The organism is Labrenzia sp. 011 (genome assembly GCF_003075075.1).
Taxonomy (GTDB): domain Bacteria; phylum Pseudomonadota; class Alphaproteobacteria; order Rhizobiales; family Stappiaceae; genus Roseibium.
The window spans coordinates 57672-172237 of sequence record NZ_QCYM01000003.1 but is presented as its reverse complement, the minus strand read 5'-3'; the positions used below and the strand labels follow the sequence as shown (position 1 = coordinate 172237).

Annotated in this window: 106 protein-coding genes and 1 tRNA gene (1 of these 107 only partly in view); 27 read left to right on the top strand and 80 right to left on the bottom strand. The window is 60.0% G+C overall.

Annotation, left to right across the window (positions count from 1 at the left end; all coding sequences use genetic code 11):
- Nucleotides 1-145: 145 nt before the first annotated feature.
- Nucleotides 146-1384 carry a hypothetical protein gene (locus DCO57_RS05640; RefSeq protein WP_116697890.1) on the top strand — a complete coding sequence of 413 codons (1239 nt, stop codon included), beginning with the start codon at nt 146-148 and terminating at the stop codon, nt 1382-1384.
- 48 nt (nt 1385-1432) lie between these two features.
- Here the strand turns inward: DCO57_RS05640 and DCO57_RS05635 are convergent, their stop codons facing one another.
- The 3 genes from DCO57_RS05635 to DCO57_RS05625 form a co-directional block, all read right to left on the bottom strand.
- On the bottom strand, nt 1433-2173 hold the full coding sequence (locus tag DCO57_RS05635) for a cytochrome c biogenesis protein CcdA (RefSeq protein ID WP_116697889.1): 741 nt from the start codon (nt 2171-2173) through the stop codon (nt 1433-1435).
- A 224-nt stretch (nt 2174-2397) separates the two neighbouring features.
- The gene (locus DCO57_RS05630) at nt 2398-3435 is read right to left on the bottom strand and encodes a TAXI family TRAP transporter solute-binding subunit (RefSeq protein WP_244287888.1); all 1038 of its coding nucleotides are present in this window, start codon (nt 3433-3435) and stop codon (nt 2398-2400) included.
- Between the two features lie 230 nt (nt 3436-3665).
- Complete coding sequence (locus DCO57_RS05625) at nt 3666-3959, bottom strand: hypothetical protein (protein ID WP_116697888.1); 294 nt, start codon at nt 3957-3959, stop codon at nt 3666-3668.
- Between the two features lie 595 nt (nt 3960-4554).
- Between DCO57_RS05625 and DCO57_RS05620 the strand changes: the two genes are divergently transcribed.
- Nucleotides 4555-4630 (top strand) — tRNA-Lys (locus DCO57_RS05620).
- Nucleotides 4631-4870: 240 nt separating this feature from the next.
- Here DCO57_RS05620 and DCO57_RS05615 read toward each other — a convergent pair.
- The 6 genes from DCO57_RS05615 to tpiA form a co-directional block, all read right to left on the bottom strand.
- Complete coding sequence (locus tag DCO57_RS05615) at nt 4871-8020, bottom strand: multidrug efflux RND transporter permease subunit (protein ID WP_116697887.1); 3150 nt, start codon at nt 8018-8020, stop codon at nt 4871-4873.
- Nucleotides 8021-9184 carry an efflux RND transporter periplasmic adaptor subunit gene (locus DCO57_RS05610; RefSeq protein ID WP_116697886.1) on the bottom strand — a complete coding sequence of 388 codons (1164 nt, stop codon included), beginning with the start codon at nt 9182-9184 and terminating at the stop codon, nt 8021-8023.
- 212 nt (nt 9185-9396) lie between these two features.
- Nucleotides 9397-10224 (bottom strand): VOC family protein, encoded by an 828-nt coding sequence (locus tag DCO57_RS05605; protein ID WP_116697885.1) that lies wholly within the window; start codon nt 10222-10224, stop codon nt 9397-9399.
- Between the two features lie 32 nt (nt 10225-10256).
- The gene (locus DCO57_RS05600; RefSeq protein ID WP_116697884.1) at nt 10257-11885 is read right to left on the bottom strand and encodes a CTP synthase; all 1629 of its coding nucleotides are present in this window, start codon (nt 11883-11885) and stop codon (nt 10257-10259) included.
- 133 nt (nt 11886-12018) lie between these two features.
- Nucleotides 12019-12399 (bottom strand): preprotein translocase subunit SecG, encoded by a 381-nt coding sequence (secG, locus tag DCO57_RS05595; RefSeq protein WP_116697883.1) that lies wholly within the window; start codon nt 12397-12399, stop codon nt 12019-12021.
- Nucleotides 12400-12508: 109 nt separating this feature from the next.
- Nucleotides 12509-13267, bottom strand: coding sequence for a triose-phosphate isomerase (gene tpiA, locus DCO57_RS05590; RefSeq protein WP_116697882.1), 759 nt, complete (start codon nt 13265-13267; stop codon nt 12509-12511).
- Nucleotides 13268-13509: 242 nt separating this feature from the next.
- Between tpiA and DCO57_RS05585 the strand changes: the two genes are divergently transcribed.
- Genes DCO57_RS05585 through glp form a run of 5 tightly spaced genes read left to right on the top strand, consistent with a single transcriptional unit; the run spans nt 13510 to nt 18980 of the window.
- Nucleotides 13510-15402 (top strand): peptidylprolyl isomerase, encoded by a 1893-nt coding sequence (locus tag DCO57_RS05585; RefSeq protein WP_116697881.1) that lies wholly within the window; start codon nt 13510-13512, stop codon nt 15400-15402.
- 24 nt (nt 15403-15426) lie between these two features.
- A complete protein-coding gene (gene trpD, locus DCO57_RS05580) occupies nt 15427-16440 on the top strand; it encodes an anthranilate phosphoribosyltransferase (RefSeq protein ID WP_116697880.1) in 1014 nt (337 codons plus the stop codon).
- A 4-nt stretch (nt 16441-16444) separates the two neighbouring features.
- Nucleotides 16445-17257, top strand: a complete 813-nt coding sequence (gene trpC, locus DCO57_RS05575; RefSeq protein ID WP_116697879.1) for an indole-3-glycerol phosphate synthase TrpC — start codon at nt 16445-16447, stop codon at nt 17255-17257.
- Between the two features lie 5 nt (nt 17258-17262).
- The gene (gene moaC / locus DCO57_RS05570; RefSeq protein WP_116697878.1) at nt 17263-17775 is read left to right on the top strand and encodes a cyclic pyranopterin monophosphate synthase MoaC; all 513 of its coding nucleotides are present in this window, start codon (nt 17263-17265) and stop codon (nt 17773-17775) included.
- A complete protein-coding gene (glp, locus tag DCO57_RS05565) occupies nt 17775-18980 on the top strand; it encodes a gephyrin-like molybdotransferase Glp (protein ID WP_116697877.1) in 1206 nt (401 codons plus the stop codon). The genes moaC and glp overlap by 1 nt, the downstream gene beginning before the upstream one ends.
- Before the next feature lie 72 nt (nt 18981-19052).
- Here glp and DCO57_RS05560 read toward each other — a convergent pair whose 3' ends face one another.
- The 11 genes from DCO57_RS05560 to DCO57_RS05510 form a co-directional block, all read right to left on the bottom strand.
- The gene (locus tag DCO57_RS05560; RefSeq protein ID WP_116697876.1) at nt 19053-19853 is read right to left on the bottom strand and encodes a xanthine dehydrogenase family protein subunit M; all 801 of its coding nucleotides are present in this window, start codon (nt 19851-19853) and stop codon (nt 19053-19055) included.
- A gap of 148 nt (nt 19854-20001) precedes the next feature.
- The gene (locus DCO57_RS05555) at nt 20002-22362 is read right to left on the bottom strand and encodes a xanthine dehydrogenase family protein molybdopterin-binding subunit (RefSeq protein ID WP_116697875.1); all 2361 of its coding nucleotides are present in this window, start codon (nt 22360-22362) and stop codon (nt 20002-20004) included.
- Nucleotides 22363-22577: 215 nt separating this feature from the next.
- Nucleotides 22578-23069 carry a (2Fe-2S)-binding protein gene (locus DCO57_RS05550; RefSeq protein WP_116697874.1) on the bottom strand — a complete coding sequence of 164 codons (492 nt, stop codon included), beginning with the start codon at nt 23067-23069 and terminating at the stop codon, nt 22578-22580.
- Between the two features lie 133 nt (nt 23070-23202).
- Nucleotides 23203-23904 carry a carbon monoxide dehydrogenase subunit G gene (locus DCO57_RS05545; RefSeq protein ID WP_116697873.1) on the bottom strand — a complete coding sequence of 234 codons (702 nt, stop codon included), beginning with the start codon at nt 23902-23904 and terminating at the stop codon, nt 23203-23205.
- Between the two features lie 228 nt (nt 23905-24132).
- A complete protein-coding gene (locus DCO57_RS05540; RefSeq protein WP_208977814.1) occupies nt 24133-26373 on the bottom strand; it encodes an EAL domain-containing protein in 2241 nt (746 codons plus the stop codon).
- Between the two features lie 7 nt (nt 26374-26380).
- On the bottom strand, nt 26381-27991 hold the full coding sequence (locus DCO57_RS05535) for a HAMP domain-containing sensor histidine kinase (RefSeq protein WP_208977813.1): 1611 nt from the start codon (nt 27989-27991) through the stop codon (nt 26381-26383).
- Between the two features lie 413 nt (nt 27992-28404).
- A complete protein-coding gene (locus tag DCO57_RS05530; protein ID WP_116697870.1) occupies nt 28405-29208 on the bottom strand; it encodes a response regulator transcription factor in 804 nt (267 codons plus the stop codon).
- 297 nt (nt 29209-29505) lie between these two features.
- Entirely contained in the window at nt 29506-30852 is a 1347-nt protein-coding gene (locus DCO57_RS05525) for a FliI/YscN family ATPase (protein ID WP_116697869.1), read from the bottom strand.
- Nucleotides 30821-31627, bottom strand: a complete 807-nt coding sequence (locus tag DCO57_RS05520) for a hypothetical protein (RefSeq protein WP_116697868.1) — start codon at nt 31625-31627, stop codon at nt 30821-30823. Before DCO57_RS05520 ends, DCO57_RS05525 begins: the two co-directional genes overlap by 32 nt.
- Nucleotides 31624-32355, bottom strand: coding sequence for a flagellar basal-body rod protein FlgF (gene flgF / locus DCO57_RS05515; protein ID WP_116697867.1), 732 nt, complete (start codon nt 32353-32355; stop codon nt 31624-31626). The genes DCO57_RS05520 and flgF overlap by 4 nt, the downstream gene beginning before the upstream one ends.
- Before the next feature lie 3 nt (nt 32356-32358).
- A complete protein-coding gene (locus DCO57_RS05510; protein ID WP_116697866.1) occupies nt 32359-33156 on the bottom strand; it encodes a DUF1217 domain-containing protein in 798 nt (265 codons plus the stop codon).
- A gap of 185 nt (nt 33157-33341) precedes the next feature.
- Here DCO57_RS05510 and motA point away from each other — a divergent pair, with 185 nt between their 5' ends.
- From motA to DCO57_RS05475, 7 genes are all read left to right on the top strand, one after another.
- Nucleotides 33342-34235, top strand: a complete 894-nt coding sequence (motA, locus tag DCO57_RS05505; protein WP_116697865.1) for a flagellar motor stator protein MotA — start codon at nt 33342-33344, stop codon at nt 34233-34235.
- Between the two features lie 3 nt (nt 34236-34238).
- Nucleotides 34239-35198 (top strand): FliM/FliN family flagellar motor switch protein, encoded by a 960-nt coding sequence (locus DCO57_RS05500; protein WP_116697864.1) that lies wholly within the window; start codon nt 34239-34241, stop codon nt 35196-35198.
- Nucleotides 35179-35754 (top strand): hypothetical protein, encoded by a 576-nt coding sequence (locus DCO57_RS05495; protein WP_116697863.1) that lies wholly within the window; start codon nt 35179-35181, stop codon nt 35752-35754. The genes DCO57_RS05500 and DCO57_RS05495 overlap by 20 nt, the downstream gene beginning before the upstream one ends.
- A 116-nt stretch (nt 35755-35870) precedes the next feature.
- On the top strand, nt 35871-36146 hold the full coding sequence (gene fliN / locus DCO57_RS05490) for a flagellar motor switch protein FliN (RefSeq protein WP_208977825.1): 276 nt from the start codon (nt 35871-35873) through the stop codon (nt 36144-36146).
- A gap of 51 nt (nt 36147-36197) precedes the next feature.
- Nucleotides 36198-37265 (top strand): flagellar motor switch protein FliG, encoded by a 1068-nt coding sequence (locus DCO57_RS05485; RefSeq protein ID WP_208977811.1) that lies wholly within the window; start codon nt 36198-36200, stop codon nt 37263-37265.
- Nucleotides 37266-37316: 51 nt separating this feature from the next.
- Nucleotides 37317-38393, top strand: coding sequence for a flagellar biosynthesis protein FlhB (flhB, locus tag DCO57_RS05480; protein WP_116697861.1), 1077 nt, complete (start codon nt 37317-37319; stop codon nt 38391-38393).
- 256 nt (nt 38394-38649) lie between these two features.
- Nucleotides 38650-39066 carry a hypothetical protein gene (locus DCO57_RS05475; RefSeq protein WP_208977810.1) on the top strand — a complete coding sequence of 139 codons (417 nt, stop codon included), beginning with the start codon at nt 38650-38652 and terminating at the stop codon, nt 39064-39066.
- Between the two features lie 271 nt (nt 39067-39337).
- On the opposite strand, the gene DCO57_RS05470 is transcribed toward DCO57_RS05475, so the two are convergent.
- Nucleotides 39338-40558: a serine hydrolase domain-containing protein gene (locus tag DCO57_RS05470; RefSeq protein WP_116697860.1), complete on the bottom strand. Its 1221-nt coding sequence runs from the start codon at nt 40556-40558 to the stop codon at nt 39338-39340.
- A 338-nt stretch (nt 40559-40896) separates the two neighbouring features.
- Here DCO57_RS05470 and DCO57_RS05465 point away from each other — a divergent pair, with 338 nt between their 5' ends.
- A complete protein-coding gene (locus DCO57_RS05465) occupies nt 40897-41154 on the top strand; it encodes a hypothetical protein (protein WP_116697859.1) in 258 nt (85 codons plus the stop codon).
- Between the two features lie 148 nt (nt 41155-41302).
- On the opposite strand, the gene DCO57_RS05460 is transcribed toward DCO57_RS05465, so the two are convergent.
- The 30 genes from DCO57_RS05460 to flgB all read right to left on the bottom strand — a co-directional run bounded on the left by DCO57_RS05460 (nt 41303) and on the right by flgB (nt 66795).
- Nucleotides 41303-41761, bottom strand: a complete 459-nt coding sequence (locus DCO57_RS05460; protein ID WP_116697858.1) for a hypothetical protein — start codon at nt 41759-41761, stop codon at nt 41303-41305.
- Nucleotides 41758-42156, bottom strand: a complete 399-nt coding sequence (locus DCO57_RS05455; protein WP_116697857.1) for a hypothetical protein — start codon at nt 42154-42156, stop codon at nt 41758-41760. The genes DCO57_RS05460 and DCO57_RS05455 overlap by 4 nt, the downstream gene beginning before the upstream one ends.
- A complete protein-coding gene (locus DCO57_RS05450; RefSeq protein ID WP_116697856.1) occupies nt 42156-42581 on the bottom strand; it encodes a rod-binding protein in 426 nt (141 codons plus the stop codon). Before DCO57_RS05450 ends, DCO57_RS05455 begins: the two co-directional genes overlap by 1 nt.
- Before the next feature lie 156 nt (nt 42582-42737).
- Nucleotides 42738-43118 (bottom strand): flagellar biosynthesis protein R, encoded by a 381-nt coding sequence (locus DCO57_RS05445; RefSeq protein WP_116697855.1) that lies wholly within the window; start codon nt 43116-43118, stop codon nt 42738-42740.
- 4 nt (nt 43119-43122) lie between these two features.
- Nucleotides 43123-43899: a flagellar biosynthesis protein FliR gene (gene fliR / locus DCO57_RS05440; protein WP_116697854.1), complete on the bottom strand. Its 777-nt coding sequence runs from the start codon at nt 43897-43899 to the stop codon at nt 43123-43125.
- Entirely contained in the window at nt 43896-45986 is a 2091-nt protein-coding gene (gene flhA / locus DCO57_RS05435; protein ID WP_116697853.1) for a flagellar biosynthesis protein FlhA, read from the bottom strand. Before flhA ends, fliR begins: the two co-directional genes overlap by 4 nt.
- A 270-nt stretch (nt 45987-46256) precedes the next feature.
- Entirely contained in the window at nt 46257-46523 is a 267-nt protein-coding gene (gene fliQ / locus DCO57_RS05430; RefSeq protein ID WP_116697852.1) for a flagellar biosynthesis protein FliQ, read from the bottom strand.
- 14 nt (nt 46524-46537) lie between these two features.
- Complete coding sequence (gene flgD / locus DCO57_RS05425; RefSeq protein ID WP_116697851.1) at nt 46538-46930, bottom strand: flagellar hook assembly protein FlgD; 393 nt, start codon at nt 46928-46930, stop codon at nt 46538-46540.
- A gap of 11 nt (nt 46931-46941) precedes the next feature.
- Nucleotides 46942-47412, bottom strand: coding sequence for a flagellar biosynthesis repressor FlbT (gene flbT, locus DCO57_RS05420; protein ID WP_116697850.1), 471 nt, complete (start codon nt 47410-47412; stop codon nt 46942-46944).
- Nucleotides 47413-47416: 4 nt separating this feature from the next.
- Nucleotides 47417-47767 carry a flagellar biosynthesis regulator FlaF gene (gene flaF / locus DCO57_RS05415; protein ID WP_116697849.1) on the bottom strand — a complete coding sequence of 117 codons (351 nt, stop codon included), beginning with the start codon at nt 47765-47767 and terminating at the stop codon, nt 47417-47419.
- Between the two features lie 49 nt (nt 47768-47816).
- Nucleotides 47817-48863 (bottom strand): flagellar hook-associated family protein, encoded by a 1047-nt coding sequence (locus DCO57_RS05410; RefSeq protein ID WP_116697848.1) that lies wholly within the window; start codon nt 48861-48863, stop codon nt 47817-47819.
- Between the two features lie 4 nt (nt 48864-48867).
- Nucleotides 48868-50358: a flagellar hook-associated protein FlgK gene (flgK, locus tag DCO57_RS05405; protein WP_116697847.1), complete on the bottom strand. Its 1491-nt coding sequence runs from the start codon at nt 50356-50358 to the stop codon at nt 48868-48870.
- Nucleotides 50359-50402: 44 nt separating this feature from the next.
- Nucleotides 50403-51692 (bottom strand): flagellar hook protein FlgE, encoded by a 1290-nt coding sequence (locus tag DCO57_RS05400; RefSeq protein ID WP_116697846.1) that lies wholly within the window; start codon nt 51690-51692, stop codon nt 50403-50405.
- A 167-nt stretch (nt 51693-51859) separates the two neighbouring features.
- Nucleotides 51860-52330 carry a transglycosylase SLT domain-containing protein gene (locus DCO57_RS05395; RefSeq protein WP_116697989.1) on the bottom strand — a complete coding sequence of 157 codons (471 nt, stop codon included), beginning with the start codon at nt 52328-52330 and terminating at the stop codon, nt 51860-51862.
- 61 nt (nt 52331-52391) lie between these two features.
- A complete protein-coding gene (locus DCO57_RS05390; protein ID WP_116697845.1) occupies nt 52392-53708 on the bottom strand; it encodes a flagellar hook-length control protein FliK in 1317 nt (438 codons plus the stop codon).
- The gene (locus DCO57_RS05385) at nt 53705-54928 is read right to left on the bottom strand and encodes a chemotaxis protein (protein ID WP_205756087.1); all 1224 of its coding nucleotides are present in this window, start codon (nt 54926-54928) and stop codon (nt 53705-53707) included. The genes DCO57_RS05390 and DCO57_RS05385 overlap by 4 nt, the downstream gene beginning before the upstream one ends.
- Nucleotides 54925-56457 (bottom strand): MotB family protein, encoded by a 1533-nt coding sequence (locus DCO57_RS05380; protein ID WP_116697844.1) that lies wholly within the window; start codon nt 56455-56457, stop codon nt 54925-54927. Before DCO57_RS05380 ends, DCO57_RS05385 begins: the two co-directional genes overlap by 4 nt.
- Nucleotides 56457-57095, bottom strand: a complete 639-nt coding sequence (locus DCO57_RS05375; protein WP_116697843.1) for a hypothetical protein — start codon at nt 57093-57095, stop codon at nt 56457-56459. Before DCO57_RS05375 ends, DCO57_RS05380 begins: the two co-directional genes overlap by 1 nt.
- Nucleotides 57095-58741, bottom strand: coding sequence for a flagellar basal-body MS-ring/collar protein FliF (gene fliF, locus DCO57_RS05370; RefSeq protein WP_116697842.1), 1647 nt, complete (start codon nt 58739-58741; stop codon nt 57095-57097). The genes DCO57_RS05375 and fliF overlap by 1 nt, the downstream gene beginning before the upstream one ends.
- Nucleotides 58742-58883: 142 nt before the next feature.
- Nucleotides 58884-59804 (bottom strand): flagellin, encoded by a 921-nt coding sequence (locus DCO57_RS05365; RefSeq protein WP_116697841.1) that lies wholly within the window; start codon nt 59802-59804, stop codon nt 58884-58886.
- Between the two features lie 588 nt (nt 59805-60392).
- A complete protein-coding gene (fliP, locus tag DCO57_RS05360) occupies nt 60393-61136 on the bottom strand; it encodes a flagellar type III secretion system pore protein FliP (RefSeq protein ID WP_165814650.1) in 744 nt (247 codons plus the stop codon).
- Complete coding sequence (locus DCO57_RS05355; protein ID WP_116697840.1) at nt 61133-61633, bottom strand: flagellar basal body-associated FliL family protein; 501 nt, start codon at nt 61631-61633, stop codon at nt 61133-61135. Before DCO57_RS05355 ends, fliP begins: the two co-directional genes overlap by 4 nt.
- A 31-nt stretch (nt 61634-61664) precedes the next feature.
- Nucleotides 61665-62369, bottom strand: coding sequence for a flagellar basal body L-ring protein FlgH (gene flgH / locus DCO57_RS05350; protein WP_116697839.1), 705 nt, complete (start codon nt 62367-62369; stop codon nt 61665-61667).
- A complete protein-coding gene (locus DCO57_RS05345; RefSeq protein WP_116697838.1) occupies nt 62369-62905 on the bottom strand; it encodes a MotE family protein in 537 nt (178 codons plus the stop codon). Before DCO57_RS05345 ends, flgH begins: the two co-directional genes overlap by 1 nt.
- A gap of 221 nt (nt 62906-63126) precedes the next feature.
- Nucleotides 63127-64224, bottom strand: a complete 1098-nt coding sequence (gene flgI / locus DCO57_RS05340) for a flagellar basal body P-ring protein FlgI (protein ID WP_116697837.1) — start codon at nt 64222-64224, stop codon at nt 63127-63129.
- A gap of 3 nt (nt 64225-64227) precedes the next feature.
- Nucleotides 64228-64686 carry a flagellar basal body P-ring formation chaperone FlgA gene (gene flgA / locus DCO57_RS05335; RefSeq protein WP_116697836.1) on the bottom strand — a complete coding sequence of 153 codons (459 nt, stop codon included), beginning with the start codon at nt 64684-64686 and terminating at the stop codon, nt 64228-64230.
- 117 nt (nt 64687-64803) lie between these two features.
- On the bottom strand, nt 64804-65592 hold the full coding sequence (gene flgG / locus DCO57_RS05330) for a flagellar basal-body rod protein FlgG (protein ID WP_116697835.1): 789 nt from the start codon (nt 65590-65592) through the stop codon (nt 64804-64806).
- A 53-nt stretch (nt 65593-65645) separates the two neighbouring features.
- Nucleotides 65646-65984: a flagellar hook-basal body complex protein FliE gene (locus DCO57_RS05325; protein ID WP_116697834.1), complete on the bottom strand. Its 339-nt coding sequence runs from the start codon at nt 65982-65984 to the stop codon at nt 65646-65648.
- Between the two features lie 2 nt (nt 65985-65986).
- A complete protein-coding gene (gene flgC / locus DCO57_RS05320; protein ID WP_116697833.1) occupies nt 65987-66403 on the bottom strand; it encodes a flagellar basal body rod protein FlgC in 417 nt (138 codons plus the stop codon).
- 11 nt (nt 66404-66414) lie between these two features.
- Complete coding sequence (gene flgB, locus DCO57_RS05315) at nt 66415-66795, bottom strand: flagellar basal body rod protein FlgB (RefSeq protein ID WP_116697832.1); 381 nt, start codon at nt 66793-66795, stop codon at nt 66415-66417.
- Nucleotides 66796-66977: 182 nt separating this feature from the next.
- On the opposite strand from flgB, the gene DCO57_RS05310 reads away from it, so the two are divergent.
- The 4 genes from DCO57_RS05310 to DCO57_RS05295 all read left to right on the top strand — a co-directional run bounded on the left by DCO57_RS05310 (nt 66978) and on the right by DCO57_RS05295 (nt 70184).
- Nucleotides 66978-67508 carry a hypothetical protein gene (locus DCO57_RS05310; protein WP_116697831.1) on the top strand — a complete coding sequence of 177 codons (531 nt, stop codon included), beginning with the start codon at nt 66978-66980 and terminating at the stop codon, nt 67506-67508.
- Nucleotides 67509-67516: 8 nt separating this feature from the next.
- Entirely contained in the window at nt 67517-67885 is a 369-nt protein-coding gene (locus DCO57_RS05305) for a PilZ domain-containing protein (RefSeq protein ID WP_116697830.1), read from the top strand.
- 207 nt (nt 67886-68092) lie between these two features.
- Nucleotides 68093-68812, top strand: coding sequence for a DNA helicase (locus DCO57_RS05300; RefSeq protein ID WP_116697987.1), 720 nt, complete (start codon nt 68093-68095; stop codon nt 68810-68812).
- 223 nt (nt 68813-69035) lie between these two features.
- Nucleotides 69036-70184 carry a fumarylacetoacetate hydrolase family protein gene (locus tag DCO57_RS05295; protein WP_116697829.1) on the top strand — a complete coding sequence of 383 codons (1149 nt, stop codon included), beginning with the start codon at nt 69036-69038 and terminating at the stop codon, nt 70182-70184.
- Nucleotides 70185-70247: 63 nt separating this feature from the next.
- On the opposite strand, the gene fumC is transcribed toward DCO57_RS05295, so the two are convergent.
- A complete protein-coding gene (gene fumC, locus DCO57_RS05290; RefSeq protein WP_116697828.1) occupies nt 70248-71633 on the bottom strand; it encodes a class II fumarate hydratase in 1386 nt (461 codons plus the stop codon).
- A 25-nt stretch (nt 71634-71658) separates the two neighbouring features.
- Nucleotides 71659-72465 (bottom strand): alpha/beta hydrolase, encoded by an 807-nt coding sequence (locus tag DCO57_RS05285; protein ID WP_116697827.1) that lies wholly within the window; start codon nt 72463-72465, stop codon nt 71659-71661.
- A 520-nt stretch (nt 72466-72985) separates the two neighbouring features.
- On the opposite strand from DCO57_RS05285, the gene lexA reads away from it, so the two are divergent.
- Nucleotides 72986-73696, top strand: a complete 711-nt coding sequence (gene lexA, locus DCO57_RS05280; protein WP_116697826.1) for a transcriptional repressor LexA — start codon at nt 72986-72988, stop codon at nt 73694-73696.
- Nucleotides 73697-73714: 18 nt separating this feature from the next.
- On the opposite strand, the gene DCO57_RS05275 is transcribed toward lexA, so the two are convergent.
- Nucleotides 73715-76111, bottom strand: a complete 2397-nt coding sequence (locus DCO57_RS05275; protein WP_165814649.1) for a ComEC/Rec2 family competence protein — start codon at nt 76109-76111, stop codon at nt 73715-73717.
- 151 nt (nt 76112-76262) lie between these two features.
- Here DCO57_RS05275 and gltX point away from each other — a divergent pair, with 151 nt between their 5' ends.
- Together gltX and gltA are read left to right on the top strand one after the other, a co-directional pair.
- Nucleotides 76263-77687 carry a glutamate--tRNA ligase gene (gltX, locus tag DCO57_RS05270; RefSeq protein WP_116697824.1) on the top strand — a complete coding sequence of 475 codons (1425 nt, stop codon included), beginning with the start codon at nt 76263-76265 and terminating at the stop codon, nt 77685-77687.
- A 239-nt stretch (nt 77688-77926) separates the two neighbouring features.
- Entirely contained in the window at nt 77927-79219 is a 1293-nt protein-coding gene (gene gltA / locus DCO57_RS05265) for a citrate synthase (RefSeq protein WP_116697823.1), read from the top strand.
- A gap of 154 nt (nt 79220-79373) precedes the next feature.
- On the opposite strand, the gene lpxB is transcribed toward gltA, so the two are convergent.
- The 15 genes from lpxB to DCO57_RS05190 all read right to left on the bottom strand — a co-directional run bounded on the left by lpxB (nt 79374) and on the right by DCO57_RS05190 (nt 95631).
- A complete protein-coding gene (gene lpxB / locus DCO57_RS05260; protein WP_116697822.1) occupies nt 79374-80579 on the bottom strand; it encodes a lipid-A-disaccharide synthase in 1206 nt (401 codons plus the stop codon).
- Nucleotides 80576-81460: a UDP-2,3-diacylglucosamine diphosphatase LpxI gene (gene lpxI, locus DCO57_RS05255; RefSeq protein ID WP_116697821.1), complete on the bottom strand. Its 885-nt coding sequence runs from the start codon at nt 81458-81460 to the stop codon at nt 80576-80578. The genes lpxB and lpxI overlap by 4 nt, the downstream gene beginning before the upstream one ends.
- Before the next feature lie 4 nt (nt 81461-81464).
- Nucleotides 81465-82262: an acyl-ACP--UDP-N-acetylglucosamine O-acyltransferase gene (lpxA, locus tag DCO57_RS05250; RefSeq protein ID WP_116697820.1), complete on the bottom strand. Its 798-nt coding sequence runs from the start codon at nt 82260-82262 to the stop codon at nt 81465-81467.
- Between the two features lie 6 nt (nt 82263-82268).
- Entirely contained in the window at nt 82269-82733 is a 465-nt protein-coding gene (fabZ, locus tag DCO57_RS05245; protein ID WP_116697819.1) for a 3-hydroxyacyl-ACP dehydratase FabZ, read from the bottom strand.
- A gap of 52 nt (nt 82734-82785) precedes the next feature.
- Nucleotides 82786-83823, bottom strand: a complete 1038-nt coding sequence (gene lpxD, locus DCO57_RS05240) for a UDP-3-O-(3-hydroxymyristoyl)glucosamine N-acyltransferase (protein ID WP_116697986.1) — start codon at nt 83821-83823, stop codon at nt 82786-82788.
- Between the two features lie 79 nt (nt 83824-83902).
- Complete coding sequence (gene bamA / locus DCO57_RS05235; protein ID WP_116697818.1) at nt 83903-86284, bottom strand: outer membrane protein assembly factor BamA; 2382 nt, start codon at nt 86282-86284, stop codon at nt 83903-83905.
- A gap of 199 nt (nt 86285-86483) precedes the next feature.
- Nucleotides 86484-87626, bottom strand: a complete 1143-nt coding sequence (gene rseP / locus DCO57_RS05230; RefSeq protein ID WP_116697817.1) for an RIP metalloprotease RseP — start codon at nt 87624-87626, stop codon at nt 86484-86486.
- A gap of 110 nt (nt 87627-87736) precedes the next feature.
- The gene (dxr, locus tag DCO57_RS05225; RefSeq protein ID WP_116697816.1) at nt 87737-88939 is read right to left on the bottom strand and encodes a 1-deoxy-D-xylulose-5-phosphate reductoisomerase; all 1203 of its coding nucleotides are present in this window, start codon (nt 88937-88939) and stop codon (nt 87737-87739) included.
- 155 nt (nt 88940-89094) lie between these two features.
- Nucleotides 89095-89943, bottom strand: a complete 849-nt coding sequence (locus DCO57_RS05220; protein ID WP_116697815.1) for a phosphatidate cytidylyltransferase — start codon at nt 89941-89943, stop codon at nt 89095-89097.
- A gap of 15 nt (nt 89944-89958) precedes the next feature.
- Complete coding sequence (locus DCO57_RS05215) at nt 89959-90726, bottom strand: isoprenyl transferase (protein WP_116697814.1); 768 nt, start codon at nt 90724-90726, stop codon at nt 89959-89961.
- A gap of 31 nt (nt 90727-90757) precedes the next feature.
- Nucleotides 90758-91321, bottom strand: a complete 564-nt coding sequence (gene frr / locus DCO57_RS05210) for a ribosome recycling factor (RefSeq protein ID WP_116697813.1) — start codon at nt 91319-91321, stop codon at nt 90758-90760.
- Nucleotides 91322-91598: 277 nt separating this feature from the next.
- Nucleotides 91599-92318: a UMP kinase gene (pyrH, locus tag DCO57_RS05205; protein ID WP_116697985.1), complete on the bottom strand. Its 720-nt coding sequence runs from the start codon at nt 92316-92318 to the stop codon at nt 91599-91601.
- A gap of 176 nt (nt 92319-92494) precedes the next feature.
- Nucleotides 92495-93412 (bottom strand): translation elongation factor Ts, encoded by a 918-nt coding sequence (gene tsf / locus DCO57_RS05200; protein ID WP_116697812.1) that lies wholly within the window; start codon nt 93410-93412, stop codon nt 92495-92497.
- Between the two features lie 142 nt (nt 93413-93554).
- Nucleotides 93555-94415, bottom strand: coding sequence for a 30S ribosomal protein S2 (gene rpsB / locus DCO57_RS05195; protein WP_116697811.1), 861 nt, complete (start codon nt 94413-94415; stop codon nt 93555-93557).
- Between the two features lie 337 nt (nt 94416-94752).
- A complete protein-coding gene (locus DCO57_RS05190) occupies nt 94753-95631 on the bottom strand; it encodes a LysR family transcriptional regulator (RefSeq protein ID WP_116697810.1) in 879 nt (292 codons plus the stop codon).
- Nucleotides 95632-95719: 88 nt separating this feature from the next.
- On the opposite strand from DCO57_RS05190, the gene DCO57_RS05185 reads away from it, so the two are divergent.
- From DCO57_RS05185 to DCO57_RS05170, 4 genes are all read left to right on the top strand, one after another.
- Nucleotides 95720-96025: a YciI family protein gene (locus tag DCO57_RS05185; RefSeq protein ID WP_116697809.1), complete on the top strand. Its 306-nt coding sequence runs from the start codon at nt 95720-95722 to the stop codon at nt 96023-96025.
- A gap of 222 nt (nt 96026-96247) precedes the next feature.
- A complete protein-coding gene (locus tag DCO57_RS05180) occupies nt 96248-96766 on the top strand; it encodes a YetF domain-containing protein (protein ID WP_116697808.1) in 519 nt (172 codons plus the stop codon).
- 412 nt (nt 96767-97178) lie between these two features.
- Nucleotides 97179-97550: a DUF2946 family protein gene (locus DCO57_RS05175; RefSeq protein ID WP_244287887.1), complete on the top strand. Its 372-nt coding sequence runs from the start codon at nt 97179-97181 to the stop codon at nt 97548-97550.
- A gap of 290 nt (nt 97551-97840) precedes the next feature.
- Nucleotides 97841-99196, top strand: coding sequence for a PepSY domain-containing protein (locus tag DCO57_RS05170; RefSeq protein WP_116697806.1), 1356 nt, complete (start codon nt 97841-97843; stop codon nt 99194-99196).
- An 89-nt stretch (nt 99197-99285) separates the two neighbouring features.
- Here the strand turns inward: DCO57_RS05170 and dnaE are convergent, their stop codons facing one another.
- The 4 genes from dnaE to proS form a co-directional block, all read right to left on the bottom strand.
- The gene (gene dnaE, locus DCO57_RS05165; protein WP_165814647.1) at nt 99286-102789 is read right to left on the bottom strand and encodes a DNA polymerase III subunit alpha; all 3504 of its coding nucleotides are present in this window, start codon (nt 102787-102789) and stop codon (nt 99286-99288) included.
- Nucleotides 102790-103281: 492 nt separating this feature from the next.
- Nucleotides 103282-103998 carry an ABC transporter ATP-binding protein gene (locus tag DCO57_RS05160; protein WP_116697983.1) on the bottom strand — a complete coding sequence of 239 codons (717 nt, stop codon included), beginning with the start codon at nt 103996-103998 and terminating at the stop codon, nt 103282-103284.
- Between the two features lie 10 nt (nt 103999-104008).
- Entirely contained in the window at nt 104009-105313 is a 1305-nt protein-coding gene (locus DCO57_RS05155) for a lipoprotein-releasing ABC transporter permease subunit (protein ID WP_116697805.1), read from the bottom strand.
- Nucleotides 105314-105393: 80 nt separating this feature from the next.
- Complete coding sequence (gene proS, locus DCO57_RS05150; protein ID WP_116697804.1) at nt 105394-106725, bottom strand: proline--tRNA ligase; 1332 nt, start codon at nt 106723-106725, stop codon at nt 105394-105396.
- Between proS and DCO57_RS23255 the strand changes: the two genes are divergently transcribed.
- Nucleotides 106724-106930, top strand: coding sequence for a hypothetical protein (locus DCO57_RS23255; protein ID WP_133192631.1), 207 nt, complete (start codon nt 106724-106726; stop codon nt 106928-106930). The genes proS and DCO57_RS23255 overlap by 2 nt on opposite strands.
- A gap of 404 nt (nt 106931-107334) precedes the next feature.
- Here DCO57_RS23255 and DCO57_RS05145 read toward each other — a convergent pair whose 3' ends face one another.
- From DCO57_RS05145 to nuoL, 7 genes are all read right to left on the bottom strand, one after another.
- The gene (locus tag DCO57_RS05145) at nt 107335-107625 is read right to left on the bottom strand and encodes a DUF1467 family protein (protein WP_116697803.1); all 291 of its coding nucleotides are present in this window, start codon (nt 107623-107625) and stop codon (nt 107335-107337) included.
- 4 nt (nt 107626-107629) lie between these two features.
- A complete protein-coding gene (gene mce, locus DCO57_RS05140; protein WP_116697802.1) occupies nt 107630-108034 on the bottom strand; it encodes a methylmalonyl-CoA epimerase in 405 nt (134 codons plus the stop codon).
- 155 nt (nt 108035-108189) lie between these two features.
- Nucleotides 108190-109869, bottom strand: coding sequence for a ribonuclease J (locus tag DCO57_RS05135; RefSeq protein ID WP_116697801.1), 1680 nt, complete (start codon nt 109867-109869; stop codon nt 108190-108192).
- 35 nt (nt 109870-109904) lie between these two features.
- Nucleotides 109905-110678 carry a biotin--[acetyl-CoA-carboxylase] ligase gene (locus DCO57_RS05130; RefSeq protein ID WP_116697800.1) on the bottom strand — a complete coding sequence of 258 codons (774 nt, stop codon included), beginning with the start codon at nt 110676-110678 and terminating at the stop codon, nt 109905-109907.
- An 8-nt stretch (nt 110679-110686) separates the two neighbouring features.
- A complete protein-coding gene (gene nuoN, locus DCO57_RS05125; RefSeq protein WP_208977806.1) occupies nt 110687-112117 on the bottom strand; it encodes an NADH-quinone oxidoreductase subunit NuoN in 1431 nt (476 codons plus the stop codon).
- A gap of 32 nt (nt 112118-112149) precedes the next feature.
- A complete protein-coding gene (locus DCO57_RS05120; RefSeq protein WP_116697798.1) occupies nt 112150-113676 on the bottom strand; it encodes an NADH-quinone oxidoreductase subunit M in 1527 nt (508 codons plus the stop codon).
- A protein-coding gene (nuoL, locus tag DCO57_RS05115; protein ID WP_116697797.1) for an NADH-quinone oxidoreductase subunit L crosses the window boundary here: on the bottom strand, nt 113676-114566 show its 3' end. The gene runs 1113 nt beyond the window's last position; only the last 891 of its 2004 coding nucleotides appear in the window; the start codon falls outside the window, past its right edge; the stop codon is at nt 113676-113678. Before nuoL ends, DCO57_RS05120 begins: the two co-directional genes overlap by 1 nt.

Here is a 114566-nt window from a genome sequence, read left to right as displayed (position 1 = left end):
GTTTCGCGCTCTATATGCCCCGATCCACAGAACATTGAAAGATCTGCCTGACCCGGAAGGCCGGTTTGCGTTTCGTTAACCATAATCAACGACTGATACGCTATCATCGTTCAGATTCGCCAACAGGATTCGGGAAACAGGCGTCTTGTATGAACCGCAGCCCAAGTTGACTGTCCGGGAAATCATCCGGGACACCTTCACGCCTTCGCGTGTCGGTCTTTTGTCATGGGCATTTGCCGCGGTTCTCATGGGAACTGTCGGTCTCGCCTCCTTCCAGTTTGGCAGTCAGAAGTTCCTGTCGTCAGCCGAAAGCATGTCGTTCGGTGGCATGCCTCTGCCGTCTGGCGGAGACATTTCGACGACCGCTTCCATCGGCTCCTCCGGCCCGACCAAGTCGATCGGCATCATGCAGATGCCGGGAACAGCGCGCCATGGAAACACCTCCGACCTGACGAGCAGCCAGATCGAAGTCCTGCAGCGCGAACTTGTCAGCTTGCGTCGCCGCTTAAGCGCATTGGCGGAACAGAATCTGGCCTATTCACGCCGCATCGCCGCACTCGAACAGGAAGTGGCGGTGGGCAAACTCTCCGCATCGGCTCATACCGCTTCCGATGAAGGCAGGAATGCGGTCGAACCCGGTCCGGGCGTGATCGTCACGATGCCGGCTCCCGAAACAATTTCCCGGCTGTCCGGATCCGGAGCGGCAAAGTCGGCTCCGTCAGCCAATGTGCCCGTGCTCCGGCCGGATGCCGCTGGAGACACCGAAGGTCCGCCGCCCTCTGCTCCTGCTGTTGACGTTTCCCGGCCGTCGCCGGAAACCCCTCCGCGCCGGATCACCCTTTATCGCAACGAGGAACCTCGTCCGGCCATCGCCGAGCTTGATATCGACACACAGGAACCTGTGCGGATCGTCACATTGCCGGATGCCAGGGACAGTTCCCGGTCAACGGGATCGATTCCGCCGCAAGACGCAAAGCCATCTCCGGAATCATTCGAGGCGACGCCTACCACCCCGGACTCCCAGCCGACCGTCATTGTGCCTTCCGGTCCGGCAGGAAAGGTCAGCAGCAGCGGGGATAGCCTGGTCAATCGCAGCGATTTCGGAGCCGTGATCGGTCGTTATGAATCCGAGGCCGCCGCCGCGGCTGCCTGGGCAAGATTCAAGGAACAGAACCGGGAACGGATGCACGATCTGACGCCTCTGCTCAGCAGGCCGCCGGATTCGAAAGGCAGGGTTTCCCTGCTTGTAGGTCCGTTTGCGAATGCTGCCGATGCTGCGGTCGCCTGCCTTCATCTGCTTGAAGTCACCGCACTGTGCCATCCGGTCCTGTTTGCGGGGGAAACCCTGGTGACGACCGCACAATTCCGAAGCTCGGCCTTCTGAAGACCTTGCAGGAATGTCCGGTTTCCCCCGCTGCATTCGCGTTGGTGACTATCCGAGGGTCTGCATGACGGGAAATGTCTCCAGCAGCCAATACGACAGGACCGCCATCTGACCGGTCAGGAACATGATCCCGGTCAGCACCAGAACCACGCCCATCGTTTTTTCGACAACTCCCATATGCTTGCGGAAGCGTTTCATGAATTTCAGAAACGGACCCGCGAAAAGGGCAGCAACGAGAAATGGAATTCCCAGGCCGAGTGCATAGGCGCTCAGGAGCAAGGCCCCCTGCCCGACAGTCTCCTCGCTCCCCGCAACGAACAGGATTGCTGCCAGGATCGGCCCTACACAGGGCGTCCAGCCAAATCCAAATGCCAGTCCGATGACATAGGCCCCCAAGGGTCCGGCCGGCTTCTTGTCGACATGGATGCGCGCCTCACGATAGAGAAAGCCGATCCGGAAAACCCCCAGGAAATGCAACCCCATCACGATGATCGCAGCACCTGCGATATAGCCGAAATAGTCCAGATAGGCGCGAATGAACTGACCGAAAAAGCTTGCCGTCGCCCCCAGAAGCACAAACACCGTCGAAAATCCGAGCACGAAGACCAGAGCGCTGAAGAAGGCTTTTCGCGACGCGTTTCCCGCTTCGTCATCCTCCCCTGTCAGTTGCTCCAGCGACACCCCGGCCAGAAACCCCAGATAGGGCGGCACAAGCGGCAGAACACAAGGGGAGACAAAAGACAGAAGACCGGCCAGTGCGGCGCCGATAATGGATACATCCTGGATCATGAGGGTTCCGGCAGGTTCGAGATTTCATTCCGGGGAATAGGCTTGGTCCGTTTCCCGCTCTTTCAAGGCTCACTGGTTTAGGTCGAATTCCCGGTAGGACAAAGACAATTGCCAGTCACCTTTTGGAGAGGAACGGGTTCGGCTCCGGAGCGTTACGGGCATGGTTCCGTATCACGGTGAAAGATTGGATTTCCTGTTTGCACAGGCCTGAAAGTCGAAGTTTTCTAGTCGCTGGTCGGCAGTAAGCCGTGTTCCCGATAAAACTTCAATGCGCCAGGATGAAGCGGCGCCGGCATGCGGTCGGAAACCATCTCGTCGACGTCAAGCCGGCTCAAGGCAGGATGCAGTCGCTTGAAACTGTCGAAATAGTCAAAGACCGCCTTGACCACCGTATAGACGATATCGTCCGGCATCTTTGCGGACGTCACGAAGGTGGCCATGACACCGAAGGAATTGACGGGCCTGGAAAGCCCGTAGAATTCGGCCGGTATGCTCGCTTTCATGTAATAGGGCGTGGCGCTCAGCAGTGCGTCCACTGCATCGCTTTCGATATCGAGCAGACGGATATCGCATTGCTCACGGGTTTCCTCGATGAGGCTGGCGGGGTGTCCGATCAACTCGAAATAGGCATCGATCTTTCCCGAACAAAGGGCATCGGCAAGCTCCGATGTCTTCAGGTTCGAGAGATTCAGCTGGTCTTTCCCAGTCCAGCCCAGCCGGCTGATAAGCGCATTCCAGGACGCGGCCGACCCGGACCCCTTGCTGCCGATATTGATCCTGGCGGACTTCAGGTCGTCAAACTCCCGGAATCCCGCCCCTTCCCTGACCACGGCCGTCGCCACTTCCGAATGCAGGGAAAACACGGAACGCAGATCGTCGAAGGGACCGGCCTCCTCGAACACCGACGTACCGAAATAGGCATGATGCTGCCAGTCGGACTGGACGTAGCCGAAATCCAGCTCACCGGAGCGGATCAGCCTGATATTGGAAATCGAGCCGGAAGTCGTTTCAACCGAGCACCGCACACCATGCTCGGCGCGGCTCAGATTGACGATCTTGCAGGTCGCGCCGCCGGTTGGGAAATAAACCCCCGTCACGCCGGCGGTGCCGACCGTGATGAACGTTTGATCGCTCGCCTGGGCCGACGTGAAAATTATCGGCAGGAAACAGAGGACTCCGAGCAGCTCGCAGAATGCTGCGGCAACCGAAAACCCGACTCTCTTCAGCGGAGATTTCCATTTCCGCGGAACGACCCCGCGCAACAGGCTCCTGGACAAGATGAAACTCTACCCTCTTCGGTCCGGATCGGCGCAACACAACCTCTTCAAGGGATAGCAAACCGCCAAAGGCAAGACCAGTCTTCCTTGCACTTCAGGTGGAATTAGATTGAACGACGGACAGCAAAAAAGGCGCTGACGCGCCCCCACCCAAAATCCGCGATATTCGAATATGTTCCGGCCCCTCTGCCTCAGCCGGTCATATCCACATCAGATCAGTTGTTTTTTCCTCCCAGGATCACTTCGAAAAGCTTGCCCTCCAGCTCTTCTTCGTCTTCACCGTCCCGCAGCCCCTGCCGCCACTGATCCAGGATCAGTCGCAAACCAAGGGTTTCCCGGCTGTGGGGAAGATCGCCGAGAAAAGCTGCGAAGAAGGCATCAAGAGTCTTCCGGTCGATCAGACCCTGATCGATCAACCCATGGATAAGGGTCATCGTCGCCGCGATATGTCCCTTGACAAAATCGAACTCGACGGAGTTCGTTTCTGTATCAGCTGTTGGTATCTGCATATAACCTCTCTTGCACCCGACAACTTTACCCTACAGTGAATTTTCACGCTACCTGACAGTTTTTGCAGGAGAACAATCGTTATTTTCTTAAAAATGAATATTAGAAATCAATATGTCGGAAAACATTCGCTTCCCGCATCACAATGAATACCATTAGGTATTTTAATGAGGGGACATATACTGCAAGAAATTTACCTACTCACAATGTGCGCTGCTGTAACCCGGCAAAAAGTGCGAGAGTCATCAGCGACCTTTGCTGCGACAGACGCTCGCGCCACGATGGCTTTCCCCCCGATGTGTTTCTGTCCTGCTGCAGCGACGTCACGGCCCCGCGCCAGGAGCATGGCGCCCGCACCCATTCGCACCGGCTCGCGGGGAGACCACCGGAAGATACGGAAACCTGCAGGATTTCAGCTGATATGGCTCCGAGGACGGAAGGACCGTTCCCCTCAGGGAAACAGCCGTTTGCCGGTGGCGGCGGATTTTTAGAGACCCGGCTGAAAACAGCGTATCCACAGGGGCCATTTTTCCCAAATAAAGGGTTGCGCTAAGTCCCCGGAACCATTAGACAACGCCTCATTCCAGTCCATGGTGAGAGCCGATAGCTCAGCTGGTAGAGCAACTGACTTTTAATCAGTAGGTCCAGGGTTCGAACCCCTGTCGGCTCACCAAACTCCCCCGATATCCAATCCGGATCCGCATGAATTCGTCTGCCGCATGTCGGCGAGGCATCGTGGATTGCAGCCGTCGTGCCTCTGTCGTACCGGGCAGCGCCCGCCGGGTTCCGCCACAGCAGATTTGAATGCCCGCGTGAAACGAAAAAGCCGGGCGGATATTTCCGCCCGGCGTTACGTCAGTTTCAGGTCATCAGAAGTTTTCCGGTCGCTTGAATGCTCCGAGAGCTCCGGCCTTCAGGCCGCCGGAGCTTCCGGTTCCTTCGCGGAATGGCCGCCCAGCCAGCCCTTGACCGTTTCGCGGATGGTCTGCAGGCTGACATAGAGGATCGGGATCAGCAGGATACCGATCGACGTTGCGAACAGCATGCCGCCGAACACCGCGAAGCCGATCGCCTTCTGGCTGGCCGCGCCGGCGCTGGAAGCCGTCATGAGCGGAACCACACCGAGCAGGAACGACAGGGCCGTCATCATCACGGCCCTGAAGCGCAGATGCGCCGCCTCCACGCCTGCATCGAGGATGGACTTGCCGCTATCCCTTTGCTCCATGGCAAACTCGACGATCAGGATGGCGTTCTTAGCCCCCATTCCCACCAGCATGATCATTCCGATCTGCGTATAGAGATTGACGTCGCCTCCTGTCACGAACACGGCCACCAGGGCGCCGAGGATGGCAAAGGACACCGACATCAGGATCGCCACCGGCATGGTCCAGCTTTCATACTGGGCCACCAGAAACAGGTAGGTGAACAGGATCGACAGCATCAGAATGAAGATCACGATCTGTCCGGACCCAAGCTGCTGCAGGGCCGTTCCGGTCCATTCATAGGCATAACCGGGCGGCAGAGCCTGGCTCGCGGCGGCTTCGACCTCGTTGATCACGACACCGGTCGATGCCCCCGGGGCCGGATCTGCCATGATGGCTGCCGAACGGAACATGTTGTACCGGGTCAGGATCTGCGGCCCGAGGATGTTCTGGGTGGTCAGGATGCTTCGCATCGGCACCATTGTTCCGTCCGTCGCGCGCACATACAGGCGCCCGATATCCTCCACCCTGTCACGGTATTCCCCTTCCGCCTGGATCATCACACGGTAGACACGGCCGAAAATGTTGAAGTCGTTGATATAATAGGACCCCAGATAGGACTGCAGCGTCACGAAGACATCCGAAATCTCGATGCCCAGTGTCTTTGCCTTCTGCCGGTCCAGATCCACGAAAATCTGCGGAACATTGGCCCGGAACGTCGAATAGGCCCGGGAAATCTCGGGACTCTGGTTGGCGGAATAGACCATCGAGCCGACTGCGGAAGCAAGATCCTGCGGCGAACCGTCTCCAGTCTGCTGCAGCATCGCCTGCACACCGCCGGTTGTCCCCAGCCCCGGGATGGGCGGCGGGTTGAAGGCAATGATACTCGCGCCGGGAATGGTCGAGAATTCCGCCCAGAACTTGCCCAGGATCGCATTGATGCGCAGATCCGGTGCCTGACGTTCCGACCAGCCGGTCATGGTGGCGATCACCAGCGCCGCGTTTGAAGACGACGCACCATTGAGGATGGAATAGCCGTTGACGACCACCACATCCGCGACACCGGCCGTTTTCGAGACCAGGTCGGTGATCTGCGTGGTGACCACTTCGGTTCGGGCAAGAGACGCGCCGTCCGGCAACTGGACGTCGACCATGAGATACCCCTGGTCCTCGGACGGCAGGAAGCCCTGCGGCAGCGAACCGCCGAGCGTCACGATCAGCGCGACAACGCCGGCAACAACGACGAGGCCGATAAAGGCGACCCGCACGAGACGCCGGACAATGGCGGTATAGCCGTTGCGCACGGAAGTGATGCCCCGGTCGAACACACCCATGATACCGCGCGGCGGACCGGAGCGTGCTTTCAGGATCAACCCGCACAGCGCCGGAGAAAGTGTCAGCGCATTGATGGAGGAAATAACCACAGAGACCGAAATGGTCACGGCGAACTGGGAATACAGTCGACCGGTGATGCCCGGCATGAAGATGGTCGGCACGAAGACGGCCAGAAGCACGAGCGTGGTCGCGATCACCGGGCTGGTGATCTGCTCCATCGCCTTTGTCGTTGCCTCCTTGGGGGGAAGCCCTTCATCGGAGATGATGCGTTCCACGTTTTCGACGACCACGATCGCATCATCCACCACGATCCCGATGGCCAGCACCAGAGCGAACAGAGAAATCGTGTTCAGCGACATTCCCAGCGCCAGCAGAACGGCGAAGGTTCCGATCAGCGAAACCGGAATGGCGACGGTCGGAATGATGGTCGCACGCCAGTTGCCAAGGAAGATGAACACCACCGTGACCACCAGCATGAAGGTCAGGAACAGCGTGGTGATCACGTCATCGAGGGATTGCTGCACGAAGTCTGTGGTGTTGAACGGCACACCGTAAGCCATGTCCGGCGGAAAGTTCTTCGCAAGACTGTCCAGACGCGCCAGAACGGCGGTCGACACCTGCAGGGCATTCGCTCCGGGAGCCTGGTAGATGGCGAGGACAGTTGCCGATTTGCCGTTGAATTCACCGGTCGCACTGTAGTTCTGTGCACCGAGTTCCACACGGGCGACATCGCCGATGGTCACGACAGCACCGTCGCTACCGGTCCGCAGAATGATCTGCTCGAATTCCTCCGGCGTCGACAGCCGTCCCTCGGCCTTGACCGTATACTGGAACTGCTGGCCGTCAGGGGACGGCGGCGCACCGATCTGACCGGCCGCGACCTGTATGTTCTGGTCCTGAACCGCCGCGATGAAATCGCTCGGTGTCATGCCGAGGCTGGTCAACTTGTCGGGATCGAGCCAGATGCGCATGCCATAGGCGAAGTCCGTCATGACATCCGCCCGGCCGACACCGGGAACACGGGCCAGCGTGTCCTTCAAATTGATGGACGCATAGTTCGACAGGAAAACCGGGTCGTATGTGCCCTTGGGCGAATAGAGCGTGACCACCAGCAGCATGTTGGTACTGGACTTTTGAACCGTCACCCCCTGGGCCGTCACGTCACTCGGCAGCTGGCTGGTGGCCTGGCTGACCCGGTTCTGCACATTGACCGTGGCAATATCGGGATCGGTGCCGACCGCGAATGTCACATTGAGGGAATAGGTACCGCTGGCGGAGCTGGTCGACTGCATGTAGATCATGTTGTCGACGCCGTTCACCTGCCCCTCGATCGGGGCGGCAACCGTTTCTTCCAGTACTTCGGCGCTCGCGCCCGTATAGGTCGCGGTCACATTGACCACCGGCGGCGTGATGTCCGGAAACTGCTCAACCGGCAGCGCGAGATACCCCAGCACACCGGCAATCGTGATCACGATGGAAATGACCAGAGCGAACTTCGGCCGGTAGATGAAAAAGCGTGACAACATCTAGCTTTTCTCCGCCGGCTTGGTGGCAAGAACCGGATTGACCACGACGCCCGGCCGCACTTTCTGCAGGCCTTCGACGATCACTTCGTCGCCTTCCTTCAACCCCTTGGTGACGACATAATTCGTCTCGATCTGCTGGGCCAGATCGACGTATCTCTGTTCGACTTTCTTGTCGGAGGTAATCGCCAGGGCGAAAGCGCCCTGCTGGTCGCGCTGAATGGCGGCCTGGGGAACGACCAGCGCGGCCTCGGTCTTGGGAGCTTCAAGGACGACCGTGACGTATGTTCCCGAAAGCAGGCGGTTGTCCTTGTTTTCGAACTGGCCGCGGAAGGAAATCGTCCCCGTGGCCGCATCCACCTTGTTGTCGATGAAGACGATCTTGCCCGTTTCATCATAATTGGTGCCGTTCGGCAGGACGAGCTTGATCGACGGCGACTTGTCCGGAGAAATATCCGTCGGGTCGATACCGTGCGTTTTCACCGCATTGAGGTACTGGGCCTCGCTGACCGAAAAATCGACGTAGACCGGGGCAAGGCTGATGAGGGTTGCAAGCGGGTCCGTGGTCGGGCCGACCACTTCTCCGACACTGTAGGTCGTCTTTCCCAGCTGACCTGCGAAGGGCGCGGCGATGTCGGTGTAGCTGAGATTGAGCTCTGCCTGCTGAAGCTCGGACTGCGCCGATTCCACAGCAGCTGCGGCCTGCTGCTTCTGCGCCAGTGTCGCTTCATAGGCGGCTTCGGAAATGTGGCCCTTCTCAAGAAGGTCCTTGTCGCGTTTTTCGTTGGCGGACTTCAGCGCGGCTTCGGCCTTTGCACTGGCCAGATCCGCCTTGGCCTTCATCAGTGCGGCTTCATATTGCGCCTTTTCAATCGTGAAGATCAGGTCTCCCTTTTTCACCATCGATCCGTCCGCAACCGCTTTCTTCTCCAGAAAGCCGCTGACGCGGGCAACCAGATTCACCTGGTCGATTGCCGCGACCTGTCCGACGAAATTAGCGCTTTGCCTGATTGTCTGGCTGGTGACCTTCGCGACGGTTACCGCCGGCGGTGGCGCGGCTGGCGCCGCCGCTTTTTTCGAATCGTCGGAACACCCTGCAAGCAGGACGGATGCAACTGCTGCAAACGCTAGGGAACGGGGTAGAATAGGCAAATTCAAAAAGATCATTCTTAAACTCCGCAGTCCGAACCCTTTGGTTCAGGCAATCGCATCAAGGCGCATGAACGGCCATCACTATAAGAAGACTGGTTGATTCAACAAGACAATTTTGCTGAACTAGCCGGCCTGTAAACGAATAACTTCCTTGACGTTGTGATACTGTTTTGCCGGCAAGCGAAACACTGTCCGCGCAAATCGCACAGACCAGTCAGCGTCGGACGCTATGGAAATGCGGGCGAAAGAACCAGCGTCAGGCCGAAGAGGTCGCTCGCCGGGATTGTCTTCGTTTCCCCAAGCCCCTTGCAGGAAATTTCCAGCGCAGCGATTTGCGGAACGTCACCATGCACCGCATTCGCGGCCTCTTCGCCCAGCAGGTCGCGGAAAGCGCGCGGTGTCAGAACGGAAATTTTCCCGCGCGGCGTCTGCAGTTCGACGCCCAGGCTAGTGGCCCGCATTTCCCGCTGGCCGGTCATGCCACCGAGAAATTCGTGATGGTCGGACGGATCTTCCGCCAGCAGGTAAACCGCCTTGACGCTCTGCGCCCCGTTTTCGTGGTTCTGGAAAGCCGGCTTCCAGAAATTTTCCGGATATCTGTTGTGACAGGTAAAATAGCCGATCTTCGGCGCCAGGGGATCACGCAGGAAGGTCAGATCGAAAGCGACCCTAGCGGTGGAGCCGTCAGCGAGATTGGCGACCCGTTCGAAGGAGAACGGCTCGAAGGTCTGCAGACCGGCATCCGCGAAATCCGCCCGGTCGCGTTCCGGATCCCGGCTTTCGAGAACCAGCATGCTGGCCCCTTCCCGCCTGGTGAGGAAATCCCGGTTGAACGCGCCGAAGGAAAAGGCGCCTTCTTCCGGTTGCTCGATCAGCTCCGGATCGGCAACGGCCAGAAGCTCGATGAAAAACCCGTCGAGCTGGATCAGCCGGTTGGAAGTTCCCCAGGCATGCCGGTTCTCGGGCGTCACGGTAAAGCCGAGAGCCGAGTAGGTCCGGAAGGCGGCGTCGAGATCCTTCACCGCGACGACAAGATGATCAAGTCCGCGCACCATAATCTCTCCTCAGCCCTGTTGGCGAAACCCCGTCAGACCAGGCGGCTCTGATGCACTGCGGCCCCGATGAACGAGGCAAACAGCGGATGCGGGGCGAACGGCCGCGATTTGAGTTCCGGATGATACTGCACCCCGATGAACCAGGGATGGTCCTCGATCTCGACCGTTTCCGGAAGGACGCCGTCCGGAGAAGTGCCGGCAAAGATAAGCCCGCAGTTCTCGAGCTTTTCCCGGTACCCGATATTGACTTCGTAGCGATGCCGATGGCGCTCGGAAATGCTTGTCTCGCCGTAGATTTCGGCGATCTTTGACCCTGCCTTGAGGCTCGCCGGGTAAGCGCCGAGACGCATGGTGCCGCCAAGATCCCCGTCGGAGTTCCGGATTTCCTTGTCGTTGCCTCTTGTCCACTCGGTCATCAACCCGACCACAGGCTCCGCCGCCGGTCCGAATTCGGTGGAATTGGCCTGTGTGATGCCGGCGAGATTGCGTGCAGCTTCCAGAACCGCCATCTGCATGCCGAAACAGATGCCGAAATAGGGAATCTCGCGGGTGCGGGCATAATGCGCCGCCGCGATCTTGCCTTCCGCCCCACGCTCGCCGAAGCCGCCCGGAACGAGAATGCCGTGAACCCCTTCAAGATAGGGCCCCGGATCCTGTTTCTCGAATGTCTCCGACTCGATCCACTCGATGTCCACCTTGACCCGGTTCGCGATACCGCCGTGCACCAGGGCCTCGATCAGGGACTTGTAGGCGTCCTTGAGAACCGTGTATTTGCCGACAATCGCGATCTTGACCTCCCCTTCCGGGTTGGCAACCGCCTCGGAGATACCCTCCCAGCGGTCCAGCACGGGAGCCGGAGCGCCCGTCAGTCCGAAGGCGGCCAGCACTTCGTCGTCGAGCCCCTCCTTGTGATAGGCAATCGGCACATCGTAGATCGACTTGACGTCGTAAGCCGGGATCACGGCGCTTTCGCGCACGTTGCAGAACAGCGACAGCTTGCGTTTCTCGGTTTCCGGAATCGGTCGGTCGCAGCGAATCATCAGGATGTCGGGCTGTATCCCGATCGAACGCAGTTCCTTGACCGAATGCTGCGTCGGCTTTGTCTTCATCTCGCCGGCGCTCGGAATATAGGGCATGAGCGTCAGATGCACATAGACCGCTTCGCCGCGCGGCAGATCGTTGCCGAGCTGCCGGATCGCCTCGAAGAACGGCAGCCCCTCGATATCCCCGACGGTCCCGCCGATTTCCACAAGAACGAAATCATAGTCTTCATTGCCGCTGACAACGAAATTCTTGATGGCATCGGTCACATGGGGAATGACCTGAACGGTCCCGCCGAGATAATCTCCCCGGCGTTCCTTGGCGATGATGTTCTGGTAGATCCTGCCGGTGGTGATGTTGTCCTGCTGGTTCGCGGGACGACCGGTGAACCGTTCGTAGTGGCCGAGATCGAGGTCGGTTTCGGCCCCGTCGTCGGTCACAAAACATTCGCCGTGCTGATACGGGCTCATGGTGCCCGGATCGACGTTGAGATAGGGGTCGAGCTTGCGGAGCCGTACTTTGTATCCCCGGGCCTGAAGCAATGCGCCAAGTGCCGCGGAAGCAAGGCCTTTTCCAAGCGAGGAAACCACGCCGCCAGTGATGAAAATATATCGCGCCATGGACCAATACCATATTCGTGCCGAGGGGGTTTTGGCCACTCGGGAGTTGCGTTCTTAACACATAAAAATGCCCTGCGTGTTCAACCGCAGGGCATATGTCAGGCGAAAGGGCCGGAGAGCCGCGGCAGAAAGCCTATTGGGCTGCCGGAACCTGCGGGCCGGCTGGCTCACTCTGCTGTTTCAGAGAATCGAGGATCCCGCCGGAGCCGTCCGTGCCGGTCGCACCATCCGGCGTGGCCGGTGTGCCGGTGGTTGCGGCCGGGGTGGCATCCAGAATGGATGCGGGGCTTTCCTGATTCTTGGCAATCAGGCTGAGCGCAAGGGAGGTGACGAAGAACACCGCCGCCAGAACCGCGGTGGCCCGGGTCAGGATGTTCGCCGTACCGCGGCTCGACATCAAACCGCCGCCTCCGCCGCCAATGCCGAGCGCACCGCCTTCGGAGCGCTGCAGGAGGACAACAAGCACCAGGGCCAACACGACCATAAGGTGGATAACGATGACTACGGTTTCCATCGAACGCCATTCTGTATTGAATTCAAGATTTGCGGCCTTCTACACCAGACACCGGCAGCTTTCCACCCTACATTTGCGCCTTCGTCGAAGAAGCTTCAAGAACCGCTGCTCAGGAATAGGCTGCGAGTATTCCCAAAAAGGCATCTGCGGTCAGGCTCGCACCGCCCACGAGGGCGCCGTTGACATTGGCAACCGCCATGAGTTCCCCGGCATTGGCGGGCTTGACCGAGCCTCCATAAAGAAGACGCATCGCTTCTCCCGCACCGGCAAATCTGCCCGTCAGATTGTCCCGCATGGCCTTGTGCATATCCTGCACATCATCGGCCGTGGGGGTCAGTCCGGTTCCGATCGCCCAGACCGGTTCGTAGGCGACAATCGTGTTTTGCGCCGTTGCTCCGTCCGGAACGGAGCCGTCGAGCTGGCGTTCGACGACCGCGACGGCCTGTCCCGCCTTTCGTTCCGCTTCGGTTTCCCCGACACAGATGATGGCCGTCAGGCCCGCCCGCCAGGCGGCCCGCGCCTTGGCCTGGACATCCGCATCCGTTTCACCGTGATCCGCGCGCCGCTCCGAATGGCCGACGATAACAGCTCCTGCCCCCGCATCCTTCAGCATTTCGGCGGAAAGATCGCCGGTATGCGCGCCGGAGGGCTCGGCGTGACAATCCTGGCCACCCAGGGCGATCTGCCCGCCCTGCGAACTTTGCGCAAGAACGGCAATCAATGTCGCGGGAGGGCAGATCATGGCGTCTACGGCTGCGGCCAGATCATCGGAGATCCCTGCCCTCATCTTGTAGAATTCCGCCAGATTGGATTTCAGGCCGTTCATCTTCCAGTTTCCGGCCACCAGCGGTTTGATCGTCACGCCCATTATCTGCATCCTTCCGGGGTTTATTCTCGTTTGCCGCCTATAGAGCAGAAGCGCCGAAATGATGCAATCTGCGTGTCCCTGTGAAATTCCGTTCCGGGCCATGGGGTTGCAAGCAAAGTTTGTGTCCGGTCCGCCTTGCGGCTGCGGCGCCGCGTCATTATGATCCGCCCGCTCCGGCCTGGGCCGGATAAATCGCAGGCCGGAAATCCGGCCGATGCAAAACAAGACTTACGGGAGACGTCATGCTTGACGCGCTGCGCAGGGGCGCTGGCACCTGGTTTGCCAAACTGTTTATCGCTCTGCTTATTTTCAGCTTCGCCGTCTGGGGAGTAAGCGGTTTTCTGGGGAACATAAACCAGGACACCGTGGCCAAGGTCGGCAACACGGACATCTCCCTTTTCGATTTCGACCGGACCTACCGCCAGGATCTCAACAGGTTCGGCCAGCAGTTCGGCCGCCCGTTGACGCCTGCCGAAGGCGCTTCGCTGGGCGTGCCGCAGCAGTCTCTCGGCAAGTTGATCGCCGAAGCGGCCATGAACGACACGGCCCGGAACCTGAACCTTGGCGTCTCGGACGCGCGGCTCGCGACCATCATCCAGTCCGATCCCGCCTTTCAGGGGCCCGGCGGCCGCTACGACCGCAGCCGCCTGCAGCAGGTGCTTCAGGCCAACGGGTATCGTGAGGACGAATATGTGCTCCAGCGCCGGGCCATCGCCGAAAGAAGCCAGCTCGCAGAAGGTCTGGCCGGCGGCATGAAGGCACCGGTCAGCTATCTGGAGGTTCTCGACACCTACCAGCGCGAAACCCGCGACGCCGACTATCTTCTGGTTACCGCGGATTTCATCGGAGAAATAGAGGATCCGGCAGACGACGTACTGGCCAGCTATTTCGAGGACAACAAGGATGATTTCCGCGCTCCCGAATACCGCGAGATAAAATATGTCGCGTTGACGCCGGACGCTGTCGCTCGCCCGGACGACATCACCGAAGAAGATGCGCGCGCCGAATACGAGCGCCGCAGCGATGACTTCTCTCAGCCGGAGCGCCGGAAAGTGCGTCAGATGACGTTCCAGTCACAGACCGCAGCCGAAGAAGCCGCCGCTGAGCTTGCAAACGGCAAGACTTTCGAAGACCTCATGAGCGATCGCAACCTCAGCGACAACGACGTATCCCTCGGTGTGATGCCGAAGGCCGACTTTCTCGATGAAACCCTTGGCGAAGCCGCGTTCTCGCTGGAAGAAGGGGCAACCAGCTCCCCCGTCGAAGGACGGTTTTCCACGGTTATCCTGAACGTTCAGGAAGTCCTGCCGGAAAGCACGCAGCCGTTTGACGAAGTGAAGGACGGAATCATCGACGAACTGGCCAGGGAACAGGCCGAACGGGAAATTCTCGATCTTCTCGATGAAATCGAGGATGCCCGCGCCGGCGGTGCGCTTCTGGAGGAAATCGGCGAACGATTTTCGCTGACCGTCGCGTCGCCGGAAGCCTTCGATGCATCCGGCAAGTCCATGACCGGCGGGGACGTCGATCTGCCGGACGCCGAAGGCCTGACTGCGGGGGCCTTCGACAGCGATATCGGCATCGAAAACGATGTCCTCCAGCTCGGCGACCGGGGCTTTCTCTGGTACGAGGTCACCAAGGTGACCCCCTCCCGTGACCGGACCCTTGACGAAGTCAGGGACGATGTTGTTGCCGCATGGAAGACAGACGAACTCGCAAGACGGCTGACCGAAACGGCGGCAGACCTGCGCGCGAAGGCCGAAAGCGGAACGTCTCTTCAGGCCCTGGCGGAAGAAACCGGGCTTGAGGTGCGCAAGGCAACCGGCCTGACACGGAACTCCCCGTCCGGCGACCTCGGTCAGGACGCGGTCTCCGCGGCCTTCGGCGGGCCTGTGGGCACGACCGCGGCCACGGACACAGCCGATGGTACAGGGAAGCTTGTGCTGCAGGTCACCGGTGCCACCGTTCCGGAATTCGATGCCTCCGCACCTGAAGTCGCTGCGTTGGGCCAGCAAATGTCCCAGCAGATACAGGACTCCCTGCTGGGCCAGTTCATCACCGACCGGGAAAACAAGGCAGGTGTCGAAATCAACAATGCAGCCGTTTCCCAGGCGATCGGGCTGAACCTGAACTGATTTCACGACAAGCGGATTGATGACATGAGCACGTTCAAAGACTTCCTTGCCAAGGTCGCCGATGGCCATGCATTGAACCCGGAAGAGGCCCGGGAAGCCTTTGAAGTGATCCTGTCGGGCGCAGCAACACCTTCACAGTTGGGCGGTTTCCTGATGGCTCTGCGGGTGCGCGGCGAAAGCATCGCCGAGGTGACCGGTGCGGTTGCCACCATGCGCGCCAAAATGCTGCCCGTATCGGCACCGGCAGACGCCATAGATATCGTCGGCACCGGTGGCGACAACTCCGGGTCCTACAACATATCCACCTGCACGGCGATCGTGGTTGCCGCCTGTGGCGTCCCGGTTGCCAAACACGGCAACCGCTCCCTGTCATCCAGATCCGGCGCCTCGGAAGCCCTGGCGGAGCTGGGCGTCAATATCGATATCCCGCCTGAGAGGATTTCCGAGTGCATCCACAAGGCCGGGATAGGCTTCATGTTCGCGCCGCTGCATCACGCAGCCATGAAACATGTCGGCCCGACGCGGATGGAGCTCGGCACGAGGACGATTTTCAATCTGCTCGGTCCCCTGTCCAATCCGGCCGGTGTCAAACGCCAGATGGTCGGCGTTTTTGCCCGTGAATGGGTCGAGCCGGTTGCCCGGGCACTCAAGGACCTCGGCTCGGAAAAGGCATGGGTCGTCCATGGCTCCGACGGAATGGACGAAATAACCACCACAGGCCCGACATTCGTGAGCGCACTGGAAGGCGGTGCGATCAGATCCTTCGAGATTTCCCCGGATCAGGTCGGCTTGCCGCTTGCCAGGCCAGAAGACCTGAAGGGCGGACTTCCAGCGGACAACGCAAAGGCTCTGAGGGACGTATTGGCAGGCACCAGAAACGCCTACCGGGACATCGTGCTCTTCAACGCCGCCGCTTCCCTGATGGTTGCCGACAGGGTGGACAGCCTGAAAACCGGCGTCGACATGGCAGCCGCCGCGATTGACAATGGTTCGGCGGCCGACACCCTTGAGAAACTCGTCGCAGCCTCGAACGGATAGGCAAATGTCTGATATCCTGCAGAAAATCGAAGCCTACAAGCGTGAGGAAATCGCCGCTGCCAAAGCCCGGGTATCCCTGGCGGACCTCAGGGCGCGCATCGCGGACCTTCCCGCGCCGCGCGGGTTTGCGAACGCCATCAGGGCAAAACATGCTGACGGCGACTTTGCCCTGATCGCCGAAATCAAGAAGGCCAGTCCTTCCAAGGGGCTGATCCGGGAAGACTTCAATCCGCCGCAACTAGCCAGAGCCTATGAAGCAGGCGGCGCCGCCTGTCTGTCGGTGCTCACCGATACGCCGTCCTTCCAGGGAAAACCGGAATTTCTGACCGCTGCCCGTGATGCGGTCTCCCTGCCCGCGCTGCGGAAGGATTTTCTCTACGACACCTATCAGGTTCATGAGGCGCGTGCCTGGGGTGCGGACTGCATCCTGATCATTCTCGCCGCAGTCGACGATGCGACGGCCCGGGCGTTGGAAGAAACCGCGTTCGGCCTTGACATGGACGTGCTGCTGGAAGTCCACGACGCCAGTGAGCTGGAACGCGCGCTCAACCTCTCCTCGCCGCTCATGGGCATCAACAACCGCAATCTGAAGACCTTTGAAACCCGGCTGGAAACCAGCGAGGAACTGGCGCCGCAGGTACCGTCGGACAGGATCGTGGTGGGGGAATCCGGACTGTTCACACCCGCGGACCTGGAACGCATGAACAAGGTCGGAATTTCCACCTTCCTGATCGGGGAAAGCCTGATGCGGCAGGACGATGTCACGGCGGCAACCCGGGCCTTGCTGGCCCGCCCTGCGCTGTCCAGAGCGGTCTAGGCGAAATGGCCGGACAGGAACCGACGCTCACCCATCTGGATGAAACCGGCGCCGCCAACATGGTGGACGTCTCCGAAAAGAACGTCACGCACCGGACGGCGGTTGCCAGAGGGTCGGTGACCATGCGCCGGGAAACGCTGGACCTGATCCGCAGCGGCAATGCCAAAAAGGGCGACGTGATCGGAACCGCCCGTATCGCCGGCATTCTCGCCGCCAAGAAGACTCACGAACTGATCCCGCTCTGCCATCCGCTGATGCTGTCGAAAGTGTCCCTCGAATTTGAACCCGACGACGCCTTGCCGGGCCTGATCGTGACCGCCACCACCAGGGTCAGCGGGCAGACGGGAGTCGAGATGGAAGCGCTCACGGCCTGCTCCCTCGCCTGCCTGACTATCTACGACATGGCCAAGGCGGTCGACCGGGGCATGGTGATCGGCGACATCCGGCTGGTCGAAAAGGCCGGCGGCAAAAGCGGTCACTGGACGCTGGACAAAGACGGCAGCGAAGGCGGCACCTGATGAGCCTGATGCCAGTCGCCGAGGCACTAGAAAAACTTCTTGCAGGCGTATCCTCGCTGGAAACGGAAACCGTTTCTCTCGAGCAGGCCAACAACCGTTTCCTCGCCGAAGCGCTCATATCGACGCGCACCCAGCCACCCTTTGCCGCCTCGGCGATGGACGGTTACGCGATCCGTCACGAGGATCTTGCCGCAGACGGAACACAGCTGCAGGTAATCGGAGAAGCCCCGGCGGGCCATGGATTTCCGGGGCACGTCGCATCAGGCCAGAGCGTGCGCATCTTCACCGGCGCCCCGCTTCCCGATGGTGCGGACACGATTCTCATCCAGGAAAATGCACAGCGTTCGGGCGACCGGATCACGGTTCTGGCCCCCCCGCAAAAAGGAGCCTTTGTCCGGCCGGCCGGTCTGGATTTTTCAAGCGGCGATGTTCTTCTTGAACCGCCGCTCAGACTGGACTACCGCCATCTGGCCCTTGCCGCGGCCATGAACCATGCCGAGCTTCCGGTCATCCGCAAACCGAAAGTCGCCATTCTGGCGACCGGAGATGAACTGGTCCCACCGGGAACGGAACCGGGTCCCGATCAGATCATCGCGTCCAACCATATAGGCATTGCCGCGCTTGTGGCCGACTGCGGCGGGCAGCCTGTGGATCTGGGCATATCCCGGGACGAGCCGGTCGAACTTGCCACCCATATCCGCAGAGCCATCATCGAAGACGCGGATATTCTCGTGACGCTTGGCGGCGCTTCCGTCGGCGATCATGACATCGTTCAGGAGGTTCTGGGGCAGGAAGGCATGGATCTGTCCTTCTGGCGGATTGCCATGCGCCCGGGCAAGCCGTTGATGGCCGGCCGTCTCGGCAGAACGAAAGTACTCGGCCTACCCGGCAATCCGGTTTCCAGCATGGTCTGCGGCCTGCTGTTTCTGAAGCCGCTGCTGCAGGCGATGCTCGGACAACCGCCGGCAGCCGACGCACCGAAACGCGCCATACTGGGAAAGGCTCTGCCGGAAAACGACCGCCGGCAGGACTATATCCGTGCCGGCCTTTCCGAAGACGCGGACGGTCACCTGGTCGCAACGCCGTTTTCCCGTCAGGACAGTTCCATGCTCGGCCTGCTGGCAAAATCCGGAGCGCTCATCATCCGTCCGCCACACGCCCCTGCCCAAGACGCCGGAACGGCGGTACCGGTCCTGATTCTCTGACAATCCAGGCATATGAAAAGCCCGGCCACCTGGTGGCCGGGCTCGACTCTTGCGCCTTCGTGCCACGACGTGTCAGCCTGCGGCAGCAACAGCCCGTTTTGCCATGACCGTCACCAGGTTTGCCCGATAGCGGGCAGATCCGTGAACGTCATGCAGCATGTTGCTGGAATCGAGGCTCATTTCGGCCACGGCCTCGGGAGACCAGTTTGCGGCCAGCGCATCTTCCATACCGTCTACCCGGAAGACACCGGATTGCCCTGCGCCTGTGACCGCCACGCGAACGGAACCGTCTGCGTGCCGGGCGACGAATACTCCGGCCATCGCATAACGGGAGGCAGGATTGGGATATTTGGCATACGCCGACTTCTCGGCTGCCGGAAAGGCAACGGAGATGACGATTTCATCTTCATCGAGTGCCGTATCGAACATTCCGATGAAGAAATCTTCTGCCGCAAGCGTCCGCTTGCTGGTCGTCACGCTCGCTCCCAGTCCGACAAGCGCAGCCGGATAATCCGCGGCCGGATCGTTGTTGGCGATCGAGCCTCCGATCGTTCCCATGTGGCGCACGGCCGGGTCTCCGATGCCACCGGCAAGGGTGGCAAGCCCCGGAAGTCTGGATTTGACCAGAGCAGAGGCAGCGACTTCGGCGTGAGGTGTCGCGGCACCGATGACGATCTGGTTTCCCTCTTCACGAATACCCTTCATGTCCGGAATTTTCGTGATGTCCACCAAGTCGGATGGAGCCGCCAGACGCTGCTTCATGGTCGGCAGCAGCGTCTGCCCCCCGGCCAGGAATTTACCGTCTTCGGCTTCAGTGAGCATACGGACAGCATCGGCCACCGATCCGGCACGGTGATAATTTGTTTCATACATGTCGTGTCTCCCATATGGATGGGTTCAGGTTTCTTAAAACGGCTAATGGAACCAGTGACTTCCGCTGACCATCCTTGTCGGAGGCCATCCGGATCCGCTTGTCGGGCGGATCCGCCGGAGCCCGGCGATCCACAACGGACTGCGTCATCTATTCGGCGGCCTCCTTCATGGAGGAGTGATACAAAGCCCAGACCTTTTCCGGCTTTGCCGGCATGGTCAGGTCGTTGCTGCCGATCGCATCCGTAATTGCGTTGATGACGGCCGGAGGCGACCCGATCGCACCAGCCTCGCCACATCCCTTGATGCCCAGCGGATTGCCCGGGCACAGCGTCTCGTGGGTGGAGAGGTTGAAGAAGGGAACGTCATCGGCGCGCGGCATGGCGTAGTCCATGAAGGATGCCGTCAGAAGCTGACCGTTGTCGTCATAGGTGACATTTTCAAGTAGCGCCTGACCGATCCCCTGAACCAGGCCGCCGTGAACCTGTCCTTCCACGATCATCGGGTTGATCACCTTGCCGAAATCGTCGGCGGCAACGAAGTTGACGATCTCGGTCTTGCCGGTTTCCGGATCCACCTCGACCTCACAGACATAGGTCCCTGCCGGGAAGGTGAAGTTCGTCGGGTCATAGAAGGCCCCTTCCTTCAGTCCCGGCTCCATGCCTTCGGGCAGATTGTGAGCCGTATAGGCGGCAAGTGCCACTTCGGTGAAGGAGAGCTTCTTGTCCGTGCCGGCGACCTTCAGTTCACCGCCTTCGATCTGGATGTCGCCTTCCGAGGCTTCCATGAGATGAGCGGCGATCTTTTTCGCCTTCGCCTCAACCTTGTCGAGCGCCTTGACCACAGCGGACATGCCGACCGCGCCGGAGCGAGACCCGTAGGTGCCCATGCCGAACTGCACCTTGTCCGTATCGCCATGGACGATTGCGACCGAGTCGGTGTCGAGACCGAACCGCTCGCATACCAGCTGGGAAAAGGTGGTTTCATGACCCTGCCCATGGCTGTGGGAACCGGTGAGAACCTCGATCGTGCCGATCGGGTTCACCCGCACCTCGGCGGATTCCCACAGGCCGACCCCGGCCCCGAGGGAGCCGACAGCAGCCGATGGCGCAATGCCGCAGGCCTCAATGTAGCAGGAGATGCCGATACCGCGCAGTTTCCCGCGCGCGGCGGCGTCCGCCTTGCGGGCGGCAAAGCCGTCATAATCGGCTGCCTTCAAGGCCGCATCCAGTGTCGCGTCATAGTCGCCTGCATCATAACACATGATGACCGGCGTCTGATGCGGGAAGGTCCTGACGAAATTCCTGCGACGGAATTCGGCCGGAGACAGGCCCACTTCACGCGCCGCCGTTTCCATGAGTCGCTCAATGAGGTAGGTGGCTTCCGGCCTCCCTGCCCCGCGATAGGCATCGACCGGCGTCGTGTTGGTGTAGACCGCCTTCACATTGGCGTGGATGGCCGGAATGTCGTACTGGCCGGAAAGCAGTGTCGCATAGAGATAGGTCGGCACCGCAGAAGAGAACAGGGACATGTAGGCGCCGATGTTTGCCACCGTCTTCACCCGCAAACCGATGATCTTTTTGTCCGCGTCGAGCGCCAGTTCGGCTTCGGACTGGTGATCACGCCCATGGGCATCCGTGAGGAAGGCTTCGGTGCGGTCGCAGACCCATTTGACCGGTCGGCCCGCACGCTTGGAGGCCCACAGGCACACCATCTCTTCGGGATAGACATAGATCTTCGTGCCGAAACCGCCCCCCACATCAGGTGCGATCACGCGCAACTTGTGTTCCGGCGCGACATTGTAGAAGGCCGACAGTACCAGGCGTGCCACATGCGGATTCTGCGAAGTGGTGTGGAGCGTGTAATGCTCCTCGGCGGAATCATAGTCTGCCAGCGCAGCCCGTGGTTCCATCGGATTGGGGGCGAGCCGGTTGTTCCGGATGTTCAACCGCGTGACATGAGCGGCTTTCTCGAAGGCGGCATTGACGGCTGCGTCATCACCGATTTCCCAGTCGAAAATCAGATTGTCTTCGGCTTCCGGATGAATTTGCGGCGCATCCGGCCCCATGGCGGCGACTGCATCAATGACCGCCGGCAATTCTTCATAGTCCACAACCACCACGTCGGCCGCATCGCGGGCCTGCCCGAGCGTATCGGCGATCACCACCGCAACGGCCTGGCCGACATACCGGACGATTTCCGGCTCGAGCGCGCGCCAGCCGCCCATTTTCATCGGCGTCCCGTCCTTGGAATGGATCATCCAGCCGCAGATCAGGTTGCCGATACCGTCCCCCACCAGCTGGTCGCCGGTCAGGACCGCGTCGACGCCCGGCATCGCCAGCGCGGCACTGGTGTCAATTCCCTTTATCCTTGCGTGAGCGTGCGGCGAACGCACGAAGGCCGCAAAGCCCATGCCCGGTGCAACCATGTCGTCCGTGTACCGGCCCTTGCCGGTCAGAAAGCGTTTGTCCTCTTTGCGCAGGGCACGTGCCCCGATCCCCTCAACAGCCATCGTCTCTCTCCCTTAAAACTGCTCCGGTTCCACCTGCTCCGGAAATTCTCCTCGGACCGATTGTCCCGATAACCGCCGGGTCCGGCGGTTGTCTGTCTCAAGACCCGGCGGACAGCCCTCGATTGCCATGGTTCCCCCGGCAACGGATCGCGCTGTGTGGTCTTGGTGTCTCGGCGCGGGCGTGGCCGCGCGTCAAAATCAGGAGTGCCGGCCGATTATTCGGCAGCCTGGGCCATGCCGGCCATCTGGTCGGAAGCGGCTTTGATCGCCTTGACGATATTGTGGTAGCCGGTACAGCGGCAGATATTGCCTTCCAGCTCGTGACGAATGGTCTGTTCGTCCAGGTTGCCGGGCCCGTGACGGTTGATCATGTCCAGGGCGCTCATGACCATCCCGGGCGTGCAGAAACCGCATTGCAGCCCATGATGCTCGCGAAAGGCAGCCTGAATCGGATGGAGCCCGCTATCGCCGGCAAGTCCCTCGATGGTCAGGACTTCAGCGCCATCGGCCTGGGCCGCCAGCATGGTGCACGACTTGACGGCCTTGCCGTCCACGTGAACGACACAGGCGCCGCATTGCGACGTATCGCAACCGACATGGGTGCCGGTCAGCTGGCGCACTTCGCGTATGAACGAGACAAGAAGCGTCCGGTCTTCGACATCCGCCGAAACCGCCTTGCCGTTCAATACCATCGAAACTTTCGACATGAATTTCTCTCCCTCATGACATTCTCTGAGCCTGGGCTCAACAGTATCCGGCTTGCCGCCGTGTTGTTATCGAGTGGGGACTGGCGGACCGGAACCCGTCAGCCCCTGCGCGTTCAAGATTGAGCACTGCCGCTCATGTTGCAAGTGCCAGAACGATGATAACGGCCGCCAGGAGGGCCAGCCCCCAGACGACAGGACCGCCCAGAACATTCTTTCCGGCCGCTGTCTCCAGGTTTTCCTCGGCCTTGTGCAGTTTCTCTTCGACGGCGTGCTCGGCATCCTCGATCGCGTGAACGACCTCATCGGTCGTTTCCTCCAGAGCAATCCGCTTCGCTTCCTCGGCAACCCCGGGATCGAGATCCTGCGCGGCACCGGCTTCCGCCGGACTGGAAGATGTCCCGCCGACCATGTCGGAAAACTTGCCGAAAAACTCCTCGGCCATTTTCTTCGCGGTGGAATCGATCAGCCGACTGCCGAGCTGGGCGAGTTTACCGCCGACCTGCGCCTTGGCTTCATAGGTCAGAACGGTTTCGTCGCCTTCCTCGGTCAGCTTGACATCCGCCGACCCCTTGGCGAATCCGGCAACGCCTCCCTTGCCTTCCCCGACAATCGTGTAGCTTTCCGGTGCATTGATATTCTCGAAGGTCACCGCGCCTTTGAACTTGGCCTTGACCGGACCGATCTTGGTTGTCACCTCGGCGGTCATTTCCGTGTCGGATGTTTTTTCAAGGCTTTGGCAGCCGGGTATGCAGGCTTTCAGGATCTCCGGATCGTTCAATGCTTCCCAGACGGTTTCCCGTTTGGCCGGTATCCGGTGGGAGCCATTCATGTCCATTCGTTTTCTCCCCTTCTCGCGCTTGGGCGAATATTGGCAATGACTGGGCTTAAGCTCAACGTAAAACACGTCGGGCGCCGCCACGTTATTCCCATGAGAGCGTGTTTCGTACAAAATTTCAATTGGTTATCTGTATCGAATTTCGCAAGCGTCTCCATATGTGCTCACCCCCTGCCTTCGTGACATGAGTCGCAGCTCGTCATTCTGGGAGAAACCGGGGACCAGGTGCTATCCGGCGGCCGCTTCGGAAGCGACAGCTTTGCGGACAAAGGTTGCCAGATCCGTGCTGTTCAGGGGTTTGGAATAGAAGAACCCCTGCAGATAATCACACTGCAGATCCTGCATGAGCTTGCGCTGCACGTCCGTCTCCACGCCTTCAGCCGTGATACTCAGATCCAGAGCCTGAGCCACGGCAACGATGGATTTGATGACCGCCAGCGCATCCGAATCCTGATCCATGTTCATGATGAAGCTGCGGTCGATCTTGATTCCATCCACCGGTAGCTTGCGCAGGTAGCTCAGAGAGGAATATCCGGTGCCGAAGTCGTCTATGACGACTTTCGCTCCCTTGGCGCGCAACCATGTCAGCAGGGAGAGCGTCACCTGATCGTTGTTCAGGAACAATCCTTCCGTCACCTCGAAGACAAGACGACTAAGGGACAAGCCTGCAGCCGTAGCCGCCTCCTCGATGTCCCTGTAGATCCTGTTGGCCTGAACCTGCTGGGGCGACAGATTGACATTCAACCGGACCTCATCGGAAACGGCGGACATCTCGCTGAATTCACGAAAGGCCGCCTTGAACATCCACGAACCGATTTCCGAGATCAGCCCGCTCGCCTCCGCCGCCTCGATCATTCGGGCGGTGTTGAGCAAGCTGCCCGACGGTGTCCGGAATCGCATCAACGCCTCGAAGGACGCGATGGACTCGCCCTGCGCATGCATGATCGGCTGATAGTGAAGGAAGAACTCGGTCTTGTCGGCTCCTCCGGTGAGCAGCGAGGCAAGGCGAAGACGTTCGAAGGCAGCTTCCTGCATCAGCGGATGGAAAACCGCATGATTGGTAAGGCCTTTTTGCCGCACGTCATTCAGAGCGATCGAGGCATGGCGCACAAGCTGCTCCGCCTCCTGTTCCTCATCGGCATCCACTGCGGCGAATCCAAGCCGCATGCGCAAGGTTATCTGCGTGTCACCCAGCGAAATCGGTTCATGGAAGGCATCCTCCACCCGCGCCACCACATCCTCGATCCGGTTCTCCCCGCCCCCCTTCAGCAGAATGAGGAATTCGTCCTTTTCCTTGCGCGCGATCGACAGCGCATCCGGGAAAGTCTGAGAAAGCCTGTGACCGGTCTTCTTCAGCACCGCCCCGGCCTTTTCATCGCCGATACCGTCGACGATGACCCGGAACCTTTGAATGTCCGAATGAACAACGAGAAGTGGGGTGTGTTTGCCGACGTGGCGCTGAAAGGTTTCGAGAAACCCGGAAAAGGTCGACAGACCGGTTGTCCGGTCCACATAGGCGAGATTGCGGATGTGCTCCAGCAGGCCGGTCTTTTCGTAACCGAGCGCCACATTGGCGATAAAGAGCTGGACGACTTCCGAACCGACGCGTTCTTCCAGCTCAGCTTCCGGCATGGCGAGAAAAAGCGCTCCGGTCATGCCATTGCGCGTCACCAGCGGCAGGGCGACACCTCGCGGCGACGAACTGGCTGACAGGCTTTCGATGCATGCATGCACCGACAACCGGATGGCATCGTCACCCAGCATGTCGACCGGAAGATCCGTCTTGTCGGCAAACTCCCCCAGCGCAGCCAGGACCCTGACATTCGACTTGTCGACGACCCCGTAATCGGGAAGCGCGTCCAGCCCGCACAGGAAGCACCCCACGGGTTGGCCGATAAGCTGGGTGATTTCCGTCAGAACCGCGGAGGCGAAGTCGCCCAGGGCGTTCTTTTCCACGATCGCGGCAAAATGCATATTCAGCTGCTTGAGCTTTTGCCGGTTGGTTTCCAGCGACATGACAAGCTTGTAGCCCCGCAATGCCGTGACGAGTGCCGTGATCAGCTTGGTGCGGGACAGTTCGGCCTTTTCCGCATAGCCATCAATGTCGAATTTCATGATCACGTCGGTCTGCGGTGCGTAGCCCGGCTGGCCTGTGCGCAGGATCAGACGCGTGAACTGGTTGTCGAGTTCTGACCGGATCCAGCTGACCAGCCCGAGACCGGCCGTGTCATCTTCCATGACCACATCCACGAGCGCCACTGCGATATCGTCCTCTTCGACGAATATCCTGCGGGCTTCCTCGGCCGATAGAGCATGGAGAAGTTCGAACGGCCGGTCTTCGAAGATGCAGCCCGCAACAGCGATCCTTGTTACCTCGTGAACATCGGGATCATCATCGACGATCAGAATTTTCCATGGTGACTTGTCAGATCTTTCCGGCCTGGGCTCGGAGGGCACGAGAAAGTCCATCACCATTTCATTGAGCCTTTTTTATTGTCGGTGTTTGAGCCTTCTGCGGAGCCCTGACAGGAAATTCAATTGTGAATTCAGTACCCTTTCCCACTTCGGATGTAACTGAAATTGTACCGTTGAGGGCTTCCGTCACCAATTGATAACAGATTGCCATTCCAAGGCCGGACCCGCCCTTTCCGAACTTCGTCGTGAAAAACGGTTCGAAGACCTTTTTCAGGTTCTTGTCCGGAATGCCGACACCGTAGTCCCTGCATTTGAACACGAGCGTTTTTTCGGTCTCGGTACCGTCATCGCTCACCGTCACCGGCAGGATGAGCGAGGATAGACGGATCCGTCCCTGATCGGCGCCGTCATAGCCATGTTTGATGGCGTTTTCGACGAAATTGGAAACCAGCTGGCTGATGGCCCCGGGATAGCTGTCGATTATTTCGTCGGCATTCAGATCGAGTTCAATCTCAAAGGAGGTCTTTCGGATCGTGGGCTGAAGGGTTGCCAGCGTTTCCCGGATGATATGATCGAAGTTGAACGGGCGCTTCTTTTCACTCTGCCGATCGACGGCGACCTGCCTGAAGTTGCCGACAAGGTCGCGTGCGCGCCCGAGTGTCTTCTCTATGATATTGGCCGTGTCCGTGATCCGGCCCACTTCGTTTTCCAGTGCGTCCTTGCTCAGACTCTGCCGTTCAAGTTCCGTGCGTAGATACCTGGTGGAATCCTTGATCGTCGTGGCTGCCATCAGGGCGTTGCCAAGCGGCGTGTTCAGTTCATGCGACACACCGGCAACGAGCGCCCCAAGCGCCGCAAGATTGTCTGCCTGGATCAGTTCCTCCTGAACCAGCTTGAGCTGTTCCGTCCTGCGAGCCACAAGTTCTTCGAGATTGGTCTGATATTCCTGAATCTTCTTGAGATCCAGGTGACGGCGCTGAACCATCGACTGGAGGCTGGACGACAGAATGCCGATTTCATCGGACCGGCCGGGCATCAGCTCCGCCTTGGGTGGATCTTCGATAAGGCGGGGTGTCGACAGATATTCGACGATCGCCGAAAGAGGACGGCCGATCAGTCGGCGAAAGACCGTGCGGATAACAATCGCCAGAAGCAGCAGGTAGACGATGATGGCGGTCACGATAAAACCGACCGTGGAGACGATTTCGTAGGAAATCGTGTTGCGATCGATCAGAATGAAGACTTGGCCGATGGCATCCTTCTGCAGGATCGTGCTGGGCGAATTCAAGGTGTAGCTTAATGCTTCGGCCTGGCGGGGCTCCGGTGCCGGTTCTCCGAAATTCCCGGTGTCGGGCGTTTCGACCCAGACCCTCTCGACCACCTCGAGGCTTTCCAGCCCGCGAATGAGTTGCAGGGTGGCATCCGCGTTCACAGTCCAGATTGCCCGTTCGAACGGGCGTTTCGTCGCCTGAAAGAAGGCCTCCGTCACACGGATTGCACGCGCATGCGCAGCATCCCAAGTGATTTTCGTGAGAATTCCGACGAAGATGAGTCCGAGAATTGCGAAAAGACCAAGCGTGTAAAGGATGAACGTACGGGACAGGCTGGCCCGCCCCATCTCCCTGGGAGTATATGGCAACGACGCACTGCCGCTCAGACTCAAGACGTCCACCTCGACCTTGTCTTTCCGATGCGGAAAGACAGGAAACAACTAAATTCCGCTTTGATTTACTCACCTCACGCAAGACGAGGAACTGCAGGCACGGTTTCCGGCCCGGTCCATGGATACGCGATTCACGGACCCGGCAACATCGCCCATGAAATCTATCAACATGTTCCGTTCATGTTGAATATATTGCACAAGATGGTGGCGACCTGAATTTCTCTCGTAAGGTTCCCAAAATCACCGCAAAAATCAATTGTAAATTGCAACACCCCTTGCTTTAACCACTTCAATTGAAGACTTGCGGCCGATTGGACGGCAAATACAATTGCGGGCGGTTTGCATCATGCAAGTTCTCCGGCGAACACTCATGCCAGACCGCCCGTCATTGTAGAAAGACATCCAATTGATCCGTTTGCTGCCTACGCGCTTACCACGGACAGATAAGGCGTCTTGACCGTTCTGGTATCGGGTGTCTTTTCACTCGCGCAAACAGGAACCTGCGAAGGCTGAACGGGCCTGCGGGTATCGCCGACCTTGGGCTTGGCAGACAGGCCGTCTTTGAGCATGTAACCGATATAGCGGGTGGATTCGATGGCGTCATAACCCAGCTTCTTGCGAAGTTTTTTCCGCAGCTTGGAAATATGGCTCTCGACGACACACTCATCGACTCCGTCGTTCATCACACCGTAGACCGCATTGAAAATCTGGGTCTTGGTCACGCGGCGCCCCTTGTTCTTCACAAGATACTCCAGAATGCGGCGCTCGCGGCGCGGCAATTCCATGACTTCACCGCCGACCAGAGGATCCCTGCCGTCGAAGAACACTTCAATCGCTCCCGTCCCCACGGAGCTGTTCCGCGCGGTGATACGGCGGCGGAAAGCCCCCACTCTGGCGATGATCTCGCGAACATGAACCGGTTTTCTGAGGACATCGTCCATGCCGGCTGAAAACAGTTCAAGAGTGCTTTCCAGGCTTGCCGTGTCCTGCAAGGCAACGATCTGCGCCTCCGGGCAGCGGCTTCGGATTGAGGAAACGAACCCCGTGCGCTCCTCGCTTTCGCCGAGCAGAATAGCATCGACGGAAGACAGGTCCTGAGCGCTGGTGATCTCCAGCCAGTCCAGAATTTCGGAAGGGTGAAGTTCCAGCGAAGCATAACCTTCGCGCTCAAACGCCGAGGCATAGCCTGCGGTCACGATCTCTCTCGAGTCTACAATGATAAACATATTAGCCCCTTGGATTTACCAGTACCCAATGGGTAAAATTACTAAGCCACAAGGTCAACAATTCTTCCCTTGTTTTGGCCGCATTTCGAAAGTTATCGTAGAGATACTTTATAATTCGATGGAACAATATAAATAAAACAACATTTGCATTCGAAACAAAATAACCTACAATTTATCTAAAATCCTAAAAAGAATAAAATGTAAAGAATTCTTTAAAACCTGTCTCGTTGATATATACGAAAACAGATGAGCTTCAAAGCCAAAATTTAATCTTGGAAGATATTCACAAAAATTGGTTTACGCGTCCGCCGAGAGCGCCTGCGCTAGCTCGGCAAACGGATCTGACGGCAGAACCTGGTCTGCGCGCTGGCGCATCGCCTCATAGATCTTGGGAACGAGGCGGCAGGCCTTTTCAAGCTGTTCGTCCCCGGCTGTCTGGAATCCGCCCATCATGCGCAGATCCTTTGTGTCCTCGTATTGCGAGATCAGCCCCTTGATCCTGTGGATCAGTTCCTGTTGTTCCGGGGTCCAGGCCCGTGTCGCCAGCCGGGAGGTGGATTTCAGGACATTGACCGGCGGGTAACGGCCCGCTTCCGCTATCTGCCGATCCAGCACGATATGGCCGTCCAGCAGTCCGCGAATGGTGTCCGAGACAGGATCATTGTGATCGTCGCCATCCACCAGCACCGAAAAGATACCGGTAATGGAGCCTTCGCCGTTGCTTCCCGGTCCCGCACGTTCCACAAGACGCGCCAGGTCCGCGAAGACGCTCGGCGGATAGCCGCGGGCAACCGGCGGCTCACCGGCGGCAAGCGCCACATCACGTGCCGCATGGGCAAACCGGGTTGCCGAGTCGAGAATGAGCAATACCTTGTGGCCCTGGCTGCGGAAGAATTCCGCGACGCTCATGGCAGTCTTCGGTGCAAGGCGGCGTTGCATCGCGCTTTCGTCGCCTGTGGAGGCGACCACCACGGAACTGGCCAGCGTTTCTCCGAGGCTGTCATCAATGAACTCGCGCACCTCGCGGCCACGCTCACCCACAAGGCAAACGACCACCGTATCGAAATCGCCGAACCCGGCCAGCATGCCGAGCAGCGTGGATTTGCCCACACCGGAACCGGCGAACACGCCGAGACGCTGCCCGACGCACAGCGGCGTGAACAGATCGATCACCCGCACGCCCGTTTTCACGCTGTCGGAAATCTTCGAGCGGTTCATGGCCGGCGGCGGAGCCCGGTCCAGCAGGAAGGCCTCCACGCCGTGGGTCAAGGGGCCCGCGTCGTCAATCGGGTTCCCCAGCGCGTTGATGATCCGGCCGCGCCAGCTCATGTCCGGATGAATCGCCAGCCCGCCCGTCACGGAGGCAACGCTGCCGATACCGATATCCGTCACCCGCTCAAGCGGCTTGACCACAACGTCCTTCTGATCAAGGCGGATAATCTCGCCCTGACGGAGCCCGGAGCGCCCCTCGAACTGGACAAGGTCACCCAGACACACGATGCGCGACAGTCCGGACACCCGGATTGCCTCGGAGGAAACCTGCGTCACGCGACCGCTGAGTTTCACGGGACCGATCTCGGTCTCCAGTGCACTCAGCGATGCAGCGACCTGGTCAAGAGCGTTCAGATGAGGTGCGTTGGGCATGGCGTTCCTGCAGGGCCTTTAAAACATCCAGAGGAAGGTGGTTGGCTTGATGTGCCGCAAGACGTCCAAGGCCCTGCTCATCCGGAAGACCGGTTTCTTTCTGCTGCGGCTTTGCGCCGGCCACACCGTCAACATAGGCAACCGAAGACGCTCCGGTTTCCGTGGTGTCCCCGGTTTCCCGCGCACTATCGACAGGATCCGCCTCAGACAGAAGGGCCGACAGGGAAAGCGGCATGCCGGGTTTGTCCGCCGTGGATGCAACCGTCTGCCCCAGAACGAGGCCCTGGCCTTCCCCTTGCGAACGCCGGGACTCCACTGGAGCCGTTTCCGGCATCCTATCCGGCTTGGGCACGGGGACAGGAATTTCACTCGTTTCGGAAGTTTCCGCCGCGCCGGCCACCGCCGAGGCGTCGGCCACCTGAACATCAGCCGGCTGAACGTCCTGCGGCGAACCGCTCCAGCGGTCACCGGCAGCACTATAGGCCAGCATCGCACCAAGCCCGACGGGACCTCCGAGCGCGAAGCCGTAGAAGGCATTTCCGGCCTTGCGTGCGTCGTCGGAAATCTGGTCGTTGGTCACCGAGCGGTAGAGTTCCGCGATCCCTGGAATATGCTGCAGCGGATTGATGACATCGAGGAAATCCCCGAAGTTGAAGCTTCCGCCGGACTTTTCGGCGGGCGACGCCGCCCGGCCCATCGCCGCATGCGCTTCCAGCGCGCCCATCTGCGGCTGCGGGCTCCCGCCGACGGCAGCGGTCATGTCAACCGCACTCATGACGTTGCTCCCAGCTCGCGGATGGCTTTCTGCTGACTTTCATCGCTCATGTCGACCAGCTTCGACGTACCTTCGAAGTCCCGGGTGATCATGATCATCTTGGTCATCTCGCGAACGGGATTGATATTCGCACCTTCGACAAAGCCCTGGCGAATGCCGTGCTGATCAAAAAGCAGAACCGGCACGGCCGGAATGTCCGGAATAACGGCCGAATTGTCCCTGCGCGTCAGCTTCGCCTCTTCCGGAATGCGAAACAGGCCGACCTGACCGACAATGCCGGCATCACCTTGCGAAATCTCACCCGATTGCGTGATCAACGGTTCTCCGGCCTCCGGATCGACAACGATCGGCTGTCCGCCGGTTCCCAGGATGACCTGTCCGGTCAACGTCTGAAGGGTACCGTCCTGGGTGATCTGCAACCGGCCGTCTCTTGTATAGGAAACCGTGCCGTTGATGTCCCGGATGGCGAACCAGCCATCGCCCTCGATCGCCAGATCAAGCGGGTTGTCCGTCTTGTTCAGGCTGCCGACCTGGCGTGAGATATAGGTTTCTCCACCGGTGGAAAAACTCACCTTGTCCTGCCCGGCCTTGGAAACGAGTTCCGCGAACTTGACCTCGTCCGCACGGTAGCCCGCCGTGTTCATGTTGGCGACATTCCGGGCGACGGTCTCCAGCCGGTTGGACAGGGCGACCTGCGCCGAAAGAGCGACATAGAGTGCGGACTGCATGGGTCAAAAGCCTCCGAGGCGGAAATTCTGGATACTTGCCAGCAGGCTTTCGCCCATCTGAACAACACCGTTGCTGGTGGTGGTTCCCAGGACAGACAGCGCTGCCGACTGGGTCGTCTGGGTACCGTTCGAAAGGTCGTAAAGCGCCGAGAACCGGGTCAGGAAGTCGGCCAGATAGTCCGGATCGCTGCTGATCTTTTCGAAATCCAGCTGCTCCTCAAGATAGGCGGCCTGCTTGTCGATATCGCCCATTGCAAAGGCATCCGGCAGGCCAAGTGCCGTATAGACGGTTTCCGCAAGCGCCGCGTCGGCGAGCACCTCATAGGCATTGGTGATTTCCGGAGCCTTGCGTTCGAAATACAGGGCAAGGCGAACACCCTGATTCTGCTCGCCTTCACTAACTTCCAGAGCCTGACGGTGATACTTTTCGACGATCCCTTCCTGCGTCCTGGTAAAGGATGTCGTCGTCTCGCCGTAGTTTTCGAAGTTGAAGGTTTCGGCAAATTCCTTGTATCTCGTGTCGACAAGCTGGTTGGCGAAGGAACTTGACTCCGTAACGCCCTCTTCCAGAACCTTGCGCATGAAGGCCTTGGCGTAGATCATGTCTTCCAGACCCATGGCCGTCATGGCGTAATTGTAGATCTGGTCATCCGCCAGGAAATCGTCGATCGATTTAATATTGCGGATATTTTCCCGGTAATACTCGGTCTGACGTTCCACTGTCGGATCCGCTTCCACGGCCTTCAGGGAACGCTCCATATTCGACCTGACGAGCTGTACCTGTGTCAACGTGTTGATCATGTCCTCATCCCTCCTGGCGGGCAAAAGAATTTGAGGAACTTTCACGCCTCGACCTTACGCCAGGCTGACCGTCACGCGGAAACACGGTTTTCGCGACAAAACCCACCGCGTCAGCTTCGGACAAGTCTCGCCTTCTAGCGTGCTCCCAATCACAGTCGATTTTCTCATCAGTCGGGAGCTGTTAGGTGACTATACTTATTGGCCTGATCATTGCGGGGGCTTCCCTCATAGGTGGTTTCTCCGCCCTTGGCGGCAAGGTTTCCGTCCTTTGGCAACCCTGGGAACTTCTCATCATTCTCGGTGTCGCCATCGGCGCATTCGTTGTCGCCAACCCGATGAAAACAATCCGGGGAACGGTTTTCGCCATCTCAGACGCCCTGCGGAACGCCGTTCCCAACAAGCGCGAATATCTGGATGTCCTGGCATTGCTCTACGGTTTGATGCGCGAGCTGCGCGCCAAGGGGCGGAACCAGGTCGAACCGCACATCGAAGACCCGAACACTTCGCAGATCTTCCAGAAATACCCGACGGTTCTGCGCAATACCGGTCTGACGACCTTCATCTGCGACTATTTCCGCCTGATCATCGTCGGCAATGCCCGCGCTCATGAAATCGAGGCGCTGATGGACGAAGAACTGCACACGATCCATCGCGATCAGATGAAGCCCTTCCATGCCATGAGCAGCGTCGCCGACGCTCTTCCGGCAATCGGCATCATCGCCGCCGTGCTCGGCGTCATCAAGGCAATGGGAGCCATCGACCAGTCTCCGCAATTGCTCGGCAGCCTGATCGCCGCCGCGCTGGTGGGAACCTTCGTCGGCATCTTCTTCTCCTATTCGCTCTTCGGGCCTCTGGCCGTGAAGATCAAGAATGTGCGGGAGTCTCGGCTGCGGACCTACATCGTCGTCAAGCAGACCCTTCTCGCCTTCATGAACGGCGCAGATCCCCAGATCGCGCTGGAGCATGGCCGCAAGACCATTTCCGACTACGACCGCCCGACCATCGACGAGGTCGAAAACGAGACAATGAGCGCGGGGTCCGGTGGCGACAACGTTCAGGACCTTCAGGGAGCCGCATAAGTCATGATCGAAGCAGCAACAGCAAATTCTGGTGCTTCCAGCTCGGAACGGGCAATGATCGCCGACCGTCTGCTGGACGCAGCCGGGATCTCGGTCGACCGCCTGCCGATGCTACCGGTGGTTTTCGACCGCATGGCCCGCCTGATGGCGGACGCCATGCGGCAGAAATCCCCCTCACCGTCCTATATTTCGGTGAGCTACGTCGAAAACAACCGCATCGGCGATGTCCTCGACGAATTCGAATCCAACGCCCTGGTGGCCGTGCTCTACTCGCCCGAATGGGATGCCCGCGTACTCGTCGGCTTTGACCGAGACTTCATTTTCACGCTGGTGGACGTGTTGTTCGGCGCCGATGGCACGGAACCGCCCATCGACGACGAACGTCCCTTCTCGAACATCGAGACCCGCATTGCGCGCACCATGTTCGAGGTGGCGTCGAAAGCCCTGGCGGAATCCTTCGCTCCGATTGCCGAAACGACGCTCAAGATCGAGCGCGTGGAAAGCCGGATGGACTTCGCGGTCATCGGACGCCGCAACAACCCGGCCGTGGTCGCCCGATTGCTGCAGCAGGCGATCGGACGCGGCGGCGAGGTGTTCGTGGTCATGCCGCACTCCACTCTCAACCCGCTGCGCCAGCGCCTTTCCCAGGTCCTGTCCGGAGAAATGTCGAGCCGAGACAAGCAGTGGACGCAGCACTTCCACAACGAAATCCAGCGCACGGAAGTCAAGCTGGAAGCCATTCTGGAAGAACGCGAAATGTCGCTCGGCGAACTGACCAGCCTGAAAGTCGGTCAGACCATCGAGCTTCAGGCGACTGCACGGACGCCGGTCACCCTGTCGTGCAACGACCAGCCGGTCTTCACCTGCCAGCTCGGACAGCTGGACGGATCCTACACTTTGCAGGTCGAAGAACTCATCCACGAGGAAGAAAAGGATCTTTTCGATGATCTCCGCAATCGTTGATGGCGTCCTCCTGATCGCGCTCGTCGCGACGACGGTCCGGATGCTGGCCATGCACCGGGAGCTGAAGCGCCTCGGAACATATCATGCAGACTACAAGCGCATTTTCGACCAGACCGTGCTGGCTCTGGACGGGATCGAGGTCTCCATCCAGGAAATCAACGTCAAGAGCGCCCAAATCCTCAACGCGCTGGGCAACCGCATGGACGATGCGCGCGAGCTCATCGCCGAAATAGACGGTCTGACGCGGGAAGCCAAACGCCAGCAATCCGTTCTGCGTGCCGAACTCAAGGAGCTTTCCAAGGCGACCGCCCTGTTCGAGACCTCCAACCGCTTCTCGCCGGCAAAGGACGACCTGGAGATATTCGCCGATACGGATACTCCCGTCTCCCCCCTGCAGCAGGCCGGTGTTCTGGCCGGCAGCAGGCCCCAGAAGGACTCGCCGTCAATTCACCGGGGCGAAGCGCCACAACCCGCTCCGACCCGTGTCCACCGTATCGACAACCAGGCCGGAAGCCCATTCCGCACCGTCTCCATGAACCAGAAGGATAAGATGTAATGTCCGACACCGTAATTGATCACGTTACCGCGGATGCAGGTTTGAAGTCGAAGCCGGCCGAAGCTGCGAATTTCGCCAAGGTCGAGGCTCCGAACAAGGACGATGCTTCCGGAACCATGGGTGACGACAAGAATCTGGACACGATCCTCGGTATTCCGGTCAACATCCAGGTCGTTCTGGGTTCGGCGACGATGCTGGTCTCCAACCTGCTGAAACTCGGTCGGGGAGCGGTCATTCCCCTCAATCATCGCGTCGGCGAACCGATCGACATCGTTGTGAACGGCCGTGTGATCGCCCGAGGCGAAGTGGTGGTTGTCGAGGACGACAATTCCCGTTTCGGCGTCTCTCTCACGGAAATCATCAGCGCGCAGAACGGTGGTCTGGATATCTAATCCAGATTCCAACCGGCCCGATGCCCCAGGTCTCCTCAGGAACGTGTGACAATGACGAGCACTGCAAATGCCGCAAACACGGCACAATCCGTGAGCTACTCGAGCCCTCCCACTCCGCCTGCGCGCCGTCTCAATGGCGTACAGCGGGTGGCGGCGCTTCTTCTTTCCCTTGGCAAGACAAGCTCGCAGCGGTTGCTGCAGCACTTCGACCAGGAGGAAATCCGCATGATCACCGTCTCCGCAGCGCAGCTGGGGACGGTGGCCTCGGAAGAACTCGACAAGCTGGCCGAGGAATTCATTGAACAGTTTTCCCACGGCACGACGCTCTATGGTTCCGCCAATGAAGTCGAGAAGATGCTGGAGGGCATCCTTCCCGAGGATCAACTTTCGGACATCATGTCGGATGTGCTCGGCAACTCCAACCGTTCCATCTGGGATCGGCTGACCACGGTCTCGGAAACCGTCTTTGCGAACTACCTTCTCAAGGAACATCCGCAGACCGCGGCCCTGATCCTCACCAAGATCAAGCCCGCTGCGGCGGCAAAGGTCCTGGGTCAGATCAACGGCGAAGCACGTAACCAGCTTGTCCGCCGCATGCTGTCCATAAAGGCGGTTGTGCCGGAAATCATGCGCGACGTGGAAAAGACCATGCATGAGGATTTCATGCTCAATCTCTCCGGCACGCTGGAAGCCGATTCCCATGCACGCATGGCGGACATCCTGAACAAGATGGACCGCGAGCATATGGAAGATGCGCTGGAAAACCTCAATGTGGTCAAGCCGAAGACGGCCGAACTCCTGAAGGGACTGTTGTTCACCTTCGACGACATCATCAACCTGAACGCCCGCACCCGTATGGCGATATTCGACCAGATCCCGACGGACCGGATTGTTCTGGCACTGAAGGGAACAAACGCACAGTTCCGCGAAGTGATCCTGTCGTCACTGACGTCCCGCGCACGGCGCATTGCGGAACACGAGCTGGCTGCCGGAGAACCGGCCGCGCAGCGCGACGTTCTGGAAGCCCGCAGCGCCATCACCAACCTGGCGCTCGAGATGGCTGGCAGGGGAGAAATCGAACTCAATCCGAAACAGGACGAAGGCGCGTTTTTTGCCTGATTGCTCCCGGACCGGTAACGCGGCTCAGCGGGCCAGGAGACGGAAGGCTGAATGGCAGACGAGACAGACAAGGACTCAAAAACAGAAGAACCTACCGAGAAGAAGGTTCGCGATGCGGTAGAAAAGGGCAATACACCGGTTTCGAGAGAGGCGCCGGTCCTTGCTACCTTCGTTGCGGCTTTGCTGATCGGTAGTTTCGTGGTGACATCCGGAGCACGCCAGCTTGTCGTAAAGCTGACCCATCTCCTGGATCTCTCGGGAGGTGTGAGACTTGGAAACAGCGCTGACGCATTGCTGCTCTCCCACGCGGTTTCGATCGAAACCGGCCTGTTCCTTGCGCCCATCATCGCGCTGCTGTCCGCCGCCGGCCTCGCCTCGGCTTTCCTGCAGAACACACCGAGCATCGTCCTTCACCGGATCAAACCGGATTTTTCCAAACTGTCACTCGCGAAAGGCTGGAAACGGATTTTCGGGGCACAGGGCCTTGTTGAATTTCTCAAGGCTGTATTCAAGTTCTCCACGGTCAGCGCCATCGTCTATGGCCAGTTCCGGGCGAATGAAGCGGAACTGATCAACGCCATGTTTACAGACCCCAGCGCGTTGCCCGAAGCGATCCTGCAGATATCCATGCGGTTGATCGCCGGCGTTTGCATCGTGACAATTCTGCTTGTGACCGTCGATGTCCTGTGGTCGCGCTCGCACTGGCGCAGGAACCTTCGCATGAGCAAGCAGGAAATCAAGGACGAGCACAAGCAGATGGAAGGCGATCCGATCGTCAAGGCCCGCCAGCGTTCGCTTGCGCGCGACAGGGCCCGCAACCGGATGATGTCGGCGGTTCCCCAGGCAACCCTGGTGGTCGCCAACCCGACTCATTACGCAGTTGCGTTGCGCTATGACGGCGACCAGAGTCCGGCACCAATTGTCGTGGCCAAGGGGCAGGACCTGATCGCGTTGAAGATCCGCGAGATCGCGGAAACCAACAACATTCCTGTTATCGAAGACGTCCAACTTGCGCGTTCACTTTACGCCGCTACAGAAATCGAACGGATGATTCCACCGGAATTCTATAGGGCAGTTGCAGAAATAATCTGCTATGTGTACTCACGCCAGTCGAAAACAGCAGTATAGACTAAGTCGTGGTAAGGGTTAGTCCATCGCATCGGATGTTTCCCGATCACAGGTGGAGCGAGAGGACACTGGATTTTGAGATTTTTGGTGAAGCAAATCGGGTCGCACGGCCGTGGACGAGACAAGGCGGCAGGCGACATGCAACAGCTCTTCAGCCATAGGCAGAACCACGCTCCTGAAACCCCGATCACATCTCGCTCGTCCAGACCCAATGGAGGTGCGGACCATGCAAGACCTGCCTGAAGGCAAAGCGAAAATGTCATCCGGCCTTTCCAGCGACCGGCAGCGCCAGGAAGCGATTGCCTCGGCCCTCACGGATTTCATCGAGGACCTGAAGCTCGTGGATGTGGTCGATTTCGTCGCCTATATCCGCACCGATCAGCATGGCAATATCGAGGAGCTGATCAAGACCGCGGCCGAGCTTTACTTTAAGGAAGGCTCCCTGCGTTATTCCATGGCCGCCCAGGCGGACGTCGAATGGGAGACCACGCCGAAGATCTCGCTCGACCTGGAATTCTTCAACAGGGGTGCCTGGATCTATTTCACGGTTGTGCTGGCCTGGCCGGACAACGCCGTGAACGTTTCCTACGTCGAGGTGCCCGATGCGGCCGGTGACAAGGTGAAGGAAACGGAGCTGCTGCTGCAGGCGTTGAAGGATGCACGGCTGAAGTAGCGCTTTTACGCGACGATCGTCAGCTGGCCCGGATTTCAGGGGCTTGGCTGCACTTCTGGTCGCGACGGCTGTCCCGGCCACCGTCATTTTCCGGTGCGTTGCGGCACACTGTGCAAAGATTTTCCTGACTTGCGGTCGCGCCGGCCGCGCATTTTCATTGCAGCGCCGCGCCAGAACCCGCTGGGTCTGCTCGTCGGCCGTGGCATGAAAAAGGCCCGCAGCGAAACACTGCGGGCCGAAAGCATGCCGGTGCCCGGCCGAAGGACCGCGCCTACTGGGCGGCTTTCTCCTTCACGGCCTTCATGTAGATGTCGATCAGCATCGGCGTCATCATCTCTTCCCCGCCCGGCGGCTGGCTGTTGGTGGCGCCCGTCACCATCACGTCAAGTTCCGGCGAATAGATGAAGGCCGCGCGATAGCCAAGTGTCATGCCGAGGTAGAAATACACCGGCTCCATTCCCGGTCCCGTTACCCGCATCAGGCCCAGCGTGAAGGCGCGCGGATCCTCCTGCGTCACGTCGTCGATGATCTCGCCGGTCTTCAGCGACATAGGTGTCACCATTTCCGCCAGCTGCTTCTCCGGCAGCACCTTGCCGGCAAAGAGTGCCCGGATCCACTTCGCCAGATCCTCCGGCGTGCCGACGATCCCGCCGGCAGGTCCCGCCCAGCTGACAGAATCTTCCTTTACGTCACGGCCTATGATCGGCGCAAGCTGGCTGACCTTGCAGTCGGCATCGTAAAGCGTGCAGTCGGGATTGTAGAAATAGCCCGACAGCATCCGCGACAGGACGTCCTCGCCGTAGGAAAAGGGTTCGTAATAGGTTTCGGTCAGGCCCGCCGGCTTGAAGATCTTTTCCTCCAGCGCCTCCTTGTAGGACATGCCCGAGGCCTTTTCGGCTATCATCCCCGCCAGGATGTAATTGGTGTTCGAATAGAAGAACCCGTCCTCGGTCGGCAGGTTCACGGTCTCGCTGGGATAGGCCATGGCGATCAGCTCGGGCAAGGTGAATTCGCGCTCGGGCGTGTTCACGAATGCCGCGTTCATCTCCGCCGTCTCGGAGTAGGTTGGCAACCCGCTGTTCATCTGCAGCAGCTGCTGGATCGTCACGTCGGCCCATTCCGGGTATTCGGGCAGCCAGTCCCCCACGGTATCGTGGATATCGACCTTGCCCTCGGCCTCCAGCGCCAGGATCAGCGCGCTGGTGAATCCCTTGGTGTTGCTGCCGATCTGGAACAATGTCCCGGCATCCACCGGAACGTTGCTTTCCTTGCCCATGGTGCCTGCATAGGCGCGGTACTCCGGCCCGTCCGTACCCAGGCTGACATAGGCCGAAATACCGGTGACACTCTCGGGCCCGCTGCGCTCGGCGATAAAGCTATCGAGCCCGCGTTGCAGATCCTCCTGCAGATCGGCCATTGCGACCGTTGCCCAAAGTGCACAGGCCACGGACGTCAACGTCCCGACGCCGCGCGAAATGAAAAGTTGTCCCATAAATTGTCCTCAATTTGCGTTGCTCAAAAGACTTGCCCCGAAATTCCCCAGACTGCTTGCCGGTTGAGATCAACATTGCCTCACTAGGCAATCAGATCAAGTGCTTCGCGCCCCAGGTGTGGCGGCCCGTCAATCGTGACCGGACGCCCGCCCGATCCCGGGTGAACCTGAACGACCCGGCGCCCTGATCAGACACGGTCACAGTGAAGTGACGCCCACGCGCAATCTTTGTAAGACTGAAAACGTCCGAAAGGGTATTCGATTAATCCTGTTCGGAAAACCGGTTGACCATGCCCACGTCTGAACGCCCCCTGTCTCCAAGCACGGAACCCGCAAGCATGAAGAAGATCCCGATACCGGAGGAGCCGACGCATATGGTGACAGCGATCGTCGCTTATGCCGGCATTGCCAAGCGCCTTCACCTGGAGCTCGCGAACCACACGGACGTTACCGGCGTGGATCTGGAAGCCATAAAGGCTGACCTGATCAACGAGGCCAAAAGGGCGGTGCCGCATGGCGATTTCGCAAAAGACGAAATCGGCGTCTACAAGACGATTTTCCAGGCGATAGACACGATCTTCAGTCCAGTTGCCTGATTTGCCGGAATTGATGAACCGGAACGCCCCTGCCCCTTCCTCTCGCTTGCGCCGCCATCAGCCTTCTAAAAAAAAGGCGCTCGCATGAAGCAAGCGCCAATGCCTGGGAGGCAGTAGTTGAAAAGAGAAGGCAGGCCCCCCTGCCCCGTTAGTTTGCCATCACGTCTTCCTTGTCGAAGTAGTTCAACTCCTCGACAAGCACGTCGCGGATCACCGAGCGGCCCATACGGGCGTTGGTCTTTTCTTTCAGATCCTCGGTGAACTTTTCCAGGTCGTAGCGTTCGAGATTTCTGAAGTCGAGCTGGCTGTCGGAATAAAGGACGCGAAAGGCTTCATCGATCAGAAACGGATGCGGCGGTACCGGGAGACGATGCAGGACCTCGCCGTCGGCGGTGAAGACCAGCTTGGCCACCACATAGCCCTGCAGGATACCGTCGAACAGGATCGGCACGTTGACCGGATTGAGCGTTTCATAGTCGAGACCGACGAAGGACGTTTCTCCATCCACGGTGAGCCGCTTCTGGGAAGCGATGTACTGCGCGGTCGCATATCCCGACACCAGCATGGTGGCGGCCATCCAGATACCGGCAATCAGGATCCTGATCATCGCGCCGGCTCCGGAAACGGTGCCTGGTAAGTCCCGTCGGAGTCGAAATCGATCATGGTTCGAGACATCATCTCCACCACTTCGGAAACCGCATTCATGTGCAGTGTCAGGAGACCGGCATTCTCGTTCAGCACCTCCTTGAATTCCTCCAGACCCGATTTCAGTTCCGGGGAAAACGCCGCTGGCGGAACCGCCGAACGGGCGCGTGTGAGGTCAAGCAGGGCCTGGCTCTTTGCATATTCGAAGCGTTTGAGATCGGCGGTCGGATCCGCCCGCAGCGCCAGGGTTTCGTCACGTACTGCATCGACCGCGCGACGGACGGCGATGATCAGCGGCGCCGATAGCGCCGCATTGGGAGCCTGCTCCTGAATGGCAATTTCCTGACCGGCTTCCATTATGCTTTTACTCCGTGATCAAGCGTGTCTGAAATCATGTCCGCGATGCCCACACCACCGCTGGCGGCAATCTGGTTGGCGATCTGTTCGGCGAGCATCGATTTCCAGATCTCTCCCGTGGAACCTTCCCCGAAAACCGCCTCGGACTCTTCCGGCAGCATTGTTTCGACGAACTGGGTGAGGATCATCGCCTCGAATTTTTCCGCAGGCGACTTGCCCGCTCCGGAAGCTTTCGACGCCTCCGGACTGTAGCGGTTGAATGCCGCCGTCGCACTGTTCGTCGCATCCGTGAATGCCAGGTCGAAACCTGCTCCGGATCCGGAAACCGCTATGGATTTCAACCGGCTGGTGGCGGCCTGAAGACTGACCGGGTCCGCGGCCTTGGCAACATCCAGGATCAGATCGGATGGGGGCGAAATCGCCATTGGACGGCTCCTTGGGTCAAAACTGGTTGCAAACAAGGCCTTCAGGGTGACAGGGCAAGGCAAGCAGGGAAGCTTACTTCAGGCCTTGTTTGCAGCTTCGTTTGTAATGCCCTCAGCTTGCGGGAGGCTTGCGTCCCCGAGCCTTGCAGCGGGTCCTCAGCCGAAACGACGTTCCAGCAGTTCCATCAGGTCGCGTTCCTCTTCCACCCGCTGTTCCTCGCCGCGCATTCTCGCCAGCCGCTCCGCCATCAGTTTCAGCATCATCCGCTGGCGGTCGAATTCGGAATTCACCCTGGCGCGTGCCTCGCTCAGCCGCGCCATTTCCTCGATGATCCGCCGCAGGCGCTCCGCTGCATTGGCGATGAACCGGTCATGCTGGGCCAGGTCACCGTTGGAGAGCGCCAGAAGAATCCGCCGCTCCTTCTCGCTGAGCTGGTAGACTTGGGCGTCGAGCTTCTGCAAGAGCCATGAGGAAAACAGAAAGATCTGCTTCTGCATCCGGAACAGACGTTCAATATCCTGACTGTTTCGCGCCATCGTTCTAACCTATCTGAAGCCATGTGAAATACCCGTCCAGGAAGATCATGATCCCTTCCGCAATGGCCAGGTAAAGGAAGTAGAGACCGCCTGCGATAACAAACGGCATGGAGATGAAGTAGACCGGGATCTGTGGTGTCAGCTTGTTGACCAGACCGACAGCCAGGTTGACCACAACCGTGTAGACCACGAAGGGGCTGCACACGCGCAACGCCAGCACGAAGGTCTCCGACAACTGGTCGGTGAACTGCTCCAGACTGGAGACAGCCGTCAACGGCATCCCTGGCGGAATAGCCTCATAGGAGGCGGCCAGTCCGCGCAGGATCTCCCAGTGCTGGTTGGTGATGAACACCATTGCCGTGGCGGTTACCGTGAAAAGATTGGCGACCGGCGGCAGGGAATCGACCCCCTCGATCGGAAGACCCGGCATGTTCGACAGACCGATGGCCATCGAGACAAGCGTTGTCAGGGTTTCCAGCGCGGCGATGAACGCCCGGCCGAGAAAACCGATGAAGGCCCCCGTGAGCAGTTCCGCGCCGATGAACAGGGCAACCGTCGCCAGCTTCTCATCCGGCAGCGCCGCCTGTATCGCCGGCGTCAGCAGAGGCGAGAGCGCGAGCGACACGGCCAAGGCGACAAACAGGCGAATCCGGACCGGAATTCGATTGCTTCCGAATCCGGGAATGATCATCAGGCAGGCGCCGATCCGGCAGAAGAGCAGAAAGACGGCCAGCAGGACCGAGGCATTGAGCGTGCCGAGCAACAGCCCGCCGGAAATCACGAGACGCTTCCAAGGGCTGAGACGTCCACACCGCGTGCGATTTCAAGGTGGGACAACACAGGCAGCGTCGGGAACATGCGCTCCACGATCATGCGCACATAGGGCCGGGCATCGGGCGCCGCCACAATGGCGAACCGGCTGCCGTTCTTCATGTGTTTCTTGACCGCTTCGGACATCTGGGCTCCGAAATCCTCGACCAGTTGAGGCTCGATATCGAACTCGATGACATCCCCCTTCGAATCGCGCTTCAGGGCGTTGTGGAAGGCCAGATCCCAGCGGTTTCCGAGGCGCAGGACATTCAGCGGCCCGCCTTCGGCCAGATCGCCGCAGATCTGCTGGGCGATGCGCATGCGCACATGTTCCACGACCTGCTCGGATCGCCGCACATGCGGAACGATTTCGGCGACCGCCTCCAGGATGAGGTTCAGGTTGCGGATGGAGACACGTTCTGCCAGCAGCAGCTTCAGCACCGCCTGAAGACCGGAGAAGGACGTATGGGCCGGGCAGATATCGTCCAGAAGCTTCTGGTATTCCGGGTCCAGACGATTGAACAGGATCCGCATGTCCTTGTAGGACAGAAGCTGCGGCAGGTTGTTGCGGATCACTTCGCTCAGATGCGTCAGGATGACGGTGATGTTTTCCGCAGGCGTCAGGCCGCGGCGCTTCAGCTCGTCCTTGTAGGCGGGCGGCACCCAGTAGGCGGGCATGCCGAATGCCGGTTCCTTCGTGGCATCTGCCGGCACCGGCAGCGTCTCGTCCGAATTCGGAATGACCAGAAGTTCCCCCACCTTCAGCTGCTGCGAGGCGACGATCGTGCCGTGAATCTTGATCTGGTACCCCTTGGGGTCGAGGATGAGGCTGTCGGTGACGCGGATATCGGGCACAACAAACCCGTATTGTTCCGCGAACTTGCGCCGCATCTTGGCCACCCGGCGTGACAGTTCGCCGTGTTTGGTCAGCAGTTCGGCGGAAAGCTGCTTGCCGATCACAAGTTCGACTTCCGACGATTTGAGCGTTTCCTTGACGGAGTCCTTTTCCTCGAGCCGGGCCTTTTCGTCAGCGGCTTTCTTCTTCTCCACTTCAACCTGCTTCTGGACAGCCAGGCGCTTGGGAATGGTGTATCCTACAAAGCCCATCAGACCGGCGAGCATCAGGAACGGCAGTATGGGCATACCGGGCATGATCGCGAAGATCGCCATCAGGATCGCCGCGACGAACAGTGCGCGCGGGTAGCCGCCAAGCTGACCGAGAACCGCCTTGTCCGTGGACCCCCTCGTTCCGCCCTTCGAGACCAGAAGGCCGGCGGCCAGCGAGACGATGAGGGCCGGGATCTGGGAGACGAGACCATCACCGACGGAAAGCTTCGTGAAGACATCGGCCGCGTTGGAGACGTTCATGTCATAGCGGGTCACCCCGATGACAATACCTCCAAGTATGTTGACCGCCGTGATGATCAGTCCGGCGACCGCGTCGCCGCGCACAAATTTCGAGGCACCGTCCATCGCACCGAAAAAGGAACTTTCCTCTTCCAGTTCCTTGCGCCGGTGCTGGGCTTCCTTGTCGTCGATCAGGCCGGCAGACAGATCCGCGTCGATCGCCATCTGCTTGCCCGGGATCGCGTCCAGGGTGAAGCGGGCGCCGACCTCGGCGATACGTGTCGCGCCCTTGGTGATAACCATGAAGTTCACGATCACCAGAATTGCGAAGACGATCAGCCCGATGACGAAATCGCCGCTCATCACGAATTGCGAGAACCCGTGAATCACATATCCGGCCGCATTCAGGCCTTCATGTCCCTTGGCGAGAATAACGCGGGTTGTCGCGATGTTCAGCGACAGGCGCAACAAGGTGGCGATCAGCAGGATCGTGGGAAAGGACGAAAAGTCCAGCGGTCGCTTGATCCAAAGCGCCACCATCAGGATCAGGACGGACAGGGCGATCGACATGGCAAGACCGAAATCGATCAGGAACGTCGGGATCGGCAGAAAGAGAACCACAAGAATGACGACGATGCCGAGCGCGAAGACCACATCACGGCGGCTTTCTGGCATACCATCGGTTATTGGGGATACGGAGGTGTCTGTCATTCCTGCCCTCGGAGACGTGTCTGTTGGTCTGCAAGGTCGCCGCTCAAGCTTGCGCGAGGCTTTTTGCCCGGAACCGGCCTGCCGTTTTCAATCGCGGGTCGATCGGTCCGCAGGTCCACCGTGGCGTTGGAGCGGAAACGCAACCGCTCGGCCCTGCTTCAGGAGGAGCGGGACCGAGCGGTTGCGCGCATGTCGTCGGAAGCGGGTTTTAGAGACTGTCGCGTTGAACCGAATTCAGGAATTCGCCCGCCCCCCTGATCCCGACACTCCCTAGAACCCGGTCTCGATCCGGTCGTAGATCAGCGTGGTCAGCGTATAGATCTGACCACCGATGAACGGACCTGCAACGACGATCATCACGAGGATCGCGACAATTTTCGGAATGAAGGTCAGGGTGATTTCCTGAACCTGGGTCAGGGCCTGCATAAGGGCGATTCCGATACCAACGATCATCGCCGGGACAATTGCCGGAGCAGATCCGACGAGGATCGTCCATATGGCCGCCCTGACCAGGTCAAGTGCGTCAACTTCATTCATATCGGTCTGCCTGCTCAGGAAACGGTGACGCCCGGGCCAAGCAAAACACCCTTGCCGTTATCCAGAGCAAGAAGCGTGCCGTCGGAATAGATTTCCACCCGCTCCACGACACCCGTCGTGCCGTTCGGATCGGTAACCGTTCTGCCGATCAGGTCATCCACCTGTCCGAAGGACATGTTCATCAGCATGGTCTCCAGCTTGGCGTTGGTCTGAATCGCCTGCTCTACCTGGCTGAAGCTGGCAAGCTGGGACAGCTGCTCGGAAGCGTCCATCGGATTCGTCGGATCCTGGTTCTGCATCTGCGCCATCATCAGCTGCAGGAATGTGTCATAATCGACAGTCAACTGCTCCTGGGCACTGGCTGCGGCGGTATATTGTGTCGCTGCGACACCATCAACGGTGGTCATGCTATTTCTCCTTAAACGACGGCCAGTTGCGGGCCATGGCGGTACTTGTTGCCGGCCGTAACCGGGCGATGGGATCCACCGGCCTTCAATTCATGGCGCTTTTCGGCGACCATCAGGCTCACCTCGAGAGGGTACAGGCCGCGGACAATTTTCATTGCCTCGAACCAGCGGTCGGACTCAGCCAGGCTCTCCACTTCCTTCAGCCGGTCCAGCACCTCCTTCGAGGAGAAGGCTCTCTTGACCGACGCGAGGACCACGTGGAACATGTCCTTGACCGTTCCCGCAGACAGGGGATCGATGATCATCGTCTGCAGAATGAAGTAGAGCTGCCGAAGCGGAGTTGTCGCATCTTCAGGCTGCAGCACATGCGCTTCGAGCAGGAACACCGCATCGTTCAGCAGTTCGATGTTCGTCTTGCGTTCCACGCGAATAACCGCACCGTTCAGAAACAGGCGTTCGCCAGCTTTCAATCCGATTTTCATTGAATTAACCGTCCAGACTGTCGCGAATGATGGAGTTGATCTGAATGATGTCGGCGAAATCCTCCTGCTGCCACTGGCGCAGGGCCTCCACCTCCTTCAGGACCCAGATACCGATGGATATGAGATTTGCCCGAGTTTCGATGGGCAGCTCATTCTCGTCATCAGCCAGATGTTCGAGAAAATAGCTCCAAAGGCGTCGGGTATAGAACAATGCGTCCACTGCTTCCGGCGAACGGATCCCCCGCTCGCTGGCGCTGTTCAGCTTGTCGATGACGATCGACATCGCCTCATGTTCATTCAACCGTTGGTCGCTGCAGAGATCTTCGATGACCTCAGCATAGGACATGTTGTACATGGACCTCTCCAGGTTCAGATTACGAAGTAAAGCAGAACACTCGGCGTTATCAGATGTAGTTGAGTATGCTGAGACCCTGCATTCGGGCACTGACAGCATAGGTCGTCTCCAACTGGGTCAACGCAGTGTTCAGACGAACCGCCGTTTCCTCCGGATTCACATTCTCCAGAACATTGATGCGGCTGTTCAGGATGTCGGTTTGTACCTGCAGCCGTTCACTCGCCAGCTTGACCTGCTCCTGGACAGTGCCAAGTTTCCCCATTGTACTGGTCAGGGCGGCGATGCCCGTGCCAAGCTTTTCGATCGCCTTGTTGATCACGACCTTGTAGGTGCCCTCATCAAGGTTCTCGTTGCCGAGATCCATCATCAGCGTGTAGGCCTGCGCCAGATCGCGGAAGGCCTGCTCGTTGCCACTGATGGAACTGTCGACCGTCTCACTTGCCGAAATCCGGCTCACCATGACGCTGTCGGAGGCGGACGACCAGCTTGTCCCCCAGGCAGGATCCTGGAACATCGCGTCAAAGGCACCGGTCAGATATGTGGTCATGGCCGCAGGTGTGATGGCGGATACCGCAGGATCTGACTGGGTGATGCCGAATTCGGCGAAAAAGGCTGCATCGGCGGCCACCTTGTTCGGCGAGGCGGGATCGAGATAATCGGAGAACGGTTCCTGATCGGAATTGATACCGGCGAACAGGAAGCTGCCGTTCAACTGGGTGTTCATCCGCGAGACCAGCAGTTCCATGCTTGCCTGGGCCTCGGACTCGACGATTTCCACGCTGCCGCCATCCTCGCGCAGCGCAATCAGGGTGCTCAGAAAATCCTGGGCGTCGCTGAGCATGTCGCCCATGGCGGCCTGGCTCACGTCGAGACGGGACGTCGTCAACGCGTTGGTATCGACGATGCCGTTCAGAAAGTGGAATTCAGACCGCAAGGACACGCTCTCGCCGGTGCGCGACCCAAGATCCAGTCCGACATCGAACTTGCGTCCTGAAGACATTTCAACGCTGAGCTGGCTGACCAGATTTGACTGGTTCATGATCTGCCGCCGCGAGGCGTTCGAAATGGAAATCGTTGAGATATAGGTGGTTTTCATGACGTTACCTCGCTGCGGCCAAGAGATCTTCAAACATCGCGTCGACCGCTGAAATGAGCCGCGTGGCGGCCGAGTAGGAGCGCTCGATGTCAAGTAGCAGCGTCATTTCCTCGTCGATGTTGACGCCGGTCTTGTTGTTGAGATTTTCCGCCGTTCGGCCGAGAATCACCGTCTGCACCTCGACATTGCTGGTCATGGTCTTGCGGCCGCTTTCCAGCCAGCTGACCGAAGACGACGCAAAGCCGGTCAGAGTGTCTGACGCATCCAGCTCGACGCCACTGTCAAAGACCCTGTCCACGTCGAAAGCGGACACGAGCTCCTGCAGGCGGTCGGAATATCCGGCTGCGCCCGTTGTGTTGTAGATGTAGTTCGGATCTCCCGAAATGCCGCCGTCGCGGATGGTGTCGAGACTTCCGGCAGGCGTGGCATCGGGATCTGCATTGGCATTGACCACGATCTCGGACGCCAGCCCCGGTACGAGGGTGCTCGTCGCCGGAACCGCCGGTGCGCCGCTCCATGTGAACAGGCCCGCAAGATCCGGACCGCCGCCACCGCTCTGATCACTTTCGGCAAATGCCTCGATCAGGCCGCGGGCAACTTCGTCGAGCTGGTCCTGATAGGTCACCGCGACATCGTCGCGAAGTTCCGCCAGCCCGTGCAGACGCCCGGAACTGATCGGCATCATGGCGTTGGGCCCGGCAACAGGCACGCCGTCGACATACACCGCATTACCGACCGTCGTCGCGTCATAAACCACAGTCGGCTCGAAAGTGACCGCGCGTGCGCTGGTTTCGAAGAGAGTTACACCACTGTCCGTATAGACGACGATATCGCCATTGGCGCGATCCAGCGTCGTAATGCCGATTTCCTCCGACAGCGACAGAAGAACCTGGTCCCGGCTGTCGAGAGCATCGGTGACATCGGCACCGGATTGGGTGCCCTTGACGATCACGGTGTTCAGATCCTCAAGCTGGTCGAGCAGATTGTTGATCTGACGCACGGATTCGCCCATGTCCGCATCCGCGCCGGATCTCACCTCCTGTACCAGAGACGAACTCGACTGAAGGGTAGAGGTCATGTCCTTGGCGGACTGCAGCACGTTCTGGGCGAGAATGGTATTGTTCGGATCCGCTGCGAAGTTCTGCAGCGAAAGCTGAAGCTCGCCCAGCATTGCCGCCGGCGACATTTCCAGTTCCGTGTCGTTGATTGTTTCCGCCATTCTGGTCAGGCCGTTCAGGACGGTTTCCTGAGAGGTTCCGACAGAGGTGGAGGAAAGAAGTGAATTATACAGTGCACTGTCCGTCACCCGGACGATACCGTCGACGCGGACACCGCCGGACTGGCCATCCGAGGTGTAAACCTGGCTGAGAACCACGGATTTCCGGGAAAAGCCGGCATCCTGTGCACCCGAAATATTGCGGGCGATCACCGCGGATTCTGACTGGCGGGCTGCCAGCGCGGACTGGGCAACCTGCAGGGCGACGGACAGGCTCATGACTACATCTTTCCAGTTAACAGGCCAATGGATTTATCGAAGGGTTAGCGGGCCAGGTTCACGAGTTCCTGCAGCAGGTCGGAGCCTGCCTTGAACACCTGGGAGTTGGCGGTATAGGTGCGCTGGGATTCGATCATCGAGGTAAGCTCACTCGCCAGATCCACGTTGGAACTTTCCAGCGCGCCCACTTCCAGATCGCCCATTCCCGCTTCTCCCGGGAAACCGACCCGCACTTCACCGGACTCGAACGACGGACGATAGATGTTGCCGCTCAGGGGATCGAGCTTGTCCGGGCTGGCGACATCGGCCAGCGGGATCTTGTAAAGCGCACGACGGTCGCCGTTTTCATAGACAGCAAAGAGGGTGCCATCATCCGAGAACTCGACGCCTTCGACAGAGCTCGGTGCATTGCCGTCCGTATCAACGGTCGTGACTTCGAAATCGGCGTTCAGGTAGGTCGAGTCGGCCAGATCGATATCGAAGGTGCCACCGTTCGGCACGGCAACGTTGATCGTCGTCGGGCTAGCGCCGTCCAGGTTACCGGTGGTGGTGTCGAAGTTCAGGGTCTGTGTGCTCAGCGGACCAGCGGCGTAAGGAAAACCGCCGTTCGTGGAATCGGCAGAATCGAACACTGCGACTTCCCAGTCGGATGTCGGGGGGCCATCGGTGGTCTTGGAATAATAGAGGTCAAGTTTCACCTCGTTACCGAGGTTGTCGTAGACGATAAGCGACGTCTTGTGGGAATAGTCCACCGTTGCCGCCGATGCGAAGTCGACCGAAGGCAGGTTGGCGGGTGCGACAAGCGCCGCATCCTCGGAAACGTTCGTATAGAGCGTTGCCGTGCTCGTCGGCGTAGCCTCGAGCTTGTTCTGCGAAATGTTGATCGGCTCCAGGCCGCCGAGCCCGTTGGCCACCAGGGCCGGGTCGGATCCATCGGCAATCGGATAGCCCTGCAGATAGTAGCCGGCCGTATTGACGAGATAACCGTCTCCGTCCGGCACGAAGGATCCGGCGCGGGTCAGAGCCTGCTGCGAGGCTCCATCGGTGCCGCTGGAGACAATGAAAAACCCGTTGCCGCTGACGGCAAGATCCAGGCTGGACGTGGTGTAGGTCCGTGCGCCCTGATCCGTGATGGCATATTTGGTCTGAGCCGCGACGCCACCCGAATTGTAGGTACCGGATCCCTGCGACAGAACCATGGAAGAAAATTCCGTCATCGCCCGCTTGTAGCCGGTGGTGCTGGAATTCGCGATATTGTCGGCAACAGTGCCGAGTTTGCTAGACTGCGCATTCATGCCCGAAACGCCTGTGCGCATTACTCCGAAAAGGCCCATAAGAGGTCTCCTGTTTCCAGATCAACTGGACACAGTCAAACCGACATAACTTGTGCGAAGCTGTTCTCGGAAAATATTTATTCTTTATATTCAGATACTTAATTATATAAAATTGTATATTTCCAAAAAAAGAAAAGCATTGGCAAGAAAATGCCAATGCTGAAAAATCAGGCGCCGCAGAATTGCTTGGACTTACGGGTCCATTTTCCGAATCCTGAAGCAACCATGTTTCTGATCACCGTGCAGACATAGCGTTTTTGTGCAGGATCATTGTTCGGGCCTGCGTGATACCGTGCAACCGCCATTGTCCAGGAGCCCTGTCTTTGCCGCAGATCCTTCAGAAAACGGGCTGCATACTGAACGTTGGCACGCGGTTCGAACATGTGGTCGACGGAGCGGAACTGCTTTCCGTGATAATAATGGTTGATCTGCATGCACCCGATATCGATCAACTTCTTGCCGTGCTTGCGTGCAGAAAGGAAATCCTTCTTCGCGGCGCGTCGGCTCGGTGGAAAGACCGATTTGCCCTCGATGTTCAGTGCGTAGGGATAAAGCGAGTTCCGCCGGCCGGTTTCAGTCAGTCCGACCGCATAGAGGACCCCAAGCGGCACGCGGTATTTTTTCGCCGCCGCGATCATTTCCCGTTCGCAGACATTCTGAACTTCAGCGGCAGCCGGAAGGCTGGCCGTCAGCACGCCGCTAAAGATAGATGCCGTCAGAAAGACTGATGTCAGAATCGTTTTCATGACCAGCTCCCCTGGTTGTCTCGATGGCATTGGTGTCATTGGCCTGCAATGGCTCGCCCGAGCCGTTGCGGCCCGGTCTGTTGTTCTGCTGGTCGGACCCGCCTCCATTGAAGGACTGGGCCTGACCGTCACCGCCCGCAGACCCGTTCTGCCCCGATGCCGATTGGCCGTTCGGAGAAGCACCGGGCTGTTGGACCGGACGATCGTCCGCTGCCTGAACGGTAATCGCATCCGCCTTGAAGCCGGTAACGCGCAGCATCTGATCGAGGAGCTGCCGGTCCTGCTTGAGCAGCTCGGCGGTCTGCGCCTTGCTCGCCACCAGCGTCACCTCCACCGTATCGCCGACCATCCTGAGAGACACTTTCACGCTGCCCAGTTCATGCGGCGTAAGCTGGATATCCAGAGTTTTCAGCACCGGCCCTTCCGCCTTGGCGGAAAGTCCCTGCTGAATTGCTCCGGCCCCGGAAGGTATTTCCTTCACGGCGGCAACGATCTGCTCTCCGACCTGCTGGATCGGCGATAGCCGCAGGTTGGGTGCGAAATGGGTTTCCTGGCGCAGGACCTTGACCGTACCTGCCGCCTCTTCCGGCAACATGCTCCTGGCGGCAGACCTGCTCGAGGCTGCATCCGTGACTTGTTCCGGTTCGACCCCGAACTGCGCAAAGAGCGAGGACGCACCGACTTTTCCGTTGCCATCCTTTTCCGGAACAAGTCCGGAGTTGACCGGTGTTGACGCGGAAGACTGGCGTTGCTGGTCCTGCGAAGCCGGCACAACGGTCTGCCGGTTTTGACCTGCCGGTATCGCCAGAACCGTATTGATCGGCAGGGCGGTCGCCCCCTGCCCGGAACCATCCGGGTTCGTGCCAGCTGTGCCCATCTCCCCGGCCGTTGGCGCCGCGGCGTTGTCGCCATCGACTGCCGGCTTGGACAGAATCTTCTGGGAAACCTGACGCAGGGAATCTGCAAGATTGCTCGTCGTAAAGGAAACGAAAGCGGGTTTTCTGACGCCACTTTCTGCCTTGGCTTCACCGTCTTCGCTCAGCTCGCCGTTTTCTCCCTGAGCCCCCTCCGGGTGCCCCTCTTCCTCGCCGGCCTGGGCACCGGCATGTTTTCCCTTGCCTGTCGCGTCTTCCTTTTTCATTCCCTGCACAAGGTTGTGAAACTCCGCCGCCGTTTCCTGGGCAGACTGGCCTGTATCCGCCGCGCGGCCTTCCGGCGCGGAGCCGGACTGCGGCGCCGAAGGCGTGAAGGACTGGGTACTCAGCGTCATTTTTCTTCTCCCTTGAGCGCGAGAGACTTCTCGGTACGGCCCAACAACCGCTCCGCCAGCTCCATGTCCGGCGTGTACCAGGACATGTCTTCCGGATCGGCGATATTGCTCGCAACATTGAATTCGCCGATGACATTGTCCGGCGGTTCAGGGAAGTGCCGGATCGAATTGAAAACCGTGTAGACCCCGTCGAGAAGGGCAAGATCCTCGGTGGAAAGCGCGCTCTTGTCGATCGACCACAGAAGATCCCTGTTCTCCAGCATCATGTCGGGTTCAAGCCGGGTCGCGGCCGAATACACCTTGAGAATTTCTCTTTCCCGAGTGCCTTCAACAGTCAGCAGGAGAGCTTCTTCTGTCGATTTGCGCGCCACATTCAGATGTCCGGCGAGCAAGGCCGAGCGGGCAAGCCGCATGTAAAGTCCGCGCCGGGAATCCGCATCGAATTCATGAAGGATCGGTACGATAAGAGCGAACTTGTCCTCGCTTTTGACAAACCCGAGGGTATCGATCGCCAGCGCGAACCGCCGCCGGAAATCCCCTGCGTAGATCGAATTGCTGAAGCGACGCAGATAGCGGACACTCAGAACCCGGAACCGTTCGACATCCCCCATCATGCCGGCAACGAAAACTTCCCTGCGAAGAGCAGCTTCCTCCACCAGGGTGCCGGGCATCAGCAGGCTGGCAACCTGCAACAGCTCCATCGCCTTGGCCGGATCGGTGCGAATGTAGGGCGCGGCCTTCACCAGCGCGACATGCCCGCCAAGCCCGGGGGGAAGGTCAAGCGGATCGATGTTTTCCAGAAGATCCAGCATCTCGTCTTCCCGCCCTTCGATGTAGGCAAGCGATGCCTCCATCAGGTTCCGGTCCACCACGGGGGCCGGATCGAGGGTCAGGAGATAGCGCATCACGTCCGGATGCCCCCCGCTGAGCAGGTGAATGATCGCGGCCCTGGCGTTGCGCGGGTCCTGCCAGACTTCCACGGGCATTTCGACGAAGGCAACGTCCATTTTGGTCAGAAGCGACCTCTGGGCGAGCGTGGCGTGGCTGTTCCCCTGGGCGACCTGCTCCTGAAGGGACTGCAGCGACCTGACGAGTTCAAAGGGAAGAGGTCCGCCGCCAGCTCCCTGCGCCAGGGCCGCATTTATCGGCCCGGCGAGAAGCAGCACTGACAGGACAATCCGGAAAACCGCCGTTTTCAGATGCAGCTTCTTGCCCATCATTCCGCCCCTTCCAGAAGATAGATCTCAATCCGGCGGTTTGACGCCGCAAAGGGATCATTCGGGTTTTTCAGATGGCGGTCGGCATAACCTTCCACACGGTCGAACCGGTCCTTGGCCACGCCACCGCGCGTCAGCATATAGAGCGCCATATGGGCCCGAGCCGAGGACAGCCGCCAGTTGTCATAGGTCTTGCTGCGGAAGGGTCTTGCATCCGTGTGGCCCTTGATGACGATCTGACCTGGCATCCCGGCAACGACTTTGCCGATACGTTCCAGAAGCTTCACCAGTTCCGGACGCGGTTCGGCAGAGCCGATTGCGAACATGCCGAAGTTCTGATCGTCCGTCAGGCTGATCAAGGCCCCCTCGCCTTCACGTTTGACGGTGATCTGGCGGGCGGTTTCCTCCAGGACGGTGCCTTTCGTCGTTTCCAGGACTTCGGACAGACGGGCGACAATGATTTCCGCGTTCGACAGCCCTTCGACAACTTCGCCCGAAGCCTCCAGTTCAACCACTTCAGTGCCGGTATCCAGTGTCTGCGTTCCGGTGCTGACCTGGCCCATTGCCTGCGATCCGTTCTGAAGCGACAGTCCCGTCACGTGAGCGACAAGCGGATCCATTTTCTTGAAGGGGTCCGTATGAGGACCTTCGCCCAATTCGGCAAAGACTTCCGGACCGCTTCCCGAAGCATGCTGCAGATCGCCGTTCCAGGCCGCGTTTCCATCCATCTCTGCCGCTCCAGCTCCGCCATCCGTCTCTCCGGACAGGTTTTCGTTCTTCGTCACACCCCATGCATGACGACCTTCAACCTTGACCTCGCTCGGCCCCGTTCCAGTTCCCTTTTCCTGCATTCCTTCTTCCCGTAGAGCCTGCTCACGCAACAGCGGCGCGGCGCCGTCGACACCCCGTCCGGGACGGAATTGCCAGTAAAGCGGGTCGAACGGATCGCGATAGGCCTGTCCACCCTGGACGCCCTCATGTTTCTGCATGCCGGAACCGATGCCGAGCGGGTTGGCATCCTGCGTTTCCAGGACACGAATTTTTTCGGACAAAGTATCCAGAACCGCATAAGGGTCGGAAAACAGGATGGATTCGGCATGTATCTGCGTAAACTGTCCGCTGATGCTGCTGTCGCCCTGAGCTGGCGTTTCTTCAACTTCAACCGCCTCGTGGCCCGTTTTCAGACCTTCGCCGAAATTCGGGTCCTGATCGACAGGTTCGTCCGAGCCGCCGAGCTTGCCGTTGAACAGCTTCACTCCGTCACTACTGGTCTCTCCATCGATGTTCGGATCATTCAAACCCTTGCGGTTCGGTGCGGTCGAAGCGAGTTTGACCGGATTGAAATACTGGGCAACTCCCTTGCGCACGCTTTCGTCCGTGACATTGATCAGCCACATGACAAGAAAGAATGCCATCAGCGCGGTCATGAAATCCGCATAGGCAATCTTCCAGACACCGTGCGAGTGGGACTCTTCGTCCCAATTGTTTTTCCGCCGGACGATAACAATTTCACTCGGGACGCCATCGATCATCAGTCAGCCTCCTTCCGCAAATGCTCGAGTTGCCCGAGCCATTGCTCCAGACGGGTTTCAATTGTTGTCTCGTCGAACAGAGCGACAAGCTCGATCTGGTCCGCATGCTGGACCTCGATACGCTCCCGAAGGTCCTGAAGTTGCTCCATGACCATGGAGGTCAGACCTTCCGGCCCGCGAAGGCGGATCAGTTTGCCCTCACTTTCCTCGGTCAACTGACGCAGGTTCGTGGCGAAGGCCGAGACCAGCTGCTCGGTGATCCGTTCACTCAGAAACGGTTGGAGCAATTTCGCCAGGGAATAGGAAAGCCGCTGTTCCATCACGTCGAGAAACTTCTCGATCGCTGCGCTGACATTCGCCGACTCGCGCATGTTGAAACGGGTCATTTCGTCTTCGAGCGCCTTGGCGTGGGCTTCTCGCTCCCTTTCCAGGATCGCCTCGTAATGCGCCCGTGTGCGTCCGTCTCCTTCCGCAAGACCGCGTTCGAATTCGGCTTGCCGGAGCTCTTCCTCAGTCGGTTGCGGAATCTGGTCTTCCTCGGGCTCGAGGACATCGACCAGTGCCGGGTCATACGCGCCATAGGACTTGAATTTCGGCAACGAAATGACCGGGATGTGGGAAGCTGCGGGCATCGTCATTAGATACGCTCCGATTCATAGAGCCACTGGCGCAGGATCGCGGCGGACTGTTCCTCATTGAACTCCAGCAGGGACTCCAGTTTCCTGAGCGCAGACTGATTGCGTTTGCTGTTCAGGTCCTGGATCAGGTCGGAATGATCCGGCGGGACCAGGAACGCCTGGTCGCCCTCGGCATCCTCGACATGCCCTTCGATTCCCTCCTGGCCCATGCCCAGCTCGGCCATTTCAACCTTCGGCCCTGCGATCTGAGGGACGAGAGCGGAGACTGCCGGACGCAATCCGAACCAGATCACGAGCATCGACACGGTCAGGATTGCCAGCGCGTTGATGATATTTCCGGACTGGCGGAGCAGATATTCGGAGATGCTGATCGGCGGTATCGGATCCAGGGCGCGTCCGCCGTCGACAAAATCGACGATCGCCACCTTCACATTGTCTCCGCGAGACTCCTCGACACCGGCAGACGAAGCAACCAGAGCCTCGATTTCCAGCAATTGTTCCGCGATCTGCGCCTGGGTCGGCTCACCGCCCAACGACTGGACGAGACGTGCCCGATCGACAAGGACGGCGATGGAAAGCCTGTCAACCCGATAGCCGTCCTGGGAGGTTTCGATCCGCTTGGAGGAAATCTCGTAGTTGACGGTTTCTTCCCGGCGTTCGTTTTCCTCGGTCGATCTTTCACCATTTTCAGACGAGACATCCTCTTCCGGCAGGTTTTGCTCGACCGTGGTTGGCGAACTGACGCTGGAATTCTGGGCGTTCTCGTTTTCCCGGATGGTTCTGATGGACCGTTCGATGCGTGAGTCCGGATCGAAGATGGTCTCCGCGATCATCTTGCGGTCGGTGTTCAGCTCGGCGGCCACGCTGACCTGAAAATTGTCCAGGCCGAGATACGGCGTCAGCGTCTTGCGGATATTTTCCTGAATCCTGCCACTGACCGCCGTTTCAAGACTGGCCAGTTGCCCGGCGGAAGCCTTGGTCGGATCCTTGCCGGCGGCAAGGATCCCCCCGGTGGTGTCGAGGACGGTAACCTTGCTGGCCTCCATGCCCGGCACACCAGCGGCAACCAGATGGCGGATTGCATCGGCCGTGCGGATATCGTCAGGGACATCCGAGCGAATGACGACGGAGGCGGAAGGCGGCTGATGATCCCGGCGGAAAGACCCTTTTTCCGGCAGAACGATATGGACGCGCGCCGCGCGGATACCCTTCATGAGCTGGATGGTCCGGGCGAGTTCCCCCTCAAGCGCGCGCACCCTGGTGACTTCCTGCATGAAGGAGGTCAGCCCGAGCGAGCCCAGCTCGTCGAAAAGCTCGTATCCGGAATTGGCTCCTCGCGGCAGGCCCTTTTCGGCGAGCAACATGCGCGCCTTGGCGGTCTGCGCATGGGAAACCATGACCGATCCACCGTCCGACGTGATGTCGAACGGTATGCCGGCGTCCCTGAGCGCCGAACCGATCTGGTTGACATCTTCTCCTTCGAGACCGGTATAGAGGACAGTCTGTTCTGGCCGGCTCAGGTAGTAAGCCCCGGCTCCAACAGTGGCGATTGTGGCGAGCCCGATTAGGGCGAGCGCGACAAGTCTGCGCAGCCCCAGTTCCATCAGATTTGCCCAAAGTTTTTCGGCTTGTTCGCGGCCCGGCATGCATAACCCCTTGATGCACGTTCGTATCTGTTCGCCCCACTATCGGAAGTGGAGCTTGTGCGAGCCTGTCATGAGCGACGGCGCACAAAAAAAGACCGCGCCCCGAAGGGCGCGGTCCTCTTTTCCATCAGATCCGAATGGATTAACGGAACAGGGACAGGATGTTCTGGCTGCCCTGGTTTGCAATCGTGAGAGCCTGGATACCGAGCTGCTCCTGAGTCTGCAGAGCCTGGAGGCGAGTCGATTCCGCGTTCATGTCGGCGTCGACAAGCTGGCCGATACCACGATCGATGGCATCACGCAGGTTGGACACGAAGTCGGTCTGCAGGTCCACACGGCTCTTGATGGAGCCGAGCAGCGTGGCGGCGTCAGTGATCTGACCCAGAGCCGCATCAATACCGTCAACAAGGGCATCGATACTTGCGGTATCGGCATCGGTCACTCCGGACAGATCGAAGTCAAAGATGCCATCACCGGTGACGTTGGTCAGAGCGGCGAAGCCACGGTCAAAGTCCAGGATGCCGGTGCCCGTGCCGCCTTCATCGAACAGCTGGGTCGAGGTGATGTCAACGGTCGTGACCTGGATCTCGATCGCGCCACCCGAACGGGTGAAGGAGCTGACGATGTCCTTGGAAGTCACACCACTTGCGGTATCCCAGTTCAGCCAGTTTTCACCGTTGAAGACAGCAGATTCAGCAGTGGACTGAAGCTGGTTCTGCAGCTCCGTGATGTCGGACTGGATCTTGCTGCGGTCAACACCCGGAGTACGGGCAGCAACAGCCTTGGCCTTGATTTCGTTCATGACATCGACAGTGCTGTCCATTGCCGTGTACATGACGTCAACCGTAGCAGCACCGAGACCGAGAGAGTCTTCAACGGCGCCCAGGGCCATGTTGTCCGAACGCATGGTGGTTGCGATCGACCAGTAAGCTGCGTTGTCTTCCGCGCCGGCAACACGGTAACCGGTGGAGATGCGGTTCTGCGTCTCTGCCAGGTTGGCGCTGGTGCTCCGCAGAGTCTGCAGAGCGGTCATTGCGGAAGCGTTGGTCATCAAGCTAGACATGATATGTCCCTTTCAATGTTTCAGTAGATACTGGAATTGGTTGGGGACATGCCGGACTGGTACCGGCACAGCAGGAGCAGCGTCATGCTTTTGGACCTTCAAGTCTGTGCGGTCCAACCTGCTGTGATTTGAACCCTAGCGACGCAACCTTGCGCGAAGCTTACGTCGTTCCGGTCAATTCTAACTACTTCTCATTTTATCTCGGGCTCGGCCGAAAACACCGCCTTTTGAAAGCGATTTCATCGTACAACAGAATATCGCCAACGATAAAAAAAGGAGCCTGCAGGCTCCGTTTCTGTTTGCTGACAAACCCAATTTCATCATTCCGGACCAATGAGACGCAACTCGGGCGCCGATCCGGACTGCGGACATATTCCGCGCCGCAGGCGCCGCATGAATTGAATGATTGCAATCGCCTGTTTGGATTCGGTGCCCGCTTGCACTCCCCCCCAAATGCGCCGGGTTCCAGATCTGTGCGCAGCAATGCAGCATATGCCTGGAAGGACAATACTGAGAGCTTGTGAGCAAATTGAAACGGGGCCCGCAGGCCCCGTTTCAGTCTCACTCTTCACGGAAAAACCGTTCTCGTCAGAAGAAGGAACGCACCAGACTTCCGACCAGAAGGTTCCAGCCGTCGATCAGCACGAAAAACAGCGCCTTGAACGGAAGCGAGATAACCGTGGGAGGCAGCATCATCATGCCCATGGACATGGTGATCGTTGCCACGATCATATCGATCACGAGGAAAGGCAGCGCGATCAGAAACCCGATCTCGAACCCACGCCGGAGCTCCGAAATCATGAAGGCCGGAATGAGAACCCGCAACTCGACATCTTCAACCGTTTCGGCCTCGTTCTCGGTCACCCTGCCCGCGGCAAGGTCGTCGAACAGAACAAGATCCTCTTCCCGCACCTGCTCCAGCATGAATTCCCGGAAAGGCGTCGTGACACGCACATAGGCGACATCTTCCGAAATCTCATTGTTCATCAGGGGCTGAATGCCCTCTTCCCAGGCTTTGTCGAAAGTCGGCGCCATGACATAGAACGTCATGAACAGGGCGAGAGAAATCAGGATGAGGTTGCCGGGGGTCGTCTGAAGACCGATACCCGAGCGCAGGAAGGAAAAGGCGATCACAAACCGCGTGAAGCTGGTGACCATGATCAGGATGCCCGGAGCAAGCGAGAGCACCGTCAGCAGCGCAATCGCCTGAATGATCCGGCCGCTGGCACTGCCCTCGCCTGCCGGCAGCAACGACGAAAGGTCAGGCACCTGGGCAACCGCCGATCCTGTCACCAGGAACAGCGCGGCTACGGAAATCAAGATCCGGATCATTGAATTACCACCGACTCCAGAATGACTTCATGGATCAATCCCTTGGAGCGCGTCTTGGCTCTTTCCGTGAGATCCTCTTTCAGATGCTGGAGCCCTGCCGCGCCTTCCAGATGGGCAAGCGTCAGGGTCCGCAGGTAGCCGAGGAAATCGTCTTCGACCTTTTTCCGCAAAAGCCCCACCTCTCCCTCCGTCTCCTCTTCGAGCAGGACGGAAGCCTGAACCCTTATCCAGGAGTCCTTCGGAGATGCCAGATTGGTTACAAGCGGATCGAGTTTCTGAACCCGGGTGGAGATGGAAAAAGGCAATGTCTCGGAGTAGGACTGCTGCTCGCGCATCCTGCCCTGCACCTCCTGCTCGGTATAATCCACGATATATTTCGCGAAAACGGCGCCGGAGCCGCCGCCAACCAGCGTGAGCAGGAGCAGCGCGCCCAGAAAGCTGGACTTTCTGGTCTGGCTTCCGGCACCGTCGATCGGAGCTTCAATCAAGTTGGGCATATGGGTTTTCCCGTTGTTGCCGATTTGCGGATCAGAACGGCGTCACGATGTCGTAAAGCTGCTGCCCCCAACCGGGCTGCTGCACTTCTGTGATCCGGCCGCGCCCGCCATAGGAAACTCGGGCTTCCGCGATTTTGTCGTAGGGAATGGTGTTGTTGCTCTGGATGTCCCGCGGCCGGACGATGCCGGCGATCTGCAGGATGCGCATTTCATAGTTCACGCGCACCTCCTGGGATCCGGAGATGACCAGGTTGCCGTTCGGCAGGCGGTCCGTGACGACAGCGGCGACGGAGAGCTCGATTTCCTCGGAACGGTCGATGGAGCCGGAGCCGGACGAACCCGAACCGGAATCCAGGTCGAGATCGGCCGAACCATCCGTATCGGTGCCGTCGAAACTTGTTCCGAATGCCCCGCCGATACCGATATCGGAGTTGCGGCGCCGGTCCGAGCTGTTGTCGAGATTGGCCTTGTCGTTGATATGGATGGTGACCGTGAGAACGTCACCGATCTTCTTCGCTCTCGGATCGGCGAAGAAATTGTCACGGCCGCTCATCCAGAGCGAATTGTAGTCCTTGACGCCACCAGGTGCGAATGTGTTGAGCGGATAGACCGCAGGCGACTGGGTAGCCAGACCGTAGCCGACCGGCGACATTTCCGGCGCTTTGCCAAGGTCCTGCAGTTGCCCGGCACAACCGGCCAGCATCATCGCTCCGAAGGGATAAAAAAGGGCTCGCATCAAAAACTCCGCTGTATGTCCGGGTTGGCGATACCCATCATGGACTGGGTAAGTTGCGCCGCTCTTGCGGGATCCATTTCGTCGAGAATGCTGCTGGCAACACGCGCCTTGAGCTTCATGAGAACCCCGACGGCAGCCTCTTCATCCGTTGTCGACAGCTGGGCAGCGGCCGCTTCGGGACGCATCCGGGCGATGATCGAGACAACCTGGTCTTCGACCTCATTCAGCAGGTCTTCGCGGCGCTCCACCCATTTCTCGAATTCCTGTTCCTTGCGCTGCAGCTCGGAAATCCGGTCACGCAGGCGGGCTTCGAGGCTGATCATCTTCCATGTCTGCCACTTGATGCGCGCATCCGACGCCGCCTCGGCGATATTCTTGCAGTAGAGATCGCTGTCCGGCGGCGGCACGAGAACCTCCACGACCTGCGGTTTCTCCTTGGGTGACTGCGCAGTGGCGGGAGTTCCCGCGAATGCAATTGATAATGCCGCGATTGCCAGAAGGCCCTGTCTCAGGCCGCTGTCCAAAGTGAAAGGCATGAGACCTGCCGTCCTTTGTGCTGAACCAGTTTGAATGCACCATCGCGGATCGAGCTTGTGTGGGGCTGGCGAAGCCGACAAAACCGTCGCCCAGCGCCGCCGGCATTCGTTTGCGAGCAGATGGGTTTCCTCCTCATGAAAACAGGCCGGCGGGCCACCGATCGTTTCCGATTGGTGGCCCGCCGGCCTGGCAACACTGTTCTTGCTGGGCGTTCGGGACGCTACTGGATGACCAGTTCGGCCTGCAGCGCTCCGGCGGTCTTGATGGCCTGGAGGATCGCAATGATCCCCGTCGGTCGCAGGCCGATCCGGTTGAGACCGCGCACGAGCGTGGGCAGGTCCGTTCCTCCGACCATCGCAAGCTGGCCACCGCTTTCCTGGGCATCGACGTAGGTCCGGGGAACGACCACTGTCTCTCCCCCTGAAAAGGGTGTCGGCTGAGACACTTCAGGCGCTTCCGAAATCCGGACGGTGAGATTGCCGTGGGTGATCGCAACTGTGGAGATCTGGACCTCCTTGCCGATGACAACCGTCCCGGTGCGTTCATCGATCACTACCTTGGCCGTCTGATCGGGGCGGACCCGGATGGACTCGATCTCCGAAATGAAACGGGTCATGCTCATGTTTTTCGGCGGCGTCAGATCCACGGTCCTGTAGTCGCGTTCCTTGGCCACCCGAATGCCGTACCGCTCCTTGGTGTAGCGGTTTATGGCATCGGTAATCCGCACCGCCGTCTTGAAATCCGGATTGGTCAACTCCAGGGCAAGACCCGGGATCTGGGCAAATTTGGCCGGCAGATCGCGTTCGATAAGACCGCCGTTGGGAATGCGGCCAACCGTCGGAATACCCTCGGTAAGGCTTTCCGCCTGCCCGGCCTCGCTGAAACCCGAGACCGCGAGCGCGCCCTGAGCAACCGCATAGATCTGTCCATCGGCGCCAAGCAGTGGCGTGGCGATCAGGGTGCCTCCCGCCAGGGACGTTGCATCTCCCAGCGACGAGACACTCACGTCAATGGCGGATCCCTTGCCGATGAAGGACGGCATTTCCGCAGTCACGACCACCGCAGCCACGTTCCGTGTCCGCAATCGCGCATCGCGCACATTGACACCGAGACTGTCCAGCATCGACTGGAGCGATTGTTCCGTGAACGGGGAATTCCGCAAACTGTCGCCCGTACCATTCAGTCCGAGGACGAGGCCATAGCCGACAAGCTGGTTGTCGCGCACCCCCTGCAGACTGGCTATGTCCTTGATCCGGACCATCGCCGATGCAGGAAAGGCCATAAGAACAATCAGAAGACAGGTAAATAACCGGGCCATTTATCAGTTCTCCACACGGACTGTGCCGTCATTTTGCACCCGGCCGGAAACCACCAGTCCGCTGTCGACATTGCGGACGCGCACGTAACTGCCCGCTCCGCCGTTCTGCAGGGCTTCGGCCTGCATGACGATAACCAGCCCCTGTTCCTGGAAGACCAGGCGTGCAGGCTCTCCGCGGCGGACCAGAACGGGTTTCTCGACAGACTTGACCGGAATCGGCTGCCCCGGCAGAAGCGTCCGCCGGGCCACCATTCCAACCAGTTCCCCCCGATGGGTGGACACGGCGAACTGATGAGCAGTGCGGCTCGGAAATTTCCGTTCGATCAGATCCTTGTTCGAGATCTCCGAACCTGGATGGATCGTCTGTCGGGGAACGGGAAGTTCAACACTGGCCGCTTGCGCAGCCTGGCCGAAAAGTGCCGCCAGCAGCAGCATCGACAGGGTTCTGATCAGCAGGGTCATTCTACCGGACCTTTCCAGATCAGCCGGCCGGCCTGCAAACGCGCAGGATGCCGAAACCGCTGATCGATTTTAAGGTGCCAGAGCATCCTGGTTTCGTTCACTTGAACGCGGAATGCTCTAGCGGATGCCGTTGGTTACGGTTCCGGCCATCTCGTCGGCCGCCTTCATAACCTTGGAGTTCATTTCATATCCGCGCTGGGCATTGATGAGTGCCGTGATTTCCTTCACCGGATCGACATTCGAGCTTTCAAGGTACCCCTGACGGACCACGCCGAAGCCCGGGTCCCCCGGCACACCGGCCACAGGTGTGCCGGAAGCTTCCGTCTCGCGGAAGAGATTGCCGCCAACCGGCTCAAGGCCGACATCGTTGGCGAAGTTGGCCAGAGTGAGCTGTCCCAGTTCGCGCGGGGTCATTTCACCGTCGACCTTGGCATAGACCTGGCCGGATTCATTGATGACGACCTCGATGGTCTCGTCCGGGACGAGAATGGCCGGTTCGACTGCATAACCGTCGATGGTCACCAGTCGCCCCTCGGCATTCTTGTTGAACGACCCGGCGCGGGTATAGAGCGTTTCGTCGTCCGGCCCGGTGATCTCGAACCAGCCCCGTCCATCCAGGGCCACGTCGAACTGGTTGCCGGTGTTTGTCAGCGACCCCTGCACATGCAGCTTGCGGATGCCGGCTGTTCTGACACCGAGCCCCAGCTGCGCACCTTCGGGAACCGGGTCTTCACCACCACGGTTCGGCACGCCCTGCAGACGTTCGGCCTGATACAGAAGATCGGAAAATTCCGCCTGGGACCTCTTGAACGAGGTGGTATTCATATTGGCGATATTGTTCGCGACCACTTCGACATTGAGCTGCTGGGCGCTCATGCCGGTCGCGGCAATGGCTAGGGCTTTCATGGTTCGTCTCCGTGATGGGGTCCGCGTGTTTCAGGCGATCTTTCCCTTGGGGGTCAGATCGACATGCGGCTGATTTCCTGATAGGCGCTCACCACCTTGTCGCGGATGGCAATGGCCGTCTGCAAAGTGGACTCTGCGGCCAGAACGGCTTCCACGACCTGCTGGGCGGAAGCCTGTCCGTCGACACCGGCGATCGCCGCCGCTTCCCCGTGCTTGATCTTGTCGATCGCCTCCTGGGAGACCTGTGCAACCGCTTCGGAAAAACTCGGAGCGGCGGCTTCTGCGGCTCCGCCCAGGTCCGGGGTGCTCGACGAATAGCGTGTGACCGACGAGGCGTTGAGAATCCCGTCGGTGGTCGAAGAAGAGGTCAGCGCGGTAATTTCATTGATCATGGTCAGTTCCTCAGAAGATCGATGTTGCGCATAACCATCTCGCGGGCTTGCGTCATGACTTTCAGATTGGCTTCATAGGAGCGGTTGGTCTCGCGCATGTCGGCGAGTTCCAGCAGCGTGTTGACGTTCGGCATCTTTACGTAGCCGTTCTCGTCCGCGGCCGGGTGACCCGGCTCATATTCCATGGTGAACGGGGCCTTGTCGGACCCGATCCCCTTGACGGAAACCAGATTGGCCTGATAGGCGCGGCTGAATTCGCTTTCGAAGGTGATCGTCTTGCGACGGTACGGATCGTCACCGGCGGTCTGGCCGGTGGAGCGTGCGTTCGCGAGGTTTTCGGAAACGACGCGCAAGCGCTCGGATTGCGCGCGCAGCCCAGCGCCGGAAATTTGTAGGGAAGCGGACAATGGGTCGGACATGTTCCTGTTCCTTATGATTTCACTGAGGCGAGATACATGCGGTGAAACGACTTCGCGATACTGGCGTTCAAGGCATGATCGCGTGCGACTTCACCGGCTTTCACCAACTCCTGCTCAATGCTCACGGAGTTGCCCGAATGGGTAACGGTCCAGCTGTCCTCATTCTCAATGTCCGAGGAGCGCGCTGCCTCCATCGTCTGGCCGAGATGGCCGTCATGGGTCGCCGTCATGGCAAGCTGGGTCTGGCTGATCACGGATGTGAACGGCTCCAGGTCCCGTGCGTGGAACCCCGGAGTATTCGCGTTGGCAATGTTCTCGGCGATCGTCGCCTGGCGCATGGAGAGCCAGTCATTATTGTGCGAGACGAGTTTGTTCAGGAACACCGGTTCCATCGAAATCTCCTATCAGCTTAGGTTGCATCAAGGTGTAATCGGCCAACCTTGTCCGAGGCTGTTCCGCAATGGCGTCCGGCAGACCGCCCGCGCAAGCTCCGCGCAATCTTCAAGGTGCAAGCAGAAACAATGCGGGCCTCCAGTCCACGAGCCTGAATGCCGGCACCACTGGGGACAAACAGATGTTGAAATCCAAGCACAGCCTGCCGGACCGCCCGGTCTGCAAGCGGCGTGACAAGACGGTTACGCGGGCGGTGTTCCTGCCTCCGTCGCACCGGCAGGCGGCGCTTGCGGGAATTCTCCTCACCATGGGAACCCTGACGGCAGCACATGCACAGGCAGTGAACTGCGATGCCTATGCCCGATCCTACGCGGACGCGCACACCAGCAACGATCCGACGGGCATGTCTGTCGTAGACGGCGGAATGCGCGGCGCAGTCGCGGGAGGAGCCTGGGAAGGTCCGGGAGGCGCGCGCCGCGGCGCAGTGGCCGGTGGTGCCCTGTCGGTCCTCGACAATCTTGGAAATTATTCCGGCGGCTGGCAGGGCCTGTATGACATGGCCTACAGCACGTGCAGCAACCAGCAGTCTCCGGTGAACCACAGGCCGACAACGCTGGGAGATCCGTCCTACAGACCCGCTCCCATGCCGGGGAGACGACCCATTCCCCCGCTCCCGTCACAACCGGATGTTCCTTTCAGGCAGGACCCGTAAAAGACATCATGTTCACATTCCTGAATGCCGGCAAGAATTCCCTCGCCCAGGCCATCCAAAGACGGCTTTATCCCCGTCAACGCACACGCCTGCGTCCGGCCAAACTCGCCGCTCTCGACGACAGCTACATTTGCGACTGCATGATCCGGGATGTTTCCAAGGGCGGCCTGAGACTCGTTCTGGACAAGCAGACGGATCTACCGGAGGAATTCTACGTTTTCGACGCCGCACAGAAGACGCTTGCCCAGGTACAGCTCCGCTGGCGCAAGGGTCTGGCGGCGGGCGTCGTGTATCTCGTGCCCCCGGCGCATATCCGTCACTTCAGAAACAGCAGCATCAGAAAACTGGCTCACCGGCTCTATGCGCTGGATGGCTGACCGACCGGGCCGGTTCCGTTTTGCGAACCGGCAGGCCGTCTTGCCCGAATCGTCATCCCGAAATACGCTTGGGAAAGGCTTGGCCCGAGCCTCCCCCCTCCATTGGGAAAGTATCCGACATACGGGGCAGCAAACCGTCGGACCGTCCGTTCGAGCACCCGCATCAGGAGGGATTGCGTAAGCAGGCTCGCGATGGAGGTTTGCGAAATGAGACTTTCCGCACCGGTGTTCCGGTTGAAGCGACGGGCCAGGCTATTGGCCCGCAAGGAAAATATTCCTCTAGCCACGGCGTTGAACCGGATTGCCCGCGACGAAGGTTTCGCTCACTGGAGCCTGCTTGCGGCCCGTTCGTCCCGGCATTCGTCCGCTGAATGCACAATTTCCGGACTTGAAAACGGAGACCTTGCGCTGCTGGGCGGGCGTCCCAGGCAGGGAAAGACCCTTGCGGGGCTGAGGCTCCTGACAGAAGGAGCCCGGCAAAACCGCAAAGCCGTGCTCTTCTCGCTCGAATTCACCGAAAAGACAGCACGAGGTCATCTTGCAAATCTCGGTGCCGATCCAGAAGAGATGGCCGGGCGGCTGTCGGTCGTTACCTCAGAGAAAATCAGTTCGGATTTCATCATCGAGTATCTGGAACATGCCCCAGGCGGAACAATCGCGCTGATCGACTATCTGCAGATCCTTGACCAGCGCAGGAGTACGCCGGACCTGGCTGTGCAGGTGAAGGACCTTCACGACTTTGCCCGAAAGAGAGGGCACATTCTGGCGTTCCTGTCTCAGATTGATCGCACCTTTGATCCCGCTGTCAAAGGACTTCCGGACATGAGCGATATTCGCCTTCCGAACCGGCTCAACCTGGGTCTTTTCAACAAGGCCTGGTTCTTTCATGACGGGAAGGTCGGGTTTCAGACAAACCTGATGAGCTGAAGTTCACAGGGCCCGGCAAGCGCTTCGGATCCCGATAGCAACGCAAGCTGGCCGTGATATACGTTCAAAAACCAGTCCGCTCGCGGATGGCCACCGGAACAGACTTCAGTGGTATGCGGTCAATGTTCCACTCAAGGACCTGTGCGCTCAACGGCCGGCGGGTAAGGAAACTCCGACACTTCAGGCCAGACCGACAGACAACAAGACAAACCGGGGATGGAAAATGAGCTTTCTGAATAGGTCGGACCACGACGGGACCTTTCTTGGCCGTGTCTGGCGGCCAGAGGTGAGTGGTCCGGCCGTGGTCACATTGCGCGACGGACAGGTGATCGACATAACCTCGAAGGCCGCCCCGACGGTTCGTGACATCTGCGAAATGAACGATCCGGCCAACTATGTTTCGGATGCGACGGGCCTTTCCCTCGGCACGCTGGAAGATATTGCTGCTGCGAGGCCCGACGATCTTTCCGCGGTGCATTTTCTCGCCCCATGCGACCTTCAATCCGTGAAGGCCTGCGGTGTCACCTTCGCCAGTTCCATGGTCGAGCGCGTGATCGAGGAACAGGCGGCGGGCGATCCGCAAAAGGCGCAGGAAATACGCAGCCGCGTGGGCAACGCCATCGGCGAAAGCCTGCGCAACATCAAGGCAGGTTCGGAGGAAGCGGCCAGGGTGAAGGAGGTTCTGATCGCCGAAGGGCTTTGGAGCCAGTATCTGGAAGTCGGTATCGGTCCGGATGCGGAGGTCTTCTCCAAGGCACAGGTCCTGTCCTCCGTGGGGCCCGGCGCGGATGTCGGGCTGCACCCGATCTCCAGATGGAACAATCCGGAGCCGGAAGTGGTGCTGGCCGTTTCCTCGGCAGGCAGGATCGTTGGCGCAACCCTCGGCAATGACGTGAACCTGCGCGATGTCGAAGGCCGGTCGGCGCTGCTTCTTTCCAAGGCCAAGGACAACAATGCCTCCTGCTCCATAGGCCCCATGTTCCGCCTGTTCGACACCACCTTCTCGCTGGACGATGTCCGTACGGCCGAACTGGAGATGAAGGTCGAGGGGACGGACGGTTTTGTCCTGGATGGCCATTCCTCCATGCGGGAAATCAGCCGCGATCCGGAGGATCTCGTCCGCCAGACAGTCGGCCGCCATCACCAGTATCCAGACGGTATCGTGCTTTTCCTGGGCACGCTCTTTGCACCGACGAAAGACCGCGATGTGCCCGGCGAAGGTTTCACGCACAAGCCTGGGGACGTCGTGACGATTTCCGCCCCCGGTTTCGGCCGGTTGACAAATACGGTCCGCCTGTCGACCGAATGCCCGGAATGGACATTCGGGATCAGTCACCTGATGCGCAATCTGGCCCGGCGCGATCTGATCTGATCTCCGAAAGGGGCGGCCCAGCACCGTCCCTTTCTGATTGAGGATCCGAAGGCGCCCGCCCGGCTACAACGCCGGGTGGATCATCTTCGAAGGGTCCACGACCTTGTCAAACTCGGCCTCGTCGACATACCCGAGATCGAGGCATGCCTGCTTCAGGGTCAGGTCATGTTCGAACGCGTGATGTGCGGCATGGCTGGCCTTGTCGTAACCGATGACCGGGCTGAGTGCGGTGACCAGCATCAGCGACTGGTCCAGATACTCCCTGATCCGCTTCTCGTTCGGCTCCATGCCGTCGACAAGGTAGCGGGCGAAATTCGTACAGCCGTCTCCCATGATCCGGATCGACTGCAGGATGGCGTTGATCATCAGCGGCTTGTAGACATTCATCTCCAGATATCCGCTCGCCCCGCCGATACCGACGGTGACATCGTTCCCCATCACCTGGGCCGCGACCATCGCCAACGCCTCGCATTGGGTGGGATTGACCTTGCCCGGCATGATCGACGACCCCGGCTCATTGGCCGGGATTTTCAGTTCGTAGAATCCGCAGCGCGGCCCACAGGAAAGCAGGCGGATGTCGTTGGCGATCTTGAAGAGCGAGACCGCCAGGGTTCGCAAGGCGCCGCTGAACATCACCAGCGCATCGTGACTGCCCTGCACCGCGAACTTGTTCGCAGCGCTGACAAAGGGAAGACCGGTGAGTTCCGCAATCCTTGCCGCGGACCGTTCGGCAAATTCCGGATGGGTATTGATCCCCGTTCCAACGGCGGTTCCCCCCAGAGCAAGCGCATAGACGTCTTCCAGGGCGTGCTCGATCCGCACGATATCCTGACGCAGCATTTCGGCATATCCCGAAAACTCCTGGCCCAGGGTCAGAGGCGTAGCATCCTGCATATGGGTGCGGCCGATCTTGATGATCGCGTCCCACGCCTCCGACTTGGCTTTCAGGCTTTCGTAGAGCGTTTGCACACCGGGCAGCAGCCGGTGCGTCGCCTGGATGGCCGCCGCCATGTGCATCGCCGCCGGAAAGGTGTCGTTTGACGACTGGGACATGTTGACATGATCATTCGGGTGCACGGGATCCTTGGTCCCCAGAACCCCGCCGGCATGCGCAATCGCCCGGTTGGAAATCACCTCGTTGACATTCATGTTGGATTGCGTGCCGCTGCCCGTCATCCACACATGCAGGGGAAAATGCTCGTCCAGCTGACCGTCCGCGACCTCTTCCGCCGCCCGGACGATGAGATCCGCCTGCTGCCTGTCCAGGAGGCCCAGATCCAGATTGGTCAGCGCCGCCGCTTTCTTGAGGATGCCGTAGGCATGGATGAGTTCGATCGGCATCAGATCGCTGCCGATGGAAAAATACGTCAGAGACCGCTGTGTCTGGGCGCCCCAGTATTTGTCCTCTGGAACGCTGATCTCGCCAAGGCTGTCGCTTTCCGTGCGCATTCGGGTTCTCCTGAAGGGTGGCCTGTCAGGCCAGAAGGGTTGAGGTCAGGTTGCTGTCGGGAATCTGCAGTCCGTCGATGACGTCGAAATGGTGCCGTCCCGGCTCCAGATGAAAGTCCGCATTGGCCCAGGCCTCGGACAGCAGGCGGGACTGGCGAATGAATTCCGGTCGTTCGTCCCCGCCGACCCAGGCCACGACCGGACAGGTCCCAACGGGCGTCTTGAGGGCGGGGCTCTCCGCGATCGCGTCCTCTTCGCTCATGCGGAACGCGTCGTTCATGCTGGTATTTCGCAACGGACGCAGGTCGTGCAGTCCGCTGATGGAGACGACTTTCTCGATCCGTTCGAGAACCTCCCGGGAAAGGGGCGTGTCCTCGCACACCATGCGCGTGACCAGATGCCCTCCGGCCGAATGCCCCGTCAGCCGGATAGGCCCGCCGACCCGCTCGCCGGCCTTGCCGACCGCGAAACCAATCTGCCGGGTAATGTCGGCAATGCGAACATCGGGGGCCAGATCATAGCCGGGCAGACACACGGCCCACCCGCGCGCCAGGCTGCCTTTGGCGAAATGCGACCAGAACGACTTGTCGAACTTCAGCCAGTACCCCCCATGAACAAAAACAACGAGACCTTTCGCCCGGCCTTCCGGACGGAAGATATCCATGCGCTGCCGGTCCGTCTCTCCATAGACGATACCCAGATCCTTCTCGATCCAGGTTTTTCTGAAGGCCTGGGCATCCTGAGCCCAACGCTGCGGATAATCCGCGGCTCCCGCAATATGAGCCCCGTTGGCGTAGGCATCATCCCAGTCGGTAACCTGTGTCCCCGTCATTCATGCATCCCTGTCAATTCCGAAAACCGTTGCGGAGCACATCCTTGCAGATTTGTCTCGCCAGCGGAATGGATGGCGTTGCGGCACATTGACGGTCAATCAGGCCTGCCCGGCCAAATATCTTCGCAGCAGGCAGGACACCGGTGAACGCGGAAGGCCCACCCGGCGGAGATGCTCGAGAGCACGTGACCGGCCAGAGAGGCGCACTCGGCGCGCTCTTTCGGGCAGTGTTTCGCGTTTCCATGTACATTCGCCTTCATCAAGGAATCGACGCCCCGGCCGTTAAGAGCCGGCTTGGTTGCCATCACGCGCATGACCTGACGCCGGCCCCTTCGCCGCCATCCGTTCCTGAGCCTCTCGGAGACACCCGGCCAGCGCTCTCTCTGGCCGCGACGGACCGCGTTTCCCGCGCGCATCGTACCAGAACAGTAAGAGAACATTTACCCTTGCAGAACACAATGGGAACGGGTAACGTGTTCCTGATTTGTACTAATTCGTTCTCGCGATCAGGGGAAGCATTATGTTGACGCGAAAGCAGTATGAACTGCTCATGTTCATTCACGAAAGACTGAAGGAAACCGGTGTTCCGCCGTCTTTCGATGAAATGAAAGACGCGCTTGACCTGCGCTCCAAGTCCGGAATTCATCGATTGATCACCGCTCTCGAGGAGCGTGGTTTCATCCGCAGGCTGCCCAACCGGGCCCGTGCGATGGAAGTCGTCCGCCTGCCCGATTCGATTGCGCCCGGCCTCGGTACGCCCCGGCCGCGCGGCAGCTTCTCTCCGGAAGTCATCGAAGGCTCTCTCGGCAAGCCCGAAGCCACGATGCCGGTTGCCCAGACAGCGAGCGCAAGTACGGAAATTCCGGTCATGGGGCGCATTGCCGCCGGCGTTCCCATAGAAGCCATCCAGACCCACAGCCATTCCATTCATGTGCCGCAGGAGCTTCTCGGCAAGGGGGAGCATTACGCGCTGGAAGTGCGCGGCGATTCCATGATCGAGGCCGGTATTCTGGACGGTGACACGGTCCTGATTCGCCGCATGGACTCCGCCGACAGCGGCGACATTGTCGTTGCCCTTGTCGACGATGAGGAAGCGACGCTGAAACGGCTGCGCAAGAAAGGCGCCTCGATTGCGCTTGAAGCTGCGAACCCGGCCTATGAAACCCGTATTTTCGGCCCGGGCCGGGTGCGCGTTCAGGGACGCCTGGTCGCCTTGTTCCGCCAGTATTGAACGTCACGCCGACGCTCCTCAGCGCGGGCCGCGCTTCGCCATGCGCCGCAAGCTTGCCCGGGTAACGCTCCCCGGCTTGTGCCAGGGCCGGGGCGGATCGGGAATGGCATAATCGACCCTGCCGATTTCAGGCTTTCCGGAGCCGGATACGTCTGGCGGGTCGCCACCGGATGGATCAGGGTCAGACAGCCATACCGAGATGGCGCCCCGCCGGTGTCGCACGTCCCGGTCGAAAACCATTTGCGCACCGCAATGCGCGGGCGCGATCAGGTCGCTCACGATAATATCTGCATATCGGCAATCCGTTGAAAGAGCCTGCGGGGTCTTCGGAATGGCCATGGCCACCGGATGGGCTGCGCTGTTTCCCGCCGCCCTTTCGCCTTGTGCAGAATGCGCCAGAACAACGCATCCGGACCGGTCACACTGCCTTTGAGGCGATTTCATCGCGCGCGATTCAATCTTACCTTCAGGAACACCCTCACGCTGCAGCCAGAGTTCAGCCTGAAAGGTTTTTCGCCTTGAAGAAATCCTGAGAATTCCTGCCTCGTCCCGGCCGGCGACCACTTGTCCGGAGGCTGCGATCTGAATGTCCGGCGGCCGCGACAGGTCTATGAGAGCCAGGGCCGTCGCAAAGGGAACGATCGCGGACAGACGCCAGCGACCGGAAATCAAAAGGGCAATGAAGAGAGACGACAGCAACAGCAGCGCAGACATCCCGTTCAGGGTTCCGACAGCTCCCGCATCCGCCCCCAGTTCCGCCGTGAATGCGGCTGTCTTCTGCAGAACGGACAGTCCGAACGCCATGACATGCAGGGGCAGCGCCGCAAGCCCCAGGGGCATCACCACCAGCGCCAGCACCCCCATCGGCATGACCAGCAGGGAAAAGACCGGCATGCCCAACAGGTTGCCGAGCAGACCGTAAGGAGCGATGCGGCCGAAATGATGCGCGCCGATAATGCCCGTGGCCAGTCCGGCGACAAACGCGGTCACGACCAGACCCGCAGCCCATTTCCCCACGAACCGCAGAAGCTGAAGACCCCGCCCTGCCGACCGGGCCTCTTCCCGCCCGCTTCCCGACTGCCAGCCAGCAGAACGCGCACGCCACTGGTCGTAAACGGCGACAAGGCAGATCACTGCGGCAAATGACATCTGGAATCCCGGAAAGAACAACCGCTCGGGTGCCAGGAACAACAGGAACAGGCCCGCAAGCGCCACGCTTCTCAGGGTCAGGCCGCGGCGGCCGGTAAAAATCCCCAGAAAGACCAGGGCGATCATCAGAAAGGATCTCTGCGTCGCGACCGCCGCACCGGAAATGAACAGATAGGCCGCGGCGGCCCCCAGCGCGACCAGGGCAGCCCATTTGTGAGTCGGCCAGCGCAGCGCCAGGGAGGGAAACAGGGCCAGGAACATCAGGATAGAGCCGTAGGCACCACCGGCGAACAGGGCCATGTGAAGTCCGGATATCGCGAGAATGTGAGCCAGTCCCGCCGCCCGCAACTGGTCTTCCTGCTCCTGACTGATGCCGCTTCGGTCTCCCACCAGAAGAGCTATGATCAATGCTCTTTCCGGCGTGTCCGGCAATGCGGACCTGATGCCGTCAGTCAGTCCGTCCCGCAAGCGCTGAACCTGCGCCGCCATGCGCAGCGACAGGGAAGGTTCACCGGTTTCGAAGGGTGTGGCCGGACCGTAGCTGAAGCCCGTTGCCCCGATTCCTGAAAAGAAGGCGCGATAGGAAAAGTCATAGCCGCCCGGACTCACCGGCCCGGCCGGCGGAAACAGACGCGCCCGGACGCGGACACCATCTCCCACCCGGCTGTGACTGCCCGCCGGAACCCGCAGCCTGACCTTGCCCGGAAAGCTCACCGCACTCAGCGGAAGCCCGTCTACCGTCTCCACCTCAAGCAGGACACGGGTCCCCCTCACCCCGCTCCCGCTTTCAAGAACATGTCCGGTCAATGTCACGGTCATCGGTTCGCCAAGGCGTGGCGCATCCACGATTGCGGTGCGGGCCGCCGCGACAGTCAGCCCGCAGGCCAGTGCCAGCGTCAGGCCTGCGGATCGCCCTAGGGTTCCGTGTCGCACGGCCCACACGGCCAGCGCCAGGACCAGCGCGGAAAGACCGCCCATGACCGGCCAGTGAGGCTCTTGCGGCAGCAGGTTGTAGACGGCAATGCCAGCCGCAAAGGCAAAGCTCCACCACAACAGTCCCTGGCTTTCCCTGATGCGCCCGTCCGCCTCGGCAGCCGGGCCGGACAATGCGGACAGGAAAACCCATACGGACCGGCGGGGAGGCCTGGCCTTGTTGTCAGCGTCTTCCCCTTCCGATCGGCCGGATGAAACGAGCCGGGCATCACGAAGCGTTGCCGCGGCAATGCGGTCGTCATCTTCGGGAAGCGTCACTTGCTCCTTTGCCAACGATCCTTTCACCTCGTCGCCGCAAGAAACGGTATTTCCAACCTATTTGACGGGCCCCTATTTAGCCTCGCCGAAGCCTGTGCTAAGACCGCGCCACCACAATCGGCGCGGTCCGCGCTGCTATTTTTACAGAGACTTTCAAATAATCGCCATGCCTCAAGAAATCGTCACGCGCTTCGCTCCCTCCCCAACGGGCTTCCTTCACATTGGCGGCGCCCGCACCGCGCTCTTCAACTGGCTGTTCGCCAGGCACCATGGTGGCAAAATGCTGCTGCGCATTGAAGACACGGATCGCGCCCGCTCGACCCAGGAAGCCGTGGATGCAATCCTCGACGGCCTGTCCTGGCTAGGACTCGACTGGGACGGCGAGCCGATTTCGCAGGCTTCCCGGCTTGAGCGCCACAAGGACGTCGTCGAACAGATGCTCGCCAATGGCACCGCGTATCGCTGCTACTGCTCTCCCGAGGAGATCAATGCCATGCGCGAGAAGGCCCGCGCAGAAGGCAGGCCGCCACGGTATGACGGCACCTGGCGGGACCGGGATGCTTCCGAGGCGCCGGAAGGCATTGCTCCGGTCGTTCGCATCAAGGCGCCGCAGGACGGCGAAACGGTGGTCGACGACCTCGTTCAGGGCCGCGTCGTGATCCCGAACAAGGATCTGGACGATTTCATTCTGATGCGCTCCGACGGCACGCCCACCTACATGCATGCGGTGGTCGTCGACGATCACGACATGGCCGTCACCCACATCATTCGCGGCGTCGATCACCTGACAAATGCCGCACGGCAGATCCTTATCTTCAAGGCCCTCGGCTGGGATGTCCCGGCGATGGCACATATTCCGCTCATTCACGGTCCGGACGGCGCCAAGCTTTCCAAGCGCCATGGCGCCACCGGTGCGGAAGCCTACCGGGCGATGGGCTATCTGCCGCAGGCCATGCGCAACTACCTCGCGCGGCTCGGCTGGAGCCACGGCGACGAGGAAATCATGTCTCTAGACGACATGATCAAATGGTTCGGACTGGACGCGGTCGGTCAATCCGCCGCCCGGTTCGACTTCAAGAAACTCGAGAACCTTAACGGCCATTACATGCGCGCCACCGGCGACGCGGAACTGCTGGAGCACTGGAAGGTCTATCTGTCGCATGTCGAAGGCGGCAAGACGGTCCTGGACTGGCTGTCGGCAGAAGAAAACGCCCGGACCGCCCTGGCTGCCCTGCCCGGCCTGAAGGAACGCGCCAAGACGCTGGTCGAACTGACCGAAAGCGCGTCCTATCTCTGGCGGCAGCGCCCGCTCGACACGGACGAGAAAGCCGACAAGATCCTGACCGACGAGGCAAGAGCGATCCTGGGCGAGCTTCACGAAGTGCTGTCTTCCGCCGCCGAATGGGCCGCTGAACCGCTGGAAACGTCCGTGAAGGCCTATGCCGAAACGAAGGACCTGAAGCTCGGCAAAGTGGCCCAGCCGCTGCGGGCCGCCCTCACCGGGCGCGGCACATCGCCCGGCATCTACGATGTCCTGATTGCGCTCGGTCGAGAGGAATCCCTGGCCCGGATCCGGGATCAGGCCGCCTGAGTCCAACGGCAGCTTGCCTGCACGCCGGCTTCGCCTCAATTAAATCGGGTGGTCGTGCGCGCTCACCCGATCCGTCTTTGACGAAAGCTTTATAAGGGCCAGCTTGCGGCAGTGCGGTAAATGGGCTACCCAATACGCGAAAATGTCTCATCTGCCGTCCGGCAACCGATATCGGGACCCTTCCAAGGAAAGGTCAGTCATCAGGACGGTACCCAGGTTAACGTGAAGGGGTTTTCTGAATGGCCGACAACAACGCCAAGCTCAACGTCGGTGGTAAAGACCACGAATTCGACGTTCTTGACGGCTCCATCGGACCGTCGGTTGTGAACATTTCGTCCTTGTACAAGGACACCGGAATGTTCACCTACGACCCGGGGTTTACCTCAACCGCGTCATGCGAATCCAAGATCACCTACATCGACGGTGACGAAGGAACGCTTCTGTACCGCGGTTATCCGATCGATCAACTCGCAGACCATGGCGACTTCCTCGAGTCCTGCTATCTGCTGCTCTATGGCGAACTGCCGACGAAGGTGCAGAAGGACGATTTCGTCCAGCGCGTGACCTATCACACGATGATCCATGAGCAGATGAACCGGTTCTTCTCCGGTTTCCGCCGCGACGCACACCCGATGGCCGTAATGGTCGGTACGGTCGGCGCTCTGGCTGCCTTCTATCATGACTCGACCGACATCACCGATCCTCATCAGCGCATGGTCGCCTCCCTGCGCATGATCGCCAAGATGCCGACGATCGCCGCCATGGCCTACAAGTACCATATCGGCCAGCCCTTCGTGTATCCGCGCAACGATCTCGGTTATGCGGCCAATTTCCTGCACATGTGCTTTGCCGTTCCCTGTGAGGACTACAAGGTGAACCCGGTTCTGGCCCGCGCCATGGACCGTATCTTCATCCTGCATGCAGATCACGAACAGAACGCATCCACATCGACAGTCCGCCTCGCGGGCTCTTCCGGCGCCAACCCCTTCGCCTGCATCGCCGCCGGCATTGCCTGCCTGTGGGGCCCCGCTCATGGCGGCGCCAACGAAGCGGCGCTCAACATGCTGTCGGAAATCGGATCCGTGGACCGCATTCCCGAATATGTTGCCCGCGCAAAGGACAAGAACGACCCGTTCCGCCTGATGGGATTCGGTCACCGCGTCTACAAGAACTACGATCCGCGCGCGCGCATCATGCAGAAAACCACTCATGAAGTGCTCGGCGAACTCGGCATCAAGGACGACCCGCTTCTGGACGTCGCCATGGAGCTGGAAAAGATCGCTCTCAACGACGAATATTTCGTCGAGAAAAAGCTCTATCCGAACATCGACTTCTATTCGGGCATCACCTTGCGTGCACTCGGCTTCCCGACGACGATGTTTACCGTCCTCTTCGCTCTCGCCCGTACCGTCGGCTGGATCGCACAGTGGAAGGAAATGGTCGAGGATCCGTCCCAGCGTATCGGCCGGCCGCGCCAGCTCTATACCGGTGCTGTAAAGCGCGATTACACCCCGATCGAACAACGCCGCTAAATCAGCAGGCGTCGAAAAAGCTCCCGGATCCCCGGGAGCTTTTTTCGTTTCAGGCCAAGCCATCGGGGGACGGTGGCCGGAAAGAACGCTGCCCGTGGCAACAGGGAGCGCTTTATCCTGTGACCGGGCTGATCTGAAGGCGACCGAATCGCAGTCAGTGGGCTTTGGTTTCGCGCGAGCCAGAAGCGGCCATGGCGGCCAGAACAACGTCCGCCGCGGCCGCGCGCTGGCTATGGCCGTCCGGCAGGCGCATCACCTGCTCCAGCCGCGCCAGTTCGACCACCTGCCGGCGCCGTTGCGGACTGTCGCGGAGCAAAGCCTTCAGATGCTCCGCCAGAACTTCCGGTTGCACCTCGTCGTCGAGGAACTCGGGGATCGTCTTTGCCTCGAGAATTATGTTCGGCAGGACGAAGGAATCCACGCTGGAGAACTTGAAGATCCGGTTGAGATCCTTGATCCTGCGGAAGAACCAGTCGACCTTGTAGGCAACGACCATGGGAACGCCCGAGAGAGCCAGTTCCAACGAAACGGTACCCGAGGCAGCAAGCGCCGCATGAGCGCGACGGAAGGCCGCTTTCTTGGCATCCTGACCGCAAACGATCCGGGGTTTCAACGGCCAGTTTGAAACTCCCGCCCGGATCCTGCCTTCAAGATGGGCAACCGCCGGCAGGACGATTTCCAGATCCGTCTGATCCCGGGCGACTCGCGCGACAGTCTCACCGAAGACACCCAGGAGCCGGTCGATCTCGCTTCCCCGGCTGCCGGGAAGCACCAGCAACACCTTGCCGGCCGCGTCGATGGAGGCCCGCTCGCCGTCTTGCGGGCGAAGGTCTGCTACGTTTTCACTCAGCGGATGACCGACATAATGGGTGCGTGGTCCGCCCAGACGCTTGTGCACCTCCGGCTCGAAGGGCAGAAGCGCCAGCAATTCGTCGACATAGACGCTCATCTTGCGCGCCCTGCCCGGCCTCCAGGCCCAGACGGACGGAGACACATATCCGACGATCGGGATATGCGGCGCCCTTTTGCGAACCCGCCTGGCGACACTATGGGTAAAGTCGGGACTGTCGATGATCACCAGTACATCGGGATTCGCGGCGATGACCGCGTCGACGGTCTGATACACCCGCCGAATGATGCGTGGCAGCCGGGCCAGCACGGCCGTCAGCCCCATTACCGAAACATCGGACATGTCGAAGAAACTGGTAAGACCGAGTCCGGCCATCCGTTCCCCGCCGACGCCGCAATAGCGCGCGCCCTGCCCCAGCCTCTCGTTCAGGGCCCTGATGAGTTCCGAACCGAGCAGGTCGCCCGATTCCTCCCCGGCGACAAGACAGACGGTCGGCATGTCCCGGGTCATCGGTCGGAGGTTCCCGCGTCCGGGGAAAGGTCCAGTCCGACCAGGAACAGACCGGCCGCATCGGCTTTTCGGAGAGCTTCGTCCCGTTCGGCAACGAGCGCCCCCTGGGCTTCAACCGCAATCCCCGCAAGGCCTGCCGCCTGCGCCAGATCGATGGTTACGGGACCGATCGTGGGAAGATCCACTCTCAGGTCCTGGTTGGGCTTGGCCGTCTTGACCAGAACACCACAACGTCCCTTTGCCCGCACCCGGCCGATCCGCTTGAGCTCGGCGCAGCGCTGAAGCATGGCATCCGTGCCCTCGGCACCTTCCAGCGCGATCACGCGCCCGCCGACGGCGATCGCGGCCTGACCAATATCGAGTTCGCCAAGTTTCTCTGTGGCTCTCAGAGCCAGCTCCACATCCCGCCAGTCGTCCTGCGAGGGTTGGACTCGGCCCAGAACACCGCTGGAGGCCAGCAACTGCGGTGCGACATCCTTGATCCCCACAACGCGATACCCCTCGTCTTCAAACAGCCGGATAACCTTGGTCAGCAGGCTGTCATCGCCGCCCGTCAGCGCCCGGATGATGGTCGGCAGGCGCTTGAGCGTGCCGAAATCACCGAGAATGGATGTGAAGTCGGGACGCCTGGTCACGCCACCGATCAAAAGTATATCCCGGCAGCCGGTTGTCTTCAGGAAACTGTAGAGACGGCCGATTTCACCCCAGCCCAATTCCGCGTCGGCCCGCCCGCGGGTTGGGGCATCGGCTTCTCCCCTGATGGCGACCATCCGGAATTCACGCCCCGCAGCCGCCAGTGCGTCGGCGATCTGCGCCGGCAGGCTGCCGTTGCCGGCAATCAGGGCAATACGTCGTGTCTCGGCCTGATCCCCGGCAGGCATCGGCTCAGCTTTCGCTGCGCGGGGTACAGAACCGCCGGTCGTCCTTTTCCAGGATGAAGTCCGTCACCGTCTTCACCAGCGGCTGATCGGACTTTTCGGCAGCCAGGGCTTCCGCACGGGAACGCAGCGTTCCCTCGTCACTTTCAAAAAGGGCACGGTAGGCTGCCCTGAGCGCATGGATCTGCTCTCTCGGCACGCCCTTCCGTTTCAGCCCGACAAGATTGAGGCCCGCGAGCCGCGCCCTGTCGCCAATCGCCGAACCATAGGGAATGACATCGAACTCGACACCGGTCATGCCGCCGACAATCGCGCCGGTACCGATCCGGGACCATTGCCGCACGGCGCTCAGTCCGCCCAGAATGACAAAATCGTCCAGCTCCACATGACCGGCCAGGGTTGCGTTGTTGGCCAGAATGGCATGATCACCGACCCGGCAGTCATGGCCGACATGGGCCCCCATCATGAAAAGACAGTTGTCGCCGACCCTGGTCACACCGCCACCGCCGACGGTGCCGGGACTCATGGTCACATGCTCGCGGATCTGATTGTTCGCGCCGATGTTCAGATAGGTCACCTCGCCCGCGTATTTCAGGTCCTGCGGCTTATGGCCGATACTGGCGAAGGGAAAGATATGCGTCCCCGCACCTATGGTCGTATGCCCGGCGACGACGACATGCGCCTCCAGTGTCACCCCATCGGCAAGCTGGACGTTCGGTCCGATAATCGAATATGGCCCGATGCGCACTTCGTCACCGATCACGGCCCCGTCTTCGACAATGGCCGTCGGATGAATGTCAGTCATGTTTCCTCACGCGTCTACCAGCATGGCGCTGACTTCTGCTTCTGCGACCTTTGCTCCGGCGACCATCGCCACAGCGTCGAATTTCCAGATATTGGAGCGTTGCTTGATCTTCTTGACATGAAAATGGACCTGATCACCCGGTTCGACCGGTTTGCGGAACTTGGCCCTGTCGATGGTCATGAAATACACAAGCTGCGGCGGAGCATCGCTCCCCCTTGCATGCACGCAAAGCGCCCCGGCGGTCTGTGCCATCGCCTCGATCAGAAGAACGCCCGGAAAAACGGGCCTGCCGGGAAAATGACCGGTGAACTGAGGCTCGTTGATGGTGACGTTCTTGATGCCGATGCAACTGTTATCGCCATCCATCTCGATGATCTTGTCGATCAGCAAAAACGGGTAGCGATGCGGCAGAAGTTTCATGATCTCCATGATATCTGCGCTGGCAAGTGTCTTGTTTTCTGCGTCTTCCATAAAATGCCCCTTTGCCGATCAGCGCCGCAAAGTCCTTAATTTGTTTATCCGTTTACGATCCGCCGCCGCGCTCTGCAAGTTTTCTCAGTGCCGCCACTTCCCGGAACCATTGCTTCACCGGCTTGGCGGGCGTGCCCCCGTAGCGCCCCCCGGCTGCCAGGTCGTCGCTGACAACACTTACCGCAGCAACCTGGGCGCCCATCCCGATGGTCACATGTCCGCGCACACCGGTCTGACCGCCGATCGCCACGAAGTCCTCCAGCGTGCAGCTGCCGGACAGGCCGACCTGCGAAACGAGGACACAATGGCGACCGACAACGACATTGTGGCCGATCTGCACCTGATTATCGATCTTCGTGCCTTCGCCGATGATCGTATCTCGGTTCGCACCCCGGTCGATGGTGGTGTTGGCGCCGACTTCAACATCATCCTGAATGATCACACGGCCGATCTGCGGGACCTTCATATGTCCCTGCGCTCCCATCGCGTAGCCGAATCCGTCCTGACCGCAACACACGCCCGGATGCAGGAAGACGCGATTGCCAAGCACTGTGTGCTGTACCGTGCAATTCGGCCCGATCACGCAGTCGCGGCCGATCTTCACGCCCCGGCCGACCACCGTATTCGCCCGGATGACCGTACCGGCACCGATTTCAACCCCGGCGCCGACCACAACGCCCGGTTCCACGGTAACACCATCTTCTAGTGTCGCTTCCGGATCGATAACCGCCCTTTCGGAGACAACCGCAGGTCCGGGTTCCCTGGGCACCATGGCATCGGGAAAGAGCTGCGCCAGAACCTTGGCCCAGGAGCGATAGGGATCCGCGCATACGAGAACCGCGACCCCCTCCGGCACCTTGTCCCTGTGCTTCTTCGCGACAAGACAAGCCGCCGCTGTCGTGGTGCGGAGCTGGTCCAGATAGGCCGTGTTGTCGAAGAAAACCAGTGACCCGGATCCGGCCTCTTCCAGCGGCGCCACACCTGCGATTTGCAGGGACTCGTCACCGCGATGGATTTCAGCTTCCGCCCAGTCGGCGATCTCCCGCAGGGATGCGGGAGCCGGTGTCTTGAAAAAATTTGGCTCGGACATGATCGTATCCTTGTTGCCAGCCAATAAAAACGGCCGCCGATCAGATCGGCGGCCGATTTCTAACCCACTTGACCGCTGTTTAGAAGCGCGTACCGCCACTCAAACGGAACACCTGGGTCTTATCAGAGTCTTCCTTGAGGATAGGATAGGCGAAGTCAGCCCGCAGCGGTCCAAAAGGCGAATTCCAGCGGATACCGGCACCGATCGAGGCGCGCAGCGCAAAATCGTCGGAGTCGACCCGCCCGCCATTGTCATCGACCAGGCTGACCAGGCCGCTGTCCGCGTCCCAAAGGGAACCGGCATCGGCAAATACCGCTCCGCTCAGGCCGAACTCTTTCGGCAGGACCGGGAACGGGAACCGGGTCTCGGCTGTCGCCGCCACATAGAAGCGGCCACCGATCGCGTCCTCGGTCTCCGCATCACGCGGGCCGATGCCCTGGTTTTCGAAACCGCGAACCAGGTTACCGCCGAGCATGAACTGTTCGGACACCCGCAGACGCTCGTCACCAAGAGCCATGATGTTACCGCCACGGACGGACAGGCTGCCGACGAGACCGTAGTCTGCGAGGATTTCCTTGTAGGCCCGCGCCTCGGCTTCGGTCTTGATGAAGAAGCTGTCGCCACCCAGGCCTGCGAACTGCTGGCCGAAGGAGGCATAGAAGCCGTCCGTCGGATCCATATTGCGGTCCAGCGTATTGTAGCGGAATTCATATCCGACCAGCGAGGTCAGATAGGTACCTAGGGAGTCACACACAGCAAGGGACAGTTCGTCCGTGTCGCAGTTGTTGATGCCCGTCGAATCGTTGTCCGGATCGGAGTTCTTCTCCTGGAAGATATTGTAGTAAAGCCGAACCGTCAGCTCTTCTTCCCGGAGCGGAAGCGTGAATCCGAAGCCGCCGCCGGTCCGTTCCTGATCGAAGGAGCGGTAATCGTTGGCATCGTCGATCTTCCGGTAGACATCCAGGTCGAGCGCGACCCGGCGCCCCATGAAGAACGGCTCGATGAACCGGAATTCGTAGGACTGCGTGTCCGTACCGCCGCCAACGGCGAGCTTCACGAACTGGCCGCGGCCGAGGAAGTTCTTTTCGGTGAGCGAAATATCGCCGATCACGCCGTCGACCGTCGAATAGCCGACCCCGAAGGAAATTTCACCTGTCGGCTTTTCCTCGACCCGCACATTGACAATCACCCGGTCGGCCGCACTGCCCTGCTGGGTCGTGATCGAAACACGCTCGAAGAAGCCGAGATTGCGCAGGCGGCGCTCGGCCTTGTCGACCAGAGCGCGATTGAACGCATCTCCTTCGGCGATATCGAATTCGCGCCGAATGACATATTCACGGGTGCGGTCGTTACCGATGATGTTGATCCGCTCGACATAGGCCCGCGGGCCTTCCTCGATATAGTAGATCAGGGAAATCTTGTTGTTCTCGTAGTCGCGGGCTCCACGCGGACGAACCCGGGCGAAGGCATAGCCCTCTTCGGATACACGCAGCGTGATGTCCTCGACGGTCTGTTCGACACGAAGGGAATTGAAGGTCTGGCCGCTGCGGGTACGAATCAGGCGCCGCAGCTCCTCCGGATCAACATCCGGAATTGTTGACACGATTTCGACATCGCCGACTTCGTATTTTTCGCCCTCATCCACTGTGAAGGTCACATAGAAGATGTTCTGCTCGCGATCGAGATCCGCACTCACGGAGACGATACGGAAATCGGCATAACCCTTCTTGTTGTAATACTGGCGCAACAGCTCCTCGTCAGCGGCAAGCCGGTCCGGATCATAGGTATCGGTGCTGCGCAGCCAGCTCAGAAGGCCGCTCTCGCGGGTACGGATGACGTCCCGCAGACGCCCATCACTGAAGGACGTGTTGCCGATGAAGCTGATGCGCTCGACACCGGTCTTTGCACCTTCGTTGATTTCGAAAACCAGGTCGACGCGATTCTGTCCGCGGTCGATGATCTGCGGCTCCACGGACGCGCCGTAGCGGCCGGAGCGGCGATAGGCTTCCAGAATATTCTGAACGTCGGCCTGAACCTTGGCGCGCGACAGCATCGAGCGCGGCTGGGACCGCACGGCCGTTTCCAGCGCACCATCCTTGATCTTCTTGTTTCCCTCGAAGGAAACGCGATTGATGATCGGATTTTCCGTAACCGTGACGATAACGGTGCTGCCACTCGGGGTGATATCAACCGTGGCGAACAAACCCGTTGCATAGAGCGCCTTCAGGGACTCATCGACATCGAAGGCGCTGTACGAGCGCCCCGGAACGATGGTCAGGTAGCTGACGACGGTTTCATCCTCGACCCGCGTGTTGCCGCGCACCTGAATGCTTCTGGCAACTGCCGCCTGCGCCTCCGCCACAAGGGACGGAAGACCGAAGGTCTGAGGCAGAGCCGCCCCGATTGAAAATACGGCCGCAGCTAACAAGACGGCTCGTGTAAACTTCTGCAATCGCTGCATTATTGCGCTATGCCTTTGTTTTTAAATACCCCTCCCGGAACCTGCAATCACCCTGGCAGATTCTCGGAACCGATGATCGTTTTATAGGATTTTACCGATAACGCAACTGCACTTCCCGGGTGAAAGCGATTTAGTCAGAAGACGTTGCGTCAATGTCACGGCCCGTGGAGGGGCGCACCTCCACCAGACCGCGGATTGCCTAGGAACTTGGCCCCAACAATCGCATGATATCCTTCCATGTGACAAACACCATCATCATCAGAACAAGCCCCAGCCCGATCCGGAACCCCACATCCTGAACCCTTTCGCTCAGCGGCTTGCCTCGCAGGGCCTCGGCAGCGAAGTAAAGCAGATGACCTCCGTCGAGAATCGGCACCGGAGCCAGATTGATCAAGCCGATGCTCACGGACAGGACGGCGGTGAGGGAAATCAGCGGAAGGAAGCCCAGGTCGGCCACCTGACCGGATATCTGCGCAACACGAATGGGACCACCGAGCTGATCGGCGGACTGGCGCTGGGAAATCACGCCCCAGACGTAATTGACCGTCCCCGCCATGATCCGCCAGGTTTCAAGCACCCCTTCATTGACCGCACCGACCGGCCCGTACTTGATGCGCACAAGATGCTGGGGATCGCTGGAACCGCGCAGGCCGATATCTCCCGCCATCTGCCGTTCGCCGAGAAACACCTCTTTTTCCCGAGCGTCCGGCGTGACCGTCAGATCGATGAGGTTTCCGTCGCGCTCAACCTCGAAGACAAGCGGCGTATTGGCGTTCATCAGCACGATCTGCCGCAGTTCGCCGAAAGTGTGTATTTCGCGCCCGTCGATTTCCCGGATGATATCTCCCGCCTGGATACCGCTGCGCTCGGCGGCCCGTCCCGGAAAGACCTCCTCGACGACCGGCTCAAGTCCCTGCTTGCCCGTCATCATGAAGAGCGTCGCGAAGATGACGATTGCCAGAAGGAAATTCGCGAGCGGTCCCGCCGCCACCACAGCCGCTCTTTGCCACACCGGCTTGGCGATAAACGCGGTCTTGCGGTCCTCTTCGCTCATCTGGGCGATCAGCTCACGGCTCGGCACGCTGGCTGCGTTCTCGTCGCCCGCGAACTTCACGTATCCGCCAAGGGGAATCATGCAGAGTTTCCACCGCGTGCCCTTGCTGTCCATCCGTCCGATGATCTCGCGGCCGAACCCGACCGAAAAGGCGTCCACCTTGACGTTGCACCAGCGGGCAACGGCGAAATGACCAAGCTCGTGGAAAAACACCACGATCGTCAGCACGAACAGAAAGGGGATGATGGTACCGACGATAAGGGAATACGCGGAAAAAAGAAGGTCCATAAAGGGCGTCCGATCCTGCACAGCTTGGAGTGTCTGGAGCCACTGTACTAAAAGGAAAATTACGGCGTGTTAATGGTCCGCCGCAAATATTTCGAAAGACAGGAAACCGGTCAATGCCTGGACCCGATCCATTCGCGTGTTTTCAGCCTGGCTTCCCCGTCAAGAGCCAGAACCTCCTCGATCCCTTCGCAGGTCCCCAGCCGGCCCTCACCCGCCATTCGCTCCAGCACCGCCTCGATGGCTGAGGAGATGTCCGGAAAGCGGGTTTTTCCTGTCAGGAAAGCCTCGACGGCGACTTCGTCGGCAGCGTTCAGCACCGCCGGAGCACCGCCGGCCGTCTTCATGGCGTCGATGGCAAGCTGGAGCGCGGGGAAGCGGACCGGATCGGGCGCCTCGAAGGTCAGCGTGCCCAGCTCCGCCAGATCGAGCCGCTTGACCGGTGCCGCCATCCTGCGCGGATAGGCCAGGCAATGGGCGATCGGCGTGCGCATGTCCGGACTGCCGAGCTGCGCCAGAAGGGAACCGTCCCTGTACTGGACGAGACCGTGAACGGCGGATTGCGGGTGCACCAGAACACCCAGCTGGTCGTGGTTCACGGGAAAAAGATGGGATGCCTCGATCACCTCGAAGCCCTTGTTCATCATCGTGGCGCTGTCGATGGTGACCCGCGCGCCCATGTCCCAATTCGGATGTTTCAGAGCCTGCTGCGGCGTCACACCCGCCATTTCGGCCCTGGAAAACGTTCTGAAAGGGCCGCCCGAGGCGGTCAGGATGACCTTTTCGACCTGGTCCGCCTTTTCGGATTCGAACACCTGAAAAATGGCGTTGTGCTCACTGTCCACCGGCAGAAGCTCGGCGCCGGTCCGGCGGATTTTCTCCATGAAGAGATCGCCCGCGCAGACCAGACATTCCTTGTTGGCAAGGGCGATCCTCCGGCCGGGCCGGATCGCCGCCATGGTGGGCGCCAGACCGGCGGCGCCGACAATGGCGCCGACCACGAGGTCGGCCTCGTGCTCGACCGCCTCAAGGACCGCTGCATTTCCCGCGGAAACCGCGATACCGGTCCCTTCAAGATGGCCGGCCAGGTCCCCGTAGCAGGACGCATCCGCAAGAACGGCTGAAGACGCCTTCAGGGTCCTGGCCATCTCCGCGAGGGCCTTCGCATTGCGGTTCGCCACAAGGGCGACCACGTCGAACCGCTCGGGCGACCGTGCGATCAGATCCGCCAGGCTCTGGCCGATCGACCCGGTCGCACCAAGCACGATGATGCGTATCGGCGCAGTCTCGTCGATGAAAGCGGTTCCGGCCGCCATGCTTGCAACTCCAGACTTAGGGTGTGAACTCATAAATGAAGACGAAATGGCATGTGAAATGGCGAACCCCGGGTTAGGAAGCGTGCGCGGAGCGGGCTTCCTGCCCGGTCAGGCACGCTGACGACACGGGGTGAAACCATCTGATCTTCAACACCCTAATGCAGCCCCAGACCCGCAATCGGATCCCGCAGCCCTCCGCCGGCAACCACGCCGATCACAACGGCGAAAATGGCGGCGGCGACAAGACCGTCTATCCGATCCATGATTCCCCCGTGGCCGGGAATGAGACGACTGGAATCCTTGACGTCGAACCTGCGCTTGACCGCGGATTCCAGGAGATCGCCGGCCTGGGAGACGACAGAGAGCGCGGCGGCAAGCAAGGCCCAGACAGGAAGATCCTGCGTGCCGGTCCCGGCAACAACAACCACCCCGACACCGAACACGGCCGCGAGGATCAGTCCGCCAATGGCGCCGGACCAGGTTTTCTTCGGCGAAACCCGTGACCAAAGCTTGGGACCGCCAAGAGCCCGGCCGGTGAAATAGGCGAAGATGTCCGTCGCCCAGACCACGAACACAAGAAAGAAGGTGAACACCATCCCGCCGGTTCCGTCCCGGATCGCAAGAAGCGCGAAAAGCGAGCATCCGCTGTACAGGATCCCCTCCGCGTTCCATCTCCCTGCCCTGGTGAACCGGGCCGATGCATAGGCGGCACAGGCTCCCAGCAACAGCATTGCGAGGCCGATTTCGGCAAACCCCGCCAGATCGAACAGCGTGAGCGCGACAAGCGCCCCCTGCCCGACCAGCGCCGCAAACGATCCGTGGCGTGTTGCGGTGATGGAGAACCATTCCCACAGGAACAGCATCATGGCCACGAGCATCAGAGCTGCATAGGGCAATCCGCCCAGCCAGATGATCAGCAGCACCAGCGGTCCTAGAATGACCGCCGATGCGAATCTCAGGCCGAGATCCGACAGTTTTTTGGGAGTTTGTTCTGGATCTGTCATGATGCGGGTCGGCCGCTACAACGCCTTGGCATCAAGACCGCCATACCGGCGCTGCCGGTTGCCAAAACAGTTCAATGCCTCATCGAATGCCGCTTCGTCGAAATCCGGCCAGTGCTTGTCACAGAAATAGAATTCGGAATAGGCCGCCTGCCACAAGAGAAAATTGGAAAGGCGCATCTCGCCGCTGGTGCGGATAATCAGATCCGGATCGGGCAAGCCGCCGGTATCCAGCGTGTCCGAAAATGTGGCTTCGGTGATGTCCTGCGGCTCGATTTCGCCGGACTTGACCTTCTCAGCCAGTGCCCTGGCGGCCCGGAGGATTTCCACGCGGGCACCGTAATTGAAGGCAACCACGAGGTTCAGCCCGGTATTGTTGCGGGTCAGATCCTCGGCCTCCTGCAACAGCGCGGCGATGCCCGGCTCCAGTTCGTCGCGGCTGCCGATGATCCGGATGCGCACGTTGGCGTCGTGGAGTTCGCTCAGATCACGCTGCACGAAACGCCGCAAGAGCCCCATGAGAAAGGAGACTTCGGTTTCCGGACGGCTCCAGTTCTCGGAAGAAAAACTGTAGATGGTGATCACGTCGATGCCGAGATTGCCGGCATGCCGGATCACCCGGCGCAGGGCCTCCAGCCCGTGGCGATGGCCCTCCGTCCGCGGCAGGCCGCGCGCAGTGGCCCATCGTCCGTTGCCATCCATGATGAATGCAACGTGCCGCGGCAGTTTCGCGCTGGAACCTTCCGCGGCAGATACCTGCGGTGTCCGGTCCGGGCTGACGCTCATTGGGCTCCCCCACTCACAGGTTCCGGTCCGATCAGACCTGGGAAATTTCCTGCTCTTTTTTCTCCAGCATGCTGTCCACCTCACCGATCATCTGATCGGTCAGTTTCTGCACTTCGTCGGAAGCGACACGGCTGTCGTCCTGGGAGATAACCCCGTCTTTCTCGGCCTTTTTCGCGGTGTCCATGCCGTCGCGGCGTACGTGACGGATCGCGACCCGCGCCTGTTCGGCGTATTTGTGGGCAACCTTGATCAGATCCTGGCGGCGTTCCTGGTTGAGTTCGGGAATCGGCAGGCGCAGCAGCTGACCGTCGACGACCGGGTTCAGACCGAGATTCGATTCCCGAATCGCCCGTTCAACCGCAGCCACCATAGTCTTGTCCCAGACCTGGATCGCGACCATGCGCGGCTCCGGCACGGACACGGTGCCAACCTGGCTGATCGGCATGGACTGGCCATAGGCCTGAACGGAGATGGGATCCAGCATGGAGGCGGATGCCCGTCCGGTGCGAAGGCCTGAGAAATCGGTTTTCAGAGAAGCAAGAGCTCCTTGCATCCGGCGCTTCAAGTCGTCCAGATCGACACCTTCTACCGACATTTTGTCCTCACTCTTGTTTTTGACTTGGCTTGATAGAGTCCCGGCGCGCGCCAACATGGCATAAACGCGCTGAAACACAAGTGCATCTGCCTGTTCTGTTGACAATTCGGCGCCGGTGGCAGCCTCAAGGGGCACCGGACACCACGCCTTGCGGCCCCGGGCATCGCGTGGAGCTGAAAACACCAGCCTCCCCCGTGGCTTCGCACCGCCCGACTCCGGAATCGACCATCGGTTTCAGCCGGTGCGAACGTGCGGAGCAGCCCGGCCCCGCCACGGCCTAGCCGCCGACGACAGTATAGGTGCCGGTTTCCTGCAATACGCTGACAAGAGCCCCGGGCGTATGGATGGAAAAGACGATAACCGGAATGGAATTGTCGCGCGCCAGCGCAATCGCGGTGGTGTCCATCACCTTGAGATTGCGGCTGATGATCTCATCGTAGCCGAGGGTATCATAACGCTCCGCATCCGGATTGAGCTTCGGATCTTCCGAATAGACGCCATCCACCTGGGTGCCCTTGAGAAAGGCATCGCATTTCATTTCCGCAGCCCTGAGCGCCGCACCGCTGTCGGTGGTGAAGAACGGGTTGCCCGTGCCGCCGGCAAAGACGATGACATCGCCGTCTTCCATGTAGCGGTCGGCGACGCGCTGGGAAAAGGTCTCGCAGATCGACGGAACGGCAACGGCGGACAGGACGCGGGCGTTGACCTTCAGCCGGCGCAGGGCGTCGGCCAGCGTCAGGCTGTTCATGATGGTGGCCAGCATGCCCATGTGGTCGCCGGTGACCCGGTTGCCACCCTTGGCCGCCACGGCCACCCCGCGAAAGATGTTGCCGCCCCCCACGACAACCCCGACCTGGGCGCCCAGTGCCACCGCATCGGCGATTTCCTTGGCGATCCTCTGCACGATGGCCGGGTCGATCCCGAAGGCCTGCGTACCCATAAGGGCCTCGCCGGAAAGTTTCAGGAGGATCCGTTTCCATCGCAAGGAATTCGTCATGGCTGCGCCCTTCGTGAAAGTCATCATCCAGATCTGTTTTCAGACCTCCAGCCGGTCTCGACTGGAGGTCTGAAAACAGATCCCATCTCTAGCGTCAGAGCAAGGTGTCCCACAATTGGCCGAACACGGGAGGCTCTAAAAAAAAGCGCCGGACTGGCCGGCGCTTTTCCTGGAACTTACTGCCCTGAGGCAGCCGCCACTTCCGCGGCGAAATCCTGCTCTTCCTTCTCGATCCCCTCGCCGAGGGCGAAGCGTACGAAGCCGGTGAGCTTGACCCCGGTACCGAGATCCTTTGCCAAACCTTCGACAGCCTGCTCAACCGTCTGGTCCGGATTGATGACGAATGCCTGTTTCACGAGGGTAACTTCCTCGTAGAACTTGCGCAGACGTCCTTCCACCATTTTTTCGATGATGTTTTCCGGCTTGCCGGAATCGCGGGCCTGCTCGGAGAACACAGACTTTTCACGCTCGACCACAGCCGGGTCAAGTGAATCGGTGTCCAGCGCCAGCGGGCTGGTCGCGGCAACATGCATGGCAATCTGACGGCCAAGTGCGTTGAGCTTGTCCTTGTCGCCGGAAGATTCCAGCGCGACCAGCACACCGATCTTGCCGAGACCGTCGACAACAGCGCCGTGAACATAGGTGGAGACAACGCCTTCACCGACCGACAGGGCCGCGGTGCGGCGCAGGGTCATGTTCTCGCCAATGGTGGCGATTGCTTCGGTGATCGCTTCGGAGACCGGCTTGCCGCCGAGATCGGCGGCGGAAACGGCTTCAACCGATCCGTCGGTCGTCACGGCAACCTGGGCGACCTTGGAAACCAGTTCCTGGAAGCCTTCATTGCGGGAAACGAAGTCGGTTTCGGAGTTCAGCTCGATAACTGCAGCCTTGGTGCCATCGGTAGCAACGCCCACCAGACCTTCGGCGGCCACACGGCCGGCCTTCTTGGCCGCCTTGGCCAGGCCCTTGGTGCGCAGCCAGTCGATTGCCGCTTCCATATCACCGCCGGTTTCTGTGAGGGCGGTCTTGCAGTCCATCATGCCAGCGCCGGATTTCTCGCGGAGCTCTTTTACCATCGCAGCGGTAATGCTCATCGATTGCCTCGTGCATGGGGGTTTCGGGTGAGACACGGTTTAGCCCATGGCTTTCCGCGTCTTTATGACGGGGCTGCAACAAAGTGCAGCCCGCCTTGCGAATTCAACATGTTTCTGCCGCATGAACCGCGGCAGACCTGTTTCAGGCGTCAGCAGCGGCCGGAGCGGCCTTTTCTGCTTCGGCAGCAACCGGCTCGGCTTCAGCTGCGGCCGGCTCGGCAGCAGCCGGAGCCTCTTCCGCGACAGGAGCCGCCAGAGCTTCTTCGACCGGAGCCTCTTCCGATGCACCGACATCCATGCCCGATGCGCCCTGGGCGCGGGAAATACCGTCAATGGCAGCGCGGGCGATCAGGTCACAGTAGAGTGCGATCGCACGGCCGGCATCGTCGTTGCCCGGCACCGGATAGGTGATGCCGTCCGGATTACAGTTGGAGTCAAGGATCGCGGCAACCGGAATACCCAGACGACGGGCTTCCTGGATGGCGATGGCTTCACGGTTGGTGTCGATCACGAAGATCAGGTCCGGGATGCCGCCCATGTCCTTGATACCGCCCAGGTTCCGCTCGAGCTTCTCGCGCTCGCGGTCCATGAACAGGCGTTCTTTCTTGGTCAGGGAGTTCGCTGCATCGGAGGACAGGGTCTCTTCCAGCTTGCGAAGGCGCTGAATGGACTGGGAAATGGTCTTCCAGTTGGTCAGCATGCCGCCAAGCCAGCGGGCGTTGACGAAATACTGCGCGGAGTTGCGCGCGGAAGTCGCCACCGCTTCCTGTGCCTGACGCTTGGTGCCGACGATCAGAACGCGGCCACCGCCTGCAACTGTGTCAGAAACCGCTTTCAGCGCCTGATGCAGCAGCGGAACGGTCTGGGACAGGTCCATGATATGAACATCGTTGCGTACACCAAAGATGTACGAACCCATGCGCGGGTTCCAACGGTGCTTCTGGTGACCGAAGTGGACGCCAGCTTCCAAGAGCTGACGCATGGTGAAATCGGGCAATGCCATTGGGCTTGCTCTCCTGGTTTTCCGGTTTGACCTCCGCAGGAGTTTGTGGGCCGAAGGATTTCTCCCGCCGGCCACCGGATGGACCCCGATAAGGCTCAGGTTCCGCCCCTGCGTGTGGAATGCGCGCCTTATAGTTGGCGAAGGAAATTATTTCAAGGCCAAAAGAGCGGATTTGTCCGGTGAATGGCAGAATAGCCGGGACGATGTGGCGATCCGACAAAACGAGACCGGTATTTGCGGAAAAACCTGGGAGGATTTGGATACGCTTGACTTCACGGGAATGAACAGCCCCGCGTTTGCGAGTCATGCCGTGCTCGACGCCCATGCCATATCCCACTCAACTATCACTACTCCATGATATCCCCACCAGCCAGTCCTTGACGACGGCGAGCGACGCTCGAGCGCTCTGGTCGACGTGGGACAGAAGCCAGACATCCCGCAGCGGCAGGGCCGCACCGTCGCGGCCGGGAATCCTCGACAAGCGCGGGTCCTTGTCGGCAATCAGCCGCGGCAGGATCGTCCTGCCAAGTCCGGCGCCGGCCGCTTCCAGGGCGGTTTCGGCGTCCGTCACTCTCAGCGGCGCACGCGTGGCACCCTCGTGCGCCAATTCCGCTTCAATCCATTGCGCCTGCGGCAGTCCGGAACACGCCTCGTCATAGCCGATCCAGGGCAGTGCCTTCGGGTTTCCCTCCCTCTTCGGCCCGTAGACGTCAAACGCCAGTTCCCCCAGTTTCTGCGCCCGAACGCGCAGGCCGCCGCGGGCCGGTCTGGCAAAGCGCACCGCCAGGTCGGCCTCCCGCCTGGACAGATCCAGGTTGCCCGCAGATGGCACCAGTTCGATGGCCAGCTGCGGGTGTTTGGCGGTCAGGCTTGACAGAGCGGGGATCAGCACACGGTTGACGATGACCGGCACGGAACTGATGCGCACCACACCTGTCACGCGCCCGGCGATACCACCCAGTTTCTCGCCAATCGCGATATTTTCCCGTTCGACTCTTTCTGCATGGGCAATGATCTCCAGGCCCGCATCCGTCGGCTCATAGAGACCGGAAGCACTGCGCAGGAACAGGGAGACGCCAAGCGCGTCTTCAATGCGACGGACGCGCCGGGCAATCGTCGTGTCGCTCACGCCGGTCGCAAGGCCCGCCTCCTTAAGCTTTCCGCTTCGGTGGAGCGCCAGCAGGTATTTCAAGTCGTTCCAGTCATGGCTCTGCATAATTGCAGACTAGAACGGCAAATATGTCGACTCAATCGTCAGTTCCGCCGTGCCAACCTGCGGCCACTTCACCAAAGGAGCCGACCTCATGAAATTCGTCATCCTGTTCGAGGACAATCCCGATGCGGATCCGGATATCCGCAAGACCCATATGTCCCGGCATCTCGACTTTCTGGAAAACCACCGCGGTAGGATCGAGGCGGCCGGCCCACTGTCTGATCCCTCGGGAGCCGGCCGTGACGGACTCTGGATCGTCGAGGCGTACAGGGAAGAGGACATCGAGCAGCTGATCCGCGAGGATCCATTCTGGCCGACAGGACTGCGCAAGTCCTGGTCCATTTTGAAGTGGATGCAGGTCTATGCCGCCGGCTCAAGGCTCATCCAGCCGGGCTAACGACCCGTTTCCTGTGGCAGGCCTGCCGGGCTGGACCTCAAACGGCACACCGCCACAGGCCGAGGGCGACTGAAACATCATCACCTCGGAACCATGAGCCTGCCGGGCAGTTGATCCCTTGACAGCGGCAACAGACCAGGGACATCAGACAATGATCCGCACCACTCGGCATCGAGACCGGATTTCCCGCTGCATCGCCTTGAAAAAGGAGGCGATGTGGTGATGTTTTTCGAGTCCGTTCCCCTCGACACGGTCGTGCGGGCCGCGTTGCTGTCCACCCTCGCGTTGATCTGGGTGGTTTTTGTCGTGCGGGTCATCGGCCTGCGGGCATTTTCGAAAATGACGTCCTTCGATTTCGTGGTGACGGTCGCGACCGGGTCGCTGCTGGCAGGGGCGAGCCAGGCGACAACCTGGCCGGACTTCGTGCAAAGCTGCCTTGCGATCACGACACTTTTGTCCGTGCAATTCGTCGTGGCGCGCTGGCGCAGGGCTTCCGACAAATTTCAGCAGCTGTCCCAGAACACCCCGATCCTGCTCATGCAGGACGGCGCCTTCCTGCCGGAAGCCTTGCGGGAGACCCGCGTCGCCCGGAACGATATCCATGCGAAATTGCGGGAGGCGAATGTTCTGTCTCTCTCAGACGTGCGGGCGGTTGTTCTGGAAACCACCGGAGACATTTCCGTTCTGCATGGCCCCCAGCTGGAAACGGAGCTTCTGGTGGGCGTGCGCACGCGCGTTTGACGCGCCGCGCCCTTTGGATTTGAAGTTTCAGCAAGTTGTCACCTCGCAGACCAAGAGGACTTATTGGCGGTTTCGAGTTCAGGCTGACGCAAGAGCGGTTTAACGGCGGCACGCGGGAACATGTCCTGCCCGATCGTCTTTTGACGGCCGCATCGGCGTCCCGGCAACAACTTGCTGGGTCATGACGCGAGCTTTCGGACCGGAAATGCTCTTTCTCCAAACGGTCATCAGGACACGGTAAAGTCGCAAAAAAGACGGCACAGGGACATACGGCCCTTTTCTGATGCTGTTGACTCAACTATGGTCCTGCTCCGTCCGCACTGGCCTCTTCGCGAAACGAAACCGGATCAGAATGAACACATCGCAAATCACAGGCTGCTGTAAAAGCCGGCGGAGCTCTGCCCCGTTGCCTGTGACGTTCATTGCCTGGTTCGCGATGATCCCGTTCCTGCTGCTGTCGTTGATGGCGCCGGGGACAATGACCGTTGCCGACGCCGATGGCCTGCCCAGAATCGTTATCTGCACCGGCTCCGGCCCTCTGGAAATGATTGTCGGCAAGGATGGCGACTTGCGGCTTCCCGGGGATCAGCCCACGGAGCGGGACAGCCGCCTGTGCGACTGGTCGCTTCATGGCCAGACCGCCGTCGATCTTTCGATTCCGGCTCTTCCCGCAGTGTCCGCCCTGCGTATCCCCATTGCGCATATCGCCTTTCAGGACCAGATCCGCCGGCGTCCGAGCGTTTTTATCCGGCTTGCCCGCGCGCCTCCTCCGGTGCTGGCGTAAACAGTTTTGCTTTCGACCTGGCGGGAAACAGGACCGCGCTCACAGACCATGAGCGTCAGATCCGTCTTTTCTGCGCCGGGCGACCAGACCTGCGCGCCCCGGCTTGCCATGAAACAGCACGACCTCACGCCACGGAAGACAGACACTGCGCCGTATCCGTGAGGGCCCCCATTTCAGGCATTTCGCCCATCTGAGTCGGTAAAAGCCGGTACGCACCGCTTTCCCGTTTTCTCAATCCGCCCCGTCCGAAATCCGAACAGATCTTCGGCGGGCGAACTCTGGACTCTTCCATGTCAGAACAAATCAAACGCGGAGCAAGTTCCGCGCTCTATCGCGCCGTATGGCGCTGGCACTTCGTGGCGGGCCTTCTGATCCTGCCTTTCGTCGTCATTCTCGCCGTTACCGGCGGGATCTATCTTTTCAAGGATGAAATCAACGACGCAGCCTACAGCCAGCTGCGCTTCGTCACGCCGACAGACGGCACGAGACTGTCGCCCTCGCAAATCACCGCTGCGGCCCTCGCTTCCCATCCCGGAAGACTGACGGCTTACGGTCCGCCCGCCGCGGCCGACCGGAGCGCGCAGGTCAAGATTGTCGGCGAAGACGGTCTGCAGGACACACTCTACGTCGATCCCTACGACGGAACCGTTCTGGGAAGCCTTTGGGATGGCGGCGCATCAGGAAGTCCCGCCATGTATGTGGTGCGCAAACTCCACTCCCTGGAGTATGTCGGCTGGCTCGGAAACAGAGTCATCGAGGCCGTCGCCGGCTGGATGGTTCTTCTGGTCGGAACCGGCATCTACCTGTGGCTGCCGCGCGGACGCCAGGTCGGCACGGTTTCCATCAAGGCGAAATGCGGCCGTCCCTGGTGGCGCGATCTGCATGCTGTCACAGGCCTCTATACGGGCCTGTTCATCGTGTTCCTCGCCATGACCGGTCTGCCCTGGTCATCCGTGTGGGGCGGCAAGTTCTATGATTATGCCTACCAACTGGGCCTCGGCATGCCTGACGGCTACTGGTCGAACAAACCGACCTCGACCGTGCCGGTCGCCGATGCCGTTGACCGGGCCCCCTGGATCATGGAGAAGCAACCCATGCCGCTTTCAGGTGCCGCCGAAGGTGTGCCGCAGGCGCTCGACACGGTTGTCGCCACGGTGGAAAATCTTGGCATCGTGCCCGGCTATGCCCTCTCCATGCCGAAGGGTCCGGAAGGCGTATTCACAGCTTCGGTCTATCCTGACGACGTCACCAGGGAACGGGTGATCCATCTCGATCAATATACCGGGGAAGTTCTGTACGACGCGGGCCTCAACGATCTCGGACCGCTCGGCTGGGCCGCGGAATGGGGCATCAGCATCCACATGGGCCAGGCCTGGGGACTCGCCAACCAGATCGTGCTGCTGCTGGCCTGCGCTGCAATGGTGGGACTATGCGTATCCGCCGCCGTAATGTGGTGGAAGCGTCGTCCTGCGGGCGGCATCGGAGCCCCACAGCTGCCCAGCGACTGGCGCATCCCGCGCGCCTTGCTTGTGATGGCGATTGCGGCGGGGATCTTCTTTCCCCTGGTGGGACTGTCGATGCTTGTATTGGCCGTGATCGAGTTCGCACTCTATCTGTCGAAGAGAAATCGTCTTCAGACAACCTGAACACGACGGAACGCCGGGCAGGTCCGGCGTTCCGTTCCCCCGGCGCCGAAAGGAACGGGACCGTCTTTCGCAAGCCGGATTGCGGTCTCTCAGGCCACCTGCACATCCGTCACGCCCGGCACCGCCTTCAGCGCTCCGGCGATCTCGGGCGACAGCCGGAAGCGGCCCGGAAGCTTGACTTCCACTTCCCGCGCCCCGTTTTCCAGAAGAACAATGACCGTCACATCCCCCTCGCCGCGCATCTTCAGGTGTTTGGCAAGGCTCTGGATGGGACGTTCGTCGCGGACGAAGACACGCATGCTCTTCTGCAGGCGGGCGGCAACCTTGTCGATCGGATCCACCTGCTCGATCCGGAGCGACGGTTCGTCGTCGCGCATGTCGGCGCCGACCAGAACGACGACGGAGCGGCCGGTCTGCAGCAGTTCGCGGAACTGTTCCAGCTTTTCGCGGAACAGCAACGCCTCATACTGGCCGGTGGCATCCGACAGACGCGCGATGCCCATGCGCGTGCCGGTCTTGGTCTTGCGCTCCTGCATGGAAATCACCGTGCCGGCGAGACGGCCGGCCGAGGCCCCCTTCTTGACGGCTTCGGCAAATTGCGTCCAGGGCTGGACCCGCATCTTGTCGAGAATATTGGCGTATTCGTCGATCGGGTGGGCGGAAAGATAGAAGCCGATGGCGGCATGTTCGCGCTGCAGCTTTTCTTCCGTCGACCAGGGCTGCACCTCGTCGAGCTGCAGCGGTTCCTCGCTGTCGCTGCCGCCGAAAAGCTCGTCCTGACCGAGCGTGCGGTTTTCCTCCGTACGCTGCGCCAGGCCCATGATCCGGTCGAGCCCTTCGAAGACCCGCGCCCGGTTGGGCTCCAGCTCGTCGAAGGCCCCGGCGGCGACCAGATTTTCCAGCGTGCGCTTGTTGAGCGCCTTCGGCGAGATGCGCCGGGCGAAATCGCCGAGACTCTGGAAGGGCTTGTCTCCCCTCACCTCGACAATATGTTCCACGGCCTGTTCGCCCGCCCCCTTGATTGCCCCCAGGGCATAAAGGATCTTGCCGTCGGCCACATCGAAATACACCTGACCGCGATTGATCGACGGCTGCTCGATGACGATCCCCATGCGCCGGGCTTCCTGACGGAAGTCGCCCAGCTTGTCGGTGTTACCCAGATCGAGGGTCATCGAGGCGGCCATGAACTCGACCGGGTAGTTCGCCTTCAGCCAGGCCGTGTGATAGGAGACCAGCGCATAGGCGGCCGCATGCGACTTGTTGAAGCCGTAGTTGGCGAATTTCGCCACAAGGTCGAAGATCGTCCCGGCCTGAGCCTTGGGAACGCCGCGTTCCACCGCACCATCGACGAATCGGGCGCGCTGTACCTCCATCTCCGCGGCGATCTTCTTGCCCATGGCCCGGCGGAGAAGATCCGCCTCGCCGAGGGAATAGCCTGACAGAACCTGGGCAATCTGCATTACCTGTTCCTGGTAGACGATGATGCCATTCGTCTCCATCAGGATGGGTTCCAGCAACGGATGCAGGCAATCCGGTTCCTGCTCGCCATGCTTGACGGCGTTATAGACCGGGATGTTCTCCATCGGTCCCGGCCGGTAGAGGGCCACAAGCGCGATGATGTCCTCGAAGCGGTCCGGCTTCATGCCGGCGATGGCCCGGCGCATGCCCTGACTTTCCAGCTGGAACACGCCGAAGGTCTCGCCGCGCGCCAGCATCTTGTAAGTCTTCTCATCGTCGATCGGCAGAGCGGCGACATCCACATCGACGCCGCGCCGTTCGATCAGCTTCACCGCCGTATCAATGACGGTCAGCGTCTTCAGGCCGAGAAAGTCGAACTTCACCAGCCCGGCATCCTCGACCATCTTCATGTTGAACTGGGCGACCGGCATGTCGGAGCGCGGATCGCGGTAGAGCGGCACCAGCTTTTCCAGCGGCCGGTCGCCGATCACCACGCCAGCCGCATGGGTGGACGCGTGACGGTACAGACCCTCGAGTTTCTGGGCCATGCCGAGAAGACGCTCGACGCTCTCCTCTTCCTTGGCCGCCTCGCGCAGGCGCGGCTCGTCGTTGATGGCCTGGCCGAGCGTCACCGGATTGGCCGGATTGGCCGGCACCAGCTTGCACAGCCGGTCCACCTGGCCGTAGGGCATCTGCAGCACCCGGCCGACGTCGCGCAGCACGGCGCGTGCCTGCAGCGATCCGAAGGTGATGATCTGCGCCACCTGCTGGCGGCCGTATTTCTCCTGAACGTAGCGGATCACCTCTTCACGCCGGCTCTGGCAGAAGTCGATGTCGAAATCCGGCATCGATACGCGTTCCGGGTTCAGGAAGCGTTCGAACAGCAGCGAGAACCGCATCGGGTCGAGATCGGTGATGGTCAGCGACCAGGCCACCAGCGAGCCCGCTCCGGACCCGCGGCCCGGTCCGACAGGAATATCCTGTGCCTTGGCCCATTTGATGAAATCGGCAACGATCAGGAAGTAGCCGGGAAACTTCATCCGCTCGATGATTCCGGTCTCATATTCGAGCCGGTCCCAATAGTCCTTCTCCTCCAGCCCCGGCGCGAGGCCGTGGACATCCAGCCGGGCACGCAGACCTTCGCGGGCCTGGCGTTTCAGCTCCTCCGCCTCGGCACGGTTCGCCTCGTCCGGATCGGCGTCGGCTCCGGCAAAGCGTGGCAGGATCGGATCCCGGCGCAGCGGACGGAAGCGGCAGCGTTTCGCGATCTCCACCGTTGAAGCCAGCGCCTCGGGCAGATCGGCGAAAAGCGCGCACATCTCCGAGCGGCTCTTGAAATAATGCTCAGGTGTCAGCCGGCGCCGGTCATCCTCGATCAGCACCCGTCCCTCGGCAATGCAGATCAGGGCGTCATGCGCCTCATAGTCCTCCCGCGCGGGAAAGAACGCCTCGTTGGTCGCCACCAGCGGCAGGTTCATCTCATAGGCAAGTTCGAGGAAGGCCTCCTCCGTCTTGCGTTCTGCCTCCATGCCGTGGCGCTGGATCTCGACGTAACAACGCTGGTCGAAACATGCCGCAAGTCTCTCCAGCCGCTCTTTGGCCAGATCCTTGCGCCCGGCCAGAAGCGCCGCGCCGATGGGCCCTGACGCGCCACCGGTCAGTACGATGATGTCTTCGGATTTGGAAAGCAGGTAGTCGATGGACACATGCGGCCGCAACCCGGTTTCCGTGTCGAGAAAGGCGCGCGACGACAGTTCCATCAGATTGCCGTAGCCGTTTTCGCTCATGGCAATCAGAACCAGATCGGCCAGGGCCGGTTCGCCCCGCCGGCCGCTGTCCAGGCCGTCGTCGAAAAACACCGACAGCTGGCAGGCGGTAATCGGCTGGATGCCCGCCCCCCAGGCCTTGGCGGAAAACTCCTGCGCGCCGAACAGATTGTTGGTGTCGGCAATCGCCAGCGCCGGCTGATTGTCGGCCTTGGCAAGATCAAGAAGCTTCTTGATCGGAAGTGCGCCTTCAAGAAGCGACAGCGCGGAATGAACCCTGAGATGAACGAACCCCGGCCCGACACCTGTCCGCCCCGTGTTTTCAGAAGCCTCGGAGGAGGCGCTCGCAGAAGGTGGGAAATCAGTCATGACGGCGCTTCTCGTATCTTCCAGAATCAGCTTCCAAGTGAAGCGCTTCACGAAAGATCTGTCGAGCCGTCAAAGCGGTTGTCACCGCTGTTCTTTCCCATATCGCCCGCCGGTCCATGCGGGCACGGGCTGACGCATCATCTTTGCGGGAGCTCAGACATGGGAAACCTGCCGTCCGCCCCTCGGATCGGCATCCTGCCTCAGCCGACGGAGAACAGAACGTCTCCCCAGACCGCAAGAGTCGTGCAGAAACAGACCAGAGACCCGAATGCGGCAAAATCACGAGCGATGTAAATCATCAGACCCTCCAAACTGGGATAATGGCGTGAGAAGAGAATGTTCCATTTTTGTTCCCTTTGCAAGCCCTTTTTGTTCCCGTTGCCATCAGGAGGATCAATTTATATGAAAATGGTGGGTTTTCGCTTTGTTCCACCGCGTCACAGGCGCCGCAAGGAGCCCGCCGGCGTCTATGATCCGCAAACGGTGCCGGACCTAAAGCGGCTTCACCAGCCCGTCCTTGAGGGTGATCGCCCGATCCATCCGCGCCGCCAGCTCCAGATTGTGGGTTGCAAACAGCGTTGCCACTCCGGAAGCGCGCACCAGCGCCGACAGGGCCTCGAAGACATAATTGGCCGTGGTCGGATCGAGATTGCCGGTCGGTTCGTCGAGCAGCAGGATGCGCGGCGCATTGGCCACCGCCCGGGCGACCGCCACCCGCTGCTGTTCGCCTCCGGAAAGCTCGGAAGGCCGGTGTTTTCCCCGTTCGCCGAGACGCAGGTAGCTCAGCAGTTCATCGGCCCGCTCGGCAGCAATCTTTTTCGACAGGCCGCGGATCATCTGCGGCATCATGATGTTCTCCTGCGCAGTGAATTCCGGCAGCAGGTGATGGAACTGGTAGACAAAGCCGATGTCGTTGCGGCGGATGGCGGTACGCTGCTCGTCGGACAGATCCGAGCAATTGACCGGCCCGAGAAACACGTCTCCTTCATCGGGGCGTTCCAGCAGTCCCGCAATATGCAGCAGGGTGGATTTTCCGGTTCCGGAAGGAGCGACCAGCGCCACCATTTCCCCCGCTTCGATCCGGAGATTCGCGCCGTTGAGAATATGCAGCTGGCGCGCGCCCTCATCGAAGCTGCGCCTGATTCCGGAAAGCTCCAGAGCGGCGGGCGCCAGCTCCGGTGTCCGGCGCGGGTCGACGGCCATGTTCATCGGCGTCTCCTCACTCATACCGCAGGGCTTCAACAGGATCGAGCCGCGCGGCCCGCCAGGCGGGGTAAAGCGTTGCCAGCAGCGACAGCACCAGGGACATCAACAGCACCGTCAGGGTCTCGCCGCTGTCGATTTCCGCCGGCAGCCTCGACAGGAAGTAGAGCGTCGGATCGAACAGCTCGGTCGAGGTCATCCAGGAAACGAACTGGCGGATGCTTTCGATGTTCAGACAGACGACCAGGCCGAGCACGAAGCCCGCGAACGTGCCGACACAGCCGATGCTGGCACCGGTGATCAGGAAGATCCGCATGATGGAGCCCCGGGTCGCCCCCATGGTGCGCAGGACGGCAATGTCCCTGCCCTTGTCCTTCACAAGCATGATCAGGCCGGAAATGATGTTGAGTGCGGCGACAAGCACGATCAATGTCAGGATGATGAACATCACGTTGCGCTCCACCTCCAGCGCGGAGAAGAACGTCACGTTTCGTTGACGCCAGTCGGTGACGAAGGTCGGCCGCTCGGCTGCGTCCTCGATCGCCCTGGCCATGATGCCCACATTGTCCGGATCGAGCACATAGACCTCGATCCCCGTGGCCTTGTTATCCATGTTGAAATAGGCCTGCGCCTCTTCCAGCGGCATGAACACGAAGGTGCTGTCGTATTCGCTCATGCCGATCTCGAAGATCGCCGAAACCGGATATGCCTTCAGCCTCGGCGTCACCCCCATTGGCGTGACGCTGCCGCGCGGGGAAATGATCGTGATGTTGTCTCCGGCCGAAACCCCGAGCTGCTGCGCCATGCGCGAGCCGATGGCGATTCCCTCGCCTTCGTCGAAGCCGTCGAAAGACCCGGAGCGGACATTGTTTGCGATCAGCGGCACCCGGCGCAGATCGGCCTCATGGATGCCGCGCACCAGGGCGCCCAGATTGCCGGCCGGCCCCGAAACCAGCGCCTGCCCCTCGATGAAGGGAATGGCGCTGACCACCTCCGGCACACCTTCCAGCCGTGCGGCGACCGCGTCGTAGTCGGTCAGCGGCAGATCTATCGGCTGCACGAGCATATGTCCGTTGATGCCGAGAATCTTGCCCAGGAGTTCGGAGCGGAAACCGTTCATCACCGCCATGACGATGATCAGCGTCGCGACGCCCAGCATGATGCCGGCAAAGGAAAAGCCGGCGATGACGGAAATGAAGGTTTCGCGTCGCCTTGAACGCAGATACCTGCCGGCGATCATCCACTCGTAGGCGGAAAAGGGACGTGTGGGCGCTGCCGAATTCCGGCCCTCGTCAACGTCCGCCGTTTCTACCGCTGTCATTGTCCATCCACTTCAGCAATGCCCCACCGGCCCCAGTGGCTTGCGGCCGAATCCCCGTTTCCGAGCATCACCGGACTTGACTAGCCCGTCAATGCCGCCGTCAGCCTGTTGAGGGTGGCATCCGGAGAAAGCATTTCCTTTTCCCCAGTTGCACGATCCTTGACTTCCAGAAGGCCGTCCTTCAGCCCGCGCGGACCGGCAACGACCTGAAACGGCAGGCCGATGAGATCCATGGTCGCGAACTTTGCGCCCGCTCGCGTGTCGGTGTCATCGTAGAGCACCTCTATACCGGCGGATTCCAGTTTGCCGTAGAGATCCTCCGACACGCTGTCCGTCAGTGCGTCCCCCGGCTTCAGATTGACCAGCCCGACATGGAAGGGCGCGACGGATTTCGGCCAGATGATTCCATTTTCGTCATGATTGGCTTCGATCAAGGCGCCAAGAAGGCGGGACACACCCACGCCGTAGGACCCCATGTGGACCGCAACCTCGGACCCGTCGGCCGTGGCCACCCTGGCACCCATCGGCTCGGAATATTTGGTGCCGAAATAGAAGGTCTGACCGACCTCAATGCCGCGGGCGACGATCCGCTTGTCTTCCGGAACGCTGGCTTCGAACTCCGCCTTGTCGACAATGTCCTCGGTCGCCGCGTAAAGCGATGTCCAGTCAGCGACAACGGGCTTCAGGTCGGAGGTGAAATCGACATCCTCGCCCGGCGTCTCCTTGCTCAGATAGTCGGAGTGGCAATAGACCTCGCTCTCGCCCGTTTCGGCAAGCACGATGAACTCGTGACTCAGATCGCCGCCGATCGGTCCGGTCTCGGCGCGCATCGGGATGGCCGTCAGCCCCATGCGCTTGTAGGTGCGCAGATAGGCCACGAACATGCGATTGTAGGATTCGACGGCCCGTTCCTTGTCCAGATCGAAGGAATAGGCATCCTTCATCAGGAACTCCCTGCCGCGCATGATTCCGAAACGCGGACGGACCTCGTCGCGGAATTTCCACTGGATGTGATACAGGTTCAGCGGCAGATCCTTGTAGGAGCGCACGTAGCTGCGGAAGATCTCGGTGATCATCTCCTCGTTGGTGGGTCCATAGAGCATCTCGCGCTCGTGTCGGTCGGTGATGCGAAGCATCTCCTTGCCGTAGGCATCGTAGCGGCCGCTCTCCCGCCACAGGTCCGCCGGCTGGATGGTCGGCATCAGCAGCTGGATGGCCCCTGCCCGCGCCTGCTCTTCCTCCACGATCCGCTCGATCTTGCGAAGCACCTTCAGTCCCAGCGGCAGCCAGGAATAGATTCCCGCCGACTGCTGGCGAATCATGCCCGCACGCAGCATCAGCCGGTGGGAAACGATTTCCGCTTCCTTGGGTGTTTCTTTCAGGATGGGAAGAAAATATCGGGAAAGACGCATGAATGTTCTCTCAATCTTGGCAACGCCTGTTTGGTGCGCAGTCAAAGCGCAAGCAGCCCCCAAAAACAAGTCCTTTGCGCAATGGCGGCCTTCTTTTGCGGAAATTGCCGGTGAAGAGGCTCTAAAAAGCAGTGAAAACCGCGTTTTGCCGTCTAATGTTCAGCCCTGCATTTGCGCGTTTGAACGCCCAATTTTCCGCCCCTGAAATAGGCAAGCAAAAAAAGTAGGCTACACACTACAAATAGGTGACAAGTCGGTTTCAATCGGCTAGGTTTTCTTCTCATAAGAAAAAGATGCCTTGGTAGAAGTACCAAAAAGCTGAAGATCATCGCGGTCTGAGTCTTGGGAGGAAGGATCTTTAGGCGCGCCATCTGGTTCGCAGCCGCCCAACCGGATCATTAACCTGATCGGTAAGGGAATAAGGTCAGTTTAGACGCGGAACTTAACAAAGGCAGGGTTTGACCCTGCCTTTTTCTTTTCTCAACAGCAGCTTGAAGAATTCGGACCGGTTTCTCCGATCCCCCGCGTCCGGTCGAACGCCGTCCGGATGCGCGACAGCCCGGGAATCGACAGTTCGGTTTCGCAGGTCCCCCGGGAACCGGACAGTCCCTAATCGCCCGGATGGCTGTAGCTGTTGGCCGGCGGATTGAAGAAGGGGATGTCGTCCAGACCGAATCCCGACGCCCGCATGCCCACATATCCGGCAAACAGCAGCGTGGTGACGATGGTCGTGAGAACGATGACCTTCAGAAACCGCGGTCTGTCCGGAGCGCTCGGTTCCGACCCGGGAACCACCTCCCCCGCCTCTTCCTGCGTGCGGTGCATGCCGAAGGGAAGAATGGCGAACAGGATGATCCACCAGATCAGGAAGTAGATCGCCAGACCGAATGTCAGGGACATGTGTTTACGCCTCTTCCAGCTCGGTCAATGTGCCCAGAAAGTCCTTAGGATGCAGAAACAGGACCGGCTTGCCATGTGCGCCGATCTTCGGTTCGCCATCGCCCAGAACCCGCGCACCGGACTTCACCAGCTTGTCGCGTGCCGCGATGATGTCGTCCACCTCGTAACAGACGTGATGAATGCCGCCGGAGGGGTTCTTCTCCAGAAACCTGGCGATCGGCGAACCTTCCCCGAGCGGCTCCAGCAGTTCGATCTTGGTATTCGGCAGGTTGATGAACACGGTCGTGACGCCATGATCCGGCTGATCCTGCTTGCCGGACACCTCGGCTCCGAGCGTGTCCCTGTAAACCGCTGCCGCCGCATCGATATCCGATACGGCGATCGCCACGTGATTGAGCCGGCCGATCATGCACATTCCTCCGCAATCGGCGGCCACTTCCGGCCGCCCGAACGTCCTGCGTTCAGATGAAGGCAGACGTTACGCTCCAACACTTCCTGGCGGATACTCTCTCCGCCAGCCGTTTTCGACGACAGAAGAGAAGATCCGTCTCAGGGTCCTGAGGATTATAGCCGGGTGACCATCACCTTGCAGAGCGTCTTTTTGCCCCACACCTTCTGGATCTCGGCACGTGCAGCCCGACGCGCGGCTTCGCGGATCAGCTCCTTGTCCTTGCGCCGGGCCTTGGGAATGCTCTTCATCGCACCAGCCACGGCCTTGACGACGATATTTTCCATCGGCTCGCCCTCGTCATCCGTATCCGGCAGACCGAGCAGCGTGACGTCGGGATCGCTGAGCAGCTCCCCGGCCCGGTTGATGACCAGGGCAACAACGGCAGCCCCTGCGAATGACAGCTTGCGCCGCTCATTGACACCGGTGACTTCCGGGTCGTCGAGAATGTCACCGTCCTTGACCATGATGCCGAACGGCGCCTGGTCGATCACCGCGGCCTTGCCGGCGGTCAGACGGACGATATCGCCGTTCTTGCCGCGCACGACCTCCGGAATACCCTGCTCGCGGGCAAATGCCGCCTGGGCGGCAAGATGCAGCGGCTCGCCGTGAACGGGAAGCAGGACCTTCGGCTTCAGCAGCTTGTAGAGCTGCTCCAGTTCCCCCCGGCGCGGGTGGCCGGACACATGAACCAGCGAATCCTTGTCGGTGACGATATCGACCCCGATTTCCGCCAGATTGTTGAGAACCTCCGCGACGGCCTTTTCATTGCCCGGAATGGTCCGGGAGGAAAAGATCACCATGTCCCCCTTGGAGAGCGCAACATTGCGGTGATCCCCAGAAGCGATCCTTGCCAGTGCAGCGCGGCTTTCCCCCTGCGAACCCGTGCAAAGGAGAACCGCCTTTTCGCGCGGCAGGTAGCCGAAGGCTTCCTCGTCGTGAAACGCCGGCAGCCCCTCCAGATAGCCCAGTTCGCCGGCGACCTCGATCACCCGATGCATCGAACGACCCACCACGACCACGTCGCGGTCATTGGCGGCGGCCGCTTCCGCAATCGCCCGGATACGCGCCACATTGGAGGCAAAGGTCGTGATCGCGATGCGCTTCTTCGCACTCGCCATCACCTTCTTGAGTTCCACACCCACGTCCGCTTCGCTGGGGCTGACACCGTCGCGCACCGCATTGGTGCTGTCGCACACAAGTGCCATAACCCCTTCGCGGCCGAGTTCGGCCAGCCGCTCCAGATCGATCGGCCGGCCGACACCCGGAGTTCTGTCGATTTTCCAGTCGCCGGTGTGCAGGACCATGCCCGCAGGCGTACGGATTGCCAGCGCACAGGGCTCGGGAATCGAGTGGGCCATGGCGACGAATTCGACGTCGAACGGCCCGATCTTCACCCTGTCTCCCTGTTTGACCACCGTCACCGGCACCTCTTCGGCGCCCGGTTCGTTCTCAACCTTGGCGGCAAGCAGACCGGCCGTGAAGGCCGTCGCATAGACCGGTACCTTCAGGAAGGGCCAGAGATGCAGGATGGCGCCATAGTGATCTTCATGGGCGTGGGTGATGACCATGCCGACGATGTTGTCGACTTCGTCTTCCAGAAACTTGATGTCCGGCACGACAACATCGATGCCGGGCAGTTCCGGCCCGGCAAAGCTGACGCCGCAATCGACGATCAGCCACGACCTGTCATCCGCCGGACCGTAGCCGTAAAGGCCCAGGTTCATCCCGATTTCACCGACCCCACCTAGCGGCAGAAATACGATATCGTTTTCGTTCTTGTTGGCCGAAGCCATGAATTGCTCCTTTAAAGCTGTGTACAGGCCGGCGGTTAAGCCTCGGACAAAAACACGTCGCCTGCATAAACGGTGCGCTGGCCGCCATCCTCCTGTTTCAACACGAGATAGCCGCGCGCATCCATATCGGCAAAAATGCCGGTAATTTCTTCCTGGGCGGTTCTGACCGTAATCTCCCTGCCCAGATGTGTCGCCCGTTTCAACCAGGCGGTGCGGATAGATTCGAATCCGTCAGGCTTTCGCCAGCAGGCGAGCTGCTGTGCCAGACACGCCGCGAGACATTCGAACAGCCTTTCCGCGGATACCTGAAATCCAAGACTTCTCAGATCGGTTGCCTGATAAAGCGTAAGGGGCGGGTGGGAGACACAATTCACACCAAACCCGATGACCACGGCCCGCCGGCCATCGGCCAGGGTTTCGGCCTCAAGGAGTATCCCCGAAAGCTTGGCTCCCTCGACCAGGAGATCATTTGGCCATTTCAACGATACCAGTTGCAGTGTCCCGGCGGCTTTGTCAACGGCTTCCGCCAGAGCAACCGCCGCCGCGAGGGGCAATTCGCCGATTCTGGCGACCGGTTCCGGGTCGATCAGCAACAGACTCGCAAAGAGGTTGCCCACAGGCGACGCCCAGTCCCGGCCGCGCCGGCCACGGCCCTCCGACTGTTCGAGCGCACGGATCCAGAGCTTGCCCGGGTGTCCGGCCCGCGCCCGTTCAAAACAGAGCGAATTGGTCGAGCCGGTGGAGCGGTGCTCTTCATAGCGAAAATCCGGCGCACCGGGCGCCGGACATTCCTGGTCCTGGGCGTTCATGCCGGCGGTCAGAACAGGGACTGCGCCGCCGCGCTTGCCGCGTTGACCACATGCCCGGGCGCCAGCCAGAAAAAGACGACGAATATGCTGGACAGGCCAAGCACCACCCGCAGTTCCATCGGCATTTTCTCGAAGGCTTCCACCGGTTCGTCGAAGAACATCACCTTGACGACGCGCAGGTAGTAATAGGCCCCGACCACGGACATCAGGATGCCGATGATCGCCAGCGGATAAAGACCGGCCTGAACCGCCGCCACAAAGACGTACCATTTGCCGAAGAAGCCGATCAGCGGCGGAATCCCGGCCAGGGAGAACATGAGCAGCGCAAGCAGGATCGCCATCGGCAGGTTGGTCTGCGACAGGCCGGCAAGATCGTCGATTTCCTCGACCATGCCGTCCTTGCGGCGCATGGACAGGATGACGGCAAACACGCCGAGGGTCATGCCGAGATAGGCCATCATGTAGAAGATAACCCCTTCCACGCCGGTCTGGGTGCCGGCGGCGAGGCCGACAAGCGCATATCCCATGTGCCCGATGGAGGAATAGGCCATCAGCCGTTTCAGATTGCGCTGCCCGATGGCGGCAAAGGCGCCAAGCGCCATGGAGGCGATGGACACGAAGACCACGATCTGCTGCCAGTCGCTCGTCACCGGATGGAACGCCTCGATGACGATCCGCACAAGCATGCCCATGGCCGCCACTTTCGGAGCCGCCGCCAGGAAAGCGGTGACCGGCGTCGGAGCGCCTTCATAGACATCCGGTGTCCACATGTGGAAGGGAACCGCGGAGATCTTGAAGACAAGGCCGGCCAGGATGAAGGTCAGGCCAATCACCAGCCCGATTGAATCCCCCTGATGGACCAGCGATTCGGCGATTTCGGCAAAGCCGATCTGACCGGTAAAGCCGTAGACCAGCGACATTCCGTAAAGCAGCATCCCCGAGGACAGCGATCCGAGCACGAAATACTTCAGGCCCGCTTCGGTGGACCTGACGCTGTCGCGATTGATCGCCGCCACCACATAAAGCGCGAGACTCTGCAGCTCCAGGCCGAGATAAAGCGCGATCATGTCGTTGGCCGACAGCATGAGCATCATGCCGAGCGTCGCCAGCACGATCAGGATCGGATATTCGAAATGATCGAAGGACTGGCTCTTGGCATAGGCCCAGGACATGGCGATCGCAAAAAAGGACCCCGCCAGCACCAGCAGCTTCAGCAGATAGGCGAAATCATCCAGAACGAAGGACCCGCCGAAGGTCTCGGCAAAGGTGGGGACCAGCAGCAGCACCAGAAACGTTCCGCCCAGCAGGCCCATCGCACCGCCGAACACCGCGTAACTGACGCCTTTGCCGCCGAAGGCGCCTACCATCAGCAACGCCATGGCTCCGAGGGCCAGGATGATCTCCGGCAGGACCGGCATGAGATCTGGCAATTGGGTCATATCCGACATAGCTCTGTCTCGTCCTCGAAACCTTAGTGAGACACGGCGGCGGATGCCGCGTGCTGTGCGACACCGGCCGCATCAAGTGCCGCTGTATACTGATTGATGAGATTGTCCACCGCGCCCTGGGTCACATCCAGGATCGCCATCGGATAGAAGCCGAAGAAGATGGTCAGCACGACCATCGGGATCAGGATGACCTTTTCCCTCAGAGACAGGTCGAGGATCGACTTCAGGCTTTCCTTCTCGATCGCGCCGAAAACCACTCTGCGATAGAGATAGAGCGCATAGACCGCCGACAGGATCACGCCGGTTGCCGCGAAGAACGCCACCCAGGTATTGACCTGAAAGACCCCCATCAGCGTCAGGATCTCGCCGACGAAACCCGACGTGCCCGGCAGGCCCACATTGGCCATGGTGAAGATCAGGAACACCACCGCATATTTCGGCATCCGGTTCACCAGACCGCCATAGGCGGCGATTTCGCGCGTGTGCATCCGGTCGTAGATTACACCGACACACAGGAACAGCGCACTGGCAACGATCCCGTGCGACAGCATCTGGAAGATACCGCCCTGCACGCCCTGATGCGTCATCGAGAAGATACCCATGGTCACGTACCCCATATGGGCCACGGAGGAATAGGCGATGAGCTTCTTGATGTCTTCCTGGGCGAGCGCCACCAGCGAGGTATAGATGATCGCCACCACCGAGAGCGTGTAGATCAACGGCGCGAACATGTCGGAGGCGATCGGGAACATCGGCAGGGAAAAGCGCAGGAAGCCGTAACCGCCGAGTTTCAGCAGAACCCCCGCCAGAATGACGGAACCGGCAGTCGGCGCCTCCACGTGTGCATCCGGCAGCCAGGTATGCACCGGCCACATGGGCATCTTCACCGCGAAGCTTGCGAAGAAGGCCAGCCAGAGCCAGGTCTGCATCCCTTCCGGGAACCCGTGCGCCAGAAGCTGCTCGATGTCGGTCGTCCCGGCGTTCCAGTACATCGCCATGATCGCGATCAGCATGAGCACCGATCCGAGCAGCGTGTAGAGGAAGAACTTGTAGGACGCATAGACACGCCGCGCGCCGCCCCAGATGCCGATGATCAGGAACATGGGAATCAGGCCGGCCTCGAAGAACATGTAGAAAACCACGAGATCGAGCGCGCAGAACACGCCGATCATCATCGTTTCCAGCACGAGGAAGGCGATCATGTATTCCTTGACGCGTTTCTGGACGCTTTCCCAGGAGGCCAGGATACAGAACGGCATCAGGAAGGTGGTCAGGATCACGAACAGCACCGAAATGCCGTCCACGCCCATCCGGTAGCTGATGTTGCTGCCGAGCCAGTCACGTTGCTCGACGAACTGGAAGCCCGGATTGGTGTAGTCGAAGCTGCCCCAGATGAACAGGGACAGGACGAAGGTCACGCCCGTGGTCACCAGGGCGACCATGCGGATGTTTCTCCGGCTCCCCTCGTCCTCGCTGGGAACCAGCAGGATGAAGACCACGCCAAGCAGCGGCAGAAAGGTCGTGAGTGACAGAATTGGCCAGTCAATCATTAGTGTGCACCCCCGCCGGTGCCCGCACCGGTGAACATCGACCAGGTGATGAGCGCAGCCACACCGATCAGCATCGCAAAAGCATAGTGGTAGAGATATCCGGTCTGCAGTTTCACGACCCAGGTCGTGATGTTCTGGACACGGGCCGCGACACCGTTCGGGCCGAAGCCGTCGATGACGGTACCGTCGCCCTTCTTCCACAGCGTGCGGCCGAGCCACATGGCGGGCCGGACAAAGATGAAGTCATAGAGCTCGTCGAAATACCACTTGTTGAGCAGGAACTGATAGAGGCCGGAATGGCGCTCCGCCAGCTGCTTCGGCATTTCCGGCGAGCGGATGTAGAACTGGTAGGCAACCAGGAAGCCGAGAACCATCATGACGAAGGGAGAGACCTTCACCCACGCCGGCACATCGTGCATGGCATGGAGAATGTGGTTGGTTTCGCTGGTGAACAGCGCCCCCTTCCAGAATGCCTCGTACCCCTCTCCGTAGAAGATCCCGTAGAAGACCATCCCGGCAAGAGCCGCGCCGACCGACAGGATGATCAGCGGTATGGTCATGACCAGCGGTGACTCGTGAACATGCTTCATCACATCGACCGGTGCCCGCGGCTTGCCGTGGAAGGTCATGAAGGTCAGACGCCAGGAATAGAAGGCTGTCAGCGCCGCCGCGATTACGGTCAGCCAGAAGCCGTAGAGCGCCATCGGGTTGGCGTGTTCGCCGGTGGACCCGGCAAAGGCGGCCTCGATGATGGCATCCTTCGAGATGAACCCGGCAAAGCCCAGATGGGTGAACGGAATGCCGACCCCGGTCAGCGCCAGGGTACCGATCATCATCGTCCAGTAGGTAAGCGGAATGTGCTTCCTGAGGCCGCCCATCTTGCGCATGTC

Excerpts from the sequence above, each read along its gene's own strand:
- DCO57_RS05305 (WP_116697830.1), top strand. The coding sequence starts at position 67,517 with ATGTTCACATTCCTGAATGCCGGCAAGAATTCCCTCGCCCAGGCCATC.
- DCO57_RS05120 (WP_116697798.1), bottom strand. The coding sequence starts at position 113,676 with ATGATTGACTGGCCAATTCTGTCACTCACGACCTTTCTGCCGCTGCTT.
- mce (WP_116697802.1), bottom strand. The coding sequence starts at position 108,034 with ATGATCGGCCGGCTCAATCACGTGGCGATCGCCGTATCGGATATCGAT.
- DCO57_RS05190 (WP_116697810.1), bottom strand. The coding sequence starts at position 95,631 with ATGCAGAGCCATGACTGGAACGACTTGAAATACCTGCTGGCGCTCCAC.
- fliQ (WP_116697852.1), bottom strand. The coding sequence starts at position 46,523 with ATGAATGAAGTTGACGCACTTGACCTGGTCAGGGCGGCCATATGGACG.
- DCO57_RS05475 (WP_208977810.1), top strand. The coding sequence starts at position 38,650 with ATGTCATCCGGCCTTTCCAGCGACCGGCAGCGCCAGGAAGCGATTGCC.
- DCO57_RS05455 (WP_116697857.1), bottom strand. The coding sequence starts at position 42,156 with ATGGAAGCCGGTCAGGAAATTGCCATTCAGGAGCAGGCTCCCAATGCG.
- tpiA (WP_116697882.1), bottom strand. The coding sequence starts at position 13,267 with ATGGGCGTGACGATCAAACCGCTGGTGGCCGGAAACTGGAAGATGAAC.
- DCO57_RS05465 (WP_116697859.1), top strand. The coding sequence starts at position 40,897 with ATGAAGAAGATCCCGATACCGGAGGAGCCGACGCATATGGTGACAGCG.
- flgF (WP_116697867.1), bottom strand. The coding sequence starts at position 32,355 with ATGCAGTCCGCACTCTATGTCGCTCTTTCGGCGCAGGTCGCCCTGTCC.
- DCO57_RS05295 (WP_116697829.1), top strand. The coding sequence starts at position 69,036 with ATGAGCTTTCTGAATAGGTCGGACCACGACGGGACCTTTCTTGGCCGT.
- DCO57_RS05530 (WP_116697870.1), bottom strand. The coding sequence starts at position 29,208 with ATGTTTATCATTGTAGACTCGAGAGAGATCGTGACCGCAGGCTATGCC.
- DCO57_RS05615 (WP_116697887.1), bottom strand. The coding sequence starts at position 8,020 with ATGTTGTCACGCTTTTTCATCTACCGGCCGAAGTTCGCTCTGGTCATT.
- DCO57_RS05325 (WP_116697834.1), bottom strand. The coding sequence starts at position 65,984 with ATGATCAATGAAATTACCGCGCTGACCTCTTCTTCGACCACCGACGGG.
- DCO57_RS05300 (WP_116697987.1), top strand. The coding sequence starts at position 68,093 with ATGAGACTTTCCGCACCGGTGTTCCGGTTGAAGCGACGGGCCAGGCTA.
- fliP (WP_165814650.1), bottom strand. The coding sequence starts at position 61,136 with ATGATCCGGATCTTGATTTCCGTAGCCGCGCTGTTCCTGGTGACAGGA.
- DCO57_RS05130 (WP_116697800.1), bottom strand. The coding sequence starts at position 110,678 with ATGAACGCCCAGGACCAGGAATGTCCGGCGCCCGGTGCGCCGGATTTT.
- DCO57_RS05560 (WP_116697876.1), bottom strand. The coding sequence starts at position 19,853 with ATGTATGAAACAAATTATCACCGTGCCGGATCGGTGGCCGATGCTGTC.
- DCO57_RS05160 (WP_116697983.1), bottom strand. The coding sequence starts at position 103,998 with ATGAACATGGCCGTCGACCCGCGCCGGACACCGGAGCTGGCGCCCGCC.
- flgI (WP_116697837.1), bottom strand. The coding sequence starts at position 64,224 with ATGGCCCGGTTATTTACCTGTCTTCTGATTGTTCTTATGGCCTTTCCT.
- DCO57_RS05345 (WP_116697838.1), bottom strand. The coding sequence starts at position 62,905 with ATGCCTTTCACTTTGGACAGCGGCCTGAGACAGGGCCTTCTGGCAATC.
- DCO57_RS05400 (WP_116697846.1), bottom strand. The coding sequence starts at position 51,692 with ATGGGCCTTTTCGGAGTAATGCGCACAGGCGTTTCGGGCATGAATGCG.
- DCO57_RS05375 (WP_116697843.1), bottom strand. The coding sequence starts at position 57,095 with ATGACGATGCCCGCAGCTTCCCACATCCCGGTCATTTCGTTGCCGAAA.
- DCO57_RS05445 (WP_116697855.1), bottom strand. The coding sequence starts at position 43,118 with ATGGCGCGAAACAGTCAGGATATTGAACGTCTGTTCCGGATGCAGAAG.
- DCO57_RS05600 (WP_116697884.1), bottom strand. The coding sequence starts at position 11,885 with ATGGCGCGATATATTTTCATCACTGGCGGCGTGGTTTCCTCGCTTGGA.
- flaF (WP_116697849.1), bottom strand. The coding sequence starts at position 47,767 with ATGTACAACATGTCCTATGCTGAGGTCATCGAAGATCTCTGCAGCGAC.
- DCO57_RS05470 (WP_116697860.1), bottom strand. The coding sequence starts at position 40,558 with ATGGGACAACTTTTCATTTCGCGCGGCGTCGGGACGTTGACGTCCGTG.
- fliN (WP_208977825.1), top strand. The coding sequence starts at position 35,871 with ATGGGTGACGACAAGAATCTGGACACGATCCTCGGTATTCCGGTCAAC.
- frr (WP_116697813.1), bottom strand. The coding sequence starts at position 91,321 with ATGTCGGTAGAAGGTGTCGATCTGGACGACTTGAAGCGCCGGATGCAA.
- DCO57_RS05635 (WP_116697889.1), bottom strand. The coding sequence starts at position 2,173 with ATGATCCAGGATGTATCCATTATCGGCGCCGCACTGGCCGGTCTTCTG.
- DCO57_RS05185 (WP_116697809.1), top strand. The coding sequence starts at position 95,720 with ATGAAATTCGTCATCCTGTTCGAGGACAATCCCGATGCGGATCCGGAT.
- DCO57_RS05180 (WP_116697808.1), top strand. The coding sequence starts at position 96,248 with ATGTTTTTCGAGTCCGTTCCCCTCGACACGGTCGTGCGGGCCGCGTTG.
- pyrH (WP_116697985.1), bottom strand. The coding sequence starts at position 92,318 with ATGACGAATTCCTTGCGATGGAAACGGATCCTCCTGAAACTTTCCGGC.
- DCO57_RS05520 (WP_116697868.1), bottom strand. The coding sequence starts at position 31,627 with ATGAGTGCGGTTGACATGACCGCTGCCGTCGGCGGGAGCCCGCAGCCG.
- DCO57_RS05610 (WP_116697886.1), bottom strand. The coding sequence starts at position 9,184 with ATGATCTTTTTGAATTTGCCTATTCTACCCCGTTCCCTAGCGTTTGCA.
- DCO57_RS05500 (WP_116697864.1), top strand. The coding sequence starts at position 34,239 with ATGATCGAAGCAGCAACAGCAAATTCTGGTGCTTCCAGCTCGGAACGG.
- DCO57_RS05390 (WP_116697845.1), bottom strand. The coding sequence starts at position 53,708 with ATGACGCTGAGTACCCAGTCCTTCACGCCTTCGGCGCCGCAGTCCGGC.
- gltX (WP_116697824.1), top strand. The coding sequence starts at position 76,263 with ATGCCTCAAGAAATCGTCACGCGCTTCGCTCCCTCCCCAACGGGCTTC.
- flgD (WP_116697851.1), bottom strand. The coding sequence starts at position 46,930 with ATGACCACCGTTGATGGTGTCGCAGCGACACAATATACCGCCGCAGCC.
- tsf (WP_116697812.1), bottom strand. The coding sequence starts at position 93,412 with ATGAGCATTACCGCTGCGATGGTAAAAGAGCTCCGCGAGAAATCCGGC.
- DCO57_RS05410 (WP_116697848.1), bottom strand. The coding sequence starts at position 48,863 with ATGAAAACCACCTATATCTCAACGATTTCCATTTCGAACGCCTCGCGG.
- flgC (WP_116697833.1), bottom strand. The coding sequence starts at position 66,403 with ATGTCCGACCCATTGTCCGCTTCCCTACAAATTTCCGGCGCTGGGCTG.
- dxr (WP_116697816.1), bottom strand. The coding sequence starts at position 88,939 with ATGGCGGCCGGAACCGCTTTCATCGACGAGACTGCGCCGATACGCATC.
- dnaE (WP_165814647.1), bottom strand. The coding sequence starts at position 102,789 with ATGACTGATTTCCCACCTTCTGCGAGCGCCTCCTCCGAGGCTTCTGAA.
- gltA (WP_116697823.1), top strand. The coding sequence starts at position 77,927 with ATGGCCGACAACAACGCCAAGCTCAACGTCGGTGGTAAAGACCACGAA.
- trpD (WP_116697880.1), top strand. The coding sequence starts at position 15,427 with ATGAGCACGTTCAAAGACTTCCTTGCCAAGGTCGCCGATGGCCATGCA.
- DCO57_RS05540 (WP_208977814.1), bottom strand. The coding sequence starts at position 26,373 with ATGGACTTTCTCGTGCCCTCCGAGCCCAGGCCGGAAAGATCTGACAAG.
- flhB (WP_116697861.1), top strand. The coding sequence starts at position 37,317 with ATGGCAGACGAGACAGACAAGGACTCAAAAACAGAAGAACCTACCGAG.
- proS (WP_116697804.1), bottom strand. The coding sequence starts at position 106,725 with ATGCGTCTTTCCCGATATTTTCTTCCCATCCTGAAAGAAACACCCAAG.
- DCO57_RS05135 (WP_116697801.1), bottom strand. The coding sequence starts at position 109,869 with ATGGCTTCGGCCAACAAGAACGAAAACGATATCGTATTTCTGCCGCTA.
- glp (WP_116697877.1), top strand. The coding sequence starts at position 17,775 with ATGAGCCTGATGCCAGTCGCCGAGGCACTAGAAAAACTTCTTGCAGGC.
- DCO57_RS05365 (WP_116697841.1), bottom strand. The coding sequence starts at position 59,804 with ATGTCTAGCTTGATGACCAACGCTTCCGCAATGACCGCTCTGCAGACT.
- DCO57_RS05395 (WP_116697989.1), bottom strand. The coding sequence starts at position 52,330 with ATGATCGCGGCGGCGAAAAAATACCGCGTGCCGCTTGGGGTCCTCTAT.
- DCO57_RS05355 (WP_116697840.1), bottom strand. The coding sequence starts at position 61,633 with ATGCCCAACTTGATTGAAGCTCCGATCGACGGTGCCGGAAGCCAGACC.
- DCO57_RS05555 (WP_116697875.1), bottom strand. The coding sequence starts at position 22,362 with ATGGCTGTTGAGGGGATCGGGGCACGTGCCCTGCGCAAAGAGGACAAA.
- moaC (WP_116697878.1), top strand. The coding sequence starts at position 17,263 with ATGGCCGGACAGGAACCGACGCTCACCCATCTGGATGAAACCGGCGCC.
- flbT (WP_116697850.1), bottom strand. The coding sequence starts at position 47,412 with ATGAAAATCGGATTGAAAGCTGGCGAACGCCTGTTTCTGAACGGTGCG.
- DCO57_RS05485 (WP_208977811.1), top strand. The coding sequence starts at position 36,198 with ATGACGAGCACTGCAAATGCCGCAAACACGGCACAATCCGTGAGCTAC.
- DCO57_RS05155 (WP_116697805.1), bottom strand. The coding sequence starts at position 105,313 with ATGACAGCGGTAGAAACGGCGGACGTTGACGAGGGCCGGAATTCGGCA.
- DCO57_RS05380 (WP_116697844.1), bottom strand. The coding sequence starts at position 56,457 with ATGATCGATGGCGTCCCGAGTGAAATTGTTATCGTCCGGCGGAAAAAC.
- DCO57_RS05550 (WP_116697874.1), bottom strand. The coding sequence starts at position 23,069 with ATGTCGAAAGTTTCGATGGTATTGAACGGCAAGGCGGTTTCGGCGGAT.
- DCO57_RS05605 (WP_116697885.1), bottom strand. The coding sequence starts at position 10,224 with ATGGTGCGCGGACTTGATCATCTTGTCGTCGCGGTGAAGGATCTCGAC.
- DCO57_RS05145 (WP_116697803.1), bottom strand. The coding sequence starts at position 107,625 with ATGTCCCTGACATTCGGTCTGGCGATCTACTTCCTGATCTGGTGGATC.
- rpsB (WP_116697811.1), bottom strand. The coding sequence starts at position 94,415 with ATGGCATTGCCCGATTTCACCATGCGTCAGCTCTTGGAAGCTGGCGTC.
- flgH (WP_116697839.1), bottom strand. The coding sequence starts at position 62,369 with ATGCGAGCCCTTTTTTATCCCTTCGGAGCGATGATGCTGGCCGGTTGT.
- DCO57_RS05460 (WP_116697858.1), bottom strand. The coding sequence starts at position 41,761 with ATGATCAGGATCCTGATTGCCGGTATCTGGATGGCCGCCACCATGCTG.
- bamA (WP_116697818.1), bottom strand. The coding sequence starts at position 86,284 with ATGCAGCGATTGCAGAAGTTTACACGAGCCGTCTTGTTAGCTGCGGCC.
- DCO57_RS05510 (WP_116697866.1), bottom strand. The coding sequence starts at position 33,156 with ATGATCAACACGTTGACACAGGTACAGCTCGTCAGGTCGAATATGGAG.
- fabZ (WP_116697819.1), bottom strand. The coding sequence starts at position 82,733 with ATGGAAGACGCAGAAAACAAGACACTTGCCAGCGCAGATATCATGGAG.
- fliF (WP_116697842.1), bottom strand. The coding sequence starts at position 58,741 with ATGCCGGGCCGCGAACAAGCCGAAAAACTTTGGGCAAATCTGATGGAA.
- flhA (WP_116697853.1), bottom strand. The coding sequence starts at position 45,986 with ATGACAGACACCTCCGTATCCCCAATAACCGATGGTATGCCAGAAAGC.
- flgG (WP_116697835.1), bottom strand. The coding sequence starts at position 65,592 with ATGAAAGCCCTAGCCATTGCCGCGACCGGCATGAGCGCCCAGCAGCTC.
- secG (WP_116697883.1), bottom strand. The coding sequence starts at position 12,399 with ATGGAAACCGTAGTCATCGTTATCCACCTTATGGTCGTGTTGGCCCTG.
- DCO57_RS05585 (WP_116697881.1), top strand. The coding sequence starts at position 13,510 with ATGCTTGACGCGCTGCGCAGGGGCGCTGGCACCTGGTTTGCCAAACTG.
- DCO57_RS05285 (WP_116697827.1), bottom strand. The coding sequence starts at position 72,465 with ATGACGGGGACACAGGTTACCGACTGGGATGATGCCTACGCCAACGGG.
- lpxI (WP_116697821.1), bottom strand. The coding sequence starts at position 81,460 with ATGCCTGCCGGGGATCAGGCCGAGACACGACGTATTGCCCTGATTGCC.
- flgK (WP_116697847.1), bottom strand. The coding sequence starts at position 50,358 with ATGAGCCTGTCCGTCGCCCTGCAGGTTGCCCAGTCCGCGCTGGCAGCC.
- DCO57_RS05310 (WP_116697831.1), top strand. The coding sequence starts at position 66,978 with ATGTTGAAATCCAAGCACAGCCTGCCGGACCGCCCGGTCTGCAAGCGG.
- flgA (WP_116697836.1), bottom strand. The coding sequence starts at position 64,686 with ATGACCCTGCTGATCAGAACCCTGTCGATGCTGCTGCTGGCGGCACTT.
- DCO57_RS05385 (WP_205756087.1), bottom strand. The coding sequence starts at position 54,928 with ATGATGGGCAAGAAGCTGCATCTGAAAACGGCGGTTTTCCGGATTGTC.
- DCO57_RS05495 (WP_116697863.1), top strand. The coding sequence starts at position 35,179 with ATGATCTCCGCAATCGTTGATGGCGTCCTCCTGATCGCGCTCGTCGCG.
- lexA (WP_116697826.1), top strand. The coding sequence starts at position 72,986 with ATGTTGACGCGAAAGCAGTATGAACTGCTCATGTTCATTCACGAAAGA.
- DCO57_RS05220 (WP_116697815.1), bottom strand. The coding sequence starts at position 89,943 with ATGACAGATCCAGAACAAACTCCCAAAAAACTGTCGGATCTCGGCCTG.
- DCO57_RS05450 (WP_116697856.1), bottom strand. The coding sequence starts at position 42,581 with ATGGCGATTTCGCCCCCATCCGATCTGATCCTGGATGTTGCCAAGGCC.
- nuoN (WP_208977806.1), bottom strand. The coding sequence starts at position 112,117 with ATGACCCAATTGCCAGATCTCATGCCGGTCCTGCCGGAGATCATCCTG.
- DCO57_RS05545 (WP_116697873.1), bottom strand. The coding sequence starts at position 23,904 with ATGGACATGAATGGCTCCCACCGGATACCGGCCAAACGGGAAACCGTC.
- flgB (WP_116697832.1), bottom strand. The coding sequence starts at position 66,795 with ATGGAACCGGTGTTCCTGAACAAACTCGTCTCGCACAATAATGACTGG.
- DCO57_RS05525 (WP_116697869.1), bottom strand. The coding sequence starts at position 30,852 with ATGCCCAACGCACCTCATCTGAACGCTCTTGACCAGGTCGCTGCATCG.
- DCO57_RS05170 (WP_116697806.1), top strand. The coding sequence starts at position 97,841 with ATGTCAGAACAAATCAAACGCGGAGCAAGTTCCGCGCTCTATCGCGCC.
- rseP (WP_116697817.1), bottom strand. The coding sequence starts at position 87,626 with ATGGACCTTCTTTTTTCCGCGTATTCCCTTATCGTCGGTACCATCATC.
- fumC (WP_116697828.1), bottom strand. The coding sequence starts at position 71,633 with ATGCGCACGGAAAGCGACAGCCTTGGCGAGATCAGCGTTCCAGAGGAC.
- DCO57_RS05625 (WP_116697888.1), bottom strand. The coding sequence starts at position 3,959 with ATGCAGATACCAACAGCTGATACAGAAACGAACTCCGTCGAGTTCGAT.
- lpxA (WP_116697820.1), bottom strand. The coding sequence starts at position 82,262 with ATGACTGACATTCATCCGACGGCCATTGTCGAAGACGGGGCCGTGATC.
- DCO57_RS23255 (WP_133192631.1), top strand. The coding sequence starts at position 106,724 with ATGAATGTTCTCTCAATCTTGGCAACGCCTGTTTGGTGCGCAGTCAAA.
- lpxB (WP_116697822.1), bottom strand. The coding sequence starts at position 80,579 with ATGACCCGGGACATGCCGACCGTCTGTCTTGTCGCCGGGGAGGAATCG.
- trpC (WP_116697879.1), top strand. The coding sequence starts at position 16,445 with ATGTCTGATATCCTGCAGAAAATCGAAGCCTACAAGCGTGAGGAAATC.
- lpxD (WP_116697986.1), bottom strand. The coding sequence starts at position 83,823 with ATGTCCGAGCCAAATTTTTTCAAGACACCGGCTCCCGCATCCCTGCGG.
- DCO57_RS05215 (WP_116697814.1), bottom strand. The coding sequence starts at position 90,726 with ATGAGCGTCAGCCCGGACCGGACACCGCAGGTATCTGCCGCGGAAGGT.